This is a genomic window from Alteromonas sp. ABD4_190 (assembly GCF_056160105.1).
On record NZ_JBSWWN010000002.1, the window covers coordinates 173015 to 288357 of the forward strand.

The following is a 115343-nucleotide window of genomic DNA, read 5'->3' on the forward strand; positions in this document are numbered from 1 at the left end:
GCTGTCGCATAACCATACTCAAATGCCATAACTGCTTCTTCCGAAAGCACAGAGTCATAAATTTCAATTTCACCCTGACCTTCGCGAATATGCTGTAGTGGCATATACGTCGATGCGTCTTTTTGATTGTGCAATACCGCGTGACGGTGGAAGAAAGTACCACGGCCAGAGTCTTGACCTGTAATACGAATATCTTCGCCGGCATCTACGATAGTGGCATAAGCTAAGTTCTCTGCCATACCCCAATCAAGTAGCTTTTCACCCGCGACCATCGCTTTGCGGTCTTGGTAAAGCTTGTTTACGCGAGACTGAAGCTTGTGCTCTTCAGGAATAGTAGTGATTGACTCACCCAGCTCTTTAAGCTTCTCAACTGAAAGCGAACCATCGTAAGGCGTATCCCAGTCGTGACCAAGATATGGAGACCAGTCAACGCTGTGCTCTGTCATTGGACGCCACTCTTCAACAACGCACGCGCCGTGGTCGAGTGCTTCACGGTATTCTTCAAGATAGCGATCTGCGTCTCGTTGCTCAATTACACCTTCAGCTATTAACTGGTCAGCATAAAGAACACGTGGAACCGGGTGCTTCTTAATTTTTTGGTACATCAACGGCTGCGTAGCGTTTGGCTCATCCGCTTCGTTGTGACCATGACGACGGTAACAAACTAGGTCAATTACAACGTCTTTCTTAAACTTATTACGGTATTCAAGCGCAAGCTGTGTAACAAAGGCAACCGCTTCTGGATCGTCTGAGTTCACGTGGAAAATTGGCGCCTGTACCATTTTGGCAATGTCTGTACAGTATTGTGTAGAACGCGTATCTTCAGTTTTCGACGTAGTGAAACCCACTTGGTTGTTTACCACGATTCGAACTGTACCACCCACAGCAAAACCACGAGTCTGCGACATGTTGAAGGTTTCTTGAACTACACCCTGACCAGCAATTGCCGAGTCACCGTGAATAGTAATTGGAAGTACTGTATTGGTGTCGTTGTTGCGGCGAGCAAGACGTGCACGTACAGAACCCATTACTACTGGGTTAACAATTTCAAGGTGAGACGGGTTAAATGCTAGTGCCAAGTGAACATTGCCACCAGGCGTTGCAAAATCAGAAGAGAAACCTGCGTGATATTTAACGTCACCTGCACCGAGTGAGTCGTCGTGCTTACCTGAAAATTCATCAAATAGAACAGAAGGGTTTTTACCCAACACGTTAACTAGTACATTCAGACGGCCACGGTGAGCCATGCCGATAACCACTTCTTTGGTACCCGCAGTGCCCGCTTTGGTAATTAACCCTTTAAGCATTGGAATAAGTGCGTCGCCACCTTCTAGAGAGAAACGCTTTGCACCTGGGAATTTAGAACCCAAATACTTTTCCATGCCATCAGCAGCAGTCAAACCTTTTAAAATGCTTAGCTTCTCATCACGAGAGATTTCAGGTTTAGCCTGTACAGACTCAATCTTTTGTTGTAACCAACGCTTTTGGTCGGTATCGGTGATATGCATATACTCAGCACCGATTGAACCGCAATACGTTCGGTTAAGCGACTTGAACAACTCACCTAAAGACATAGCGTCTTTGCCGATGGCGTAGGAGCCAACGTTGAACACTGAATCAAAATCTTGCTCAGAAAGGCTGTGGTGAGAAAGCTCTATATCGCGAACGCGTTCTTGTTTCCATAGACCTAGCGGATCTAGATTCGCATTCTGATGACCACGGAAGCGGAAAGCATTAATTAATTGGAGAACTTTAACTTGCCTATCATCAGAAACATTTGCTGAAGGCACTGATGGACTAGACATACGGGCCGTCGGCCCTAACGCAGCAAGTTGCCTAAACTGATTTTTAATTGCTGTATGATTAGTTTCTAACTCTACGCCATCGACTTTAGGAAGGTTATCGAAGATTTGCCGCCAAGTTTCAGAGACACTTTGAGGGTCTTCTAAATAGGCTTCATACAACTCTTCAACATAGGCAGCGTTGGCACCTGCCATGTGCGAGGAATCCCACCACGCTTTCATCACGCTTTCTTGCATTTAATTTGCCTTGCTACGTTTTATAAAATCTAGTTAACAATCAAGATGTATTATAAGGTTATTCTCAGCATAACCAAGTGTTATAACAGCGAATATATAAAAAAATAGCCATCCTTTTGGGATGGCTATTTAGAGCATCACTTTCTGTAACTAAAAGTAGTTATCAGAATATAGTACTAAACAGCCCGTTGTAAAAGCATAGACTTGATTTGGCCTATCGCTTTTGTTGGGTTTAAGCCTTTAGGACATACACTCACACAGTTCATGATACCGTGACAGCGGAATACGCTGAATGCATCATCAAGGTCGTTAAGACGTTCTTCAGTTGCAGTATCGCGACTATCAATAAGGAAGCGATATGCGTGAAGTAGACCCGCAGGACCAATAAACTTGTCTGGGTTCCACCAAAACGATGGGCATGACGTTGAACAGCATGCACAAAGAATACACTCGTATAGACCATCAAGCTTCGCACGTTCTTCAGGCGACTGTAAGTGTTCGCGCGCTGGCGGTTGCTTGCTATCGTTGATTAAGAACGGCTTAATCTTTTCGTACTGCGTATAGAACTGTGTCATATCAACAACTAGGTCACGTACAACCGGTAGACCTGGAAGTGGACGAACTACTATTTTACCTTTGCCCAGTGCAGATAGAGGAGTAATACATGCTAGGCCATTTTTGCCGTTCATGTTTACACCGTCTGAACCACATACACCTTCACGGCACGAACGACGGAAAGAAAGCGTCGGATCCTGCTCTTTTAGTGCAAGTAGCGCGTCTAGCACCATCATGTCTTGACCTTCCTCTACTTCTAGAGTGTAGTCTTGCATGCGAGGCTTCGCATCTACTTCAGGGTTGTAACGATAAATCGAAAAAGTTAATTGCATGATCGTTGCCTCTCTTAATATGAACGCACTTTAGGCGGGAATGCTTCCCTAAGCTTAGGCGCCATATTCACTTCACGTTTAAGCATTTTATCAGTGTTCGGATCGTAGATGCTGTGGCATAACCAGTTGTCATCATCACGTTCCGGGAAGTCGAAGCGGCTGTGAGCACCACGGCTTTCCGTTCTGAAGTTCGCTGCTACTGCTGTGCTGTACGCAGTTTCCATTAGGTTATCAAGCTCTAAACATTCAATACGTTGAGTGTTGAAGTCTGAACTCTTATCGTCAAGGCGTGCATGCTTAAGACGCTCGCGAATTTCGCTAAGTTCCTTAAGACCTTCCGCCATGGCTTCACCTTCACGGAATACTGAGAAGTTAAGCTGCATGCATTCTTGCAAGTCTTTCTTAATTTGAACAGGGTCTTCGCCCTTTCCTTTCTCTGAATTTTCCCAACGGTTGAAACGTGTCATAGAGGCTTCAAGATCAGACTCAGACGCGTCTCGTGATGGTGCCATTTCGGATAATGTCTTACCAAGGTGTAAACCAGTCGCACGACCGAATACAACAAGGTCAAGTAGTGAGTTACCGCCAAGACGGTTTGCACCGTGTACAGATACACAAGCAATCTCACCACATGCAAATAGACCGTTAACTACCTTATCATTACCGTTTTCATCAACGGTTAGACATTGGCCATCAACGTTTGTTGGAATACCACCCATCATATAGTGGCAAGTAGGAATTACTGGAATCGGCTCTTTTACAGGGTCAACGTGTGCGAATGTACGCGATAGCTCAAGAATACCAGGTAGACGTGACTCAAGTACATCTTTACCAAGGTGGTCAAGCTTAAGCTTAATGTGAGTACCCCACGGGCCTTCACAACCACGACCTTCGCGAATTTCAGTCATCATTGAACGCGCAACAACGTCACGACCTGCTAGGTCTTTCGCGTTAGGTGCATAACGTTCCATGAAGCGTTCGCCGTCTTTATTGAGAAGGTAACCACCTTCACCACGACAGCCTTCAGTAACCAAAGTACCCGCGCCAGCTATACCGGTTGGGTGGAACTGCCACATTTCCATATCCTGAACCGCAACACCAGCACGCAGTGCCATACCAACACCGTCACCGGTATTGATGTGCGCGTTAGTTGTTGATGCGTAGATACGACCCGCACCACCAGTTGCCAGAACAACTGCGCGCGATTTAAAGTAAACTACTTCGCCAGTTTCGATGTCGATTGCTGTACAACCTACAACGTCGCCGTCTTGGTTCTTAACTAGATCAAGTGCATACCACTCAGAAAATACTTTGGTTTTGTTCTTTACGTTTTGCTGGTAAAGAAGGTGTAGAAGCGCGTGACCAGTACGGTCCGCTGCAGCTGCCGTACGAGCGCCCTGCTCGCCACCAAAGTTTCTTGACTGACCGCCGAAAGGACGCTGATAGATTTTACCATTTTCGAAACGCGAGAAAGGTAAGCCCATGTTCTCCATTTCGATAATAGCTTCTGGACCAGTTTTACACATGTACTCGATAGCGTCTTGGTCACCGATATAATCTGACCCCTTTACAGTGTCATACATGTGCCATTCCCAGTTGTCTTCGTGTGAATTACCTAGTGCTACGGTAATACCACCCTGTGCAGACACAGTATGAGAACGGGTTGGAAATACTTTAGACAACAGTGCGCATGATTTACCAGATTCTGAAATCTGTAGTGCTGCGCGCATACCTGCACCACCTGCACCAATTACAACTGCATCAAACTCGTGAACGGGTAAACTCATTTTACACTCCCCACAGTACGAATAGGCCAACAGCTACATAGCCGAACGCGATGATATTTAGAATATATTGTAGTCCTGCGCGCAGACCTGTTGCTTTAACATAGTCTGTTAGCACCTGCCATAGGCCGATGCGCACGTGGATCATCACTGCTACTAGTGCTGCCAATGTGAAAACTTTCATAGCTAGGCCAGAGAACAACCCTCGCCATTCGATAAACGTTAGGTTATCTGTGGTGATAAAGAACCACGCCATGAAAACCGAGTACGCGAAAATAATTGCTGCTGTAGCGCGAAGTGATACGTAATCTTGTACGCCGTCACGCTTAATGCTTGCTTGGTTGGTTACCATAATGCAACTCCCAATACTACGGTCAGTACAACCCAAAGTGCGATTACTGCTTTTGCACTTGTGTTACCCGACTCTAATTCTTCCCAGTGACCTAAATCCATAACAACGTGTCTTAGGCCGCCTAGAATGTGATACGTCAGCGCTGAAGCTGTGCCAATTGCGACAAATTTTCCAAGGAAACCGTCCATGATTGCTTGAACGTCCGCGAAACCTTCCGGCGAGTGAACAGAAACTGCCCATGCCCAAATAACAAAAAGTAGCGCGAAGAACATTGCAACACCGGTTACGCGGTGGAGAATTGACGAAATAGCAGAGGGCGGAAATTTAATAGTATTGAGTTCTAAATTTACTGGTCTTTGCTTTTTCACAATGTATGCCTGTTTAATCCGTAGGGGATAATGAATTTCTTACCTTTATTATGTCCTGGGTAAGTGAATTCGATTTTTAACCTGTTAATTGCCTCGTCCAATGAGTTGTTAACAATTTGTGAATTATTCTTTAATGCTTGTAACAGAATAAATATTCCGTTTTCCAAGCACCGCTGAGTATATCCAGCGTAGTATATAATTACAATTTTTTGTGCCGTAGTAAGACTTTAGTCGCTATATACACTTTAGTGATAATTATTTTGCTCAAAAAGAGTTCAAAATTGTCTACAACACGTTATAACAAGCGCAATAACAGTGTTTCGATTTTATCAGCAGCGAAATGGAATAACTATGCATATCAATAAGAAATTAAGCACTTTTAATCTGTATGCGTAATTATTCCCCATGAAAAGGTTACTTTTTAACCTGACCTGTTAATATATTTATTAATCGGTGGTTTACCTTTTTTGAAAAGCCATTGATAATTGCGCTGTATCGGGCAAAGTGATTTCCCAGCGAGTTAATTGAACGTTACTGTATTGCTAGTATTTTTTTAAGCAATTCAGAATATTTATTGTTCAAATATGCAATTAAATTGACTTGTTGGTGCATAATAAAGTACAAATACGCCCACTTTTCCCAACGAAGCGGACATTTTCGTCCGTTTTCGCTGCAAACAGAACCATTCTGAGGAGAGCATTTTATGGCAGATCAGAAAGCCATTCTTAAAGCCGGCGGTAAGGAAATCGAGCTTCCTATCTTGTCTGGCACCGAAGGACAAGATGTAATCGATGTCCGTACGTTAGGCCAACACGGTTATTTCACGTACGACCCAGGTTTTATGGCGACAGGATCTTGCGAGTCTTCAATTACTTACATTGACGGCGCTCAAGGTGTGTTATTACACCGCGGTTTCCCTATTGAAGAACTAGCGCGTGACGCAGACTACTTAGAAGTATGTCACATGCTTCTTCACGGTGATGCACCAACAAAAGAACAATACGAAGAGTTTAAAGAGACGATTACTCGTCACACCATGGTACATGAACAAATCAACATGTTCTTCCACGGTTTCCGCAACGACGCCCACCCTATGGCAATGCTATGTGGTACCGTTGGCGCGATGTCTTCGTTCTATCATAGCGATTTAGACGTTTCTAATGAAGAACAGCGCATCCGCAGCGCGCATCGTCTAATTGCAAAGATGCCAACGCTTGTTGCTATGTGTTACAAGTACAATATTGGCCAGCCATTCGTTTACCCACGTAACGACTTAAGCTACGCAGCAAACTTCCTGAACATGATGTTCTCTGTTCCTGCAGAAGAATATCAAATCAGCCCAGCTGTTGAGCGCGCGATGGACCGTATCTTTACGCTACACGCAGACCATGAACAGAATGCGTCAACGTCTACCGTTCGCCTTGCTGGTTCTTCTGGCGCGAACCCATATGCTTGTATTTCTGCTGGTGTTGCTTCACTTTGGGGCCCTGCTCACGGTGGTGCGAACGAAGCATGTCTAAACATGCTAGAAGAAATCGGTACTGTAGACCGCATTCCTGAGTTTATTGCACGTGCCAAAGACAAGAACGATCCGTTCCGTCTAATGGGCTTTGGTCACCGCGTTTATAAGAATCACGACCCTCGTGCAACGGTAATGCGTGAAAGCTGTCACGAAGTACTAAGCGAACTTAACGTTAAAGATCCACTACTAGAAGTAGCAATGGAACTTGAAAAGATTGCGTTAAGCGACCCTTACTTCGCAGAGAAGAAACTGTTCCCGAATGTAGATTTCTACTCAGGTATCGTTCTTAAGGCAATTGGTATTCCTACCAACATGTTTACGTGTATCTTCGCTCTGTCTCGTACAGTAGGCTGGATTTCACACTGGCATGAAATGATGAGCGACCCTAAACAGAAGATCGGTCGTCCTCGTCAGCTTTACACTGGTCACAACCAGCGTAAATACACGCCAATTAAGTAAAAATTTAGGTTTTACTGAACTAAGTATTACGCTTAATAGTAAAAATAGCGCCTTTAAGGCGCTATTTTTGTTTATACAAGTTTACTTCAAGGAACAACAATGCCCTATTCAGCAGTTTTTCTAGGTATTGCCGGTCTTATTCCTTTTGTGGCAATGCCACTGGCTTATCAGCTTAACCTATTACCACTAACACAAAGCGCCGTTTACTTTGTCCAATACTCTGCTGTGCTGTTATCTTTCTTTGGCGGTATTCATTGGTGGGACTCTGTAAGTAACCAGCGATATGACAAGCAAATGCTAATAGCAATGTTGCCCACTATTATTGGGTGGTTGTGTTTGGTGTTCTCTCACGACGTGAGAGTGTTTGGCGTTTTATCGCTAAGCTACGTCGCCGTGCTTATTTACGACAAGTTTATCCTTAGCCTTCCTAAAGAGCAGATTGTAAGTTACATAAGCCTGCGAATGGGACTAACAAGTGTTGTCGTTATCTGTCACGCTTGGATGATTTACTTGCTTGTCTAGCGTTACTACTAAAATCTTAGCGTTAAAGGCATGACATTAGTTAATTGCAAAAAAAGTAATAGAGGCAAAAGCCTGCGGCGCTTAAGCGAGTGTCTAACTCAATCAAACCGGTTACGCATAACCTTCATAAGTAATTGATAAACAGAGATTTAACAGGTATAAATCTCGAAAACAAAAAAGGCGATAATATCGCTATATTATCGCCTTCGTTTTTTACTTATCTGAAAAGTACCGTGGTTATTCAGCGCGAATAAGCGAAAGTAGCTCTTCGGTTTTCTGCTCCATCAGAGCAATGTCGCCTTTACTCTCAACGTTCAGACGAATAACTGGCTCAGTATTCGATTTACGCAAGTTAAAGCGCCAAGTGTCGAACTCTAATCCTAACCCGTCAGTTGTGTCGATAACGCTAGCGAGAGGTTTATACTTACTTGTTACACGTTCAAGTGCAGCATCAGCATCTTTTAGTTTACTGTTAATTTCACCAGAAGATGGAAACGCTTCAATTCGCGCTTTTACCATACTCGCTAATGTTTTCTTTTTCACACACACCAATTCGGCAATTAACAACCAAGGGATCATGCCTGAATCACAGTAGGCAAAATCTCTAAAGTAATGATGCGCACTCATTTCACCGCCATATACTGCGTCTTCTTTGCGCATACGCTCCTTAATAAACGCATGGCCGGTTTTCGACTTAATAGGTGTACCACCTGCATTCGCTACGATATCTTCTGTGTTCCAGTACACACGTGGGTCATAAATGATTTTGCTGTCGGTGTTTTTGTCAATGAATGCTTCGGCAAGCAAGCCAACAATGTAATATCCTTCAATAAATTCACCATCAGCGTCAAACAAGAAGCAACGGTCGAAATCACCATCCCATGCAATGCCAAAATCAGCTCCCGACGCTCTAACAGCGTCAGCGGTGTCAGCACGGTTTTCAGGTAACAATGGATTGGGGATGCCGTTTGGAAATGTACCATCAGCATTGTGATGTACTTTAACAAACTCTATCGGAACACCCTGCACTTTCATTTCTTTTTCAATAGCGTCTAGCGCGGGGCCTGCGGCACCATTACCTGCATTAACCACCACTTTTAACGGCGTAAAATTGCTCAAATTAACGTAAGAAAGCATGTGAGACACATAGTCAGACATACATGACTTAACCGCATATTTATCGGTTTCAGAAAGCTTGTTTTCTTTTACATGAGCCGTACCATTAAAAAACGCATCGGCATCAATTGATGTAGCCTCAGTGTAGTGTGCTAATCGCTCTGACACGAAGCTATCTTCTAGTGCTTCCGCTTTCTCTTTTATCGCGTTTAGGCCTGTGTCGCCACTAATTGGAACAGAGCCTGACTTCACCAGTTTCATACCGTTGTAATTAATGGGGTTATGACTTGCCGTTACTTCAATACCACCATCAACGCCAAGGTGTTTGGTAGCGAAGTAAATTTCTTCTGTTCCTGCCATGCCAATATCGGTCACTGTTGCACCAGCATCGATTAGGCCCGCACTTAACGCTAATTTTAATGGTATTGACGTAAGACGCACATCACTACCAACAACAACAGTTTTCGCATTTAATTCTTGCGCAAACGCATAGCCAATTCGATACGCTACATCTTCAGTCAGTTGTGAGTTCAATTCGCCACGAATATCGTACGCTTTAAAGCAGGTAATTGGGGTTGCCATTTAGATCGAAATTCCCTGTGTTTTAACTATTTATTATTACATAATCGCCTTTTACAACAAAAAAGCGCAGACGCCCCTTTGTAATCGTCGTAAAAGAAATTAGACATACTGATATTAAATCATTAGAGGAAGTGAATTACTATTTCAATTTAAATAACACAGCGTTTCGCTATCTCCGTTATCTATCACTGAGTTTAAAGTGCGAGTTCGAAGTAGATACTGTTATGAAGGGCGCCTTTATGTTGATACTTTCGGCGAAAACACTGCTTAGGACTAAAACCATTCTTGATAAGGACTTTTTCAGAAGCGGCATTGTTATCCATGACTTCAGCAGTAAGCCATTTTAAGCCCTTGCTTTTAGCCTCATCAATTAAAAATGAAACACAGCGAGAAGCAATGCCTTTCCCACATTCCTTCTCCGCAACTCGATAGCCAATTTCCGCCTTGTCGCCTGCTCTGTTTCTGATATTAGCACGCGCTAAAATCTGCTTGTTTCGTTGATCATCAACGAGTACATAACCCCAAGCTCTTTTCTGCTGTTGTAAGTAAAGCAATTCGCTAATGTGGTAGCCAACGACATCCAATGAATAAAACGCTGCCTCTCTTGGTGCTATAGACAATTCGAAATAGGCTTTGTTACTTCGCTCAAATTCTAAAAGTGATAGCACGTGTTTTTCGGCGACGCTTTCAAAATGCATTGGCAGTGCTACTCCTTGCTGAACCTAATGAAGAGGTATTGATTAAAAGCCCAGCCTAATACCAGTCCGCATAGATAATTACCCATAGCCGAATCAAAACAGGCAAACCTTGTATCTACTTCGCTAATGAACCGCTTTGGTAATCGTTAAATGCCTGAACAATTTCCTGCTGAGTGTTCATTACAAAAGGCCCATATTGGACCACAGGCTCTTCAATAGGTTTACCTGAGACCACTATAAACTTACAACCTGTATCAGCGGATACAGATAGCTGCTTGCCACTTTGTGACAAAACACCCAGCTCTCCCTGCGACACAATTGTTTCTTTAGTAAGTTCGCCGCTATTAATGACCACGCTTCCCTCGTACACATAAATAAAGGCAGCTTCATCCGAACCCAGTGCAATTTCCGAACTCCCGCTTCGTAGTACAATGTCTAAAAAAGTAGGAGCAACCGCCGTTGTCTTCACAGGCCCTTTCACACCTTCAATTTCACCTGCTAACACTTTGATTACTGCATCTTGAATGTGTACTGTAGGCACACTATCTGGCTGTATGTCTTGATAGTTCGGCGCTGACATTTTCTCTGCGGCCGGAAGATTCACCCACAGCTGAAAGCCTTGTAACAAGCCCTCCTCCTGCTCTGGCATTTCTTCATGTATTATGCCTCGACCTGCATTCATCCATTGAATGCCACCAGCATCAATAACACCCTCATTGCCTACAGAGTCTTTATGGCGCATTTTTCCTGCAAGCATATAAGTAACTGTCTGAAAACCACGGTGAGGATGTGGTGGAAAACCAGCAATGTATTCACCTGGATTATCTGAACCAAAAAAATCCAACATTAAAAAGGGATCGAGGCGAGGTAGATCAGGCTGTCCGATAATACGAGTAAGCGACACGCCCGCGCCATCACTTGTTGGCATACCTGTAACCACTTTCTCTATCGATTTTTGTTCACTCACTTCCACTGACATAATGTGTATCTACCTTAAATCTTAACCTTCACTATCTTTTACGAGCTTCACGTTTAGCTTTGTGTATTACTGACCTTTTGGGTGCTTCAACGTCCCATTTTATCGCGACCGTGAGGCGACATAAGATCTTGCTCTGGCCCGACGGGGATTACCTGCGTTGGATTTATCATAGTGTGGCTGTAGTAATAGTGCCTTTTGATATGGTCGAAGTTTACCGTTTCAGCAACGCCCGGAACTTGATAAAGTTCTTTCATATAGCCGTAGATGTTTAGATAGTCTGCGATTTGCTTTTTATTGCATTTAAAATGCCCGTGATACACCGCGTCGAAGCGTATCAGCGTAGTAAATAAGCGCCAGTCTGCTTCTGTTATTTTGCTGCCAACCAAATAACGTTGTTTACTCAACCTTTCTTCAACCCTATCTAGCGCGCAGAACAATGCAGTTACTGCCTCTTCATAGGCCTCTTGCGTTGTAGCAAATCCAGCTTTGTACACGCCATTATTTATGTCGTGGTACACCATATTGTTGATGGCATCAATTTCTTCACGTTGGGCGTTAGGATAATAATCGTCTTCATTATTAGTCAGTGCATTAAACCCACTGTTAAAAATACGAATAATTTCAGCTGATTCATTATTAACGATAGCTTCTGTTCGTTTATCCCAAAGGATTGGAACAGTGACACGGGTGGTTATCTCAGGTTCTGCCTTAGTATAAATTTGATGCGCATAGTCAAAGTTATAAAGCTTATCCCCCGTTGATCCTGGGAAATCTTTAAACTCCCAGCCTTGATCAAGCATCTCAGGGTGTACCACCGAAACATCAATATGCGCCTCCAATCCCTTTAACTTTCTAAATATGAGCGCTCTGTGCGCCCAAGGACAAGCTAACGAGACATAAAGATGATAGCGACCAGATTCAGCGGGAAACGTGGAACCATCTTCATTACTAACTTTGTCACGAAATTTAGATGCTTGGCGCTCAAATTTCCCACCGTTTTTGCTGGTGTCGTACCACTTGTCTTGCCATTTTCCATCAACGAGTAAGCCCATATGCCTGCCCCTTTTTATTACTTCACTAAACAATAAACTCATTTAAACATGTATTGGGTAGAACGTATGTCGCTTAAAATCGGATTTATTATTCGAAAAAACTGGAGTGTATTGATCTTTAGTGTTCACTTTTGAGATGATGCGCGCCCTGCTAGCGTGTTTGCATGTTTTTGTGTAAACACACGCCCTTGAGTTAGTTTATTTTTAAGTGAAGTGAAACATGTCTGATGATCCACGTTTAGGCGGTATTGTGCGTTTATATGGCGCACAGCAAACTAATAATTTAGCCAACAGTCATGTGGCTGTAGTCGGCATTGGCGGTGTAGGAAGTTGGACTGCAGAAGCACTAGCTCGTTCGGGCATTGGTACTATAACCCTTATTGATTTAGACGATGTTTGCGTAACTAATACAAATCGCCAAATTCACGCGCTTTCCAATACCGTAGGAGAAGCAAAGGTCGACGCCATTGCATCGAGAATTCACTTGATAAATCCTGCTTGCAAAGTGAACTGTATTGAGGATTTTGTCACCCCAGACAATACGGCCACACTTTTAACCAAAGAAATGCACGCTGTGGTCGATGCCACTGACAGTATTCGCGCTAAAGCGGCGATGATTGCTCACTGTAAACGCAACAAAATTCCCATTGTTACGGTTGGCGGTGCGGGCGGTCAAATAGACCCAACTCAAGTCACTAAAGGCGATTTAGCTAAAACAACACAAGACCCCCTAGCAGCTAAGCTACGCAGTGAGCTTAGGCGTAACTATAACTTCAGTAAAAACCCAAAACGTCGCTTTGGCGTTGAGTGTATCTATTCAACAGAGCAATTGCGCTACCCACAACCAGACGGCTCGGTTTGTTACAACAAATCTGCAATGGAAGGTGGTACTAGGCTAGACTGTGCAGGCGGCTTTGGTGCTGTGGTCACGGTAACCGCCACCTTTGGTATGTTTGCCGCTGCAAGTGTAATAAATAGATTAACTGGACAAAAATAGACTTTGGCCGATAACTTGCGCACAATAGTCAAAAACTTATAACACCTTGTCTTAACGGCTTTTTAAGCGTTAAATTGTTATATCAAAGGTATCGGTGAGAAGGAGAACAATATGTCACCTGATGAACTCAAAAAATTAATGGCAGATTGTGCGAATGACGCTGTGGCAACAGCAGCTGATGAGTTCGAAATTGTACTCGACTACTCACCTGCTAGCGTAGCACTGGTGGACGACATTCTACTTAGTTTTGTAGATAAATATCACGATTTAGCGTTAGAAGATGAGGCAGTGTTCACCATTTGTAATATCTTTGGCGCTTACATTGGAGAAATTTTAAAAGCGCAGCTAGATGGCGAATGGATTTACGATCAGTCAAATCCCAAAGCACCTGCTGTTTTTCTTCAGGTTGGTGAAAATACCTATGCCTTAGCGGGTATCTGCTATGAGCGCCTCGTCAACGATAGCCAGATAAGCGTAAAAGCCTATTATGAACAAGCGCTGGGCAACCACTTAGGTAGCCACTAACCTTCTCACAGTTTTTGCACTCAATTTAACGTATGTTCAGTTGAGTGCATTGAACACATTTCCAATAAAAATGTTTTTGAAGAATGAGGTTTAGGGATTAGGTGTTTCCCAATCCTCTATCATCCACTTTAAATGACGACTTTTTGAAATTGCGTATAAGGCTATACTGTAAAAAACGATCTTTACACCCGTAATAGTTTCAAAACCCCAGTGATGATGCATAGCGTAGTATAGCTGCACGCTCAATAGCGCCAACACACCGAATTGAGCCAGTGGTATAACCCACTTACGCCATACAAGGTACCCTTTTTTCCACAAGCGATCTCGTTGACTTACCAAAGATAACGCAAGTAACACGGGTAAACTGGCTGTTAGCCCTAATCCCAAGCTTTCTTTCTGCGGGTAGAAAAATGCGAGTAACTCACTAGTTTGGGTACGAGAAGCTAGCGAAAATATAAACGCTAACCAATCGATGCAAAGAAGAATAAGCACGCTATATAGCCAACGGGGCGGCAGAATTCTTCCTGACTCATCATAAAAAGCTAGCGGTAATTTGAGCATGTTTTCACTTCTACGTTTTCAACTTTGAATCTTCAGAACACCATAAGTTCTAATGATATTTATCTCTAAGAAGTGACTAAAGTGGGGGTAGACAACGCTTTTTTAAACCTTCTTGGTGTTGCTTTAACCATATAATCTGTCACTTTTAATTTTCATGCTTACGAAAAACGTTTACCTGCGCGCTATTTCAAATATGCGCTAACAACTTATATCGTCAACGCTAAACATATATACTGCGTCTACGCGGGTTTTCCTGTATAATCCGCGGCCATTTTAAGCTCAGTCATTTTCCAGGTGATATTTTAGATGACAGTAGAAACGTTTAATCCAAACAAAGTAGTAAATAAAACCACCACGCTAGAAACGCCAGTGAAGGTATTAAGTGACAACAAACCTTCGCAACAAAGCAATGGCAGCAGAATTGGTTTTGTTAGCTTAGGTTGCCCTAAGAACTTAGTTGATTCTGAGCGTATTCTTACTCAACTTCGCACCGAGGGTTATGACGTCGTCCCTACCTATAACGATGCTGATCTTGTTATCGTTAACACATGTGGCTTCATTGACGCAGCGGTTGAAGAGTCACTAGATACCATTGGTGAAGCGCTTAAAGAAAACGGTAAAGTTATCGTTACCGGTTGTTTAGGTGTTAAAGAGGACGAAATAAGAGAGCTTCACCCGAACGTGTTAGCGATTACTGGCCCTCACGCCTACGAAACGGTAGTTGAACAAGTACACGATCATCTTCCAAAACCCCAGCACAATCCGTTTGAAGACCTCATTCCTGACCATGGTGTAAAATTAACACCTCGTCACTATGCTTATTTAAAGATTTCAGAAGGATGTAACCACCGTTGCACGTTCTGCATTATCCCTTCTATGCGTGGCGACTTAGTCAGCCGCCCAGTAGGTAACGTGCTTGATGAAGCTAAGCGTTTGAAAGACGCTGGTGTTAAAGAGCTACTGGTTATTTCACAAGACACTAGCGCTTATGGTGTTGATGTTAAGCACAGAACGGGGTTCTGGAACGGCATGCCGGTTAAAGCACACATGCAGCAGCTGTGTGAAAAGCTGGGCGAAATGGGTATTTGGGTCCGTTTACATTATGTATACCCCTATCCGCACGTCGATGACCTAATACCGCTAATGAACGAAGGTAAGATCCTTCCTTACTTGGATATTCCCTTCCAGCACGCCAATAAACGCATTCTTAAATTAATGAAGCGCCCAGGCAGTGCCGAGCGCGTTCTTGAACGCGTTAAGAAATGGCGCGAGCAATGCCCGTCGCTTGTCATTCGTTCCACATTTATTGTTGGCTTTCCGGGTGAAACAGAAGAAGAGTTCGAAGAACTATTGGATTTCCTTCGTGAGGCCCAGCTTGATCGGGTTGGCGCATTTGCCTATTCACCAGTTGAAGGGGCAAGAGCAAACGACCTACCCGACCCAGTACCAGAAGATATAAAACAAGCACGCCTTGCGCGCTTTATGGAAGTACAGGGTGAGATAAGCCAGGCTCGTCTACAAGCTAGAATCGGTAACGAATATCAAGTTGTTATCGACAGCGTTGATGCGGAAGGTGCAGTAGGACGTACTTATGCAGACGCACCGGAAGTTGATGGTCTGGTTCATTTAAACGGCGTTTATGACGTAAAACCAGGCGATCGTGTATGGGCTGAAGTTATTCATGCTAATGAACACGACGTATGGGCCGTACTGTCTGAAGACCAAGACGAAGAAGACGAAGGCGCTGATACCGCGCTGTAACTTGCGATTAAAAAGCGTTCTAAACTCGCAACTCATCTATTCGTTATTTTTGTAATCCTATCGGCTAATTGCCAGTCGATAGGGTTTTATGTATAACGGACTCTATGCACAATTAAACAACTAATACTATCAACGCCACCTTCTGTGGTGCGTGAATAAAATATGGCAATGTTACCCTACTCCAATCCGAAACATTCTTCCCTCAACATCTTATCGTTTGGCATATTACTCATTTTGACTTTGTTGTTTAGCCCGCGTGCACTAGCCACCACAGAGTGTAAGACTTTACACACCGCGGGAGCACAACAGTGGTTTCCCTACGCATTTAACGAGTTTGAAGGAAGGCTAAAAGCTACGGGGATAGCATTTGACGTTCTAACCCTGCTAGCACGGGATTTAGGTGTCACACTAAAGGTAGAAACCGGGCTACCTTGGAAACGAATAGAATCCAAACTCGACGCGGGCGAGCTTGATATTTTGGCGGGAAACTATTGGAACGAAGCTCGTAGTCGAAAATGGCTTATCACTGCACCGTTTGCGGCAGAAGAGGTTTATGCTGTGCTTTCCCCTACACTTTCTCAAACGCGAGGTACCGATCTTTCGCTTAACGCACTCGCGCAATATATAGGTGTGATGCCTCGAGGAATAAGCTTAGGTGAAAAATTCGATAGCATTAAGTCAAACTTGAATATCATCGAAGTTAAAGACCACGACAAAATGTATGAAATGATGCGTCGACATCGCGCTGACTACGCAGTTTCCCCACAAAGCGCTGCACTAAGCCACTTGAACGCCTCAGAAAATGACGGCATGCAAATAAGCCAGTCACCTATATCATCAAACAATGTACATTTTGCTATCTCCGCCAAATCAAAGTGCGCATCACTATTTCCAGAGTTTAACCAAGCTCTTAGCGCTCGTTTAAAAGACGGGTCTGTTAAGCAAATAATTGATACGTATGATTTAACGCGCTAAAGCTAGGGCGCATTGGAATCATGTAGTTAAGAACAGGTGTAGTTTAAAAGTAAAAGAGCGCTTTGTTGTAAGCGCTCTGTTAGTGTGATGCATTATTAACGGAATTGTGGCAAGCCAACATTAAACCTACCAAGGCAACTCGTCACCATTTGAATGGATGAAGCGACCTGCGTTAGACACATTTAGCTCATCAATGCGTTGTGACAAACGCTCAGCACAGGTATCAGCATCAATATCTCCCGCTCCATTTACCATTTCTGTTTGAACGAATCCAGGGTGGAAAATACCTACTGCAATTCCCTTTGGCTTCAGATCATTCGCCATGGAAACTCCCGCCGCGTTTAGTGCGGCTTTGGACATTCGATAGCCATAATAGCCGCCTGAACCATTGTCTGCCATTGATCCCATACGGCTGGTAATCATGGCAATCTTACCGTCTTTTGCCATTGCGGGTAACAGTGTTTGAGTAACTAACAAAGGACCTAATGCATTAACTCTAAATTGATAATCAATGGTATTTGGATCCCAATCGTCGATACTCTCGCGTCCGAGCACTCCGGCATTATTAATGAGCAAATCGATGTTAACGTCCATTAAAGGTACAAGCTTTTCAGCCAGCGTCTCAGGTTGAGATACATCCACACCTTTGATGATTGTCACACCTGCACTGTTTAGCTCGTCGCAACTGTTTCGACAGGTAGCATAAACTTTCGCACCACGTGCTTTATATTGCTTGGTGAGCGCAAGGCCTATGCCTCTGTTGCCACCGGTAATAACTACGTTCATAACGGTTCCCTTGTTACAATGTGTATGCTCTAAAAAGGTTTCACTAACCTTTTACAAGAAGTGGCTGATTCATTAGGACCTATCGCTTAGTAAAGATAAGCACCAAGCCCTATTTCAGCACTCATTTCTTATTATTTTATAGTCTTCAAAAGGCGTTCTAGATCTTCTGGAGTATCAATTCCAACGGGAGGCGGCGCTATCGCAACTTCACAGTGAATTTTATCGCCATACCATATAGCACGTAGCTGCTCTAATGACTCAATTTGTTCCAGTGAACTAGGTGCATAAGCCACATATTGCTTAATGTATTGAGCGCGGTAGGCATAAATACCTATGTGACGTTTATAAAGCGACGTGTTTGCAGATTGTGGGTTTGCCATCATGTGATCCCGCTCAAAGGGAATGGGAGAACGAGAGAAGTAAATTGACTCACCCTTTTCATTCACCAATACCTTTACGATATTTGGATTAAATACGTCTTCAACACTTTCGATTGGCGTAGACAGTGTAGCCATTTGACACTGAGGCGCATTAGCAAGGTTGTCGGCAACCTGCCTGATATTTTCTGCAGGTATAAAGGGTTCATCGCCTTGAACATTAACCACAATAGTAGCGCTGTCAATGCCTTCTTTTTCCACTACCTCGGCAATACGCTCAGTTCCTGAATGATGATTAACAGACGTCATACAGACCTTGGCAAAACCGGCCACTACGTTTTGAATACGTTCATCGTCGGTTGCCACTATGATGGTATCGGCGCCAGCTTCCTTAGCACGCTCTACTACATGTTGAATCATTGGCTTTCCGCCAATTAGTGCCAGAGGTTTGCCTGGAAACCGGCTTGAGCCATACCGAGCGGGTATCACAACTGTAAATGACATAACTTTTATTTGCCCCCCTACTTACCACTTAATTAAACGTTTTGTTAGCGTGTTGCGTCTACTTCGTCTAACGACATTGCAGTTGCTTTACTTTCAATAAGTACAGGGATGCTATCTTTAATATCAAAAGCCAACCTGTCGAATCGGCAAATTAACTGGGTGTTGTCTTCACTAAGTACTAATTTTCCCTTACACACTGGGCAAGCCAAAACTTCTAAAAGCTTCTTATCAAAGGCCATTGTTATTATTCCTGTCCGTTTTGGTGAATCTTTAAACCTGCTTTGGCAAGTTTAACGTCTACTAAATTAAAAAAATCTGGCGCCAAATGAGCGGTAACGGGTAAAAACCAGCAATCGTCGTGAGCGAAAGGTGCCGCTTTTACCGCATCTTTTTCCGTCATTAACACTCTGCCATTAGGTATATCTGAAAGCGTTATAGCATGATGATCAGCCAAAGGAGTGGCAGAAGAAAGTTGAATACCCATTTCTCTAAGCTGAGAGAAAAAACGTTGTGGAGAACCGATCCCAGCAATTGCGCTGCACGGCACTTTTTTAATCTCTTCAAGCGTTGTGGTTTTCACTCTGTTAGCCACACAGGTAAAATCCCCTGCGACTAACGTCATCAAATATTGAGGCGCTACGGCATTATTGAATGTTGGCATTGAACGACTGTTATGAATTAACGCATCAACAGTATTTAAACGCCATTGTCCTTCACGTAGTGGCCCCATTGGTAACAAAAAACCGCTGCCTACTTTTCTGTCATCCATTACCACAACTTCAACATCTCGATGAAGCGCGTAATGCTGAAGGCCGTCATCACAGATAATTAAATCACACTGCAGCTCGTCACTTAAGTAAGCGGCTCCGCGCGCGCGTACTGGGTCAATAACTACATGACACTGGCTTCTTATAGCTAATAAGCGGGGCTCGTCGCCTACTTTAGAAGCATCGTCTTCGCCGTTAACTAATCGTGGATAAAACGGCGACTTAGCGCCATACCCGCGACTCAAAATACCAACTTTTACACCTTGCTTCTTATAGTAATCGGCTAACGCCAATACAACCGGAGTTTTACCGTTTCCACCTACCGAAATATTGCCAACTACAATGACAGGCGCACTCGCTTTGTAAGTTTTTTTAAGGCCTACTTTAAATAATAAACGTCGAATTGCTGAAACAAAGTAAAACAACAGCGCAAGCGGTGAGAGAAGCCACACCAAAGGATGGCCAAAATACCACTTATCGTGCTTGGTTTTACTTTGCAATTGACTCACTTAGCCTCACCAAATTGCAATGCGTGCAGCTGTGCGTAATGACCGCCTTTTTCAAGCAACTCATTGTGTTTGCCTTTCTCGAGAATGCGGCCTTGCTCAACCACCATAATGCAGTCTGCATTTTCAATGGTAGACAAACGGTGCGCCACTACAATACTGGTACAACGTTTTTGCAGCGTTTCCAGCGCATCTTGAATTAAGCGTTCAGACTCGGTATCTAGGGCAGAAGTCGCTTCGTCCAAAATCAGAATGGGCGCTTCGGCAAGGATTGCCCGAGCAATAGCAATACGCTGTCGCTGACCACCCGAAAGCATTAGTCCATTTTCACCAATAACCGTATCTAAACCATCAGGTAGGTTCGATAAGAACTCTTCAACATGCGCCATCTTAGCTGCACTCTCAATGTCTTTTCGAGATACATTCTCTCGCGCACCATAAGCAATGTTGTTCGCAATAGAATCGTTAAATAGCGTCACATTTTGTGACACGACGGCAAACTGCGCTCGCAGATTTTTTAGGTCAATGTCGTTAAGCGGCTTGTCGTCTAGGCGTATTTCACCTTCTTGCGGTACGTAAAAACGCGTAAGTAACGATGAGATTGTCGATTTACCACTTCCAGAGCGCCCTACTAACGCTATCGATTGGCCGGGGTTAGCAATAAAGCTCACATTAGATAACGCGGGCGTTTGTTTACCCGGATAAGAGAACGTAACGTCGGCAAATTCAATTTTTCCTGTGGCGCGTTCAACCTTTGTTTTACCTTTGTCTTCTTCGTCAGCTTCATCAAGGATCTCAAAGATACTGGCACACGCTGCCATGCCTTTTTGGAATTGGTTGTTAATGGTAGTGAGTTGTTTTAGAGGCTTCAGCAGCATTACCATGCAAAATACGACGTTGATAAATACACCAGCCGTTAGCTTTTCTAGCATGCCCGGCGTACTGGCTATAAACAGAACAACAGCAAGCGCTATTGATGCAATAACCTGAATTGAAGATACGCTTAATATAGAGGTCACATGAAGCTTCATTGACTGCTGGCGATTGTGATTATTTTTCTGTTTAAAGCGTTTTTGTTCTATTTCTTGGCCGCCAAACATGATCACAACTTTGTGACCTTTTACCGCCTGCTCTACTGACGACGTAAGGTTACCCATTGATTTTTGGATGCTTTTGCTAACGAGCCGAAAACGTTTACTGACAATAGATACAATCACCGCCACGATAGGGCCAATCAAAAGAAAAATAAGTGAAAGCTGCCATGAGTAATAGAACATGACACATAGCAAACCAATAACCAGCGCGCCTTCTCTCACCAATGTAAGCAGCGCCTTACCAGAGGCGTTAGCCACTTGTTCGGTGTCGTAAGTGACCTTACTTATAAGCCCGCCAACTGCATGATTATCGTGAAATGACACGGGTAAATGGATGTATTTATCGAACAGCTGTTGGCGCATGCGCATAACAACTTGGGCACCAATCCAGTTTAATGTATAGCTGCCTAAGAAATTAAACACGCCGCGCAATAGAAACAAAGGAACGATGGCGTACGCAGCCATCCGAAGATAATCTTTATCGTTATTACCTAGCGATTCATCAATCATTGGCTGTAGCTGTGAAAATACAAAAGTATCTACCGCGGAATAACCAATCATACCGATAATGGCAAACACAAAAGGCACTTTATACGCTTTCAGATACTGTAAAAAGCGCTTAATCTGATAATCCGAGTTGTCGGCTTGTTGCATGTAGTTTTTTTAACCTGTTTAAAACGTTAACGAAAACGCGTTAAGAGTATTGTACTCGTTCTCACTCTAATTCACTAATATAGAGGCAAAATTGGTTAGTCTGCCAACTAACTGAACAATGTGTGGTCACTTCACTATAATACCAACCCTCATAGGTAATTGCCCACTCAGAAGGCGCTGGCAAAGTTTCTAGCAAAGCATAGAAAGGCAGGAATGGCTGAGTGCGTAATGATCTATGTGGGCTGGTATATTCTAAAGGTTTTGCTGAATATTACTGTTCTAGCCAATTAGCCATGTTGCTTAATATTCACGGTGGTTCGGAGCTTGCTGTTAAGGTGCCGGCTTTTGTGTTGCCGGCTATTGAGGTGTTGCATGTCGATGAGCTAGGGTTGCGCTTCAAGATGACGCGGACTGATGCCTCGCAAATACCAGCGTTTATGCAAGGTTTGTCGCTGGGTATCTATACGATAACCGCCATGATTAAATGTTGCCCTGATATAACCGTGATAACTGGTTAAATACTGCTTTACTCCATGATACTTGTATCGTTTAGCCACTTCACTTGCCGGAAACTGCCAGCGGTTCTCGTACCCTTGGGTAAAAATCACAGCTTCAGGTGCAACGTGCTTTATAAAAATATCAGTAGATGAGGTCTTGCTACCGTGATGGGGCGCGATAAGAATATCAGCTCTCAACTTTGAAAAGCTTGGTATTAACGCACTTTCTTTTGCTGAATTATCTTCTATTTCAAGTGTGCCGTTTATTTCTTGTATGCCCTTTATTTCACTTGTACCGATTATTTCTTGTGTAATTAGGGCGTACTCACTCGCCTTTTCAATATCACCGGGTATAAGTACGCTGCCAGACTCACCAGAAACTTTAACCACACAGGACATGGCGTTATTGTCTTGCGTATTACCCACTGGCGGCCATAAAAATTCAATGGTCAAATTTTGCCATTGGATACGCTTGCCTCGTTCGCATCCCGAGGTTGGCGAATAGAAGCTGGCTTGTGCTGCTAATTTATGAAGCTCGACTGCAGACAAACCTCCCGCATGGTCGTTATCACTATGTGTATGAATAACAACATCGATGCTTGAAACATGTGTACTTTCCAGAAAAGGCAGTAGGTGTGCGGTCGCTGTGTGAGCAATACCGTTAAACTGAGCACCGGAATCAATAATGATTGCTCTGCTCCCTTTCGTAATAGCGATCGCGCTAGCTTGGCCTGCATCAAAAACGTGAAGCGCCCAAGGCTCCTCATTAACGGATAGCCATTTTTGAATGGAACTAAAAAAAGGAATAGACAAAATTAAGATACATACTTTTTTGTAGCGCCACCTGGGCAACAGAAAAATAACAAAAGCAGCAAGCAAACAGAGCGTAGCGCCATTACCCTGGTGAACATTGACTGCACTTAATGAAAAGCCACTAAGCAGGTTTAGGAATGACAATAAATACCCCAAACAGGTATCACTTGTTTGAAATAGTGCGCTTGCCAATTCTTGGACTGGGCCGAAATGAATAAAATGAAGCAGCAATAGAGAGAGTAAACAAATAGGCAGCAACAAAGTTATAACGGGTAAGGCAATCAAGTTTGCTATTAGCGCAATAATACTTGCACTATCAAACCATATGAGTGTTAGCGGCATCATTATCAGCGTTAGCGCTATTTGTAACTTTATTAGTGACACATACCAAGGTGCTCGTTGTAGCCCCCATGTGGTCACTAAAAACCAAATACACACCACCGCACCTACGCTTAAGTAAAAGCTTGCACTTAACATAGAAAGCGGGAAAAGTAGCAAACTTAACGCCAGCATAGCTAACGCAATATTTATTGGCCTCCATGCATTACGTGAAAGCGACAATACGCAGCCAATAGCTATAAGAAACCAAGCTCGCACAACGGGCAAGGCACTTCCGCTTAACAGCGCGTAAAAAAAACAAATAACCACAAGCAAGCAGAGCACTATGGTTCTAATCGGCGCTTTAATAGTTAATAACTTTGAACGTCGATTAGTTTTTCCCTCTCCATCACCTGCCTTTAATCTTAGGCTTGTTACGCTGGCTAAGAAGTACTGCACACTGCCGAATATATCGAAAACGTGTCTGAGTATGAAAACTATCGGGTTAAAAGCTAGTAAGCATACCCCGGCAATAAGTGATAAGTGCATACCGGATATACTAAATATGTGCCCGGTACCTGTGCGTTGTAACAGCACCCAGTTGTCTTTCGTAAACCCAGCCTTATCGCCAAGCAGTAGCGCACGCCACCAGTTGAGGTTATTGAGATTCAGCGCTTCTAGCGTTGTCGCAAGGTCATAGCGCAATGAATGATTATGCTTGGTTTTATCGTGCTCTATAGATTTAATGTATCCAGTGACATGAATAAACTGACTGACCAACTGCTGCTGGCGGCTTGCGCCAACGGGATTGGCCGTACCGTATGCAGGTTTAAGTTTAACAACCGCTGTAAACATGTCGCCATTGTGCAAACATTTAAGTCCAACAGACTTTTCTGACGCTTGCGGTCTCGCGCGATGCTTTACATCGTCTAAACCACGTTGTGAAACTTGCCCTCGCTCAGCTCTGTCACTTACAAACTTGTATTGGTTGTGAGCAAGGCGAGCTCTAAAGTTAAAAGCGTTAGACAAAATGGCATTCAATGGTGTTGGTACTGCGCCTTCATCTAAAAATGTTGCGACGCTCTCACCATTTACCGACGCGATGCTTACCACATAATGAAAAGCAGCCTCTGGGTTGTTACTTTTATTAGAAACGCATCCCTGCGATAAAACTCGCCCCGATATTGTGACATCTTGTTGAATTTTACCCTTGGGCAGTTGCCAAGCGTAGTAAAAATGCCCTACACTCGCCACCCACAGTACGCCGAGTATTAAGCCGCTCACTGCACAACATAGCTGCACATCAAAAATGGTCTTATTGGACCTAGGTTTTTCTAAATAAAACAGTAAGATGACAGCAATAGCTATCACCAATATGGCAATCATCAACGCCATAGTGTGGGTACTTGGAAGTTTTTGCCATAAAACTGCACTTATTGCGCCAACGCAAAAACAGCTTAGGCAAATTGTGATACGATTGACCATGTTTTCACGTAGCAATTGACAGTAAGTGAACGTTGCTAGTGCAAAACCGTGCTGCGCGATCCCGTTTGCTGTTATTTTTTCTGTGTTTTTTGTTTTTATTTTCGAGATGCATTGATATTTATGCCTAAGAAATTTATTCGACGTTTTTTGCCAGATCACCAAAGCATTAAGCAAAACAAAGCGTTAAAAATATTTGGTAGCGTATTGCACGAACCTAATTTATGGCACCTGAACCGTCGCTCTGCATCTGGCGCGTTTGGCATAGGTTTGTTCTTTGCGTTTTGGCCTGTGCCCTTTCAAATGTGGCTTTCTGCAGGTTTAGCTATCCCTTTTCGAGCGAACCTTCCCTTGTCTGTCGCAACAGTCTGGGTGACAAATCCATTTACCATTCCCCCCATATTTTATGGTGCTTACAAAGTGGGTACTACTGTACTTGGGACCAAACCTGAGCATTTTGAATTCCAGTTTAGCTGGCAGTGGGTGGTAGAAAGCATTAACACCATTGGCCCCGCCTTTTTAGTTGGTTGTGGTATTTGCTCTGTGGTTTTCGGATTGGCGGGTTACTTTTCGTTAAACTGGGTGTGGCGTTTTCAAGTGAAAAAAGCGTGGGAAAGACGCAGACAAACGCGTAATCAGACGGCTCAATAACAAAGCCCCATAGACCAAAAAGCAGCAAGAGAAAATAGCAGCATTTGCTTTCGATAAGCATTAAAAAAACGCCACATTTCAATGTGGCGTTTTTTTTTTCTTATCAGAAGTGAGGCTTGAGAATACCTGTGTTCTGCAACTGAACTGCGTTAGGTCGAAGAACACTGACGAAAAGCACTATCGAAGAGACTTAGGCCTGAATAGCATTCCTAGCGTTTATTTCACAGGTCTATTTTTCATGCTCGGCAAGAAAGGCAACCAGTGCAGCTTCATCCCACACGTCTACATCAAGCTCTTGTGCCTTGGTTAACTTAGAACCTGCCTTCTCACCTGCAACAAGGAAGTCAGTGTTCTTACTCACAGATCCCGCCACCTTAGCACCAAGTAACTGTAGCCGCGCTTTAGCATCTGAACGCCCCATTTCACTTAGCGTACCGGTTATCACGCAGGTTTTACCTTCGAGAGGCAAGTTACCCGAATCAGGCTTTTCAATGGCGGGCCAATTTATTCCTTCATTTAGAAGTGCGTCAATCACATCGGTGTTATGCGATTCGTTAAAGAAGTTGAATATATGGGTAGCTACCACCTCACCCACATCTTGCACTTCAACTAACGCTTCTAAAGATGCTTCACGAATGGCTTCCAAGGTTTCAAAATGCGCAGCTAAGTTTGCCGCTGTCGCTTCACCTACTTCACGGATCCCCAATGCGTATAGGAATTTGGCTAAGGTAGTTTGCTTTGATGCTTCAAGGGATGCCAAAAGCTTGCTTGCCGACTTCTCAGCCATACGCTCTAAACCAACAACGTCACCTAAAGACAGGGTAAAGAAGTCTGCGGGGCTGTGCACGAGATCAGCATCTACTAATTGGTCAACGAGCTTATCGCCCAGGCCATCTATATCAAACGCTTTACGCGAGGCAAAATGTTTGAGCGCCTGTTTGCGTTGCGCTGCACAGATTAACCCTCCGGTACAGCGAGCGACTGCTTCATCTTCAAGCTTTTCAACCTGCGAATCACACACTGGGCACTGACTTGGGAAACTAATGTCAGTTTCACTACCCGTGCGATTTGCTTCAACCACAGAAACTACCTGAGGAATAACATCACCGGCACGACGAATAACAACAGTGTCGCCAACTTTAACGCCCAATCTAGAAATTTCATCCTGATTATGTAGTGTGGCATTAGACACGGTAACGCCACCTACAAAAACAGGCTCTAAGCGCGCTACCGGTGTGATTGCCCCAGTCCTGCCCACTTGAAACTCAACGTCCACCAGTTTAGTTACTTCCTCTTGCGCAGGAAACTTCTGCGCAATCGCCCAACGCGGTGCGCGGGCTACAAACCCAAGGGTATTTTGCAATTCAATACGGTCTACTTTAAACACGACGCCATCAATGTCATAAGGCAAGTTATCGCGCTTTTCCAGGATATGGTTGTAATAATTTAAACAGCCCTTACCGCCTTCAGCAGTGTCAATGTCTGGGCACAATGGCAGCCCCCATTTACCTAATTGTGCAAGGCGCGCGCTGTGGGTTGTAGGTAGTTCAAAGCTTTCTGGTTGTACTACGCCTAGTGAGTACGCATAAAACATCAGCGGGCGTTTAGCGGTGATTTTCGAGTCTAACTGACGCAAACTTCCGGCTGCGGCATTGCGCGGATTGGCAAAGACCTTACCGCCCGTTTCTTTTTGATGTTCGTTTAATTTTGCAAAGCCATCTCGCGGCATAAACACTTCACCACGCACCTCGACGCGATCTGGATAGTGGTCGCCACGAAGGGTTAAAGGTACATTTGAAATAGTACGCACGTTAGCAGTAATGTTTTCGCCTACCTGTCCATCGCCCCGCGTTGCAGCGCGAACTAATTCACCGTTTTCGTACAAAATACTCACGGCTAAGCCATCTAACTTAGGCTCACAGCTAAAATCCAAAGTAGCAGTATCTTTAAGCCTGTCTTTTAAGCGCTTCTCAAATGCCAATAGAGACTCTTCATCAAAGGCGTTATCTAGCGACAGCATAGGCACATCGTGAGTCACTTGCTCAAATGCAGACAGCGCAGCGCCTCCCACCTTTTGGCTTGGAGAATTTGGGCTATGCAACTCAGGAAATTGTTTTTCAAGCGCTATTAGCGCCTGCATATCTCTATCATAAACCGCATCGGGAACCGAAGGATCGTCTAGTACATAGTACTGGTAATTGTATTCATTTAACGTGTTGCGAAGTTGAGCAACTTGTTGCTTTGCTTGTTCTAAAGAGTCTGACATGGAGATGTTTTCACGCCGTATAAATAATTAAAAGTTTTACAATTTGTAGCTTAGGTGACTTAACCTAAACGACCTTTTGCTTCAAATGAGGCATTGAACCGCCGTCTTTTTAGTCGGCTAGTATAATTTGTATCCTCGCTGTAGCGCTATTTAATAGAAAAGGACCTGGGTATGAGCCAAGTCCTTTTTATTACGCTAACACGCAAGCACGTACAAAGCGTGCGATATAGACAGTTGAATAGCTTACGTTAGCCGCGAGCAATCATACGCTTGCGTTCAAATTCACGAATTTTTTCAACGTATTGCTGTAGGCCTTGTTTAGTTAACACGCTTCGACGCCCGTCTAGTACCTGAGCACCAAACTCGTCTGCCAACTTACGAGCCGCGTTGTGCATCATATTGAATACTTGATGAGGGTCGCCTTCAATGGGCAATATCATAAACAAAGATACACCTTGGGTCTCAAAATTTTCCAGGTTATCAATATCAAAAACACCAGGCTTAAACATATTAGCAAGGCTAAATAATACTGGCCCCTTGCCGTTGGAGTTTACATGACGGTGGAAGATATCTTGGTCGCCAAACTTAAACCCTAGTGTAAGCAGCATAGGTAAAAGCGCAGCACCAGAAATTGGCTCACCTTCTGGCGTTCTAACGTTCAACACCAATACTTCAGGTTCAACATTAGATGATTTCACCGGCTCAGAAGTGCTGCTCGCACCGTCGCTGTGTGTATCATTTGCACTAAAGCTCTCTTCACCAAAATCAGTGTTACCTTGCTCACTGGTGTCGAAGTCTATACGCATTTGGTCATCACCAAAATTAGGCTCTTCACGCTTTTTAACCGGTGCTTTGTTTCGCTTACTACGTGCAAAACGTCGCGGCTGTTCATTTTCTTCCTGGGTACCCCGTGAAGAAGATACCTCCCCTTGCGCGTCTAAACTAAAGTCAGCCACTTCTCGCTCGTTTTTAGTTGGCGCTTGAACTGTTGCTGGTTCTTCTTCAAGCGTAGGGTCCACATAAAACTTTTGCGCAGGACGAATGGGTGCTGCAGGAGCCTGTTCAGGTTGTGCCTTAGTTTGATTGTCAGAGTACCCGTTATTTGCGCTATTCGCGTTATTTGCGTTATTTGCGTTTGATGACGCTGTATAAGACGCGTTTTGCGCACTGTCTTCTCGTTGAGCTTGTGACTCTGAGTGAGCTTCATCGTCACCCTCTCGAAGCAAGAAACCTGGAGGCTCAGGGAAAGCTGCAACCTTGTCATCGCTTTTATTTGTTGCAGTATCAATCGAGCGAGCCTGCCCTTTCATGTGAGGCTTGGGATTTGTTACCACTGAACCATACAGCTTGGGCGCTTCTTGAGCGTCTTCTTTATCGCTCCTTTTTTCGCCTTCTGTTCCACCCACTTTTACGGCTGGCGATATCGACGAATTATCTTTACTGCTGGCGTCATTGTGCTCTTCGCCAGCGGCATCCTTGTTGCTATGAACATCACTGGATGGAGTAGATTGAAAAGAGCGATTGCTTTCATCATCATCGAACTTTGGAGGCTCGCTGTCGTCACCTGGGTTATTCAAGGTGTCATCAAACGATGGGCTCGAAGCTGCGCTGTTCTCATCTGCTCTATTATGCGAGCTTTGCGAATTGCTAACCACTCGAACCGCACCAATGCCGAGTTCATCAAAGCTTTCCTGTGCTCCAGCTTCTATTTCGCTATCGTCGTCTTGCCACTGTCGGGGCTCTAAGCGCTCTTTTTCCGAAGGCTTTCCGTTTTTACGAATTTTCCAAATACCGTGGGCAAGCACTGCAAGAATAAAAACCGTGCCTCCAAGGAGTAAAAATAGACGTAATTGATCTTCCATTTAATTTCTTTCGCCCTTTGTTATGCTTCTGCGAAGGCTACGGCTTCATCAACATCAACAGCTACCATACGTGAAACTCCAGGTTCCGCCATAGTAACACCAGTTAAGTGACTAGCCATTTCCATCGCTATTTTATTGTGGGTGATATAAATAAACTGCACTGTTTGTGACATTTCTGACACTAAGTTACAAAAGCGCCCTACATTTGCATCATCCAATGGTGCATCTACTTCATCCAGCAAACAAAATGGTGCTGGATTTAATCTAAAAATAGCAAACACCAATGATAAAGCGGTTAATGCTTTTTCTCCACCGCTTAAGAGGTGAATCGTACTATTTTTCTTACCAGGGGGGCGAGCCATTATCGTCACCCCAGTCTCCAATAAGTCATCATCGGTAAGTGCAAGGTATGCTGACCCACCGCCGAAGACTTTAGGAAATAACATTTTAAGGTCTTCGTTAACCTGCTCAAAAGTATTTGAAAAACGCGTGCGGGTTTCTTTATCAATTTTCCGAATGGCTGATTGTAGCGTTTCCAAGGCTTCAGTAAGGTCGTTGTGCTGTGTATCTAAATGAGATTTTCTTTCTGACTGGGTTTCAAATTCTTCAACCGCAGCTAAGTTCACTGCCCCTAAACGCTGCAAATTAGCCTGCGTTTTTTCAAGGTCATCTTGCCAGCGTTTCTCTTCGGCGTCTTCGGGTAAGGTTTCTAGAATGTTTTTCAGTGACTGCTGTGTTTCGTCAAGCTGCTCTAGGATCGTGTTTGCGCGTACACGATACCCTTCAATATCAATGTTTAGTTTATCAATGTTTGTCTGTCGGGTTTGAATGTCTTTACCTAGAGCCTGATGCCCTTTTTCAGCTTCTCGCAACCATTGCTCAATATCTTCAAGGCTGCGCTGCTTAGCGCTTTTCAGCTGTTCTAATTCCGCTTTGTTTTCTAACAGCGACTGAAGTTCTGCTTCCTGAATTTCTTCAGGAGACGTCAGGTGCGCTAGTTCTTTTTGCAACCTTTCTTTGTTTTTTATGTATTCTTCACGCTGCTTGAGGTTACGCGTAACCTGTTCACTGTATAAGTTTTGATGATTTTCAAGCTGCTGCTTTTTTAACGCAAGCTCATGATTTTGCGACGTTAATGAATCGACTGAGGCCCGTAATTCTGACGTAGTTCGCTCATTTTCTTCACGCTTGGTGTTAACTTCATCAATGTGCACTTCATATTCAAGAATCTGCGCTTCTTGAAGTTCTAGTTTTTCAGAAAGTTGCGCTAACTGCTCTTCTTCTTTAACAAGCATTAACTCTTGTTTTGCTAATTCATCACTAAGTTTAGCACTGCGACTAGACTGCTGCTCTTGCTGCATTTCAAGAAAAGAAAGCTTGTTTTTGATTTGAGCTCGTTGGTTTTCTTTTTCAGCTAAGGCGTTTTGAGCCGTATGCTTTTGAGCTTCGCTTGTTTTAAGAGCCTGCTTCGCTTCCTCAATGGAATGCTCAATTTCTTCAATGAGACTTTCAGCGGCCTCAATTTCATCGGTAAGTGCTTTAATCTTGTTAGCACGCTGCAAAGCACCGTCGTTCACCTCACCTGGTTTAACAACCCAATGGGAACTTGCCCATAAACCTGAAGGTGAAATTGCGCTAGAAAAGCCATTACCATCGCTTTTCATCTCGTCACCAGATAAGTGTTCCACCTTACTTGTCAGGTCTTTATCGTCTTCACACAGGTAGATATCATCAAAAAATGCGGGAACCCGTGCCGGTGAAGTGTGACTACCGCTAAGCTCAGTTAATAAAGCATGAGCTAAAGATTCAGATTTTGCAGAAGTTACAAACACGTTTTCGGTGTAGACCTTTATGCCGGTGGGCAGATGCTCTTTGTTTTTAAGAAGCTCTTTTAAGGGGTAGCTTTTTGCGACAACAGGATCTTTTGCGTGCTGTAATATAGCCTCTATACAGGGTGCAAGCTTTTGACTTGAGCTAAATTGTTGCCAAAGCTTTTCTATTCCGTCTAATAGCATATCTTCGAAGCTAGAGGCGTCTTGCTGAAGTGCTTCTAATGCAGATTTGGTTGACTGGGCGGTTTGCAGCTGACCCAGCGCATCCCGTCGTTTTGCTTCAATGGTTTGCACTTCAACATGTTGTTTTTGCGCATTCTCGCTAGCTGCTTGAACCGCCTGTTTACCTTCATCAATATCAAAATCTAGCTCGTTTGCTTGCTCATCTAGCAATGCAATTTGCTCTGAGTAATCTTCGTCACCGAGTTGTTTTAGCTCGTCTTGCAGTTCGCTAATACGCTGAGATGTACGAAGCTGCATACTCATTGTGGACTGAATTTGGCTATGACACTGTTGCACGTCTTGTCGAAGCTGGTTGTACGTTTGCTCTTGCTCACGTGCTTTTGCGTTAAATTCTCTTAGCGCCTGCTCAACGTCTTCAAAACGCGCTTTTGCGTGTTCCAACTCGGCTTCTTTCAGTACAAGCTCTGGTTCAATGTTTTCAAGCGCCTCGTTTGATACGGCAAGTGCTTCCTGTGCCTCATCAATAGAGTGGTTTAGCAACTCATGCTGTTCGTTGATTCGCGCTAACTCTTGCTCTATTTGCCCTTTTCGCTGTTTCGCATGCAGAGCGTTTTGCTCTAATCGCGTAATTGCATTGCTTGTGGTGAATAACTGCTGCTGCAGATCATCGATGACTTGCTTGGTTTCAACCTGCTTAGTTTTATACGACTCAAGCCCGGCTTCATCACCTTGTAACCTAGCAGTCAAATCGTCGACTTCTATTTGCAGTGTTTGCTGCTGTTTTTGTAACGCTTCAATATGTTCGCTATTTTTAAGAAATCTAATTGCCGCAAGCTGGCCTTTTAACTCTCGAGCCTGAGCGCGCAACGTTTTATAGCGGGTTGCTGCGGCAGCTTGTCGCTGTAATTTTTCTAACTGCTTGCCAAGTTCATCGCGCACATCGTTTAAGCGTTCAAGGTTGTCCTGCGTGTGTCTTATGCGATTTTCTGTTTCTCTGCGACGCTCTTTGTACTTTGATATACCCGCAGCTTCTTCAATAAACACACGCAGTTCTTGTGGCTTAGATTCGATAAGCCGTGAGATCATACCTTGCTCGATAATGGCGTAAGAACGTGGGCCTAACCCCGTTCCTAAAAATAGATCGGTAACGTCTCGCCTGCGACATTTGGTACCGTTGAGAAAATAAGTCGATGTAGCATCTCGGGTAACTAATCGTTTAACAGACAGCTCGTTGTAGTTTGCAAACTCGCCCGCGATCCGCCCTGCACTATTATCGAAAACAAGTTCAACGCTACACTGCCCAACAGGTTTTCGTGAAGATGAACCATTGAAGATCACGTCTGTCATCGCATCGCCGCGTAAGTTCTTCGCTGAGCTTTCACCTAATACCCAGCGAACAGCATCAATAACATTGGATTTACCACAGCCGTTCGGGCCAACAATGGCAGTCATTTCCCCAGGAAATGGAATAGTAGTAGGCTCAACAAAGGACTTGAAGCCCGCTAGCTTTATCTTCTTAAGCCTCACGTATCATCCCTCTGATGTGCAGAGTTGATTGACGAAATTGTCATAGCTTCAGCCCAATATCCCTTGGCAGGATGCTGAATTAGCGGATGATATGGAAATGATGTAATCACACAGAAGGTTCTTTTGTTATTATGTTTCGACTCTACCAAAACTAACAGCTTGTAACAATTACCATTTCAGTGAGTTAGGCACAGAATGCGCCAAGGGCGTAGGATAGAGTAAATAGTTAATAAACAAAGCGTTTAAAATAACGCGAAGGAGTATGAATGAGTTCAGGTGGTGTGCATTATTTCTTTGAAGGCTTTTCGCTTATCAAAACGAAAGGGCTAAAGCGTTTCGTGTTTGTGCCCCTGACTATAAACCTTGTTCTGTTTTCCGTTGCTTTTTATTTCTTATTCGGCCAAATAGAAATGGGCATAGCCTATGTTATCGACCTTGTACCAGAATGGTTAGGCTGGATAAAAACGGCTATCAGTTTCTTCTTATGGCCTTTAGCAGTTATAAGCGTATTGCTTATTTTCGCACTTATTTTTGGCACCCTAGCCAACTGGATTGCCGCGCCTTTCAACGGCGTGTTATCAGAAAAGGTTGAGCGTCATTTAACGGGCCAAGACCTGGGTGATGAAGGCGTTATGTCGTTGGTAAAAGACATTCCTAGAACTGTAGGTCGCGAACTGACTAAGCTCATTTGGTATTTACCTCGCGCCATCGGATTTTTATTGCTGTTCTTTTTTCTACCTATTATCGGGCAAGTGCTTTGGTTCTTATTTAACGCCTGGATGATGGCGATACAGTATTGCGACTATCCTTATGATAACCACAAGGTAGATTTCACTCGAATGCGCTTGCACCTGGGCGAACACAAAGGAAAAGCAATGACCTTTGGCATGATGGTAAACGTGTTCTCGCTCATTCCAGTGGTGAACTTCATTGTTATGCCGGTAGCAATTTGTGGTGCCACATCTATGTGGGTAAGAGAGCTGAAGCCTACGCTTCGTGGGTAGCGAGAAATAACCCGCTTTTGCTAAGCAGCAACGGGGTTATATGGTCTATATGGGTTAAATTGATTGAGGCCGTTTTTCAAAGGTAAGATTGCGGCCTCTTTTTATAGTCACCTTTTTCATTTCTTACGGTGGTGGTAGAAAGAAACTAAGGCGCTAGTACCAGCGAGTCTGCGGTTTTAGTTGCCGGTAAAAGTTTCGTATTCAGCTAGCCAGTGGGCCGCCTCTTTTTGATTTCCGCTATTGTGAAAAGCTTGGAAAAAATTCATTGAGATGGGACGCTGCGCATTTTGCCTTTCAAGCTGTTGCTGCCAAAGTACCAGATATAAAGGCGGGATCACGCCGCTATCGTGGTGCTCCATAAATGTAATTCTTCGGCTAGGTTTGTAGCTATTAAGCCCCAACACTGCACAGGTTTTAGCACGAGCAATAATCGTAGCAGGGTCTATCGCCAGCCAATTTTCTACCGTTTTATGCGGTGCATACCAGTGATCAGTATCTACAATGACGTTAGGCGGAAGGAAATCTTCGATGCCATCTTGATCACAAAGTTTATTTGCCATGCCCTTGCCGATAGGGTATTCGTCTGCGAAGCCAGCAAAGTGGGCCAATTCATGTACGAATACCGAATAAGCATCGCTGATATCTAGATACATTACACCATTTTGAACATTCGCTTTACCCTGCTCGGCCACCACAACTGCATGACTAAACTTACGTTTTTTGGCGACATTCGCTAATGGGGAAATATTACACCCCAAGATGCCAGCCCTTCTATAGTTGGCATTGCACTCCAACACATCAGATTTAAGCCAAATAGGTGGAGCTAAACAGATAGAAAGGTCTTCAAGGCGCGCATCATCGTTAAATGACTGATAAAGTTCGTGCGCTCGTATGATGGTCGCCAAGCTTGTTGCGAAAGGTTGAACACGCTGCAGGCAATTTGCTTTATCCCCCCAACTGAAAGTGCCAGATTGCTTTATTGCTTGCGCCACTGAGTGCGGAGAATAAAGCTTAATTACATTTAGGGCTTTTTCCGCTTGTTGATGCCCTTTTTGCGCCGCAAATTTAAAATGCGGCTTAGCTTGCGAAAACTTGCCCTCGCCCCACAAAAGCATTGCGTACTTAAAAGCACTTTGCATATCAAGTGTTGCTGTTGCTGCCAGCAGTGGTTTAGCTAACTGCTGTTGTCCCTGAAGTAAGTACCAATCTGCCAATGCGGCCTGTGCAGGCAAATATTCTTGTAATGCAGCGCGTACCAGCCACTTTTCCCGCTTTTCTGGCGAATCGGTAGACATCGCGAAGGCTAACTGCGCTTCAGCTACATCGCCCAGTGCCGCTAAACGCATAAAACGCTCTGAAGCTCCCTCTTCGCCTAAAATTTGGTACAACAGCCACGCAGCGTCGGCATTTTCTAGATTAACAAGCTTCTCCAAAAAATAGGTCGCCGTATCTTCGTCAGTAATAGCAGTAGAGGCGAAGCCGTTGTTGTATGCGCTTTCAAATATCTCAAGCATATAGGCTTGGGCAGTGTCACTACCTTGCTTTGCAGCGAGCCAAAGCAGCGCTAGCGCGTTATTTTGTGTATTATTTTCAAGGGTAGTATCAGTGTTATTTGAAGCGATATTATCAGACTGATCACTATCAGACGTTCGTGTTTCCTCAACTTCTAATAAGACAACATCTTTATTGTGATGTGATGGTAATAACACGCTGATTGCGTTAGAGATAAGTTGAGGGGCATAGCGCCCGCTATCGCCCGCAACGATAAGCAGTGCGAAGACTGCTAAAAATAAGCCTCGCATAATGGTTTGCGCTTACTCTTCGCTAGCTACAACGTTGCTAGCTTTATCACGCAAACGATTAAGTTCCATTCTCGCGTAACGATGTTCTACGTAATCGAACACGTTTGTGCTAAGTGCAAGCTTGAAGTAATTCGATGCAATGCCGCTATTTCCCTGTAGAGAATGAAACTTACCTAAGTAAAAATACGCTTCACATAGTCGATCGGTTAACGCTTTTTGGCTTTTAACACCATCTAGCAATGAGTTAAGCACATCGTTTTCACCGACAGTACCTAGGAATAAATCCACAAGCGTAGTTGCCCAATGGGCATTGTCGAGCGTAGGTCGGATAGACGCTAAGTAAGTTTGCCCTTCAAGTTCTGATACATCGTGATGTGCAAAGTAAGCCCACAGCGCGCGAAACGGATCGCTGTCGTCTTTCTTAAAAAAGCGATTTAAATCATCAGTGGCAAGCTCTGCTCTGCCGCCATAATAAAGCGCAATACCGCGGTTTAAGAACGCGAAATCATACTCCGGATTAATTTCCAATGTAGAGTCAAAAGCGTCGTAAGCCTGAATAAAGTCACTCTGCTGGATATAGTGAATGCCCATAGAGTTATAGGCCTCTGCCAGATCTGGCTTTAAGTTAATAGCTTGTGTGTAATCAAATTGAGCTAGGCCTGCAAGACCTACACTGTCGTAAAGCATGCCTCGTTGAAAATGCAGTTCGGCTTTGTCTTCATCTGAAAGCGCCGGGCTAGTTAGTACCTGATTATAGCGTGCAATTGCCATCTCAGACCGAGGATTGACAGGAGCAGGCTCAGCTAAAAGTAGATTCCCCATCTGTGGTCTTTCCGAAACAGACGGTGTTTGCGCACAACCGGTTAAAATAGCAGCGAATAGAGAAAAAAAGATGAGACTAACGTTTCTGCACATGGTAAAAAAGCATTCTATAAAAAAAGAAAAAACCGCCTGAGTATTAATTATACGCTTGTTGCGGCGCTAATGCCGCCAACCTTCTCGCATTTGATGATAAAAGTAAAGTGTATTGGGTGGTTAACACAGGTAGCTATGAAGAAAAATAATTTAGAACAACTATCACAACTTGCTTTTAACGCACAGAAAAATTCTCATTCACCCTATTCCAATTTTAAAGTTGGTGCTGCAGTGCTTACACCAAGTGGCGAAACCTTCTCCGGTTGTAACGTAGAAAGTGCTGCTTTTCCATTAGGCCAATGTGCCGAGGCCACGGCCATTGGAAATATGGTTACAAATGGGCAAAACCGCATTTCACATATTGTAATTGCAAGCCCGAATGATGAGTTTTGCTTTCCATGCGGCGGATGTAGACAAAAAATTGCTGAATTTGCCCCAGATGAAACCCCTGTCACTATGATAAGTCAAAGTGGCGAGACATTCGAGACTACTATTGGTGATTTACTCCCCAATGCCTTTAGGGCGCACGATTTAGACAAGTAAGTTTAACAACCATACCTTGTAACAAACGAGGCTTAGGCAATGTTCACATCTACCAGCCTCGTTTTTGCGTTTCTATTAGCCAATAGCACGATTTATATATCAGCACATCAACGGCTTAGTAGGCTGTTTGATAGACAGTATCCTTCCTTGACTATCGAATGCTAGCGCAACTTGGGTACCCACGTTAATATCCCCTTCTATACGGCCATTAATATCTAACGATGCAATAAGGCTCTCAGAAACAATAACTCGCTGATTCTCACAATTTACTAATAGCCAATACCCATTTTGTGATTTCAAGGTGGCAGGCTGCTGGGTTACTGCTTTTGCTACTAAACTACGCTCAACATATTGCTGAGTGTAAGCATTGAAACGCGCTTGATAGTCTTCATTACTGCTATTAACCAGCAATTTATCTTCACCTTCAAAACCGTGATAATGAACAATGTCTACACTGTGTGCAGCGGTTTGCATACCTTGCGAGTGACGACTTTGAAATGTTCCGATGTTGTACACACCGAGCATGGCGACAATAGCAAAAGCCACGGCAGTAAATCGAAGGGTTGATGACGCGAAATAGGCGCGAAGGTGCGAAGCCAATGCAGAGAACATACGCTCTGTGTCACTTCCGTTTGAATTAACCTTGTTGTGCGCAAGCACGTTGGCGCGTACCCGGGCATTTGCTTCTTGAGCTGTTGAATCATTTTGCTTTTGGACCAGCTGGCTGCGTCTGAAGGCTTCTTGTAGCTCTTTATCTGAGATAGACATGATTACAATTTCTCCAGCATAATTTTAAGACTGTCTTTTGCATATCGAATTCGTGTTTTCACCGTTTCTTTTTCAGCGCCGCACGTATCAGCTATTTGCGATAAACTGAAACCCTCTAACTGCAGTGAGAGCGCCTCTTTCTGTTTGTATGGCAGTTGCGCTAAACAAGCTTTAAACACGTCTTTTTCTAACCCTTTAGCCACATCTTCTTCTACCGAAGAGTGCGCGTGCTTAACTAGCTCAGAAACAGTAAATTCCTCTACAGCTTCGTTACTATATTCAAGCTTGGCGTTTTTACGAAACTCATCAATAAGTGCTCGCCTGCCAATGGTAAACAGCCAAGCTTGGAAATTGTCGCCACTTTTAAATAAATGGCGGTGCTCAATAACTTTAATCCATGTACGCTGGCTTATATCTTCAGCTATGGTGCTATCGCTTAATACCTTAAGGAAATAAAATAGCTTAGTGCTGTGTAAATCAAAAAGTGCGGCTAACGATGCTTCATCACCTTTTGCGCTGTATTGCAGCATTAGCCTTTCACTCATTCCCAGCGATTTTTCACGCTTACCTTGAAACAGGCTTTGCAAGCTTGCGCCTATACTCATAGGCTGTCCTTATTGTTCTAGTTTGAAATCTAATACTACAACCATACCTGGTTGACTAACAGGTTTACCGCCGTCCAGCTTTGGCTTGTACTTCCATTTTTTAAGCGCGCGGCGTGCTGCTCTATCAAACACACGCTTGGGCTCAGAATCTAATATTTTTATATCAGATACAGCGCCGCTAGCACTTACCGTAAACCCGAGCTTTACCCAACCTTCAATACCGTCACGACTCGCTTCTGGCGGATAAGTAGGATCGACCCTAAATTGAGGCGTAGCCTGCATATCACCTTGAGCACTATTTAAATTTATCGATAAATTCAATGCAGTATTAGGAACCTGAGTGTTTATTTCGAAATTACCCGGGCCGTCATTTGGCTCGGGGTCAATCTCGACGACTTTTTGCGGCGGCGTTTTAATTACCTGCTCAATTGGCGCAATAGGCTTTTTAGTAATAGTCCGTTCATCTTCAGGCTGGTAGATGATAGGTTCAAAAAACACAGTCGGTGTCTCGCTTATGTTTACCTTATCTTGCTTAATAAGCTCTGCCATTAAGACGAAAAGCCCAGCCGTTACTACTCCACCAGCAAGAGTAATAGTGGCTACGTTAGTTGCGCGTTTGTGGAAAGGCGCTTTAGCGAATGGAAATATTGTCTTTTGTACTAAACGCTGAGATTTAGCGTTTGGTAGAATTGTTGTTTGCATAATGTTCCCCCTTTTATCACTAAACGGGGGAACTTAAGAAAAAGGGTGAAAATATTAAACGTTTTTATTCACCCTAAAGCTTGGAAAGTTGAGCTTTTATCTTTTTTTACGCTTATCTTTTTTCGCAATAACCCCAATACTTACCACTGACTCTCCTGCTCTCACCGGTGGCGTTTTATTTACTATCATTATGCGCCCAGATACCGCTGCGAATACTTCTTCGATTACATTGCCGAAATAATCGGTAACAGTACCTACCTTTTGACCTTCAGCAATAAAATTACCCACCTTTACGCTTGCAATAAAGAAACCGTCCTTAGTCACAGGAGTTGGTGTTACTGATTCATAAACACTTGGCTTTTTATTTTCTTTTGGCGTTCCACGCAGCATTTCTAAAAATCGCATAGAATTCTTAGCAACGTCGATTGCCTCTAAAACAAACTCTTCGTTTGATAAACCTCGATGACCAATTTCAGTGGTTAAGCCAGGCTTACCTCGCGTCATTGCTGCATTAGGATAAGAAATAGCATTTTCTGGATCGCGCGGACGATCTCCATAGAGAACAACATGGCGCATGCCTGTTGCTTTGGCGAGCGCTAAAGTGCGTGAATCAAGTTCTTCGTCGCCAACGAATGGGGCATACACATGATTAAGAAGAGTTTCGTTATTACTACCCGAGTGCATATCAATCAGGTAGTCGGCTTTACCTATGAATTCATTTGTAAGAATGTTTGCTATTTGTTCAGTGTGCGTACCGTTTTCGCTTCCAGGGAACACACGATTAAGGTTTTTATAATCCTTAGGATTTAGTGCGATGAGACGAGCATGAAATCCTTCTACGTTCGCCAAGTGTACTAGTACCAACACACCGCTTAGCTCATTCGGTTTTATCAATTTCTTCAGTTGCTGCAAAGCGAACATTGACGGATACTCGTCGCCGTGAACTCCAGCGGTAAGTAATAAAACGGGCCCCTCTTTCGTTCCGTTAATAACGGTTACAGGCAAGGTAACATCGTTTTTCACTGCTACATAAGACTGCTTTTCTCCAGTTTCAGTAGTCACTCCCATTAACTCATATGGCGCGTTTGCGAAAGTTTGAAAGCTTGTAAAACTGATAATTAAAGAACATAAAGCGCTGACCGCTTTCTTTTTGAATAACATAATTAATACCGTAGATAAAAATGGCGATAGTTAGCCAGAAACAAACGAGTGATGCAATGATATGATGACAATAGCCATCATTTTTTTGACATATTAACAAATTTAGCGACGTATCGTTGATTTTTTAACGAAGTTTCTGAGCATTAATATCCCCTCTATGGGTGGGTGCACAAAAAACATGGTTAGCGTATGTAATTGAGCTATCGTTACATGTAAAGCTTCTCTGCATGACGCATCATAGATAACAAATGTAGAGTTTTAGAAGTAATCAGCAGCACGAATGATGCAAGGAAACCTAAATAGTTTACAAGAAGTGTAGTTTTTTGATGACTTAGCCTACCTTCATAAAAAGCAACTTTGTGGTAGTCTACTTCTTATTACCATCTTGGCTTTTGTTTAACTTAGCTGCTGCCATAAAGCCGATAATAAAAATGGCAAAAATAACCACGCCGACCCAAATCAGTACATTAAAAAGAAAGTCCATGTCATTCCCTAATCGTTATTTTGTTGGCTAATTTTAACATTTATTTGTGAAATCTGATTAAATAGATCACAGAGTTTGTACGATAAATTTTAATACGTACATCTTAAATTTGTACTTTTTGAAACCATATGGAGCTTAATCATCAGACAGTCTTTATTTAAAGCTTACTATCTAAAAGTGCCTGAAGCGGCTTTGGCAAAGCATTACGGGCTTTGCGCGTAATCTTAACTTCATGTTTTTGCCACAATATTCCTACATACACCACGCCTAAACCAATAGCCGTTAAAGCAACAGGAAAAAGCCAACTGTCTCTAAACACATTCGAGGCCAAGTGCCCTAAATAGAAACAGCTACCTAACGCACCAAATATCACAAATACTTTTCGAACCAATAATGCGCCTAGCCCTACCATGACTAGGTTTATACAAAAATAGAAAAACTTTGAAAGTTCGCTGTCTGAGTTTTGGCTAGTAAGCCCGCCCCAAAACGCAATAATACCGAATAAATATAACCAAAATGCGTAGTCGGCAGAGTGCCTTGACCGTAAGTCAACCCAAAAAGCCAATAGGGTCATAAGTATGCCGAAGTACATGGATACTTGTGCGCGAAATTCCCACGTATGAGAGTTCCATATATCGCCTTGGTCGATGAAAAGCATGACAGCATCCATACTGGTGTACCACAGTGTTACTGCAATAGGCATTATCAAAAACGGATACTTGTACCGCCAAGCTATGATTAAGCCAGTCACTAAAGTGCCTAGTTCCATGTATAACCACAGCCATTTAACGCGTGTATGAAACTGACGATAGACTGCATCGTTCTCGGGCCAAAGGCCAAGCCACTGTTGAAAACCGTAGATAGCAAGCGGTGTTAAACACACTACAAAGGTTGCGCAAATACCGGCAGGAATAATAAGGTTTTTATTTGCTAAAGAGTTAGTAAGCTTTATCCCTACACCAGCGTAGAGCAATGATATGAAGATTATCCCCAGGCCCCCAAACTGTTCCCACCCTAAATTCATAAACAAAGTCATGGCGCCAATAGCGATAAGGCCGCCCAGGTAATAGAGAATATGGGTAAAAGTGAAAGCAGGAGTATGCTGGCTTTCTGCCTGAAAAAAGCTGTAGAGCTCAACGCCCTGCTGTTCAGAGATAATATTTTTCGCTACTGCTTTTTGAATACTTGCTTTCGATACTTCCATGTACTTCTCTGATTTAGCTTGTAGAAATTAGAACTTTTACTTTACTGGGTTACAGGTAAAAAACCAGCCTGGAGAAATTACAGAGTATTAGTTGCGTGTTTTTCGTAAGTTTTCTCAGACTTGTTCCACGTTAAGTGGCCAAAAGCGATACCTGCAATGGGAAAAATGATCAAAGCGATGATTGGGCGCACCCAAACATTTTCTAATGGGTCAAGAAATTCCATTAGTAAGGCCCAGAGGATGGCAGTAGGTACGCCCCACCCTAAAACACCGTTTACTAAAACAAAGCGCTGTTTGCCTTTCTCTCGCGTTTTTGCCCACTTTTCCATGTTCATTGTTATACCCTTTTGTAAAATTAAGCAATCAGCGCAAGGCAGACCAAACCAACGGCTAAGCTAACAAAACCAACAGCGAAAGTTCTTCCTTCGTCTCTACCCGCTCGCGGATATTTGCCAAAGGTTAGAAGCTTAAGCACCACATGGCCTGTACCAGTTATCACGAAGTTAATGATAGCGTCTACGACTATCCACTTGAGTATTCGAAGTACAAAGCGGCCCAGCGGTTCTAAAACGTCTTCCATAACATTAATGCTCTTTGTTGGTTTTACTAAATAGTGCTTTTACTAAACGGTGCTTTTATTAAACAGTCGCTGTCTTTTAATTTTGTCGCTAACGACGCCCTTTACTTGGTATTCTGGTTCGTCTAACGGCGAGACTACATGCCAATTTCACCAATAAAAATCAAGGCCCACATAGCCAACACAGCGACAAAATTGATGATAAACACCATACCACGCAATCTAATATTGTCGGTAAATATTTGAACAATGCTGTGCAACACTCTGCCAATTACAAATACCCAAGCCAAGTAGATTTGCACACTGTCTATTGGCTCATCCATTGCGATAAGCAATACACTGGCAATGTAAAAAAATATTGGCCACTCGAATTGATTGCTTAGGTTTGCGCTGATTTTAGGCTGAATAGTGTGAAAAGGGAGTGAGAAGTGTGCTCATAACTGCTACGTGATATAGGTATTATAAACTTCGCCTATAAAGAAACGGCTTTAACTCGGCGTTCGCTGTCTATGTAGAAAAGTGAATACCCCTTTGTTTTGAACTGTTCTCGCAGCGTTAAAAGATGCTCTATATCTTTTTCAATCACTATTAGCTTTTTATGCCCGGTATTATCAAGGGCGGACATCAATGCCGCGCCGTTGTCTTTGTCAATCTGTGTACCAGCAACGATATAGCTGGTATCCGTAGACATAATCAATAAGCCTTTACCAAGATCCGCTGATTTCTTACTTGTAGAAGCACAACCAGCAACTAGAACGCCAATTAAGAGAAGAGAAGTCCAACTTTTCATAGATATCCTTTTAATTTGTGTATCGCTTTTTGTTTGAAAGTACCACGTTTCGTCTTAAACGAAAACTTTCGTCGTCTGTGCTTTTTTGGAGCCTATTTACAGCCGTCTTGAGATGGCAAAGCTAAATTTGCTTTCAAATGGCACTATGAATATATGCTTGCTCGTTAGGATAGTCGACAACAATGCGCAAATACTTCAGTGCAGACCCACCTAGTGCCCCATCAATTCGCCTGTCCATCATAGAAGACATAAATTGATGAAAATTAGGGTCGGGTCTGCGCGTGAACCATACAGGCCCTATCGTCGATTTACCAACGGTTATAGCCGGAACGCGAATCATATCTTGGTTTGAAACTCGGCATCCGTTTTCAATCACTAACCAATCGGAGTGAGCTTTCGTCCATTCATCAAATATAGAAGCAGCTATAAAGGACGTTCCACTTTGTACTTCTGGTAAACCTGCGACAGTTGCTGCTTCACTTGAAGGCCATGCTGACGCACCTGTATCTAGAAGCATGGGAATTAATTTTCCATCCACTGAAATATCAATACTAGCGAATGCTAACGTGTATTGCCCTTCTTCATTTTTCTGAAACCCTAATGGTACGGTTATTAATGTGTCTGATAGAGGTGCTTCATTTAAAACAGATATGCTCTTATTGGGGTAATCGAATTCAATAATCTTTTCAGCATGCCAGCGCCCACCTAAGGTCCCGTCGCTCATTCCATTCCGGCTAATATCCCCTTTTGGCACAACTTGTAACTTGCCTTTCCACCAATTATTAAGACCTGCACCTGGTATAGAAACAGATTTATCAAACTGAGGCATAGAAGTAACCTCGATAGGCCCATCTTCGGCTTCTTTTGTCTGTGTATGCCAATGGTATTTATCACTCAGTTCTTTAGAAATCGCATTCCACCCGCCACCTGTATCCGTAAAAAAAGTAATAGTTGTACCATCAGTAAGCTTTGGTGTTAGGTAGATCAAATCATTTTTAAATTCACTGGGTAACTCATCAGAAAAGCAAAAAGAAGAAGGTAATAAAAATAAAACGAACAAAATAGTTTTCATGCTGGCCTTCCTTTGGCAATGTTTTTTGTGCGAAGAATTGTGGATATTATTAATAAAGAAATTTAAGCAAAAGCTGTACTTGTTCTTAAATGCTAGCTAAACCGAAATACCAGCTTTTTTCATTTTTAGTAACCATTTTTTTATGACCACTATAGTTTTCATAAAACTGCTGGTGTGCAGTATAAGAAAACGTATCGTCTCTTTTTGTATATTGGGCAATCCAGTCTATCAGCATAGGTAAATTATTATCTTGCGCTTGTTTGGTATCGTATTTATGGGGCTCCCAAGGTCGTGCTTTCGCGTTAGCAATACACAACTCAATGGGTAAGTTCATAAATATAATTTCTGAAGACTGCCCCTCTACAAGCTTAAGCAGGTCTGTGTAACACCCTTCAATTACCCAAGTCTCATTAGAAGCGGTAAAAGCCTGTATCTCTTGATCCGACTCTTTAACCGGTTTTCTTTCTGGCGGGCTAGTGGGTTTCCATGCAAGGGTATCGAGATCTAAATGCGCTAAACCTTGAGTTTCACACAAACGGCGCGCTAGCGTAGATTTGCCAGAACCGGAATTTCCAAATATTAAAATTTTAGTCAAATCTTTGTCCCTTCTTAAAGCCCTTTAGCACTTGTTAGAAGTAAGTTAGCAAGTGTTTATTTCCCAAACTTTTCTTTTATTAGCACATCAAAATACTGAGTATCGTTCGGGCTTGCTTGGAAGTTTTTAGCAAAATCGCTGCTACACCCAGGATTACAAAAGCCTACCGTATAGCCACGATATTCGGTTAGCGAATCAGGTTTTACTGGTTTGCCAGATCGAGGGCAGAACTTGTTAATGGGCTCCATTGCTTTTCCTTAAAAGGTACTTACCACATTGCTTTCAAATTCCAAATGAACGATCGCAAGATTCACTACTTACCATGATTAAAATGAAAAAGTTCGCCGATTGCCCATCCAATTGATATAGCGGCTATATAAGCAATTGGGCTGTATAAAATCATAAGGCCAGCACCAATATTCGCGCCACCACCAACAAACACAAAAACCTGCCCGTAACTAGCAGATGTCACTAACAATGCAGCTAAAGTCATAAAGAGAAGGCTTCGCTGGCTCAGTTTATTGTTAAAGGCCCCTAAAACAGCAAGTACTATAAAAGGCAAACCGGGCAATATGCCCCAATATAATAAATTAAGAGATGACGTGGCCCCGCCACCGGCTATGAAAGCAGTTAATGAAAGTATGGCACCACCTAGAGTGTTAAACGCTAACAAAGCGATTCTACTGTTCATATATAAACCTAAATCCTTTTAATCTTGCAGAGTAAAAATTCGACGAAAAGCATGCGCTTTTTTAACGCTTATATCGTGAATCACCCTTTCACAACAAGAAGCTCTTTTTTCGCTGCGCGTCTTTTCCGTTTAAGTCGTTACACAACTGGCAGTCGATGTTCTTTTTAAAATTGTATGCACGACGAGTGGCAAATATGGCTATGGAAATAACGGCCCAGGTTAGTCCAAATGTTACAGAGTAAGAAACTGTTTGACCTTTAATATATTGAACGCTAGAAAACAAAGCAGACAATATGGGAAAAGCAATACTGTACTGAAAAATCCATTTCTTAATTGGCATGTACATTCCTTTTTTCTCATTCAATTTACAAATTAAATGTATTACTTAGAACGCTTAAAGTATACCTGTCAGAAGTACCGTAAGTGTAGGTTTAAACAAATAGCTATAGCAGTACAGGCATTCTTACCGTTCATCCAAAGTACTCGTATCGCCCAAGGATTTCAAGGCAGCATAATGATAGTCAAAATAAAGCTGAATCGGAACTATCCAAATAATTACCCAGGCATTATCGCTAACGGACATGAACACCACTAAAAATACAAAAACACATAAAAGTGACTGTCTTATTTAGTCATCAATATTTTGCTTACAGTCTAATAATTCTTCAATGGTATAACTTGAAAAATTGTGTCTGCTCATGACTTCATCCTTGCTGTTTGTTCTATAATTTATAAGCCAACTGCGAACAGCCAAGAGCTCTAGCGGCCCCACACCAATTTCAAACGGCAGAATTACATTTTTTAGCTACTGCCAACGATTAATTCCCTGCTTTACCCGCTTCAAGTATTGGAAGGCCAGCTTCGGTTGGAATATAGATGCGTTCACCCTTTCCATCTTGAAGCCCCTTAATCCATACGTAACGAAGGTATTCTTCATTTCCCTTAAGAGATTCACCGATGATTCTATTAGCCTCAGCAGCAGCTTTTGCACGCTCGATATCCGCTTGTCCCTCAGCTTTAGCCTGTACAATTTTCGCTTCACCCTCTGCTTGAGCCAATGTTACTCTCGCTTTCGCCTGCATCAGGGCTGCTTGCTCTCTAGCTTTGGCTTCTTCAATCAGTATTTGTTTGCTCCACTCTGCTTCTTTTAGTGCGGCAATACCGTCCATCTCTTTTTTATATACTTTGTATTTTGGCCAACCCCAAAATAATGCAGCAATAATTAATACAACTGATACCACCAAAAATACTAGACTTCCGAAAGCTATAGCATGTCTATTTGGGTGCATGTTCTCTCCTGCTTTTTATTGTTATTTAACGTTTTAACATTAGAGGCGTGATTGCTTACTTTATAAAAATGTAACCCTAATTGCCTATTTAATATTGCATGTTGTGCTAGCAACGCATTGAGAGCTTAAAAGTTAAGTTCTCTTTAACAGCTAGCCACTCTGTATTAATAATTGAAAACACAACCGTATCTCTATAACCACCATTTGGCATTTTTTGATGATTCCTTAGCACACCATCCTGTTTAGCACCTAAACGCGCAATAGCATTACGTGAAACTTGGTTATGCCAGCTTGTTCTGAACTCTACAGCGATTGCTCCGAGACTTTCAAAAGCGTGGGTAAGAAGAAGTAGCTTACATTCGGTATTGCATGATGTTTTCTGATAGCTTTTGCTGTACCAGGTGTAACCAATTTCCACCCTTTGATTTAAAAGGTCAGCATTACAAAAGCGTGTTGAGCCGATAACCTCTTCACTCGCTTTGTCTATAACCACGAACGGTAACGATAGCCCTTTAGCTTTCTGCTCTAATGCTGTCGTAATATAGTCATCTATGATTTCAGCGTTTGGTACAGAGGTGAACCATAGTTTCCACAATTCACCGTCGCTTGCTGCGTTCACTAAAGCGTCTGCATGTTCCATCGTTAACGGAGTGAGCTTTATATTCTCAGACTCTAACTCAATATCTTCAAACCACATTTCACTTTCCATGTATTTCTGACTGTATGTTGCTAAGCATACAATGATTCCAGGAAGTACGTTACACCTAGCGAGACAATAACAAGCGATGCATTAATTAATGCTCTAAAGGGCAAACTAACCCGCCCGTACGTTCCCTCGCAAACATGCCTGTCTATTTTTGCTTACTGATTAATAAGGTCAGCATTACAAAAGCGCGTTGAGCCAATAACCTTCCCACTCGCTTTTTGTATCACGACAAAGGGTAACGATAGCCCTTTGCTTTTCTGCTCTAGTGCTGTCGCAATATAATCACTAATAGTTTCAGCGTTAGGTACTGATGTGAACCATAGCTTCCACAATTCACCGTCCATCGCTGCATTCACTAAAGCGTCAGCATGTGCCATTGTTAAGGGAGTAAGCGTTATATTTTCAGATTCTAATTCTACGTCTTTAAACCACATATCACTTTCCATGTCTGATTAGTTGTATGATGTTAAGCATACAAGGTTTCCAAAAAGTACATCATACCTAGCGAGACTAAAATAAACGATGCATCACTAAGATGCCTGTCTTGTTTAATCGTTTGTTTAATCGATATTGTTGCTTTAATTTAAAATAAGCGTCTTTGAGCACAAGTAGGGTTAAAGGTTGTCGAATAGTTTATTTGGCTTGTTTGTTACTCTAACTTCCGCATTGCCAGCTTCACTATTTTTTAGTTGGCCGAATTTAAAAAGCTCTACATTCATTTTACTTAATGTACTAACAAGCCTAACGAAATCGTTACTATCTCTCTGCGATTCGAAGGCATATTTGATAATGGTTTCCCCTTCGATTTCGGCCACTTCTGTTATAGAAATTGTAGATGCTTTTTGTGCCTTAACATTCTCTATCCAGTTTGTGTTTTTTATTTTTTCGTACAACTTTCTTTGAACCTCCCCATTCTGACAAGGTTTGTCAGAAAAGCTGAGAGCGCCACTCTGTGATTTACATTTGTAAACTTGAGAAAACACAGGGGTAGAAAAAAGAAAGAGTGCAGTAATAACAACGTATTTCATATTAATTGTTTCAATTCCCTCATATCATCTAAGCTTCGTACAACTTAAAAGATTGAAAATAGTCTGAGATGATAACCGGAGAAAGAGGTACCTTTAGCTATTTAAAGATTAAAACCAATTGGCGTGAAAGCATTCTTTTGTCAAGCATTGCTGAGGTGATGAGGATGCCCCTCCCATCATTAACTCAACTTTTCTGGGAGGGGTCTAACGAAATGTTTGAATTTTATTCCGTTTCTGCATCTAGCGCTTTTTGTTTTGGTTTTTTAAAAAAGTAGTAGAGCCCTACAACAAGCATTAGTCCACCAAATATCAATGCACCGGTTTGGCCAGCCTGGTACGCCGAGGCCCCTTGCTGTGGTTGACTTAAAATTCCATTAAAAAAAACAGCACCACCCCATAACGCGCCTATAGCACCAAATATTTTGTTTCGCATAACTTTTCCTTGTAAAACTGTTAGTTTATAGGTCACCCAGATAATAATTTTTTTAGTAATACTGGGGACTTGTTCCTTAATCTCGTAATTACCTTAAACTATTGAAAGCCGTTAAACAACGAAAAACCAGCTTTGAAAAGACATGCTCTTAGCGGTGATAAATATTGCCAAATATTATTTCCATGGCTGTATGGTAACCGCGAGGTGAAAATGCAGACATAAAATGCAGACATGACTGTCTTGTTTGGGGCTAGGCATAACTAGAAAAATCATCTGAGTTGCTATCTAGAAAACTTAACATGACAGGCATAACTAGAAAAATCAAAACTGTCCCCTCGTACACTTTCTTAAATCTAACTCCCCATTCAAACTGCTAAACGAGTTAATCAGAGTAAGACAGTTGCAATACCTAAAGCCCGAAAGTCGCAAATTAGTTTATCGGATACGCCCTATTATCACTGTATTTCCCGCTGTGTACGTCGTGCCTTTTTATGTGGCGAGGAAAACGATAGAAGTTTTGAACATCGTCGCCAATGGGTAGAAGACCGTATTCATGTTCTAAGTGAGGTGTTCGCCATTGATGTATGTGCTTATGCAGTAATGAGTAACCATACGCACTTGGTATTACACGTAAACAAAGAGAAAGCAGACGCACTAAGTACAGAGGACGTGATTCAACGTTGGCACAAACTGTACAAGGGCACATTACTCTCGAAGCGCTACATGTCAGCAGATTCACGTAAAGAATTACATGAAACCCAAATTAAGACGGTGGAGATAACGGCTGAAGTATGGCGTAAAAGGCTATTTGATATCAGCTGGTTTATGCGTGCACTGAATGAATATATTGCTAGGGCCGCAAATAAAGAAGACAACTGCACAGGGCATTTTTGGGAAGGACGGTTTAAATCGCAAGCGCTACTGGATGAGTCAGCCCTTGCCGCCTGTATGGCTTATGTTGATTTAAACCCAGTACGAGCAAAGATGGCCAAAACGCCTGAAATATCGGACCATACCAGCATTCAATACCGTATTAACGCAGCCAAGGTAGGCAAAACACCGAAAAGACTTATGCCTTTTGCAGGCAATCCAAGGCAAGAGATGCCACACGGTTTACCTTTTACTCTTCCAGACTACTTACAGCTTGTAGATATAACCAGCCGATATATTCATCCAAATAAACGCGGCAAGGTTCAGAATAACCTCCCCCCTATTCTAGAGCGTCTCAATATTGAACACGAACATTGGATAACTTTAACCACGCAGTTTGAAACCTGCTTTAAGCACGCCGCCGGCAAGGTGACTCATTTAGAGCAATACGCGCAGAATCAACATCAGCAACGTGTGCAAGGTCGACAAAGTGCAATGCGCTTACTTGGTTAGCTCTACCGGTTAGTAGATAGCAAGACGGACACAAAATGTATATTTCTGCACAAAGATTTCTGCCTCGTTAAGTAGAAGGCATTTTTACAATGCGCATCCGCATGCGTATACTAAATATATAAGACTATTTGGAGTGATAACATGCAAGATTTATATGACGTCCATGCCCCAAAAAAAGCGACTAACTTAAGCTTAAATAGCGACTTATTGCAAAAAGCTCGTGACTTAAAAGTTAACCTATCTGCAACGTTAGAACAGGCACTTAAAGACAAGTTAAAAAGCGTTGAAGAAGAAAGATGGAAAAAAGAAAACAAAGCTGCCATCGCTGCGTACAACGAGTTTATTGCTGAAAACGGCTGTATAGGTGATGAGTACAGGAACTTCTAATGGCACAGTTTGATGTTTACAGAAACCCAAGCTCAAAAACAAATAAAGCTTACCCCTTTCTTGTAGATGTTCAGAACTCTGTAATTGACCAGTTAGCAACAAGGTTAGTTGTACCTCTGATAAAGAATAAGACTAGAAATAGTCTTTATATGAAAAACCTAACACCGGAGATAGAATTCGAAGGCGAGACGTACCTATTCCTGGCTCAACAACTGAGTTCCATACCCGAAGATGTGCTAAAAGACTGCATCGGTTCTTTAGCGCAATCCCGCGAATTGCTAATAGGTGCAATAGACTTTGCTATTACTGGAATATAGCCTTCAATAACAACTCAGATAGGTGGGTATACAGAAACATGCCTGTCTAGAAAAGAAATATGCCTGTCTTGTTTAGTTTGTTTCAAACCTATGAAGCATAAATGAATAGTTCTTTTTTAATGTAATCCGTTTTATCGCGTTGCGAGCTTTAGGCTGATATTCGCGCCAGTCCCAATGATTGTCTATGAGAATAATTTTCGATATGCCAAATCGCTCTAAATCATCTAAGCTGTAATCCCATCCTATTAAATCTTTGCCAAAAAAAGATTTTAATTTATCCCACATGGTCATTTCATTATGTCCGTACACAGTAATAAGATTGTCTACTCCTATTCTATGATAAAAAGCAGCTTCTCTTTTTCTCATTTTGGGTAAATAGCTAGAATAAAATGATTCGTCAGAATCTGTGGTATCCCACTGTTTCTGCCAAGCACTTCCGTGCCACATTAAAATTGTGTCTTTATGCAAGTATTTAATATTACCAGCGGGTAAAACATAGTTTGCACACGAGGATAAACAGAGATTTTTTATTTCGATATTTAGTTTATTGCTGTGTATCCACTCACCGAGATCCATCCCTGCACCAATTTCTCCACCTGAACTTGAAATAATAAGTTTTTTTGGCTTTTCCTTCGACTTTTCAAATGCTTGAAAAATCGTTAGGTTCGAAAACTTAGTTATCGACCCTTCGTATACTAAAACGTCATTTTGGATGCCTACAAAGAAATTGCTTTCTACATCATTTTTTTTAGCGCCCAACGACGTGCAGGCTACACACCCTAAAAGAACAAGAATAAAGAGAAATTTCATCTGACATCCACTTGAAACATAACACCCACATAAGGGGCAGTAACGCGTGGGCTAAAATCCGAGCGAAGCGACAGAGCCCACGTGTTACTGTCCCAGCGAAGCGACTTAATGTGTTTGTTATAATTTTCTATTATAGACTTCCTCTGCGCCCTTTGGAGCGGGCAATAGAAGTTTCCCCTCTCTGATACAGAATGTATTTTGTTGTATATCCAGTGGTATTCTTGTGTCTTCAAATTGAAGGACAAAGCAGCCTTCATCATCCGGTGGAGTTATTAGCGAGAAATGAGTTCTTATGGGGTTTCCTCTACTTGGATAAACAGAATATAGGCCGTCAGATATTACTATTTCCTGACTTTTTAATATCTTTGAGAATTTATGAACTTCTTCTTCATTCATTTCTGAATTTTCAAAGCTTTCAATTGTTTCTGCCTTACTGAAAATCCAGTGTCCAATAAATTCATACTCTGTACTTTTGAGAGTCTTCGCAATCGTATAGTTGCTAGATAAGATTAGGCTAACCGTGATAACTGTAAGAAACGCCCTTTTCATTAAAATTACCCCTAAATTATAACACCCAAATAAGGGGCACAAACATGGCGGCTATAATCGGAACGAAGTGACACAGCCGCCATGTTTGTGTCCCAGCGAGCGAAGCGAGTGACTTAATTTGTTTGTTATACGCTCAAAGCCTTTTGCCAAAAAACCGCACTACCTGCTTTAGGATCTAATTCGTAACCACTGAAACCAAATTTTTCGTACGCCGCTTTAGCAACGTTATTGTTACTCAATACTTCTAATGTGATTTTGCAACAGCCTAAGCTGAGTGCGATAGATTCCACTTTTTCGAGTAACTTTTGACTTAGGCCCATTCCCCTAAAATTTTTGTGAACACATATATCATGGACGTTAACAAGAGGCTTGCAAGAAAAGGTAGAGAATCCCTCAAAGCAATTGGCCAAAGCTGCAGGAGTTTCGTCGACGTATATTAAAACACTAAAAGCTTGAGGGATTTTGGAAAGCTCTAAAGTGAGATTTGCCATTGTATTATCCGAGAGAGGTTTTCCTCCTCCCATCGGGTCGCAAGCGTACTCATTTAATAGAAACGAAATATCTTCAGCGTGCTTTTCGTTTTTGTAATCGGCTTTCACTAATTCTATATTCATAGTGGAAAATTTTCCTTAAGCGTATAACTTCCAAATATGGGGCGCAGACACGTGTGCAATAATGGCGAAGCCGCGCACGTGTTTGCGTCCCAGCGAGCGCCAGCGAGTGCCATAATTTGTTTGTTATGTGCGAAATATAATAAACCTTGAGCCAATTACTAGTACCCGTAACGTTTAGGATTTTTAAAAATTGAAGATACGGTTTCAAGAGCTGACGAATAACTCAATCCACATTGCTCAAGAACTTCGATGGCGGCTTTACAATCTTTTGACTTAATAGCTGCATCAAAGGAATCGATTGCTTTTAAGGCAAATAACCTTTCATTTATTGTCATCCCTTTCAGTTCTTCCATTTTCAATTAACCTACTAGCACATAACTTTTAAATAAGGGGCGCAGGCATGTGGGGCATAATGGCGAAGCCGCCCCGCATGTATGCGTCCCAACGAACGAAGTGAGTGACTTAATTTTTTTGTTATGTGACGGTTTCACTACTGCTTGCTACCCCACCGCCAATTTAATCTTTCACCTTTGATGTAACACACGATTATTAATGCGATCGTATACGCAAATGATAAACCGATAAAAACGCGGGAGTTACTGGTAGGCGAACGCAAGAAAGCAGTGACAATCATTGCGGCAATATAAACTAACAAAATAGCCCAGCCTTGCCACGTCACTGGGAGTCCCCAACCAATTCCGTAAGTCTTAGCTGGGAACCAATAATTCGAATCTTTACTCTTCACTATGGTTCTTCCTTGTAGTCACATAACAATTTACTCGTCCCCAAACCGTCATGCTAATCCACACCATTTTGGGGCACTTCTCCTTTTTTCTTCTTACAACTCTAAACCATAACCAACAGAGAAATAAAGAAAAAACCGTAATGTCGTTTTTCGATCATTTATTAAAAACACCAAATCGACATGCAGATGATTTCGGTGTATTTAACGCTACACAAACATGCCTGTCTTATTTAGTCCTTTAGTTTCGTGGTCCCAGAAATGAACCGCCCCATTTACTTCAATGAAATAGTTTCCTGATTCATCTTCTGCCAATACCTTGCTCTCGGCAAGAGCACTAGGAAATGGCTGAGAAGCCTCACGGATTATTCCGAATGCCACACCTTTTTCACTTATGAATACTTTTGCGAATGTACGATTCAATTCAAAGTACACAAACGTGCCTGTCTTGTTTAGTAGAGTATCTTACCATTTTGCCCCCAAAGGATAAGCTATAGAACTTGAGAACGGTCAGTAGAAAACATCCATAGGTATTGGCTGCTCTTTATTAGAAAAAGTACATAAAAGGAAAAGCAACCAAAATAATAGATAGCATTATATTCCAAAATAACTTTGTGTCTAAATACGACCTAATAGCAATAATGGGCATACATATAAACTTTGGAACGCCTGTTAATGTTGAATAGATAGCGACAGATAATACGACAATATCTAGTAATGACTTGGCTACCTCTATATACCCAAAGTCAAAAATAAGGTCGGTATATAGGCATAAAAGAAGCGCGACTGAAATGAATAAAACTCCTTTATTTACAAAAGCTTCAATTATATCACCAAACCCAGGCTCAACATAACCAAAAGCAAGTCGAACAAACCTACCTGCTTTAGTTGCATTCCATAAGTTTTTTATCATTTTTAACGATTTTTCTTTTTGTCTTTTCATTATTACTCTTAAGATAAACCTTAATTAACTTCTCTGTTTAACATAGGACAGACAACACTGTGTAAAACTGGTCTTACCCACTAAAAGTGGACATAACGCCTTGCTAAGAGGCGAGTAATTGTTGGTTAAAATGTGTAGCGAAGCGGAACCGAGCCTACTGTTACGAATCCTACCTGAACAACTTGTTATAGCTATAAGTCATCGAGTATATCATTCATAAAACCATCAATATCGACATCACGGTATTGAATTGCTTTTAATAAATCCCAAGCATTCGACGTTTGTGGGAAATCAAAGATAGAGTTATCACCATCAATAAAACTGATTACTGTTCTCGCTCGCATATGAAACACATCTTCATCGGTATAGTATTTATACAATTCTTCATACACACGTAAATTCTTGTTTTTATATTTCGTGGTATAAACGTGATTAATCTGGTTACCATTTAGCAATAACGAATTGGGCGCGTCAGATCTCAACCAAGTTATTTTTTTTTCTTGAGTAAACTCAATCAAAGTATCCACAAGCTTTACAAATTCTTTCTGTGTTGCCATATCATTTTCCAGCCATCAATTCTTTTTTTACATTATGTAATTCAGCAATTACAACATTAATTCCTTTGGATACATTTCGAGCGTGTTTAGACTCAGGCTTAAACTTCCATCCAATAAAATTTCTAGTTTTGTATAACCAAACTCTTCTTCGTGCTGATTTGATATCCGATAACAAATCGCCAGATGCTCCTTTTTTAGCGGATCTTAATGTAACGTCTGCTAATGCAATGAGTTCATCTATATCATCTTGATTTTTCTCATAGAAAATTAAGCTAGCAGTTATATCAGAAGATATCTTAGTAAGTGTTTCTGAGTACTCTTCCACTCTTGAGCGAAAAAAAAATTCTTTTTTTATGGTAAAGACCATCAGTAAAGTAAATACTGAAACGGCAATCCCTATTATTGATGCCCAGCTTCCATATTCAGATAAAGACAGGCTTGTTAGTGCATTCAATTTATCCATATTAGTAAATACTATTTTTACCTTTTAATTATGCCGAAAACTATAAATGTTCACCGAAATTAGAAATAGCTATAACTTTTAAATAAGGGGCGCAGGCATGTGGCATAATGGCGGAGCCGACCCGCATTTATGCTTCCCAGTGAGCGCAGTGAGTGACTTAATTTTTTTGTTTGGAGTTCGCTAACTCATTTAGCTTATCTTTAGTATCATCATTGACTGAGCCAAAGAGCTCTTGCTCAATTTCCTCTATTCTTTTCCACAGCTCTAGATCTGTCTCTCTAGCTCCAACATAGAAAGGTTTCAACCACCCTAACGCTCTGAATAAATAAAACAAAAAACCAAGACCACCAATAGAGTTACTTAAAGGGATGAATTCACTCATGATAAAACCAAGGCCAAGAAATACAAAACCTCGAAGTAAGTAGCTTAAAGCTTGATACATGGACATTGAAATTATTTCATGACGCATATCTCCCTTTGTTAGTTTTCTCTGCATATATTCCCTATAAAGGGTTTCTTTTTTATAGGCCGCGTTAACAAAAGTTATTTTTGTTCCGATAAAGCTAAAAAGGTATTGCCCTATAACTAATATCAACCAAAAAAGTGCAGAGCCTAAAGCTCCTTGGATAATCACATGAGAATCAGTAATTAATTTGAAGATTGCATCCATACTTTGAAAAACTCCTAACAGCTTACTCGTCCCTAAACCATCATGCTAATCCGCACAACTTTCGGGAACCTGTCCTTGTATTTAGAACTACAATACCTCACAACCAACAGAAAAATAAAGAAAAACCGTACTGCCTTTTATTAACCTCATTATAAAAACACCAAATCACCGAACACAAACTAACACTGCATTCCTTCACACCCAAAACCAAAAAAGCCAGCATAAGCTGGCTTTCAAAACACAAAAACAAATTTCGTCCTAACTAAAAACTACTTCCCCTGCCTAGCAGCCAGCTTCTCCAACTGCTCATCAGTAGCAGGAAGCTGATGCTTCTCTTTCCACTCTGAATACGGCATTTTATATACCACTTCGCGTGCGGCTTCGTAGTCGATATCAGCGCCCTGCTCGCTTGCAGCGGCTGAATACCATTTTGCCAAGCAATTACGGCAGAAATCCGCCAAAATCATCAGATCGATGTTCTGAACGTCTTTATTTGCGTCTAGGTGTTCTACTAAGCGGCGGAATACCGCTGCTTCAACTTCGGTTTGCGTTTGCTTATCCATTATCTAATACCTCTAAAAAAGCGCTGTTCGTTATGGTTTAAATGTATGGATTAACGGGAATAATCCAACCCGCTACCTCTTTTAAAACCTATAACGAAAAAAGGGAGCCAAGCTCCCTTTTTACTTAAACATAACTAACTAGGTTTAAACCTAATTGATATTACTCTGCGTCGTCAGACTTAGGCGCAGGCTTTTCTAGAAGCTCTTTAATGCTTAAACGTACACGGTTCTGGCGGTCGATTTCCATAACCTTAACGTCAACCATTTCACCTTCTTTAAGGTAGTCAGTAACCTTGTTCACACGCTCGTGAGCGATTTGTGAAATGTGAACAAGACCTTCTTTACCTGGAAGTACTTCTACGAACGCACCGAAGTCTACAATACGTGTAATCTTACCGTTGTAAGTCTTACCAACTTCAATTTCAGCCGTTACTTGCTCAATCTTGCCAATAGCGATGTCTGCTTTCGCACGCTCTGTCGCGAAGATTTTGATAGTACCGTCGTCTTCAATCTCGATGTTAGTGTCAGACTCTTCAGTAATTTGACGGATCATTGCGCCGCCTTTACCGATAACGTCACGAATCTTGTCTTGGTCAATCTTCATTGTGTAAATGCGTGGAGCAAATTCACTTAGCTCTTCACGGTGACCGCCAATTGCTTCGTCCATTACGTTAAGAATGTGCAAACGTGCTTCTTTTGCTTGTTTAAGCGCAATTTGCATGATTTCTTTAGTAATACCTTCAATCTTAATGTCCATTTGAAGTGCAGTAATACCTTCGGTAGTACCCGCTACTTTAAAGTCCATGTCGCCAAGGTGATCTTCGTCACCAAGGATGTCTGAAAGTACAACAAAGTTGTCGTCACTCTTAACTAGGCCCATTGCGATACCCGCAACAGACGCTTTAATTGGAACACCTGCATCCATAAGCGCTAGTGAAGTACCACATACCGACGCCATTGAAGATGAACCGTTTGATTCTGTGATTTCAGAAACCACACGTACTACGTACGGGAATTCTTCTTCACTTGGCATTACTGCTTGAATACCACGCTTCGCTAGACGACCGTGACCAATTTCACGACGCTTAGGCGAACCAATCATACCGGTTTCACCAACACAGTATGGAGGGAAGTTGTAGTGAAGCATGAAACGGCTGTCGCGCTTACCTTGAAGCTCGTCAATCATCTGTGCATCACGCTCTGTACCTAAAGTAGCAGCAACAATTGCCTGCGTTTCACCACGGGTGAATAGTGCAGAACCGTGAGTACGAGGAAGAATGCCTGTTGCTACGTCTAGAGCACGAATCATTGCAGGCTCACGACCGTCGATACGTGGCGCGCCAGAAAGGATGCGTGAACGTACTACGTCAGACTCAAGTTCGTGAAGAAGGTCTAGTACTTCTTTCTTGTCTTGCTCTTCGTCTTCAGCAAGGATAGCTTCTAGTGCTTTATCAGTTGCTGCAGTTACTGCGTCTTTACGCTCTAACTTGTCAGAAATCTGGTAAGCCGCTGTCATTTCAGCTTCAGCTAGTGCTTTAACTTTATCTTTAAGTGCAGTGTTTTCTGCTTCTGGTGCCCAGTCCCACTTCTCAGTGCCAACTTCAGCAGCAAATTCATTAACTGCGTTAACTACAGTTTGAAGTTGCTCGTGACCGAACATTACCGCACCTAGCATAGTATCTTCAGAAAGCACGTCAGCTTCTGATTCAACCATAAGTACTGCACCTTCAGTACCCGCAACAACAAGGTCAAGCTGGCTTTCAGCTTGCTCTTCTGCGCGTGTATTTAGAATGTATTCGCCGTTGCTATAACCAACACGAGCCGCACCGATTGGGCCGTTGAAAGGAATACCTGAGATAGCAAGCGCTGCAGAAGTACCAATCATAGAGATGATGTCGGTAGGGATATCTGGGTTAGCAGACATTACAGTAACAACAACTTGTACTTCGTTCTTGAAGCCTTCTGGGAATAATGGGCGAATTGGGCGGTCGATAAGACGCGCTGTCAATGTTTCGCCTTCAGATGGACGACCTTCACGCTTGAAAAAACCACCTGGGATTTTACCCGCAGCATACGCTTTTTCTTGGTAGTTTACTGTTAGAGGGAAGAAGTCTTGATCTGGCTTGGCTTCTTTTTTACCAACTACTGTTACCAGTACAGACGTGTCGTCCATGCTCGCAAGAACCGCAGCTGTCGCCTGACGAGCAATTACACCCGTCTCTAGAGTTACAGTATGCTGTCCATACTGAAATGATTTAGTAATAGGAGTCACTATTTGTCCTTTAATTTCAATCTTTATTTTATCGCTTTTAAACGCGGCGCATAGTATAGCTTTGAAGTAGCTGTAATGCCATTGCCAAATACAGCCCCGCGTGGAATTTATTTAGTGAATTTGCGAAAAATCGCTATCAACCATAGCACCATGACTATATGAAATATCTGTGAAATTTCAATTATTGACTATATTTTCATCATACTGACACAAAACAGCGTATGCTAGAACAAAAAGCGAACAAAGAAACACCCCGTAACTAATGCTGTGAACCATATACTGGTAATAAAGATGCGGGCAATAAAGATTATTCATAACAAGAACGTCTAATATTAGTGTGCTAAGGAGATAACCATGTTGGTACTTCGACTTAATAAAGCAGGCATGCCACAAGAGTGGATAGATGTTGAACAAGCCGCAAAGCTTTACAGTCAGGACAAGGTGCTATTCGAGCTAGGCAGCGATGCCATAACCCTTAAAGGTGGCTGGAATCACGAAGGGCTGCAAAGCGAACTTACCCTATCAAGTATTATCGCTTGCGACGGCAAGGTAACAGATTTATCTGGCAAAGTTGCCCTTACCAACCGCTATTTGTTTAGACGCGACAGCTATTTGTGCATGTATTGCGGCAATAAGTTTACGCCTAAACAACTTACCCGAGACCATATTATCCCTCGCTCTCGCGGCGGAAAAGATATCTGGACGAACGTAGCCACAGCTTGTCAGCGATGTAATCATGCTAAAGCCGCTAAAACACCTGAAGAAGCGAATATGCCTTTACTCGCTGTGCCGTTTAGACCTAATGTTTACGAGCGTTTTTATTTAATGAACAGACGTATACTGGCAGATCAGATGGCGTTTTTAGAAGGGCATTTTTCCCACCAGCGGGAATGGACATGTAACGAATGAAATGTGGCGGATAAAATACAACGAGTAAATGGCAACAAAAAGCATTGAGCGACCGATAAATTCGAAAACAGGTCGCTCCTTTGTTAAGTATTACAACCCTGTACTCGTTGTCGCTTGCTGTTCTGTAGTAGCTTGCGCTTGAGGATTGCTGTTACCAATCTCGCTTTGCTGTTGCATTAGCATAGTCTGCTCTTCTTTTTGCGCTCTAAACCACAGGCTTAACCAGTCAGAGCACATCTTATGTTCTAGCTCATGAGCTTCCGCTGTTGGGCAGAAAAGACTTACCTTTACCACTACTTTCGCCAGTTCATTAGTTTTGATCTCAACTTCTGGGTCTATACGAATAAATTCTTGTTCTAAATGGCGTTCAATTAAGCCTTTGTAACGCTCAGCTACATCGCGAAAGTATTCACAGTGCGCTTGAGCGCGAGCGTGAAAAGCGGGTAACAAGCTATAGGCATTTACCGTAGGTTCGTTGACAATTTCAAACGAGTGCAAACGATAGCGGCGCATAAAGTTAAGGTTACGCACGGTTTGGGTAACTAGCTGACTGTTAGGTACGTAAACGTGTTTACCCGTGTAGTTGAAGCTTTCCGGGTCAACTTCTAGAAGCGCAGTTTTTGCCCAGTCCATTTCTACTACTTCACCAATGATATTATTCATTTGGATCCAGTCCCCTACCCTGAATGGCCTTGCCCCTAGATAGTAAATGAAGCCCATAAAACATTGAATGAATTCTCTGGTGGCAAGCACTATGGCAACCATAAATGCAGCAATGGATATAGCGAGTGTTTGTATTTCAGAGCTCCACACCATCATCAATACAATGATGATAAAAGCGTTCCCTAACTGCTCTAAAATATTAATCTGGTTTCTTCTATCTTCCCCGCGCTGAGAACTGATGCGTCTTATCAGCAACAACACACCTTTTTTAGAGAAGTGCAATACAATTAAAAGTAGTAGTGATGTCAGCAGTTTATACTCACTGGCAAACGCAATAAGCTGATTCCATAACTGCGTGGGGTCTATCACAATCTCCATGTATGCTCCGTCTGTACTGGCGAGGGTAAATCTTTGAATGAAAATAAAAAAGCGCCGACGAATGTCAGCGCTTTTCATTATGAAGCATGTAAACCTGCGGCACAATGCCGACCAGTTGCAACAAGTATTATTTAGTCGCGAATTTGGCCTTCACCATTCACTAGGTATTTCTCTGAAGTCAACGACTCTAGGCCCATTGGACCGTAAGCATGTAGTTTAGTTGTAGCGATACCAATTTCGGCACCTAAGCCAAGCTGGCTGCCGTCAGAGAAGCGTGAAGACGCGTTAACCATTACCACACTTGCATCTACTGCGCGTTGGAATAGCTTACCTTTCTCAGCATCTTCAGTAACGATAACTTCTGTGTGGTTACTACCGAATTGAGCAATATGATCGACAGCACCCTCGAAGTCATCAACAACGCGAATTGCGATTTCTAAACCAAGGTATTCTTCGCCGTAAGCGTCTTCTGAAATTACGTCAGCGCCGTCGAAATACTGGCTACCTTTTTCGTTTACGTGAACCGTTACGCCTTTCTCTTTAAAAGCATCGGCCACTTTAGGTAAGAAATCGCCCGCAACAGCTTGGTGTACAACCAACCCTTCAAGTGCATTACATACACCAGTACGTTGAGTTTTCCCGTTTAGAAGTATAGCCATAGCTTTTTCTAAATCAGCATCTTTATCTACATAAAGGTGGCATACACCTTTGAAGTGCTGGATAACCGGTACTTTAGCGTTATCGGTTACGTAGTTAATAAGGCCTTCACCACCACGTGGAATAATAACGTCGATGTAGTCGCGTTGTTCCATTAGCTCTTGCATTAATGCGCGGTCTGGGTTCGGTACAACGGTAACTAGCGCCTTAGGCAAGTTATGCTTTTCAAGCACGTCTTGCATAAGTTCAGCAATAGCTAAACTTGTATCAAGGGCTTCTTTACCGCCTCGTAAAATCACAGCGTTGCCTGATTTAAAGCACAATGCGCCAGCGTCAGCGGTAACATTAGGTCGTGCTTCATAAATCATGCACACAACGCCTAGCGGTATACGCATTTTCTTAATTTCAATTCCGTTAGGGCGCGTACCAATAACACGCTCTTTGCCTACCGGATCGTCTAGCTCAACGATAACCTCAATGCCTTCAGCCATTGATTCAATACGCTCATCGTTAAGGATTAGGCGGTCAATCATGGCTGCATCTAAATTATTTTCTTTAGCGCGCGCAACTTCCTTTTCGTTTACTTCAATAATTTTGCTTTTATTTTCACGAATTGCCGCGGCCATATCAGTTAACACCGCGTTTTTCTGGCTCTCACTTAGAATTGCCAGTGTACGTGCAGCTTTTTTCGCCTGTTGTGCTAACTCTGTAATAATACTCATTCTTTCTCCAGATTTGCTATGTGCTGATCAGAAATAATTGGCCCTGTTTTTTCCTCAAACTCGTGGGCAAATTCTTCACTTTCCTGATTCGCAATAAAATTCAATAAACAGCTACTGTAGTTCGACTTGGCTTTCACCAATTTAGTGCCGTCTTCTTTACGTACCAATATGGTGTCGCCTACCGAGAACTCACCTTTCACGTCTATAATTTCGCTACTTGTTAGTTGCTCTGCGTCAGTATGTAAAGAGTCGTCGAAATCGCCTTCTACTATCACCTCACCTTGCGCATTTGACGTATGGCGCATCCAATGCACATTCTCTTGCATTGGCTTGGCGTGAGGTTTGAAATGCGTGCCAGGGTTTTCACCTGCTAGCAGCATATTAAACGACAGTTCAGTAAAGCCGTTAATAATATATGTATCTATACCATGCGAAACAGCTTTCTCGGCCGCTTCAATTTTGGTGCGCATACCACCGGTGCCAACACCGCCTTTAACCGCACCACCAGCCATGTCGTAAACGCTCTGATCGATGGTATCAACCGATTTAAGCAGTTTTGCGTCGTCATGTTCATGTGGGTTCTTGTCGTACAACCCATCAATGTCTGAACAGATGATCAGTGCATCAGCTTCAGCTGCAGACGCTACCATGGCCGATAAATTATCGTTGTCACCAACCTTCAATTTGTCGGTAGTTACAGTGTCGTTTTCGTTCACAATAGGCAGAATGTTGTTGTCTAACAAACTGAATATGGTTTCACGAATACTTACGTAACGCTCTCTGTCTCTTAGGTCAGCATGGGTAAGTAGCATCTGGGCAGACGGAAAATCGAACAGTCTGTCCCACGTGGCAATCATTTCGGTTTGACCCGCCGCTGCCATGGCTTTCTTAACCGCGATATCTGACTTTTCTTGCTCTGGAAACAGGTGCGCACCCGCTGCGACAGAACCGGAAGACACGAGTACAACCTGTGTACCGTTAGCTCTGCATCGCACGATAAATTGCGCAATGCTCAAAAGATAATGACTGCTACAACCTTGCTGGTTGGGCGATATTAGTGCACTACCTACTTTGATGACTACGCGTTTCCAATTAGGATGACTCATAATAAACTTTTTAACCTTAAGATTGTTGATTCGCTAATTCTTCACTGGCTTGCACAAACGTTTCTTGTACGTTCGACGATGGATTTTCGCTAAGGCGACTTACCATGTATAGCGTTAACGTACTTACCGCAAACCCTGGAATAATTTCATAAATAACGCTGCTTAACGTTTTACCGTCAGCTAAAACAGGCGCATATATCCAAAACAGTACGGTCACCGCACCACTAATCATACCCGCCATTGCCGCTTTCGCTGTCAGGTCCTTTTTATACAGACAAAACAGTACTAATGGACCAAATGCGGCGCCAAAACCGGCCCAAGCGTTACTTACTAAAGATAAAATTGTGTTCGACGCATCCATGGCTAACAGCAATGCAACTACAGCCACACCTGCTACACCATATCGCCCTATTGTTACCGTTTGCTTTTCACTTAACGATTTTTCAGGCGACTTTTTACTTACCATTACGCGATAAATGTCTTCTGTTAACGAACTTGCGCTAACTAATAACTGCGACGAAATTGTACTCATGATGGCCGCTAAGATTGCTGCCATTAAAAATCCACTAATTAATGGATGGAAAAGCAACTGCGAGAAAATAATAAATATCGTCTCTGGGTCGTCGACTGCAAGGCCAAACTGGTTAGCATAAGCAATGCCTACAAAGCCTGTAGCTAACGCACCAATAATTGTCACTGTCATCCACGACATGCCAATATTTCGTGCTGTGCCTATAGCTTTAACAGAGCGAATTGCCATAAACCGCACGATAATGTGTGGCTGGCCAAAATAACCTAAGCCCCATCCTAAACTTGAAAGCAAACCGACTATCGTTAGCGTTTCTAACGATTCTGAAAAATTCGGTACAGATTGATAAGCGGCGCTTGTCATTTGCGATACGCTATCAAACTCGGTAAATGCGACAATTGGCACTAAAACCAATGCCACAAACATAATGCACCCTTGCACAAAGTCTGTAAGGCTCACTGCTAAGAACCCACCCAAGAGTGTGTAAGACACCACAACACCTAGAGTGATAAACAAGCCCAGTTGGTAATCGACCGAGAATGCACTTTCAAACAGCTTACCGCCTGCTACTAACCCTGCAGATGTATAAAGTGTAAAGAACAGTACAATGATTACCGCCGAAACGATTCGTAAGCTTGAATTTGGCTTATTGAAGCGCTTGGCAAAGAATTCAGGCACAGTAAGTGAGTCATTAGCCACTTCGGTATAAACGCGAAGTTTAGGCGCTACTAGTAAATAGTTAGCTAAAGCACCAGCAACCAAGCCTATCGCGATATATACCGCGTCAAAACCGGTTAAATACATGGCGCCAGGAAGACCCATTAACATCCAACCTGACATGTCAGATGCACCCGCAGACAGTGCGGTAACTTGAGGGCTTACTTGTCGCCCTCCCAATATATAACCAGAAATATCACTGGTAGATTGTCGGTAAGCAAACAATCCTATCCCCAACATCGCTATAAAATAAACGGCTAGTGACAGGTAACTTTCCATTGGCATAACGTTAGTTATTTCCTCTATTGCTCTTCGAAAACTCGTCAATGATTTACCGTTCTGAACCTTTGCAACAACACATGTCGATGCAAATAATTAAATCGAACAATAATCATTAGAGCTCTAACAATATAAGGATTTGACAAAAAATTTCAAGTTTAATTTTTAAACAACTTAGTTTAAACAGCATTGATGTTTAAATTAACACCAACCATGTTTCACAGTACTTTAATTTAAAGCAAAGATATTTTAATTATATTATTCAGTATATTAGAAAACGTTACTTATTCATGGAACAATTTAACTTAGCGGTTAAAGCATAGAAAAAGCACAAGTTTACTATCAGCTAAAACATTTTCATTAAAAATGCTTTGTTACGCACATTCAGATGAAATAACATCCAAAAGAAGCTTTTCTACAGGCAACAATTGGGTTAGTTGTGTACAATCTTCGTTATTTAGTGAACGCACCTTTTCTATAAGCATCTCACACGCTTTCTTATCGTTTTTAACGGTAAATAGCTTCGGATGAATATAATATTTTCGGCATACTGTGGGCGTATTTCCAAGTTCTGCGGCGACGACCTTGCTTAATGTGCTTTCCCACTTTTTGGTTCTGGAATTACTAACTTGGTCATAGACGTAAGGAAGGTTGGTTAATGCGAAACGACTAGAAGCCCAGGTTCTAAAATCTTTGCAGCTGAACTGCTCGCTTAACTCTTCGTGAATGAACGCATTTACGTCCTCGCTAGTGATATCGTGCCAATGCTTGCTCTTATCTTGATAGCGGAAAAGGCAATAGCCTTGCTGCTGAGCGCAATCGCAAATCAGCGAGGCAAGTTCAGGATCATTAACCTTTAAAGTTCTTGGTTTACCATGCTTTCCTATGTACGCAAGTTCAACACTATCCTCACACTGTAATTGCACGTGTTTACGCCGCAAGGTTGTTAGCCCGTACGTTTCATTTTCTTTGCTATATTGAGCATTGCCTACCCTCGCACCTGTGTAATCAAGCAGAAGGCATACCAGCGCACAGGCGCGTTCTTGTGTCCACGTTGGTTGTGAAATCAAAGAAAGGCAGTGTTCTCGAAATTCAGAAAGAGCGTTGCCGAAAGCAAGCAGTCGCTCGAATTTTACGACTTGCTGTTGTTCGTGCCATTTATCATGGTAAATATACTGTTTGCGCCCTTTCTCATCATAGCCAACGGCTTGAATACTGGCTTTACTATCACGGCTGATAAAAGTGTTTTGCCAATTGGGTGGAATAACAAGCTTTTTAATACGTTTAATCACCCGCTCGCCTGTTACTTTTTTGCCACTGCTATAACGATAGTAAAAACGTTTGTTCCCGCAAGGGATGCGTTTAATTGTCAGGTGGCTATCGTCTGAATACACATTGCAGTAGCCTTTAGTCCTTTCCATTTTTATTTACTCCTTTCGCCTTACTTGGCCCAAACAATAATAATTGAATAGCTATGAGGGCACGCGTTAAGGGCGGCTTTGCTTCAATACTGACATGCCGTTGCGTTTTGGTGGAAAGGTCAGTTTCCCCTCGCACAATAGTGCTTATCTATAAGTAGAATTTACAGCTACAATAAGGTAATTGATCACTCGCCTTAAAACCTTTCGCGAGTTTATTTATCTACCCAGAGCTTTATCTACCCGGAGCTTTTTCTATCAACAATGGCTTTCAACCTACGCTGTAACAATTTTTCACATCCCGTGTAAAATAATCGCAGTATCTCCCCTCATCCTCACCCGTAAAGCTGGTAGAGGCACCGACATCCCTAGTATTTGTGGTCGATAGCCCGCCCTTTTATTAACTAAATCATATGTAATGAACATGTAATATCGTTACTTTTCAGTTAGTTATATAATACCACCTTACAAATTAAACTAAAGTATTAGCGCTACTCGTACTTCAGCGGAATACAAATTGAATAGTTAATTACAAATAGTGAATAGCTGCAGACAGTTGAAAGAGACATCTGCAAATAGTTACTTGCGAGGTTTATGTGAAACAGATTATCGGCAAGTAACCCGTTGAACTAATTAAGTGAATTTAATTAGAGAGTCCAAGAAAGAAGTCAAGGATTTAACCATGAGTATTCAGAATTCGAACAAGCTTGATTCAGAAAGCGCTAAGAGTAGCGAGCATGAGAACTTAAGGGCTAATGTCGTCTCTAACGATGAGCTACAAGTGGCTGCCGTATTTAGTTCAAAAGAGAAAGTGCGAGAAGTACTAGAGATAGTGCAAAACAGAACATCGATTGAACCGTCTCAAATAGAGGTTATAGAGGCCGGCGACCCTAAGTTAAGCGAAAAGCTAGAGCGAAACAGCGAATCAATTGGAAAGAGCATGTGGTCTTCTCACCTTCTTCTTGGTTCGCTTGGTCTTGTAGCAGGTTTAATTGCCGCTTTTCTGCTAACTCAATTTGGGCCAGCGCTTACGCAGCAAAACCCGTTGTTTACCTACATTGCATTAATTAGCCCTGGCCTCTTCATTGGGCTGTTCGTAGCTGGGTTAATCGGCTTGCGTCCGGATAGAAACGAAGTGATACAAACAGTGAGGCATGCAGTTCGCTATGGCAAAGTGGCGTTAGTGATTAATCTTAGAAAGTCTCAATCATCATCAAAGGTGTCGCAAGTATTAAAGCAGCATAGCGATAACGTGGTTGAATCAATTCGGTAGTGAAATTAATTACATGACATGAAAGCGTGCCAAACGGCAGAATGTGTTAGAGTATTTAATTGTTGATTGAGCTTGCGACTTAAAACTCGCTTCTTAAAAGATATTGAAGGGCAATATACCGAATTTCGCGTATATTGCCCTTTAACGTTTGGTTTGTAGCAATTTGAAAGAAAGACTAGGCACCAATTGTATGGATTTGATATTTTTTGATTTAGATGGGACTTTGTTAAATAAGTCTTCAGAAATTTCTTCTTTCACAAGAGAGACCTTGGGCTTATTGAGTAAAAAGGACATTGCCTTTACGGTAGCTACAGGGCGCACAATGCATTCAGCGCAGTTTGTGCTGAAGGATCAGTCTTTTGTTCTGCCTCATATCTATAATAATGGCGTAGCCATATGGGACCCAACCGGTAACGCTTTAACGCTAGAAAACCTGCTCGCCCCAAGTGAAGTTAATCTCATAATTGAGCACGCAGTCAAAAACAATATCACGCCGTTCATCAACACTGTGAATATGGACAGCCCTAACCACGAGCACGTGATCTATCATTCAGCGCCGAAACATCAGGTAGAACTCGATTTAATCGAAAAATACTTTTCGCGAACAAAAGCTCGGCTTGCCCCCATCGAAACCTTACCCGCTGATGCTCACATTACCAATATCAGTATGATTGGTGATGCAGCGCTTGTTTATGACATCTACAAGCAACTAAACATGCATGATGAATTAATAGCCTATTCTGGCCCTGCGATTGAAGGTGATGAGTACCGTTGGATGGATGTGCATCACAACCTTGCTAATAAAGGCAGTGCAGTTGAATCATTACGCAATCAATTAGATGCAAGCAACGTTATTGTTTTTGGAGATAGTGATAACGACTTAAGTATGTTTAAGCTTGCAGATGAAGCTTATGCACCTTCAAACGCAAAACCTTACATCAAAGATGCCGCTACTTCTGTAATAGGGCATCACGATGAAGATGGCATCGCTCGCTTTTTAAGAGAGCGATTCTCACTCTAGGCACTACGGTAAACAAAGCCTAGAGCCTTTTCTAAAGCCTTGAACCGTAGAAAGTCTTTTAGCCCGGAAAAGCCTCTAGCCCAGGGAAACCTAAAAGTAATGGTAGCCGAGAGTCTATACGCATTAGGCTACCATCAAATTACCATTCGATAGGCTTTCTGTCTTTTAAGAACTGTCCGTGAGGGCCGCCTTCTTCCATAGTAGCTAGCCAAATTGCGGTATCCGCACCTTCTTCTGGAGTTTTAGGCGCGTCGCTGCCACCCATTCGAGTATGCACCCAGCCAGGCGTCATGCTGTTTACCGTAACATCAATATTTCTGCCATCTGCAGCTTTATCGACCTCGGCAGCCATCTTCACAGTAAGAGCGTTAATGGCGGCTTTCGTTACTGCATAGCACAAAGGCCCTTTTAAGCCTTCCGCAAAGCTACCGTAACTGGAACTTACGTTAATAATACGGCCATACCCTCGTTCAATCATTTGCGGTAAGGTTTGTTGAATAAGCGTTAGTGGCGCACTCACGTTAACCTGCATAGATTTCGCCAAACTTTCAGAATTTACTTCTTTCCAATCGGTGTCGTCTAATATCCCCGCGTTATTTATCAGAATATCGATAGGGCCATACACGGCTTCAGCACGCACAAACGCGTCTACAATGGCGGTTTCGTTATCAAGAGGCAATTCAATAACATGTAAATCCCCACCTACTATTTCCTTTTTAGCTTCAAGGCCTGACTCTTCATCTCGACACCCCATCAATACTTTGTAACCTTTTGACAGCATCCCTTTCACTATTTCCAGGCCTATACCTCGATTGCCACCAGTTACTAATACGTTTTTCGTCATACCAATACACTCCTTGCATTTACGCTTGGGCTTGTTTTGCCTCAAAACGATTGGATAAATAAAAACACAGCGGGAAAATTACACTCCACACTAAAGCGATGAAAATATAAGAGAGCATGATACTGGCACCTAACTCGACCGCACCGAACTTGGCTCCAGCTATATAGCTAAGAGGCGCAAAGACAGCCCCCGCGATTGCTGCAATACCCATTCGACCGTTGAACGCAGTTAGACTGTGATAAACCGTACCCGCGAACGCGGCCCAGAGAAGGCTAAGCCATATGGGAATTGGCCAAAAGCTCACCAGCACCTCTGTCTGATTGAAAATAAATAGCCCGCTTAAAGTGAGTAAGGCGTCGACCACAGTGCCAAGGAGAAAAACTGCACTCATAAGCTTTAGGTCTTCGACACGTTTTGGGGAGAACACAATCCAAATCAAAAGTAGCCCTAAAACGGGAAGTACAGCGCTGTTTTGAAACAAAATCACTAACCACCATATGGATTGAAACCAGGCGAAATTGACAACTTTGAGTACCACAGTTTTATTCATTACGAACACTCTTACTTTTCATAAAAAAATATACGCTTACCGTCTATTGATAGTTCAAATCTAAGCTATCAAAAGTAAACGAAAACAAACGGGTGTAAGTATGAATGCATAAGCTATTTGCTTTTTCCAATTACAAAGGATGTGTTATTCGTGAAAATGGTTAAGTACTACATACTGGGTGCACTACTAGCGTTGGTGCTAACGCTAACTGTGCCTGTGATATTGTTAAAAATTGCATTTGGATGGACAGCCTTTTCGCTTATAGCGGTAAGCAGTGCCTATTTACTTAATTACCCAAGTTTATTTCGCAAACGCGAAGATGGATCTATTCCCTTCTATATCCGTTGGGTTTTCGTACCCTTCTTACTGGGTTCGTGGCTTTATAACGAGTATGCACGTAGAACCGATAAAGTTCCCCCACTACAAAAAATTGAGCCCAACCTATTTCTTGCGTGCAGAATGTCAAGCAAGCATGTGGGCCTGCTCAACGAAAACGGTATTGAAGCGATCTTAGATGTAACCGCAGAGTTTGACGGCTTAGACTGGACTGCCTATCAGGAAGACTTTCGCTATTTAAACGTACCTGTACTTGACCATACCAGCCCGACACCAGAGCAACTCGTACTCGCAATCAATTGGCTAAATCAGCAGATATCTGAAAGTAAAAATGTAGTAGTACATTGCGCGCTGGGGCGTGGCCGCTCTGTATTAGTCGTTGCCGCTTTTTTATTGGCGAAGAACCCAAAACTGACAGTGGATGAAGCTTTAAGTCAAATTAACAAAATACGCCAAACCGCAAGGCTCAATAAACGTCAGTTAGCATCACTTCAAAAAGTAAGAGATGGCGGCTTGCTGTCACTACAGAAAATGCTAACGCTTATTGTTAATCCCGTAGCGGGCGGTGGTAAGTGGGCTCAGTACCGAGACGAAGTGCTTTCTAGACTTAACGAGAAATTCAAAGTCACTGTTAAGGAAACCACGCCAGATACAGATGGCAAGGCACTCGCTGAACAAGCAAAGCGAGATGGTGCCCATATTGTTGTTGCATGTGGCGGTGACGGTACATTAACGGAGGTAGCATCAGCGTTAGTGAATACCGACGTTACCATGGGAATCATTCCCTTTGGTACCGCTAACGCATTAAGCCAAGTACTTCACGGATACATCAGCAAAGTCACGCCAATAAGTACCGCCTGCGACATCATTATAAAGGGTAACACGCTCTCTATTGATACGGCGCGGTGTAACGACCACGTTATGCTTTTAGTTGCAGCGGTTGGTTTTGAAGAGCAAATGATCTCTGCTGCTGACCGGGAAGAAAAAAACATGGGCGGTCAGTTTGCTTATTTAAAAGGGCTTTGGAATGCCATTTCAAATAACGAAAATATGACTTTTGAGGTAGCAAAAGATGATCTACCTGTTGAAACATTAGAAACGCCGAGTTTTGTGATAGCAAACGCGGCGCCAATGACTACCGCACTTGCACAAGGTGCCGAGCCGCCAGATATAACCGATGGTAAGCTTGATTTAACCTGGCTATTGCCACAGCCAAGTTCTGATAGACAGTTCGCTTCGCTAGCGGAACTTGTGTTAAGCCCGGCAGAAGCCAAAAAGCAATCCGATTCAATACGCCATGAACGCGCAGCACGTATTACATTAACATTCGACAAACCTACCGCATACGCAGTAGACGGTGAAATTTACGAGGGCGATAAACTTGTCATAGAAACATGCCCACGCAGTCTTACCGTACTCACTAATTTTGAAGAAAAGGATTAAATAGTACATGGCTCAAAAAAGTAACTTTGAAGAAATCTATGACTTTTTAAACGATAAGTTTTCTAATGAGACCGAGTATCTACAAGCAGTACATGAAGTACTTGAAGATATTGTTCCTATTTATAACGCGAACGAAGATTACAAGGCATTTGATATTGTAAGGCGCATTTGCATGCCGGAGCGCATTATCTATTTCACAGTCTCTTGGATGAACAGTGAAGGCAATATTGAAGTAAACCAAGGGTGGCGGGTGCAGCATAATTCAGCAATGGGCCCGTACAAAGGTGGGTTGCGCTTTCACCCAACTGTTAATCTATCAGTGCTCAAGTTTCTTGCTTTTGAGCAGTGTTTTAAAAATGCCCTTACTGGTCTGCCCATGGGTGGCGGAAAAGGAGGCTCTGACTTTAACCCCAAAGGCCGGTCAGACAGAGACATTATGTTGTTTTGCCAAGCATTTATGCGTGAATTGCAACGACACATAGGCGCAAACACCGATGTACCTGCTGGTGATATTAACGTAGGCGCGAGAGAAATAGGTTATCTATATGGCGAATATCGAAGGTTAAACAATAGGTTCGAAGGCGTTTTAACCGGTAAAGGTTTAGAGTTTGGTGGAAGCTATGTGCGTACTGAGGCCACAGGTTTTGGCTTAATCTACTTTTTAGAAGCGGTTTGTAAACAGCGAAACTCGTACATTGAAGGCAATACAATTGCAGTATCTGGTGCAGGAAACGTAGCACTGCACGCGGCGCTTAAGGCGGTAGAGAAAGGTGGAAAGGTAATTTCGCTCTCAAACAGCCGGGGGCTTCTACATGTTGAAGAAGGGTTATCGGATACGGCATTAAAATGGGCAATTGATAACCACGCTAACCGAGATAATATCCTTGTAGACATGGCTGATAAAAAAATGGGGAAATGGATAGCCAATAAAAAGCCATGGCATATAAAATGCGATATTGCTTTACCTTGTGCAACGCAAAATGAACTGCTTGAAACGGACGCCAAGGTATTACTAGATAACGGCTGTAAGATGGTTTTAGAAGGTGCGAATATGCCGTGTACAAATGAGGCGCAAACCCTTTTCTTAGATGCCAAAATTGTTTATGTGCCCGGAAAGGCATCTAATGCAGGTGGTGTCGCCTTGTCGGGATTAGAAATGAGCCAAAACGCCGTGTTCAATCAGCGCAATGCGAACGTACTTGATGATCAGTTATACGCTATTATGGAAAGCATTCATCAGCGCTGTGTTACAGAAGGACAAGGTGTAGGTGATGAACACGATTATATCGACTACATGAAAGGCGCTAACATCGCAGCGTTTAGACGTCTTGCAGACGCCATGGTCGCACAAGGCGTGTAGCACGTTTACCACATATTTCATTCGATAAATTCACGACAATACTGCTGTGAATTTATCGGTAAGTAACCTGTAAAATTTGCGTTTTTTCTGTTCTCTTTTACCCACCCCCTGCATCGTTCAATAGATTTTATTATAAAATTCAGGAGCTAACAGACTTTTTATTCATGGAACAATAATAGCATTACCCTTGGTGTGATTAACTTTTTAGGTATTTATAAGGAACCACCTATGAAAATTTTTGAAGCTTTACGCCAAGACCATGAGAAGCAACGTTTATTGTTAAAGATTTTAGCTGAAACAAGTGGCGATACAGCTGCACGCCGTGAATATTACCAAGAGCTCAAAACTCAGCTTGAGAGTCATGCTATTGCTGAGGAGCGCCACTTTTATGCTCATCTTTTAGAAAAAGACGCCACCGTAGATTTGACCCGTCACGGAATTGCAGAGCATCACGAGATTGATGAATTACTAGCTAAGCTTGATGACACCGATATGAGCTCACCTGCATGGTTACGTTATTTGAAGACACTTCAAGAAAAAGTGGAACATCACCTTGCTGACGAAGAACAGGAGTTCTTCCAGGTAGCGGGGAATGTGCTTAACGACCGCCAGAAAACAAAACTTGCTGATGAATATCAAAAAGAGATGAAACAGGAGTTAGACGACGAAAAACTAACGGCGTAACATAGCCTTGGTATCCATGGCGGTAGTATTCAATCCGAAAGGCGTCATAAAGTAAAAAGCCAGCTATTCAAGCTGGCTTTTGCATATTTAGTGTTTGATTGCTCTTTCACCTATAACAGATTACTGAAGCGCTCAAGTGCCTACTTTTTAGCGATGATGTAAACCGCGTGAATTACACCTGGAAAATAGCCAAGAATGGTCAATAAAATATTGATCCAAAAATGCGCGCCGATACCGACCTGTAAAAATACGCCTAGCGGTGGAAGTAAAATTGATAAAAGTATACGAATGATGTCCATAGTAAATTCCTTGTTTTTGAAGTAATTTCACAACTCAGTAGGCAAAAAACTCACACTTTGATGAAAGTGTTCAGCCTGCGGAGCGATTTTCACGCTTCATAATGGTTGTTTGCATTTTAGATGCCATGTCAGCGTTGATAAACGATTGAGCATCCCATTGACTCCAAAAATATAAATTTTTTGTAATAAGAAAGCTATTCACCGAAAGGCGTATTTTGCAGCCAATCTTCTAGGTCTGGACGATTAAGCGGTCGACTGATGAAGTAACCTTGCGCGATATCACATCCCCACTCTTTCAAGATCTCTAGCGACGCAACATCTTCCACACCTTCAGCCACCACTTTCAAATTAAAGGCATTCGCCAAACTAAGCACAGTATGAACAATTTGTTGATCGTTCTCGTCGCTTGCCAGAGTAAGAATAAAGCTCTTGTCTATTTTAATAGTTTTAACAGGTAAGTTCTTTAAATAGGCCAGTGACGAATATCCAGTACCAAAATCATCAATTGCGAAGTGAAATCCTCTGGCGGTTAATTCGTTAAGGTTTTCAATCGCAAGTGCAGCATCAGCAACTAAATCGCTTTCGGTTATTTCAAGCTCTAAAGAATCTGGTGATAGCCCTTCTTTCGTTAACAGGGCTACTAACTTGCTTAGTAACACTTTATTCTGAATGTCTTGTGTCGACAAGTTCATGGCAACAGTAAACCGATAACCTTTCGACCTAAAGTAAGACAAGTCAGTAATGGTTTGTTGCATTACCCACATAGTTACTTTTTCAATCAACCCTGCTTGCTCGGCGATGGTGATAAATTCGTCTGGTGGAACAAAACCAAGAACACTGCTGCTCCAGCGAATTAACGCTTCCATGCTACAAACTTTCATCGTTTGTAGGTCAACCTTAGGCTGGTAGACCATAGACAATTCGTTTTGCTGGCTCGCTAGTACCCGTTTCAACTCTGTTGTAATTGCAAGGCGACGGTTATATTTATCTTCTAAATCAGTTCGATAGCGAACACACCAACTGTCACTATGAATCGCTTCATCGGTAACTATATTCATTTTTCTGAAAAGTTCTTCAGAAGACGTTGCGTCCTGCGGGCATTCGATGATTGCCATAGCAACTTTCACGGGAATAGCGATTAAATTACTCTCAACAGGCTGCTCTAATATGTGCTTAAGCGTTTCTAGCTGATCATCATTAAGAGATTCCTGCGATATATATAAAATCTCACCGCCAGCAAGGCGTGCAGACGTGCCAGGCCAGCGCTGTAAACGCTCAGCTAACGCTTTTAACGTATTGTCGCCATTTGAATAGCCATACAGGTCATTAATAGTTCGAAACCCAATGACGGTAATAGCCACAACTTGAACAGCCCGTCCTTCTTTGAGCTCGGACTCGAAAAAGCCTTCAACATAGTTGCGATTAAAAAGTCCAGTTAACGCATCGTGCTCTGCTTGGTAGCGTATGTGCTTTTCACGACTTTTAATACTTGCTTGCATACTGTCTACCGCATTTGCAAGCTCTGTGATTTCTTTTAGTTTGGCCGGTGCTTCAAGGGTTGCCCCATAGCTCCCCGTAGCCACTTTGTTTACTGCTTTTACCAATTTAGATACAGGCTCACTTACATTTCTTGCTAGTAAAAGAGAAAGACCCATAGCGATAAGAATTGCTAATAAGCAAAAAGCCAATATGGTTAATTGAATACGCGTGAAAGCGTTGAAATAAGAGGTTGTATCTACAGCTAATGTAATGGCAACAGGCAAATTTTGCTCTGAGCCAATACTTACCTGGCGCGCAAAATAAGTTAATTGATTTTTAAAGGTTACGTCTACCCAAGACGGATCTTGTTCAGATGATATTATTCTTTGCGCTTCGGTCCTATCTAATGTTGCCTTTATAACCTCGCCTGTACCTGTCTCAGAAATGATGATTTCTGCATCGACAAGTTGCTTCAACTGTTCAAGTAGCGCAGTGTCAAATTCGACACCAATTAACAGGTAATATCTAAGTGTAGGAATTTCTACACGAATTAGGTTTAGCTGAACTAAATTATTATTTACAACAAAAAGGCCGCTGTCTCGCCCTTGTGCAACGAGCGACAAACTGCTCTCTACATCCTGACCAACTTCGAATAAGTTCGTATGAGTTGCAACCACCTTATGGTCTAAGCTCACTAGCGCGATAATTTGGGTATTAAGGCGATCGGCATAACTCGTAAATGCAGCTTCAATAGAGGGTATATTCTCGGTTCCAACGGCGCGCCGGAAGTCAAAGGAACGAGATAGGACCTTGGAAACACTTTTAATGACGGCTTGCCTGTCGGCAACAACTTTATCAAAAACTTTCTCAGCTAAAAGAATATCGTGATCAATATTTTGGACAACGAGAGTGTTCGCGGAACGCCAGACAGCGCCAATAATCAGAAGTGATGCTATTACAATCCCTATTAACAAGGTTTGGAATAAAGTCTGACTTAGTGTCTTTTGCACTATAGTGCCCCGAAAAAATTGTTGTAACTTTAAAGCTGTCGAAATAGGTATCGAAGTTAAGAATAGCTGATTAACAATAATAGGGACAGGTATAACATGCTGTAAATTTTAGATTTTAACGCTTTGTTACAAATACTGTACCCTCAACATATATTCGCTACACTTTGATTGGCACAATAGGCAGGCTACAAAAAGCAAAAAGCCAGCATGACGCTGGCTTTTATTATTAATTGGTGCGGAAAGCGGGACTTGAACCCGCACGAGCTATGCTCACCACCCCCTCAAGATGGCGTGTCTACCAATTCCACCACTTCCGCGAAACTTTTTATATGCTTAGTTTGAACCTTCAGAGCCATCAGCTACTGGCACATCAGATGCATCAGTTACTGGCACGTCAGAAGCGTCTGCTTCAACCGCTGGTACGTCGCTTTGCGCTGCATCTTCAATAACTGGTACATCCTGGTCAGCCGGAAGCTGAACTGGCTCTTCAACAGCCACTGGAACTTCTAAGTTATTCCACTCATCTTCAGCACTTTCACGATTTGCGGTCAACGCACCTAGTGTAAGGCTTATGAAGAAAAACAAGCCTGCTAAAATACCTGTGGTACGCGTCATAAAGTTACCAGAACCCGATGAACCAAATACAGTGTTTGAGCCACCTGAGCCAAATGAAGCGCCCATATCTGCACCTTTACCTTGTTGAATCAAAACGAATCCAATAAGTAAAAGCGCTACAATTAGGTATGCTACTAATAGCACTTCGTAAATCATAAATACCTCGTCAGTTTGCCGCTTGGCAAATTGAAATAAAATCTTCAGCCTTTAAACTGGCCCCGCCAATCAAACCGCCATCTACGTCTTTTTGCGCAAATAAGGTGTTGGCATTATCTGGCTTAACACTTCCGCCGTATAAAATACGAAGGCCCTGGGCCAGTTCTGTGTCTACTTTACTAAAGTAGCCACGAATAAATTCGTGAACGTCTTGTGCTTGTTCTGGGCTTGCAGTTTTACCTGTACCTATTGCCCAAATTGGCTCGTAAGCTATAACTGTTTTGCTTAGTTCAACCACAGACATTGCATTAACAAGAGCGTCTAGCTGTTCACCGACAAACGACTCTACGTTGTCAGCCTCTCTCACTTCAAGGGGTTCACCCACACAAATGATAGGAACTATGCCAGATGCGACACACTGCTTAGCTTTTAGCGCTACAAGTTCGCTTGACTCACCTTGGTCTTCGCGTCTTTCAGAGTGCCCAACGATTGCGTATTCACAACCTGCTTCTTTAAGCATTTGGACTGATAACTCACCAGTATGTGCGCCATTTTCTAAATGACTTACGTTTTGAGTACCGATAGCAAATGAACGAGTTTCAAATGCGTGTAAAAGTAGAGAAGGAGCACAAATCACGATTTCCGATTCAGCTTTTACATCAGCAAGTTTCTGATTAAATTCAGCAACTAATGCTAAATTTCCATTCATTTTCCAATTGCCAGCCACGAATGGCTTTCTTACATTTTCACTCACAACGCAGACCTTAGCCCTGTCTTTAAAGCGGGCGTGATATTAACTATTTAATTGAAAAGATACAAGCACAAAAAGCAAAATTTCCTGCTACGCCAACTAATTGGCGAGATTACGAACAGTTTCTGCAATATGCTCAGCCCATTTATGAGATTGTGCATCGTCGTTCGACTCTACCATCACTCGAATTAGTGGTTCAGTACCGCTTTTACGCAGTAATACCCTACCCGTCTTACCTAATGCAGATTCCGCTTCTTTCTTTGCGCTTTGTACATCTTGATGTGAAAGATAATCCACTTCTTGGTTTGCGTAACGCACGTTAACCAATGTTTGCGGGTACATGTCAAAACCGCTCGCTAAGTCGTGTAGATCCATATGAGAGCGTAACATAGCAGCAAGTACCTGAAGCCCTGCAACAATACCATCACCAGTCGAGCTCATATTAAGGTTAAGTACATGACCTGAATTTTCACCGCCAATAGCCCAGCCTTTTTGCTGCAGCAATTCCATCACGTATCTGTCGCCTACGTTACTTCTTACAAATGGAACGCCCAGCTTTGAAAGCGCATTTTCAAGACCTAGATTACTCATCAAGGTGCCAACGACGCCACCTTGCATTTTGCCATTTTTAAGTGCGTCACGCGCGATGATGTAAACAATCTGGTCACCGTCTAAAACGTTACCGAGATGATCAACCATCATAATGCGATCGCCATCGCCATCTAGTGCAAAGCCAAGGTCAGCGCCGGTTTCTTTAACCTTTTCTACAATGGCGTTCATAGAAGTTGCGCCAACGCCGTCGTTGATGTTTAGGCCATCAGGCGCTGTTCCCAGCTCAATGACTGTTGCGCCTAATTCGCGAAGCACATTTGGTGCTATGTGATACGTTGCGCCGTGCGCGCAATCTACCACTATTTTTAGACCTGTTAACGATAGCTCAGACGGGAATGTACCCTTACAAAATTCAATGTAACGACCTGCTGCGTCATTAATTCGTGTAGCTTTACCTAACTTGTCAGAAGCTACGCATGTCATTGGGCGCTCTAACATGTCTTCAATAGCTAGCTCGATGTCGTCATCTAGCTTAAAGCCTTGAGCAGAGAAGAATTTGATGCCGTTATCGTAAAAAGGGTTATGGGAGGCACTGATTACGATACCCGCTTCAGAACGGAATGTTTTCGTTAGATACGCAATAGCCGGCGTGGGCATAGGTCCTAGCAAGCCGATATTAATGCCTGCAGCCGATAGACCAGCTTCTAGAGAGGACTCTAGCATGTAGCCAGATATACGTGTGTCTTTACCGATAAGTACTTTATTTGTGCCGCGGCCAGCTAGAACTTTACCTGCGGCCCACCCTAATTTGGTAACAAACTCTGGGTTGATATTGCTCTCACCCACTTTTCCACGTATACCATCGGTGCCGAAATATTTGCGCTGAGTCATTATTATTCCTTATTTAATCGTATTCAGCATTTTCACGATATTGACAGCGTCCGCTGTTTCTTTAACGTCGTGAACGCGAATAATCTGTGCGCCCATTTGGGCGACAATTGTAGCGAGGCTTACGCTTCCAGCCAAGCGCTCATCTACTTTTCTGTTAAGCAAATTGCCTATCATTGATTTGCGTGACATTCCAACTAAGACAGGAAAGCCCAACGACATAATATCAGGCAGATGTTTAACCAGGGCATAGTTATGCTCTAGCGTTTTACCAAATCCGTAGCCTGGGTCGAACATTATCGACGCTTTCGCAATGCCAGCTTGCTCACATACTTTTGCGCGAGATATTAAAAACTGGATTACTTCGTCAATAACATCACTATATTCAGGGTTGTTTTGCATAGTTCGAGGTTGCCCCTTCATATGCATTAAGCACACGGGGACGTTAGCATCAGCTGCGGCTTCCAATGCACCGGGTTCTTGTAAAGCACGTACATCATTAATTAACCCTGCACCCGCGTTGACTGCTTCACGCATTACTTCTGCTTTACTGGTATCAATAGATATCACAACATCGCTATTTTTAGCGACTGCCTCAATAACAGGTATTGTGCGGTCTAGTTCTTCTTGCAAAGATACATCAGGGGCTCCAGGTCGTGTAGATTCTCCACCAATGTCAATAAAGGTCGCGCCATCACCTATCATACGATGCGCATGTTCAACGGCTTGCGTCACATTGGCGTGCTTGCCACCGTCAGAGAAAGAGTCAGGGGTTACATTTAATATGCCCATCACATGAGACTGTGATAGGTCGACGAAGTGCTTTCCAAACTGCATGAATTACTCGCATTATTGTTCTTTAAAGATGAAGCTATAAAGCAAACTGATTTTAACCCACAGAGATAGCGATAAGCATTAGATTAAAATCAAACTGCTCTAACAAAAAACGCCAGCTGAACTGGCGTTTTTTAATTAGTGTAGAGGCTTAGCTTGGAATATCGCCCGGCTTGCCTACAGACGGTTTATCAACACCATCGTTTTTAATTTCACCTTCGCGAACTGGTGCACCACCACTTGGCTTATCGCCACCAGACGGCTTGCTGTCATCCCAGTCTGCAGGAGGACGAACGTCAGTGCGGTTCATCAGATCATCGATTTGCTTAGCATCAATGGTTTCGTACTTCATCAGTGCGTCTTTCATTGAGTGTAAGATATCAATATTGTCTTCAAGGATTTTTTGAGCGCGTTCGTAGTTGCTGTCAATCAATGACTTGATTTCGGCATCAATAGCACGTGCTGTGTCATCAGACATATTCGTTGCCTTAGACATAGACTTACCTAGGAACACTTCACCTTCGTCTTCAGCATAAAGCATTGGACCCATTTTGCTCGACAAGCCCCACTGAGTCACCATCTTACGTGCAATTTCAGTTGCGCGCTCGATGTCGTTAGATGCACCCGTTGTTACTTTGTCGTCGCCGTAAATGATGGCTTCAGCAATACGCCCACCAAACAAGCTAGAAATCATGCTTTCTAAGTGTTGTTTAGAATGACTTACACGGTCTTGTTCAGGCAAGTACATGGTCACACCCAACGCGCGACCGCGTGGAATGATCGATACTTTGTAAACCGGATCGTGCTCTGGCACTAAGCGACCAACAATGGCGTGACCTGCTTCGTGATACGCTGTCATTTCTTTTTCAGGCTCAGACATCACCATAGACTTACGTTCAGAGCCCATCATGATTTTGTCTTTCGCTTTCTCAAACTCTTCCATTGAAACCAGACGTTTGTTACCACGGGCAGCAAACAATGCAGCTTCATTTACTAGGTTCGCCAAATCGGCACCTGAGAAACCTGGTGTACCACGAGCAATAACAGAAGGTTCTACGTTGTCAGCAACAGGTACTTTGCGAATATGAACCTTAAGAATTTGTTCACGACCGCGAATATCTGGCAGACCTACTACAACCTGACGGTCGAAGCGACCAGGGCGAAGTAGCGCAGGGTCAAGAACGTCTGGGCGGTTAGTTGCCGCAATAACGATGATACCTTCGTGGCCTTCAAAGCCGTCCATTTCAACAAGCATTTGGTTAAGCGTTTGTTCACGCTCGTCGTGACCACCACCTAAACCAGCACCACGTTGACGGCCTACCGCGTCAATTTCGTCAATGAAAATAATGCAAGGCGCTGCTTTTTTGGCTTGTTCGAACATATCACGAACACGCGATGCACCAACACCTACGAACATTTCAACGAAATCAGAACCCGAAATAGTAAAGAAAGGTACTTTTGCTTCACCCGCGATAGCTTTCGCAAGCAACGTTTTACCCGTACCAGGAGGACCTACCATTAGCACACCCTTCGGGATCTTACCGCCAAGCTTCTGGAACTTAGACGGGTCGCGAAGGAAGTCGACTAATTCAGAAACGTCTTCCTTAGCTTCATCACAGCCTGCTACGTCAGCAAATGTCGTCTTGATTTGGTCTTCACCAAGTAAGCGAGCTTTGCTCTTTCCGAAAGACATAGCGCCACGGCCGCCGCCACCTTGCATTTGACGCATGAAGAATATCCATACACCAATAAGCAATAGCATGGGGAACCATGAAATGAAAATTGACGTTAGAAGAGACTGCTCTTCCGGTGGTTCACCGTAAACTCTTACGTCGTTTTTAACTAAGTCAGATACTAACTTGTCGTCGAAGTAAGGTACGAATGTTTGGAAAGTTTCGCCTGAACGCTTTGTACCGCGAATTTCGCCACTATTGTTGATGCGAACTTCACGAATATTTCCCTGTTCTGCTTCTCTCAAAAACGTTGTGTAGTCAGTTTGCGAACGAGACGATTCACTCGGTGAAAAGCTCTGAAAAACCGACATTAAAACAACGGCGATGACTAACCATAAGATTAAATTTTTTGCCATATCGCTCAATGCTACTAACCTCTATAAACCCGAATTGCTTGTATATTCAACAAGTTGTTTATTGAATAAACGGCACAACTCGCAACGAAAACCGCTTAACCCAAAGCGTACTACACTTTATACCCACAAGCCACCAAATACACCTCACGAGAACGTGATCTGGACGAGTCAGGCTTACGCGTCTTTATGGTTGTGAAAGATTGTTTAAGTGCGTTCATGAACTCAACAAAACCTTCACCTTGGAACACCTTAATGACAAAAGAACCTCCAGGCTTTAAAACTTGGTGACACATATCTAGCGCTAGTTCGCAAAGGTACATAGAGCGAGATTGGTCAACCGAAGCGTTACCTGCAAGGTTCGGTGCCATATCAGACAACACAATATCTACGGTGTTCCCACCGATTCTGTTCAATAGTGCGTCGAGAACCGCGTCCTCTCGGAAATCACCTTGTAAAAAGTCTACGCCAACTATCGGATCCATGGGCAAAATATCGCACGCGATAACTTGACCATTGTCGCCAACAAGCTGTGCAGCTAGCTGAGACCAGCCCCCTGGTGCAGCACCAAGGTCTACAAGTGTCATTCCTAGCTTTATGAGCTTATCTTTTTTCTGGATTTCTTCCAGTTTATAAATAGCTCGCGAGCGCCAACCTTCCTTATTTGCTTTTTGCACATAATGGTCGTTGACGTGTTCTTGTAACCAGCGTTTACTGCTGGCGGAGTGTTTCTTTTTTGTCATTCCAGTACAATGTCATTAGGATTGTAGAGAAGATGGCGTTAGAATACGTTATTTCAAGCATAAACTAACAGATTAATTGTAAGAAATATTACTAGATGAAACTTTCAAATAAACAGAAACAATTCCTAAAAGGTCTTGCACACCCGTTAAAACCTGTTGTGCAGCTAGGCGGGAACGGCCTGACAGAAGGTGTCGTTGCAGAAATCGACAACGCACTTAGTCACCATGAATTAATTAAAGTTAAGGTACCAACTGATGATCGCGAAGAAAAAGCGCTTATCATGGATGCCATCGTACGTGAAACCAACTCAGTTAAGCTTCAGGTAATTGGTCATACGCTAATTATCTACCGTCAAAGCGAAGACTGTAAAATTCAGTTGCCAAAATAGCGGCAAAATAACTGAATAAAAGGTGCCGTTCCCTTTCGGCACCATAGTTTTTCTTCTTACTTCCCGTTAACATCACGTTAATAATAGTGAACAAATAGGGTTTAAGGGAAAACTATGACGCTAAATAATCTTACCGCCGTTGTCACTGGCGGTTGCTCAGGACTTGGTCACGCCACTGCTATCGCGCTTCGCGATGCGGGTGCCAACGTCAGCCTTTTCGACCTAAACGACGAACTTGGCGCGCAACGTGTTGAAGAATTAGGTAGTGACAATACACATTTCACCAAAACCGATGTTCGTGATGAGGCCTCTGTTCAAGCGGCTATCGATGCTACCACTGACAGGTTTGGTGCTATTTCACTGGTAGTCAACTGCGCTGGTATCGCACCCGCAAAGCGTTTACTCGATAAAGAAGGCAACCCTGCCCCACTCGGCGATTTTCAAAAAACTATCGATATTAACTTGGTCGGCAGCTTTAATGTGTCTCGCTTGGTTGCAGCAGCTATGGCCAAACAGTCGCCTGTTAACGATGAAGGCGAACGCGGCCTTATTATCAATACTGCTTCAGTTGCAGGTTACGAAGGTCAAATAGGTCAAACTGCTTATGCAGCAAGCAAAGGTGGAATTATTGGTCTAACCCTGCCTATGGCTCGCGATTTAGCGCCGCTAGGAATTCGCGTTAACACTATAGCGCCTGGCGTGATGGGCACGCCTATGCTGCTTGCTATGCCTGAAAAGGTGCAAGACGCCCTTTCTGCCAACGTACAGTTTCCTAAGCGTCTAGGGCTGCCCGAGGAATTCGCAAAACTGGTTATCCACATGGCGAACAACAGCTATTTAAATGGTGAGACCATTCGCTTAGACGGCGGCCTTCGCATGCCGCCTAAGTAGTTAAAGAAAGTTAATCAACGAGGCAATCGGTAACGCCTCGTTGAATATTAAACGCTTAGGGTAGTCAATACCTACACCCCCAATAAATACCGAGTTATAATTAGATCTTAACGATACCGCGAACACTATCATAAATTCGAGTATGGGCTCTTTGATTAGCTTTTGCTTCGTAAAGTGCCTTATCAGCTTTTAGCAATTGGTGAGCAATCGGGTTCGTTTGTTCAAGGTCATCTTTTTCTAAGACAGCAGCACCAATACTTGCCGTTAAGGCCTGTCCGCTGGGTAAACTAATTTTGCTTATGCCATTATGCAGCCGTTCGCTAAAAGGTTTTATATCTTTTATATCCGTGTTAAAAAGCACGATTAAAAACTCTTCGCCGCCCCATCTCGCCACAACGTCAGTCTCACGCACATGCGCTTTCAACACGTGAGACAATTTTATTAGTATTCTATCGCCTTCTTCATGGCCAAAGGCGTCGTTAATCTTCTTAAAAAAGTCGATGTCTAAAAGCAGAAAAGATAGAGGGACAAAGGCGCGACGGGATTGAGAGATCATTTTTAACACATCATCATTTGCCGCGCGACGATTAAGTAGTGGAGTCAAAGTATCTCGACGGCTTACGGCCGTAAGCTCTTCGGTCTTCTTTTCAAGCTGGCCTTTTGCTTCTAACAACTCTTGATAAAGCTTATCTCGTTCTTTTGCAACGTATATCGCCCAGTACAATATGTTACCTGTGACTGTGATATTCGCTACAGCGGGCACTCTAGCGCCCGAGCCCGATAGCAAAGTGATTTGAACTTCTAGATATTCACCATTGGCAAGGAGTATTGGTTTTATATAACTTTCATAAAATATCGAACTCGCCTTAGAGACTATATCGATTACTTTCTTCCCAGAAGTCCAATCTAACCCTAGAAACGACTTAGCATGAGGATTAAGCCATTTTATTTCTGTCGTTTCAAAATCCGATTTAAGTAACAAACAGGGAAAGTCTTCCTCTATTGCTTCTTTCAAGCTGCGAACCCCTCAAATAGGGTAAACACAGTAGCCGGATCAGTCATGTGTAAACAATGTCCATAGGCGTCGACGATATGCATTTTAGCGTCCGGAATAGCGTTATACATGTATTCCCCCACGTTTGTTGACGCTAAATTATCGTGCTTGCTTTGTAAAATAAGTGTAGGAAGCTTTAGTTTTGGGAGTTGTGCTCTGTCGTCAGAGAAAAACGTAGTTTTGGCAAACGGCTTGGCATATTTAGGATCCGTAGAGCAGAAGCTTGTTTCAAGTTCTTGAATTAAGTCTGCGTTATTATCTTGCCCCATTACCAAAGGCGCTAAATAATTTGCCCACCCCACATAGTTCTTATCCATAAGGTTTAATAGTTCTTCTAAATCTGCTTTGTCGAAGCCTCCCATGTAGTCAGGGGGGAAATTTAGAAAGCAGGGGGACGGACATACCATGGCAAGCTTAGAAAAAATGTGAGGTGATTGGATAGCCGCGCGCATGCCAACCATACTGCTAACCGAGTGCCCGATGAAGATTACATCCTGGAGGTTTAACGCCTCACATATTTCTATGACATCTTGAGCATATCCATCGAGTGTCGCATAGCGATTAGTATCGTAAGCTGAATAATCAGAAGCACCGCATCCTACATAGTCAAATAGAACTACTCTATACTTTTCTACAAGGAAGGGTAATAGGTGGCGCCACATCTGCTGATCACAGCCAAAACCGTGGGCTAACATTATAACCGTACTTCCTGAACCATGAGTTGTGACGTTATTCCTAGCCACTACGCTGCAACTTGGCTGCATGGTTTACCTTCTTATTTTTTTTAAGGGGCAGCACGATTAGTTCTAACATTGATGCGGGTAATAATGTTATGAGTACCAATGCTGCCTAGCATATGTATTACTACTTATATATTACACCAAGATACCATTACAATTTCAGGAATAAGATTATCTTTTCGTCTATTCCCCATCACCACCATTAACAATAAGCGCGATATTGTATAAACGGTTTACCGCATGGTAGTTAATAGAGTTTTTAGGGTAGCGCCCTTTACTACTAATTTTACCGGCTTCTTGCTCCATCAAAATAGTCAGCGCATCGTCCACGGTTTCAACAGTATAAATGTGAAACAGCCCTTTTTTCACGGCGTCGATAACTGTGGCATCTAACACCAAGTTTATTGCATTCGATTTAGGAATAATCACGCCCTGAGTACCGGTTAGACCACGGTGTTGACATAAGTCAAAAAAGCCTTCTATCTTTTCGTTTACCCCGCCAACGGCTTGCACTTCACCATATTGGTTTATTGAACCTGTAATAGCCAAGGTTTGTAGGCATGGAATTTCAGTCAGCGCAGATATAAGCGCAACCAATTCGCCTAGTGATGCACTGTCACCGTCTATATGACCGTAAGACTGTTCCAGCGCGATGTTTGCAGATAACGTTAACGGGAAATGCTGAGCGTATTTATTACCTAAATAGCCGTTCAGCAACATAACCCCTTTAGAGTGTATGGGCTGTCCAAGCTCTACTTCACGCTCGATATCAACTACGCCACTTGCCCCGGCAAATACAGTAGAGGTAATGCGTGCGGGTGTACCAAATGCGGTGTCACCAATATCCAATACGGTTAATCCGTTTACTTTTCCTACCGCTTTGCCTTCAGTGGCAATGAGCACGTGCCCTTCTTTAATATCATTTAAAAGCGTTTGACTAACGCGGCCCGTGCGTCGTTTTTTGGCACTTAATGCTGTTTTTAAATGATCAAGCTCTAGCGTGTCGGCATTCGACTTCTTACAGAAATAGTAGGCTTCATTGACCAGCTCGATAACTTCAGCAAAATGCGCGGAAAGCTTTTCTTTGTGTTCCGCCATTCTAAGTGAATATTCAACCAGCCTGCACATGGCATTAGCCGTTATACCTTCAAGCCCTAGTGTATTAAGATGCGCGCGCACCTTGCCTACAAAGTCGAAAAGCGCCTGTCTGGTAACGGGAATTTCTAAGTCAAAATCCACTAACACTCTGAATAGCTCGTCAAACTCGTCATCATAATCTTGCAGGGTGTAGTACAAATCGCGGGAGCCTAACAAAACGATTTTCACATTTAAGTCGATAGGCTGAGGGTTTAGCGTGATGTTATTCACCATACCCACGTCTTGCTGCGGTAAGTCCATGCGCAAGCGCTGGGACTTAATGGCAAGTTTCAGGGTATCCCACACAAAGGGCTGCTCTATTAGTTGGTCGACATCCAATAAAAGGTAGCCACCATTTGCCCGGTGCAGCGCACCTGACTGTATCATTCTGTAATTGGTAAATACGCTACCATGAATGTTGGTGTATTCAATTTTACCGAACAGGTTTTGATAGGTAGGGTTCGGCTCGTAAATAACAGGTGCCGCTTCGTCTAATTTATTTGATACCAATACATTAGGAAGAAACTGCTCTTCTAAAAATATCTTCTTATCAAAATCGTCACTCTTTTCCTCTTTTTGCTCTTCATTATGAATAACTAAGATAGCGTTAACCAAAGCGGTTTTAAGCTGTTTTAGATACTTCATAACCCCGAACTCAGAGGCATATTTATGTTCAAACACTTTGATAAGCGGCTTAATCACGTGCTCTGCGGTCTTTTTGTCTAGCTCACGCAGACGCTCTGAGTTTTCCCGTTTCCACGTAGGTAAACTCAACAGACTTTCACTCAGTCTGTTTTCTAAGTCATCAATGAGCGTGTAAAAGCCTTCTCGCTGCTCGTCAGTGAGCGATGCAAAATCAGTATCTCTTATCGGCTTGCCGTTGATGATGGGTGAAAACGTAATTGACCCACCCTCTTCGTAAAGGGCAACGTCGTTAGCTTGTGCGTAACGCTCTACAGCATCTATAGCAGCGTCGTACTTTTGTTCAAACTCTCTGGAGATAGAGGTACGGCGGCGCTGATAACCAGGGTTATCAAATGCAATAGGCAGTGAATCCAACACATCATCAATAAGTGCAGCCATATCTTTTTGAAATGTCTTGCCACCACCTGGCGGAAATTTTAGCGCTACAGGCTGGCGTTCATCATCAAAGTTGTTGATATAACACCAATCATCGGGTGCGCAAAGCTGTGCGACTTGGCGTTCAATGTAGTCTTTTACTAAAGTGAAACGCCCTGTAGCAGGCTCACCCATTACGTAAAGGTTGTAACCTTTGGTGTTAATACCTAATCCGAATGTGAGCGCTTCCCGTGCACGCTCTTGCCCAATAAAAGTCGCGTTGAGCGCTTCATCGTCTTTTAAGGCACTGTTTACCGCTCGGCGATTTATGGTAGGTGATAGCGCGTCTACATTTAACGCATATATATTAGTGTCTACAGACATGCCTGTTCTATTTTTGTTTCTTTACTTAAGTGAAACCCTAATTAACAGCACTGTCAAACGGTTAACTCTAATAAGGCAGCTTTACGTTGTTAATTGCACAACAAACAACCAGCTTGGCATCTTTATGTATTGAATAATGCATAACGAACAGGTACTGAGGTTTCTGTTCATATTGATACATAGAGAAACAAGGTGTAGCTTTTTAACGGCAGTAAGTGCGATACATAGTGAAATTTAGATTAGCAAACAGCTAACACGAATAATAAAAGCCAAAGGTTAGAACAATGACGACAATAACGAAAGCTGGCAAAACCGTGCTCTTTTCGAGTCTACTGGGTGCTATATTTTCTCCATTTTGCCTCGCTAAGGTAAACTATGCGGACAATTCTGGATTTTCTATTACTAACGAAAGTGAAAGTACGGCCCCTATCGAAACAGTGTATTCTCACTTTATTCAACACGTGGATAAATGGTGGCCGAAAGATCACACTTGGTGGAAGGGTACGCTTAGTATTGATGAACAAGCCGGTGGTTGTTTCTGCGAAGTTACACAAACAGCAAGTGCGGCACACATGCAAATAAGCTATGTTGAGCCTAACAAAAAAGTGGTAATGACCGGCGGATTAGGTCCTCTTCAAGAAATGGGCTTATCAGGTGCGCTCACTTGGGAATTCAGCACCGCAGAAGAAAACGCCTCATCGAACGATGATACAAAGCGCGAGCCCTCACCAAAAACAAAAGTTACCCTTACCTACCACGCCTCTGGCAATATTCACTTCAACGGACAACGAGCATCGAACGAGGACGCTGCCAATTTGGTTAAAGTTGTCGATAAAGTGCAGGCGCAGCAGTTAAATGCATTAACCGCCTTTAGCAATAAACAATTTAACGAATCGGATAAAGACAGCGCTAAGCGTTAATAGAAATGACCATAAATAGGTCGCTATGTGAATTTTACGCGAGAGTTTAAGCAAGTCATCTTCGTTAACGCGCTTAAACTGCTGCATTAATGCTCACTTTTCATGCAAGCAGAAATAAATATTGCCTAGTTCAGTGTTAAGCTATTGAGGCATGGCTTAGCGCTGGGTTATTCTATTGGGCTATATGTATGTAAAGTGGGAAAATCCCACGTGCGGTTAAATGGCAAGAATGCAGGAGAGGTTACAAATTCTTTTGCAAATCGTTCGCCTTGTGCCGCCCCATAAACGTTTTAACTTTTTAATGCGGAAGCCTAAGTTTCATGGCCGATAATCAGTACAATCCGAAAGACATTGAACAGCGTGTTCAGCAATACTGGGAAGATAACCAATCTTTTAAAGCAAACGACGATGTAGATAAAGAAAAGTTCTACTGCCTGTCTATGTTCCCATATCCTAGTGGCCGACTTCACATGGGCCACGTGCGCAACTACACCATTGGTGACGTGATCAGCCGTTTCCAGCGCATGCAGGGTAAAAATGTATTGCAGCCTATGGGTTGGGATGCTTTCGGTCTACCGGCAGAAAATGCAGCGATTAACAACAACACTGCACCGGCGAAATGGACATACTCCAACATCGATTACATGAAAAACCAGCTTCGCTCGCTAGGTTTTGGCTACGACTGGGATCGCGAAGTAACCACATGTAAATCAGATTACTACCGCTGGGAACAGTGGTTCTTCACACGTCTTTACGAAAAAGGCCTTGTTTACAAGAAGAACTCTACTGTGAACTGGGACCCTGTAGACCAGACTGTTTTGGCCAACGAGCAGGTAATCGACGGTCGCGGATGGCGCTCTGGTGCGCTGGTTGAGCAAAAAGAGATCCCTCAGTGGTTTATTAAAATTACTGACTACGCGGAAGAGCTTTTACAAGACTTAGAGCAGCTTGAAGAATGGCCAGACCAAGTACGCGCAATGCAGGCAAACTGGATTGGCCGCTCTGAAGGCGTCGAAATTACCTTCGATTTAGCGTCAGCGGTTAACGACATTGCCGATTTAACGGTATATACCACACGTCCGGATACCTTCTACGGCGTAACTTATGTAGCAGTAGCGGCGCAGCACCCATTAGCTGAGTTTGCCGCGCAGTCGAATCCAGACTTAGCGGCCTTTATTGAAGAGTGTAAGAACACCAAAGTTGCAGAAGCTGAATTAGCGACGATGGAGAAAAAAGGCTTTGCTACTGGTTTTGAGGTTATTCACCCACTAACCGGTGAAAAGCTTCCAATTTGGGTCGCTAACTTCGTGTTGATGGACTACGGTTCAGGAGCAGTTATGGCTGTACCAGGTCACGACCAACGCGACTGGGAGTTTGCCACAAAGTACGATTTGCCTATTAAGCAAGTTATCGCACCAAATGCAGATGATGAAGATAAATGCGACCTTTCAGCTTCTGCGTTTACCGAAAAAGGTAGCTTAATTAATTCGGAAAAATTTGACGGGCTTGAGTTCGATGCGGCATTTAACGGTATCGCTGATGAGCTTGAAAACAAAGGCTGTGGTAAGCGCAAAGTAAACTACCGTTTACGTGATTGGGGCGTAAGCCGACAGCGTTACTGGGGCGCACCTATTCCAATGCTTAATTTGGAAAACGGTGAATCGGTTCCGGTTCCTGCTGACCAACTGCCGGTTGTGCTACCAGAAGACGTAGAAATGAATGGCGTAACCTCGCCAATTAAAGCTGACCCTGAGTGGGCCAAGACTACATACAATGGTGAAGCCGCGTTACGTGAAACTGACACCTTTGATACCTTTATGGAGTCATCTTGGTATTACGCACGTTACGCAAGTGCTACCAATAACGATGCCATGCTTGACCCGACTTCAGCCAACTACTGGCTACCGGTAGATCAATATATTGGTGGTATCGAGCACGCCATTTTGCACTTGCTTTATTCGCGCTTCTTCCACAAATTGCTACGCGACGAAGGCTTGGTGAACTCTGACGAGCCATTTAAGCGTTTGCTGTGTCAGGGCATGGTATTAGCCGACTCTTACTACCGTGAAGACGCGTCTGGTAAGAAAACTTGGTTCTCGCCTACTGAAGTAAGCACAGAGAAAGATGACAAAGGCCGCATTGTTAAAGCGTGGCTAACCGATGACGGAGAAGAAGTTATTCACGGCGGCATGACCAAAATGTCTAAGTCGAAGAATAACGGTATCGACCCACAAGAAGTTATCGACCTATACGGTGCCGATACAGTCCGTCTATTCACTATGTTTGCAGCGCCACCAGAGCAAACACTAGAGTGGGTTGATTCTGGCGTTGAAGGTGCAAACCGCTTCCTACGTCGTATTTGGAAGCTTGTTACCGAGCACGTGGAAAAAGGCACGGCAGAAGCTATTGACGTTAAGTCACTGTCGAAAGACCAGCAGGCACTTCGCCGTGAAGTACACAAAACGATTGAGAAAGTGTCTGATGACTTAGGTCGTCGCCAAACTTTCAATACTGCGGTTGCTGCAGTAATGGAGCTACTGAATCATCTTCAAAAAGCGCCACAAGAAAACGCTCAGGACATCGCCATTATGCGCGAAGCTTGTGAGTCAATCTTGTTGCTACTTAACCCTATTACCCCGCACATCGCTCACGAGCTTTGGAAAGTACTAGGTCACAGTGAAGATATCGATTCAGCGCCATGGCCACAGGCAGATAAAGCGGCATTGGTTGAAGACGAGAAACTTATTATTGTTCAGGTTAACGGTAAGGTTCGCGCGAAAATGACCATTGCTGCTGATGCAAGTAAAGAGACAATTGAAGCATCTGCGAAAGAGCAGCCTAACGTTCAGCAATTTATCGAAGGTAAAACCATTCGCAAAGTGATTGTTGTTCCTGGCAAGCTTGTAAACATTGTAGCTAACTAGGTCAGATGGTGATGAAAAAGCACTTACAATTTGCTGTCGCTGTGTTAGCTACCGTTTGGGTTACAGGCTGTGGTTTTCATTTGCGAAGTAGCCCTAGCCTTCCCGACGACATTAACACGGTTGCCATTGAAAGTGCTCGAGCACACGCGCCCCTTGCGCGTGCGCTCGATAAACGCCTTAACGTTTATGGTTTATCTAGTGTTAACGTGGATGAAACAACCCGCTCTAATCAACAGGTAAACATTTACTTGCTACCAGAGAAATTAGAGCGCCAGTTGCTGTCTGTTTATCCGTCAGGGCAAGTTGCCGAGTACGAGCTTATTTACGTGGTTCGTTATCGTGTTCAATTCCCCGGTAAAGAAGCGGTAATGGCCCAATTTGAAGTGGTACGTGACTATCAAGACGACCCAGATCAGGTGTTGGCAAAGTCTCGTGAACTTGAACTAATGTTAAGCGAAATGCGCAACGAGGCGGCAGATATTATGATTAGGCGCCTTTCTAGTCAGGCAGCGGCTGCGCCAAACGTATCGTCACTATAAAACAAATAGACATCAGAATTCTTCATGCAAATTTATCCAAACCAATTTAGCCAAGATATTTCAAAGGCATTACGTCCATGCTATTTGGTATTTGGAGACGAGCCTCAGCAAAAATTTGATGTTATTGAACAAATTCGCACTAAAGCAAAGGCCAATGGTTTTGAAGAACGCACTGTACTTGTTGCTGAAACAGGCTTTAACTGGAACCAGTTAATTGAAGCTACGCAAAGTATGTCGCTTTTTTCTAGCCAGCAGTTTATTGAATTAGAGCTACCCACTGGGAAACCAGGCACTGAAGGCAGCAAAATGCTGCAAGAAGTGGCGGCGTCTTTAAACCCCGATATTCTGTTGCTTGTTCACGGCCCCAAAATAGGCAAAGACGTACAGCGCGGCAAATGGTTTAAGGTTCTCGATGAACTGGGGGTATCGGTACTTTGCTATCCACTGGAAGGCAAGCAGCTAAACGTATGGTTGAATCAACAGCTTAAAGCCCATCAGCTTTCCGTGACCGCGACAGGCGCCAAAATGATTGCCGATTTTTGTGAAGGCAACATGCTGGCCGCCAAGCAAGAGATTGACAAACTCGCTCTGCTCTATCCGCAACAGTCTATCTCAGATGAGCAAATTGAGCAGGCGATGGTGGACCAATCACGTTTTAACGTGTTCCAACTGGTTGACGTAATGCTTAGCGGTGACAGTACTCGCTGTATCAAAATGCTCTATCGATTAGAAAGCGAAGGTCTAGAGCCAAACATTATTATCTGGGCGCTTGTGCGTGAATGGGAGCAGCTATGGAAGCTAAAACTAGCTCAGCAAAGCGGCACGCCTATACAGTGGCAAAAGTTTGGTATATGGCGCAATAGGCAAGGCTTTTATCAAAGTGCATTGAATCGTTTGAGCCTTGCACAGCTTGAAGATATACAAAAAGCACTTACACGAGCTGACCATGCATTTAAACAAAATGTCATTGCCCGGCCCTATGTTGAAATGTGTCACCTTTGCATGATGTTCATGGGCATAGATCTTCGCGAAATCCCGCTGTTACAAGCGTAAAAGCCCTAATAGGTTATGGATAAGGTAAGGACAAGGTAAATAAACAAGTGAGTCAATCACGCTCTTCTCAATCAAACCCGCATGTAAAAGCTATCCTAGGCGGTACTTTTAACCCACCACATAAAGGTCATATTGGTGCTGCACTGAAAGCCGCTGATGAAGTGGGTATTGAACATGTTTATCTAATGCCGTGCAAATTAGCCCCCCATAAGTCGGTAGGCGTTTCAGAAACCCACCGGGTAAGAATGATTGAACTTTGTGCCCAAAACAATGACAGACTTATTCCAGAGTTAATTGAACTGACGCTTCCGTCACCCTCTTATACGGTAAAAACACTGCGAGCGTTGAAAGAAAAAAGCAATGATACAATCTGTTTTTTCATCGGCGCAGATTCACTGTATAATCTGGATAAATGGTACGAGTGGGAAGACCTGCTCGATTACTGTCACTTAGTGGTTATGCGCAGAGACGACGAAGAATTTTCGCCTCCCCCTGCGATACAAGCTTGGTTAGATCGTCATGTGACTAACGATAAAAGTGTTATTCACACGAGGTCTTCAGGCCATGTAGTGTTGACCAACACACCACTGTATAGTGTTTCATCTACTGAAATTCGTGACGTATTAGCAGATGCTGCCACGTCTGACGAAGCGAATGCGCCAAACGCTTTAAAGGCTGCTTCTGCCGAGTCTTGGCTAGAAGAAAGCGTATTAGCCTACATAAACGAACATCAGTTATATAAAAGTTAAGTAAGTGAGGAAAGCTCTTGGAGAGTCAACAGCTCAAACAGTTTGTTAAAGATAAAATTGACGACATGAAAGGCCGTGATGTTATCGAACTAGACGTTCGCGGCAAATCAACAATTACAGATACCATGATCATTTGTTCGGGTAACTCTAAACGCCACGTATCTTCTATTGCTGAAAACGTAATGGTTGAAGCAAAAAATGCCGGCCATGCTCCTGGGAGTGTAGAAGGTAAAGAAACAGGTGAATGGGTTCTTGTGGATTTTGGTGATGTGATTTTGCACGTAATGCAGGATGAAACCCGTGATTTTTATCAGTTAGAAAAACTGTGGGCGCAATAATTTAAACGTCAGCTAAAAATACATAGCTACACGGTCGATAAAGGCCATACCTTTTAAGCGTATGGCCTTTATTGTATAAAAGAAAAACTAATTCCTGCGGTAAGGGTATATTAAGTGCGTATACAAATTGTGGCGGTCGGAACAAAGATGCCAGGCTGGGTTAACACAGGCGTTGAAGAATTTATTCGTCGATTCCCCAGCGATATGCCGGTGTCATTTACTGAAATTCCCGCAGGTAAACGGGGTAAGAACGCCGATATAAAGCGCATTTTAGAGAAAGAAGGCGAGCAAATGCTAGCCGCTATTCCCAAGGGAAACCGCATAGTTACGTTAGAAGTAACGGGTAAGCCTTGGGACACCCCTACACTGGCTAAACAACTCGACAATTGGAAAATGGATGGGCGCGATGTAAGCCTTCTTATCGGCGGGCCTGAAGGATTGGCGCCTGAGTGCATTGCTGCTTCTGAACAAAAGTGGTCCTTATCAGCCCTTACTCTTCCCCATCCTCTTGTTAGGATCATTCTTACAGAAAGCCTATATCGCGCATGGTCGGTGACGCAAAATCATCCATATCACCGTGAGTAATTGGTCGCTTAATTAATGCAAAGGAAGTCAATGCAACGAAAACGTCAAGCAATACGGGACCACTCCGCAGAAGCGAACTTGTTCGCGCGCCGAGCGACCATTGCTTTTATTATTGTTGTGGCCATGTTGGGCATTGTACTTAACAACCTTTATTCTTTGCAGGTTACCCAATTCGAAGCTTACCAAACCCGCTCTAATGGTAATCGAATAAAAGTTTTACCCGTAGCGCCCAACCGTGGACTTATTTACGACCGCAATGGCGTACTTTTAGCTGAAAACCGCCCAGTTTTTAGCCTAGAAGTCATTCCCGAACAGGTCGATGATATTGACCAAACCCTTGCCGATTTAACTGAATTAATGGACATCACAAGTGATGAGTTAGAGCGCTTCCAGTCCACGCTTAAAGGAACGCGAAGATTTAAACCCGTAGCCCTTCGCACACAATTAAGCGAAGAGGAAGTCGCGCTTTTTTCTGCCAGCAAACATAAATTTCCCGGCGTGCAAATTGAAGCCCGTCTAGCTAGACATTATCCGTACAAAGAAACCCTCACTCACGCCCTCGGTTATGTGGCACGTATTAATAAACGCGACTTGCAAAAGCTTGTTGAAGCGGGACAAGAAGATAATTACGCGGCAACTCATGACATTGGCAAATTAGGTATTGAGAAATACCACGAAGAGCTGCTTCATGGAAAAGTGGGTTATCAGCAGGTCGAAGTAAACAACCAAGGCCGAATTATTCGTGTACTCAGTGTTGAGCCACCAACACCGGGCAAAGACATCGTACTTAACCTGGATTTAGAGCTTCAGTTAGAAGCCCAGCGAATAATAGAAGGCATGCGCGGCGCTGTAGTGGTTACCGATGTTAAAACAGGTGGCGTACTGGCACTTTACTCTAACCCTAGTTACGACCCCAATTTATTTGTGCACGGTATCAGCAGTAAAAATTATTCAGCGCTGTTAAATTCAGCCGACAGGCCACTCATTAACCGTGCTACTCAAGGTCAGTATCCCCCTGCCTCTACCGTTAAACCCCATTTAGGTTTGGTTGGTCTTGAAGAAGGCGTTATAACGAAAGACTACACTATAGACGACACAGGGCGCTATAAATTACCAAATGTGTCTCATGTGTGGCGTGATTGGCGTCGATGGGGTCACGGCAAAGTAGATGTATCAAAAGCCATAGAAGTATCTTGTGACACCTACTATTACGAATTGGCTTATAAATTAGGGATCGATAAAATTAGTGAGTCTATGTATGAATTCGGCTTTGGCGATTTTACCGGTATCGATCTTTATGAAGAATCAGACGCGAATATGCCAAGCCGCGGCTGGAAACGCGCTCGGTTTAATCAACCCTGGTACATTGGCGACACTATACCCGTTGGTATAGGCCAAAGTTACTGGACCACCACACCTGTACAGTTGAATACTTCTGTCAACACGCTTATCAACGCTGGGGAACGCTATATTCCTCAAATTATTCGCGGCTATATGAATACCGATAGCACTGTCGACTTGATCCCGCTTAAGTCGCTTCGGCCTATAGAAATTAAAAACCGCGACAATTTGGATGTAGTGTTAAACGCCATGCGTGATGTGGTAAGCGGCGAAGAGGGCGGAGCGCGTCACGCATTTGCCGATACGCCATACGATTCTGCGGGTAAAACAGGAACAGCACAACTATTTACTGTTGGGCAAAGTGAAGAGTACGACGCCAGTAAGATAGATGAGCGTCTTCGCGACAACGCCATGTATGTAGGATTCGCGCCTTTCGACGACCCAGAGATATCGGTTACCGTGGTACTTGAAAACGTAGGTGGTGGTAGTAAGAACGCAGCGCCTGTCGCACGTCAAATCATGGATTTCTATTTCAGAGATCGTGTCTTTGAAACTGTAAAAGCTGACTCGGCAAACAGTGACAAAAAATTAGGGACAAACCAGTGAAACGAACCACCATTAACCCTAATAAAATAAGTTTTCTTCAGCGCATTCATATTGATGGCTGGCTGCTCGTTGGTCTACTAGTGTTAAGCTGCGTTGGATTATTTACACTCTATTCTGCATCTGGACAAGATATGGAGCAAATGGAGCGTCAGTTTATCAGACTGGGTTTTAGTTTTATCGTCATGTTCGGCCTAGCCCAAGCCCCTTTAGGCGTGTTTAGGTTTTTCTCAACCTATGCCTATGCTGCTGGTTTATTAATGCTTATAGCCGTATTGCTGTTTGGCGACATGGGTAAAGGTGCACAGCGCTGGCTCGATTTAGGCTTTATTCGTTTTCAGCCCTCTGAATTAATGAAGCTTGCCGTACCTATGATGGTGGCGTGGTATATTAGTAAATTTACTATGCCGCCTCGCACCACACATATCATTGTTGGTTTTGGCCTAGTGGTTGTGCCCACCATCCTAATTGCTAAGCAACCCGATTTAGGAACTTCACTGCTAATTGCGAGTTCAGGCATCTTTGCCATATTTCTAGCAGGTATGAGTTGGCGTCTTATATCAATAGTCGGCGGGCTTATCGGTGCATTTGCGCCTGTTATGTGGTTTTTCTTAATGAAAGACTATCAAAAGCAACGGGTTCTCACCTTTTTGAACCCAGAAAGCGACCCTCTCGGCTCTGGCTACCACATTATTCAATCTAAAATTGCCATTGGTTCAGGCGGCGTTGATGGAAAAGGCTGGCTGCAGGGCACCCAATCGCAACTAGAGTTTTTGCCAGAACGCCATACCGACTTTATTTTTTCTGTATTTAGCGAAGAATTTGGTCTTACCGGTGTCATGTGCTTAATGGCAATTTACATTTTTATTATTATGCGCGGTCTGATCATCTCCAGTCGCGCTCAAGATGCTTATTCGAAACTACTCGGCGGTAGTATCACCCTTACCTTTTTCGTTTACGTGTTTGTAAACATGGGCATGGTTTCCGGATTACTCCCTGTGGTAGGCGTGCCCCTCCCCTTGGTGAGTTTTGGTGGAACATCTATGGTGACTTTGATGGCAGGTTTTGGCATTCTTATGGCCATTGCTACTCAAAAACGTTTAATGTCTAGATAACTTGTATGTTACAGCGCCTTTTTTCGGTACTTGATTTAGTTAATGTAAGCGCATTTCAAGCAAACTTACGAAACGCAGATTTCGTGCGTCAACACTTTATGCGTTGCGGCGCGGCTGTACTTACCGCCATTGTATTAGTGGGGTGTCAAAGCGCGCCTTCACAATCTAGCCGCTACACTCAAAAGCAAGACTCTGCACCAAAATACGTTGCAAAAAAGCCTGAGACATTAGACGCGGTACCAAAGTACGAAGCCTATCGCATGTTCAATAGCAGGCCCTACAAGGTACTTGGTAAACACTATACGCCAATGAATAATGGTAAAGGCTATGAAGAGGTGGGCTATGCGAGTTGGTACGGTCAAAAGTTTCATGGTCATTTAACCTCAAACGGTGAAACCTATAACATGTTTGCTATGAGCGCAGCTCATAAAACACTGCCGCTTCCCTCTTATGTACGCGTAACTAATTTGGAAAACAACAAGCAAGCCATAGTTCGCGTTAACGACCGCGGTCCGTTTCACGATAACAGGATCATAGACTTATCTTACGCCGCCGCAGTGAAGCTTGGCTATCACAGTAAAGGTACGGCAAAAGTTAAATTGGAAGTTATCCATTTTGATGAACAAAACAATGTCACGGTAGGCAATAACCCAACGGTTACCTACGATGAGTACTTAGGCATAGCTGTAACTCCTCCTTCAGAGGTAGCCAGTACGTTGCCTACACCACCGCTTGCCCCAGCGTCATCTGATAAAAAAGCAAGTATACCAAGCAGCAATACAGTGGCCGAAGCTGTTTACATACAAGTTGCCGCGCTCTCAAATGCTGAAAAGGCAAAATCCATTTCCAACGTACTGTCGGCCTTGTACCAAATCCCTGCTCATTTGCCGGTGGCTGATAACATTTACAAGCTCCAGCTTGGGCCTATTCACGACGAAGCTGTCGTGGCAGAGGTGCTCGAGCAGTTAAAGCAAAACGGTTACCCTAACGCTTACGCAATTACACAAACGCTATAAACTGTAAACGGGTTATCAGTAGCCAGTCTTCTTGTACAGTGTTGTTCATACCCACTAAAGGTTGCCAACACCCAAAAATAAATAAGAACTTGTTATCTCGCCAATGTATGCCCGTTTATAAAATCAACAACAATATGGCAGCTTTGTGTCATTCAACAGGCAATATCACGGTTTCTTCGCCTTATCCCTACTATCACGTAAACTTTTTTGATAAAACCTAGTCTTATAAGCAGCCTTTCGTTAAGATCTCTGTTTGCCCCCACAAATAAGTGGGTGAATAATTAGGGTTCGGTTACGAACTGGATAAAAGCTAAAATTGGGTAGCCCTGTTTTGCGGTCTTCGCTTCGCGGTCATCGCATCAACAAGGTAAGCTTTAACTCACACGGACAAACGGTCAAAGAAATTAGAACCATGCTCAGAATAATTCAACGCGCTAAACCGTCATTACTTTCATTTGCCTTTTTGGTGATGGGGACATTACTGCATACAGCAAACGCAGCAGTAGTCACACCGCCTGCCCCAACTGTAGCTGCAGAAGGTTTTTTACTTACCGACTATGAAACCGGTAATGTTATTGCATCAAAAAACGCAGACATGCAGCTTGCACCAGCAAGTTTAACCAAAATCATGACTATTTATGTTATTGGTAAAGAACTTCAAGCAGGCAACATTAGTCTTGACGATGAAGTCACCATTTCTGAGAATGCATGGGCGAAGAAATTCCCAGATTCTTCAAAAATGTTCATCGAAGTAGGTACACAAGTTTCTGTACGCGACTTGCTGCGCGGTATCGTTGTACAGTCAGGAAACGATGCCTGTGTTGCAATGGCCGAACACGTTGCAGGCTCTGAATCTGCGTTTGCTAGCATGATGAACGCTCACTCAGCATCACTTGGTATGACAAGTTCTCACTGGGTAAACGCACACGGCTTGCACGACCCCGACCACTACACTACACCACGTGACATGGCTGTTTTGTCTCGCGCGCTAATTGCTGAGACACCAGAAATGTACAAAATTTACAGCGAAAAAGAATTTACCTATAACGGTATTAAGCAATACAACCGCAACAGCCTACTGTGGGATAAAAGCTTAAACGTTGACGGTATCAAAACTGGCCACACGTCAGACGCGGGTTACAGCCTAATCACATCGGCGGAACAAGGCGGAATGCGCCTAATCTCAGTAGTTATGGGTACAGACAGCGAACGCGCGCGTAAAGTTGAAAACAAGAAGCTGCTTAAATACGGCTTCCGTTTTTACGAAACACTTACGCCATATGAAGCTGGCCATAGTTTTGTAGCGCATCGTATCTACATGGGTGATAGAGAAACCGTAGACCTTGGAATTAACCAATCTACCCCCATTACTATTCCGCGCGGTCAGGCGGCAAACTTAGAAGCTAACTTTGAGCTTGACGACAAGCTAGAAGCGCCTCTTGCAAAAGGCCAAGTTGTTGGGAAACTTTACCTACAGCTAGATGGTGAAGATGTAGCGAGTTACCCTTTGGTAACACTTCAAGAAGTAAAAGAAGGCAGCTTCTTTAACCGCGCTAAAGACTACATTATGCTTCAGCTAGGTTTTGACGACGAGTAAGTTACTATACTGAAAACGTTAAAAAGCTAGTTGTGAAGCGGCCAGATTTGTTACAATCTGGCCGTTTTTTTATATGATATTTTAAGTACCAAGGATATCGCATGGATACCCGTTTCGACGAACTACTAGATTTTCCAACAAACCAAACCTTTAAAGTAATGGGCGTCGCCCACGAAGACCTACCAGAACAGGTAGTAGGATGTCTTCAACAGCATGCACCTGGCGACTATTCACCTACGGTGAAACCAAGTAGTAAAGGTACTTACCACTCGGTGTCTGTTAGTGTGCGCGTTACCAGTAAAGAGCATATGGAAACCATTTACACTGAATTAGCTAAGCTAGAGCTTGTAAGGGTTGTACTTTAAGTGAATGAGCAGTCGACATCGGCTACCGTAGATGGCGTTATTGTACGTCAACTAGGTCGTCAGCCTTACGCGCCAATCTTTGAAGCGATGAAACGCTTTACCGATGAGCGCGACCAGAATACGCCAGATGAAATATGGCTTGTGGAACACGATGCGGTATTTACTCAAGGGCAAGCGGGTAAAGCCGAACACATACTGATGCCTGGCGATATACCCGTGGTTCAGGTCGACCGTGGCGGTCAAGTTACCTACCATGGCCCAGGCCAGCAAGTCATTTATTTGATGCTTAACATAAAGCGCCGCAAGCTAGGCGTACGTCATTTGGTCACTGCAATGGAAGAAGCAGTGGTCGGACTACTTGCCAAGTATGACGTCAAGGCCTATCCAAAGCCCGACGCGCCTGGGGTATACGTCGACGAGAAGAAAGTCTGTTCGCTAGGTTTAAGAATACGTAATGGCTGCTCGTTTCACGGCTTGGCTTTAAATGTTAATATGGACCTATCACCGTTTCAGCGTATCAACCCATGTGGTTACGCCGGTATGGAAATGATCGATACCGCGCGCCTTAATGGTCCAACGACACTTGAAACCGCTGGTAAGGAATTAACGCACCTGTTGCTAGAAGCGCTTTCCCTTACACAGCCAACATATAAAGAAGGTTTTGATGAGTAACGCACGACCTCAAGCGGGGGTAAAACTTCGCGATGATGAAAAAGTAAAACACATACCCGTCACCATTATTCCTACAGAAAAGGAAGAAATGCTGCGTAAGCCTGAGTGGATCAAAATCAAACTTCCTCGTACTACCGAGAAAATTGACCACATCAAGAAAACGCTGCGCAAAAACAATCTTCACTCTGTGTGTGAAGAAGCAAGCTGCCCTAACCTAGCGGAATGTTTTAATCACGGTACTGCCACCTTTATGATTTTGGGTGACATTTGCACCCGTCGCTGCCCTTTCTGTGATGTAGCTCATGGTAAACCTCTTCCTCCAAGTGCAGAAGAACCTGAAAAGCTAGCTAAAACTATCGCAGAAATGAACCTGCGTTATGTGGTTATTACTTCTGTAGACCGCGATGACCTTCGCGATGGCGGAGCTCAGCACTTCGTAGATTGTATTAACGCCATTCGCGAACACAGTCCAACGACAACAATCGAAGTACTAGTACCCGATTTCCGTGGACGTATGGATCGCGCGCTTGAGATTTTCAAAAATGGCGTACCGGACGTATTCAACCACAACCTTGAAACCATTCCACGCTTGTACCGCGAGTGCCGCCCAGGTGCAAACTATCAGTGGTCGTTAGATTTGCTGAAGAAATTTAAAGCACAACATCCAGACGTTATGACAAAGTCAGGTCTGATGATGGGTATGGGTGAAGAAAACGAAGAGATCCAAGGCGTACTTGACGATTTACGTGCTCACGATGTAGATATGCTTACTTTAGGTCAATACCTTCAGCCAAGCCGTCACCACTACCCGGTTAAACGTTATGTTCACCCGAAAGAGTTCGATGCTTTAGGTGACTATGCTAAAGAGATTGGCTTCACCCACGCAGCATGTGGCCCTATGGTTCGCTCTAGCTACCACGCCGACCAACAAGCAGCGGGCAAAGAAGTTAAGTAAAATTAAGTTAAATAAGACTTAGTTAAACAGTTGTGGCTAATTCATAACTAGCTCATTTACGTTACTTCGTAACGAAAAAAGGCAAACTAAAAAATGCGACATAAAGCGGTGGTCTTCACCGCTTTTTTTATGCCCCTATTTCTGGGTGACAAACCCGTAGGTCTTGTTAGAATGCCCTCAAAATACGCAGTCCCTTTTTTAAGGGCTTTGAAGGGTAAGAGCATTTTCATGCGCAAACATATTTATATCGCCTATACAGGCGGAACAATTGGTATGAAGCCATCTAAACAGGGCTACGTCCCAGCCGCCGGCTTCTTATCGGACACGCTTAAAAATATGCCAGAGTTTCATCGCTCTGAAATGCCCCTTTTTACGCTCCATGAATACGATAACCTTATTGATTCTTCAGATATGGATCCTACGGATTGGCAGCGTATTGCCGATGATATCGCCGATAACTATGACAAGTATGACGGCTTCATTATATTGCATGGCACTGACACAATGGCTTACACCGCCTCAGCGTTAAGTTTCATGCTAGAGGACTTGTCTAAGCCAGTAATAGTAACTGGGTCACAAATCCCTTTAGCTGAACTTCGTTCAGACGGCCAAGTTAACCTACTCAATGCGTTATTTGTAGCCGCGAATTTTCCTATCGCTGAGGTCGGGCTTTTCTTTAATAACCGACTTTTACGTGGTAACCGAAGCCGTAAAGTGGATGCAGACGGATTTAGCGCATTCGACTCGCCTAACTTCCCTCCTCTATTAGAGGCTGGCATTAATATTCGCGTTAAAGCAGGAGAACTCGCAAAAGCGCCCACAAACAACTTAACCGTATCTAATGTGTCGGCACAGCCTATCGGCATGGTGAGTTTATACCCGGGCATTGCACCAGAGGTAATTAAAAACACCCTGCAACAGCCTGTAAATGCGCTAATCTTACTTAGCTATGGCGTAGGGAATGCCCCCCAGAACCCAGAGCTTATTGCGCAGCTAAAATACGCTAAATCCCGTGAGATACCTGTTTTAAATTGCACCCAATGTATGCGTGGTCGCGTGAATATGGGGGGTTATGCTACAGGACACGGTTTGCAGGAAGTGGGCGTCTTGTCAGGTAGCGATATGACCCCTGAAGCCGCTCTTGCCAAACTGCACTATTTATTAAGTAAAGGGCTTCCTTTTGAAGATGTCTGTAAGTTGCTAACGCAAAATCTGCGTGGCGAATTAAGCGACTAAGCTTCCATAAAAGATTAATGCTGAAGGCTTTATTTAAAACGTAGCAATAGTGCCAAGTAAGAAAGATTTCAAAGATTAAAGGTTTAAAAAGTGACAACAAACTATTCAGGTATGCTGAAAAAGATGCGTACCTCTGCTGACGAAAATAACAAAGTTAACTATACACTGCCCATTGGCGATGCATTACTGGATATCAACGAACTTATCGGTAAAGAGGTGTCCGTTACTTTTTCGGGTGAGATTAATTGTGTTCATTGTAATCGTAAAACTAAGAAGAGTTTTAACCAGGGGTATTGCTACCCCTGCCTAATTTCACTTGCTCAATGCGACAGTTGTATTATTAAACCAGAAAAGTGCCACTACCACGAAGGTACGTGTAGAGAGCCTCAATGGGGCGAAGAACATTGCTTTAGTGAACACTTTGTTTATTTAGCAAATACGGGCACCGTAAAAGTAGGTATTACCCGTCAAGTCACAGACGGCGTATCTACACGCTGGATGGACCAAGGTGCAACCCAGGCTACTGTTATGTTGCGCGTGCCTGACAGGCTTACCAGCGGTTTAGTTGAAACCTTATGCAAAGACCATATTGCCGACAAAACCAATTGGCGCACTATGCTTAAAGGAAAGCCCGATGAGGTCGACTTAGAGCAGGTTAAATCAGAACTGATGAGCAAAATTGAAAATGATTTAGAGGCGCTAAAACAAGAGAAAGGGCTTCAAGCCGTTTCAGAAGTGTCTACGCCGATACACGATATTCACTATCCTGTTGAAGAATACCCAATAAAGATAAAATCTTTGAATCTTGATAAAGACCCGTCGTTTAGCGGCGTGTTGCAGGGGGTTAAAGGTCAGTATTGGATGCTAGACGGTGACCGCGTTATCAATATAAGAAAGTTCGCGGGCTACAAGGTAGATCTATCGTTTTAAAACGTCTGCCAGGTCTGTTGTTTGGGATTAGCAACAACAGACCTGTATTGAAAACAGTTCGCTATGAATGTCGTTTATTGTGATGACTTAACGAGAAAACTAACACTTACTGCCAATATTCAAAGTAGTCTTCACTATTTCTTTGCGGCTTAGGTGCGGGTTCAAACGCCGGCGTTCCGAGATATAAGAACCCCACTAGTTCATCGTCTTCGCTCAAACCCAGCCCGTTTCTCACTGTTTCACAGTGCGCATAGCCACCAGTACGCCACATTCCATTAAACCCTTGTGCAACTGCAGCCATTTGCATGGCCATAACACCACAGCTAGCAGAGGCAATTTGTTCAACGCGGGGGACTTTTTCGTGTTCTTTGTGTTTGGCAATAGCAACAATTATCATAGGCGCGCGTTTAGGGAGTTGAACTGCACGCTCAATTTCCTTCTGCGACTTCTCGTTTTCTATTGCAGACTGTTCGTAAAGTGCACCCAGCTTATCGAGCCCTTTCCCGGTACATACAATAAAACGCCACGGTGTAAGGCAAGCGTGATCTGGCGCTCGAAGGGCTGCTTGCATGATGTTTTCCAAGGCATCACCACTTGGCGCCGGTGCTTCTAATCGAGGCTGAGAACTTCTATTGAGTAATAATGTTAATGCGTCCATTTACGTCCCTACTTTTCACTCATATGGTTGTTGGCTCATATGGTTGTTGGCCCATATGCTAGCGCGTATTTAAAATGGTATGGCTGGGTTAAAAAGCACACCTGTAGTATGTGGTAGATCCTACGGCTGATAAACAAAAAAGACCAGAAAATTCCGGCCTTTTAATGTGAATGTCTTGAGGGTAAATAGCCGTTAAGCTAATCCATTTTGCGACTAAATATTGTTCCTAAATAGTAATCCACACTCAAAAAACGACCGCCTCCATAAATGAACAAGACTAACAACATAACAAAATAGGTCGCCGCGAACTCGATACCGTTATTAAGTACAACAAAGTTGCCGCTTGAGGTTAGCCAGTCATAGTGACCGTGCTCTTGTAGCAACGACTTAGCGGCCGAGAGCTTTTCCGGTGCAGCCATAATGCTCTCATTTAATAAAATAGTACCGTCTGCTAACCACGAAGATGCATCAGCTATGGCTAACCAGCCGTTTTCAGCATGTACACTTACCATGGCGACGACCATTGTTATCATAAGGGGTATACTGACCAACCTTGTTAACGCGCCAAACAACAACAAAATGCCACCTACTAGCTCAGCGGCTGTAGCCAGAAATGCCATGACCAGCGGCATGGGTAATCCAAGGCCGTAATCGTCGTTTCCGAACCAATCGACTATACTGTCGAAACTGGATGCTTTGTTCCATCCTGCCTGTATCATCACAGGGGCTAAGTATAGACGCAATAAAAGTAATGGGATGCCGTCGGCTAATTGAAGCCGTGTAACAAATTGTCGATAGAGGTGTATCATTGTTTTACCTATCCGGTGTGCTTAGAAAATAAGAACGGCGCTTTATGAAAAAAATTTCACCTCACAAGAATAAGGCATCCCCCTTCTCTCGAATAATGCGAAAAGGCCAAGAAAAAACAAACTACAAAGCGCGAAACGGAAAGCTTCTTATGATAATGAGCGGAGAGGATCACAAGCGCATAGCTAAGTTAATTAGCAAGTGGCTAGACCAAGATGCAACACATCGATAAACACTAGCTGATGGCATGCAGCTTTTAAAGTGAGTTTCTACCTAGATATACTCAAGCCAAAACGTACTTACAAAAAATTACAATTAAGTTCGCGATCTTACTCGATTTAGGTAACATAATAGGATGCAGTACATTGGGCTTGATACACCTGCTTCATCTTGCTCTGATTAGTTAATTCAAAAAAGGTAGTGATAAAAATGGCAGCCAAAGGAAATTGGACTAAATCCTTGTTTATTGGCTTGTGGACGGTGCTTAACTTCACCCGCAAACTTTTCTTTAATGTGATATTCATTGTTATTTTTGTTGGATTGATTATCGCCATTGCCGGTCAGGGCGATGAGCCGTTATCAGTAAATAAAGATAGCGCGTTGTTTCTTACCTTGAACGGTAAACTCGTTATTGAAAAGGAAAGTATCGACCCATTTGAACAGTTTTTGCAGGAATCCCTTGGTAGCGAGCCCGAAAACCCTGAAGTACTCGTTCGCGATGTTATGAAGGTTTTAGAGAATGCCAAGAAAGACCGACGCATAAAAGCCCTAGTGCTTGACCTTCATGGGTTAACCGGAGGCGGTTTAGATAAACTGCGCACTGTCGCAAACGCTATCGATGCATTTAAAGAATCAGGAAAACCTGTTTACGCCATTGGCGATTACTTCTCGCAAGATCAATATTACTTAGCAGCTCACGCAGACAACATCTACCTAAACCCAATGGGCGGATTAATGTTTGAGGGTTACGGGCGTTACGGCATGTACTTTAAAGACATGCTTGAGAAGCTAAAAGTAACTACCCATATCTTCCGTGTAGGAACGTATAAATCTGCCGTCGAACCTATCATGCGAAATGATATGTCTGAGGAAGCTAAAGAAGCAGAGAAGCAATGGTTAGACGGCTATTGGGCACAATATAAAGCTGACGTTGCGGCTGCTCGCGGTATTGATGAAGCAAATTTCGATGAAACACTTCAAGGCCTATTAGCAAAATTTGAAGCGGCCGGTGGTGACTTCGCCCAGTACGCGCTTGAAAACGACTGGGTTGATGGGTTGAAAACTCGCGAAGAAGTGAGAGTAGAGTTAACCGAATTAGTGGGTGAAGGTGATAACAAACACGGTGTAAACCTCACTACATTTAACTCTTACCTCAAAGTCGTTAACCCACCTATGCCTGTCATTGAGTCAGACATGGATAAAGTGGCTATCGTCGTTGCTAAAGGCACTATTTTAGATGGTGATCAAAAAGCTGGCACTATAGGCGGAGACAGTACTGCTCGTTTATTGAGAAAAGCGCGTTTGGATGACAACGTTAAAGCCGTTGTCCTTCAAATAGACTCACCCGGTGGCAGTGCGTTTGCCTCTGAAATCATTCGCCAGGAAGTTCTACAGCTTCAACAAGCAGGTAAGCCTGTTATTGCGTCTATGAGCACTTACGCAGCATCTGGTGGTTATTGGATAGCAGCAAGCACCGACAAGATTATTGCAAGCCCAAGCACTATTACAGGCTCTATTGGCGTGTTCGGTATGTTTATGACATACGAAAACTCACTTGATTATTTGGGTATTCACAGTGACGGTGTAGGCTCAACAGAACTTGCTGGTTTTTCTACTGTGCGCCCTCTCGCACCAGAGTTTGGTCAAATTCTTCAGCGTAACGTTGAAAATACATACGGTAACTTCTTATCGCTAGTGTCTAACGCTCGTGGTATGTCAGTAGAGGAAGTGGATAGCGTTGCACAAGGTCGCGTTTGGATTGGTGAAGATGCAATTGAGCTAGGCTTAGTTGACCAGTTAGGAACACTTGATGACGCTGTCGCAGCCGCCGCAGAGATTGCAGAACTTGAAAACTATGACACCTTCTATGTACAGCGCACGTTAACCGCACAGGAAATTTTTTGGAAAGAATTTTTCGGTCAAGCCATGACGTTCGTAGGAAAGTGGCAGTTTGCTCACGCCGACTCATCATTAGTTAACGAGTTTAAGCGCGTACTTAAAGAGTTTAGTTTAGTTAATAAGCTAAACGACCCTAAAGGAACCTACGTGCTTTGTTTACCTTGTGATGTCGAGTAGTTAACGTTAAATACAGTTAAATACGAAAAGATATAAAGTGAGGCAGAAACATCGCTTCAAATGATCTAAACCACGAACAGCGTCGCGTAATTACCGACGCTGTTTTTTATTGTTTTGAGCAAGCAGAGCGTTACTTTAACCGAAAGTTTGAACGCCCTACGGTTACCTTTAGACGTTCAGGTAGGAATGCGGGAACGGCGTTTTTACAGCAAAACCGTCTGAACTTTCACCCTATTCTCTTCAAAGAAAATGTCGACGCCTTTATAAATGACGTGATACCTCATGAAGTTAGTCATTTACTGGTATGGACGTTGTTTGGAAAGGTTCAGCCCCACGGCAGAGAATGGCAATCGGTTATGCATGGTGTTTTTAACCGTACACCTGCAGCCACCCATCAGTTCGATGTAAAAAGGGTGACAAAAACCTTCCAATACGTTTGTGACTGCGACACCTATGCACTATCAACACGCAGACACAATAGTATTTTGAAAGGCGGACAGTACAAATGTCGGAAATGTCAGGCTTTGCTGCGAGCCGTATAAAAAGCTACGAGCCGTGTAAAGAGCTACGAGCCGCCTAAACACTTCATTTCTCGGGCGAGAGTTTGCCTAGTAGCTAGACTACTATTAGTAGGCTACGAGAGTTTGGAGGCAACAGATGGCTTTTAATTAAACCAGTGTTTGGTAAATGCGTTATCAAGATCGTTAAAGGCCGTTTTAAGTAGCTGAGCCAGCTCCTTATATTTAGGCTTAGACTTAGCATTACTGATATTCACTCCCTGCGTGCGCATTTTAGAATGAATTTCCTGATACCAGCTTTTTAGCTGTGGTGGAAGATACTGGTCTGAGCGATGCCCCAACCATAGTAAGCCCTGCATAGGTAAGCTTAGAAAAAAAGCGCCTATTGTAATAGTTTGAGGAAGATAGTCTGTGCCTAAGTTCTGGTACAAAAGCGCACACGACACCATAGCAACCGGCGGCATAGTTTTAATAGCAAACTTGGTGGCTGCTACTACTCTGCATTCTGGGAAAAAAGCATAAAGCTCTTTTCTCACAGGCCATGTCTTCATGTACTGCTGACCGTTTTTCAACATTGTCATTACTGATTGAGACATGGTTCACCTCTTCGTTCTCAGATAGGTATAGTTAAATTGTAAACTGCTTTTTATCTATTACAATTTAGTTGCGTGATTTTCACTCGTTATTTTTGCGCTAAACGCAGCACCTTCTACAAGGTATCTACGACACAAAACATTTTATCAAATAAGATAACGATTTGGGTAATTAAGTTTTGTCTAAGGCGCTGTAAAGCGCTTCAGCGAACCCACTGTGACTATTTACGCTCTGGCTTACTTTTTAGATGCGTTCGGCACATTGATTTCAGTGGTTATGCTTTAAAGGTACTACAAAGTTAAAAGCATCGTAATAATTAAAAGGTATAAATTGAACTTATCTTTAAGTGACATTTTTAGCACTTGAAGGCATCATATAGCGCTTTAGCCTGAACATAGTCTTGTATGGCTTAGTTGTTACTTTTGTTGACACAACTAACTCACGACCTGCAGATAATGCGCTGGCAGATTACTATAATAAAAGTAACTGGGTATTGAGCTTGATTTACGAATTTTCGCCCCTACCTAGCTTTCTAAGAGAATTTTATAAGTAACCCATAACGGGTGAATTATTTGGAGAGGAAAATGGCAGAAAGCAGACACGTCCGTCTACTTATCTTAGGTTCAGGCCCTGCGGGTTATTCAGCGGCGGTTTACGCTGCACGTGCAAACCTTGAACCTGTATTGTTAACTGGTATTCAACAAGGCGGACAGCTTACTACCACCACTGAAGTTGAAAACTGGCCGGGCGATCCAGAAGGACTTACAGGTCCTGACCTAATGGTTCGTATGCAAAAGCATGCAGAAAAGTTTGATACCGAAATTATTTTCGACCATATCAACAAAACTGACTTTTCAAAGCGCCCTTTCACTCTTTACGGTGACAGCGGTACGTATACCTGTGACGCATTAATTATTGCAACAGGTGCCTCTGCTAAATACTTAGGCCTAGAGTCAGAACAAGCCTTTATGGGTAAAGGTGTATCTGCCTGTGCAACCTGTGACGGTTTCTTCTACCGCAACCAAAAAGTAGCGGTTATCGGTGGTGGTAACACGGCTGTTGAAGAAGCACTATACCTTTCGAACATTGCTTCAGAAGTACACGTTATTCATAGAAGAGACAGCTTTAGAAGCGAAAAAATTCTAGAGAAGCGTCTTCGCGAAAAAGCTGAGAATGGCAACGTGGTCCTTCACCTAAATCGTACCCTTGATGAAGTGCTTGGTGATGAGATGGGCGTAACCAAAGTTCGTATCAAAGATACCAACAGTGAGGCAACAGAAGAGATTGATGTTATGGGTCTTTTCGTGGCTATCGGCCACAAGCCAAACACTGATATCTTTGATGGCCAACTAGAAATGAAAGATGGCTATATCGTAGTGAATAGTGGAACTAACGGAAACGCAACTCAAACTAGCGTTGAAGGTGTATTTGCCGCGGGTGACGTGAGCGACCACATTTATCGTCAAGCTATTACATCAGCCGGAACAGGCTGTATGGCTGCGTTAGACGCCGAAAAGTACCTAGACGGTACCATGCCTGAGCAAGGTTAATACTCTATACCCAAGCCCTACATTCCTGTGGGGCTTTTTTCTGGCTGAATTATGATAGCGTTACACTATATAGAAGAAGGCGCTCCCTTCCCTTCTGTTGATACCGCATTGCAAGATCCTAACGGCCTGTTAGCGTTTGGTGGTGATCTCAGCCCAGCCCGTTTATTTTCAGCGTATTCGCAAGGAATATTTCCTTGGTTTAGCGACGACGAACCTTTGTTATGGTGGTCACCTGACCCAAGAGCCATTATCGAACTCGACAATTTTGTTGCATCGAAAAGCCTTCAGAAACTCGCTCGTAAGAGGAAGTATCAAGTTACCCTGAATCATGCGTTCGACCGTGTGATAGAAGCGTGTTCATCAACACCTCGTAAGAACCCTAATACGGGTGAATTGAACAGCGAAACCTGGATTACCGACGACATGATTGGCGCCTATCGGCAGCTTAATGGTTTGGGTTTAGCCCACTCGGTAGAAGTATGGAATGGAGATTCGCTAGTTGGCGGGCTGTATGGCGTGGGAATTGGGAAAGTATATTGCGGCGAGTCTATGTTCCATATTGAAAGCAATACATCTAAGCTTGCCATGTTGGCGTTGGTCGAACATATGAAATCGCAAAACATGGCGTTTATCGATTGCCAGCTTCCTACTGATCACTTGTCATCACTGGGCGCTACCGTGTTGCCTCGCGAAAATTTCATTGAAAAACTGGAAAATAGCAACCACACTTTAACTGAAGACGGTAGGCTGTCTGAAGACTATCTTAATCGTTGGAAGCCAAGAGTGATTACTCCGTGAAGTTTGGTATAACACAATCATTTTCATGTAGCTATTTGCCTGATGAGCAAGAGCAGTTGTTAGTGTACGCCGAAAATAACGATTTTCAGGCGTGGCGATATTCACAACTGATACAAGCGGGCTTTCGTCGAAGTGGCGAGCAAATTTATCGCCCCCACTGCCCTGCCTGCCAAGCGTGTAAATCAGTGCGAATACCTGTTCATGATTTCGCGCCTTCTCGCAGCCAGAAGCGGCTTCTTAAAAATAATAACGGGTTTAGTGTAAAACTCGTTGATAAAACCAAATCAACTTACTACCCCCTATATGAACGCTATATTACAGAGCGCCATGCAGACGGCAGTATGTATCCGCCATCTAAAACACAGTTTGATAATTTCGTTTTGTGTGAGTGGATGACAACACATTATTTAGAGGCCTATGATGGCGACAAGCTTATTGCTGTAGCCGTCACTGATATCGTCGATGCCAACCAACACATGGGGGCGCTGTCTGCGCTTTACACGTTTTTTGACCCCGACTATAGTTCAGCCTCTCTGGGAACCTGGATGATATTGATGCAGATCGAGCAAGCTAAGGTTTTAGGCCATCGATACGTCTATCTGGGGTACTACGTAGATGGCTGTAAAAAAATGTCTTACAAACATAAATTTTTGCCTTTTGAGCAGTTTAGTGACAATGAATGGCATCTATTTAGCAAAAATAGTAAAATAGACACTTAATTGCTTTACACCGAACCCAAGATTGGGTAAGGTCTGCGCGGCAAAAATTTTGAATTACTGAGGTAACTGCTTTACATGGCAAAAGAAGATTGTATTGAAATGGAAGGTACTGTGTTGGACACACTACCTAACACTATGTTCCGCGTTGAACTAGAAAACGGTCACGTTGTGACTGCACACATCTCTGGTAAAATGCGTAAGAACTATATCCGTATTCTTACTGGCGATAAGGTCACTGTTGAGATGACTCCTTATGATTTGACCAAAGGTCGTATCATTTATCGCGCAAGATAATGAGCCATTTAAGCGGTAACGCATAAAAAAAGCCCGATGAATATCGGGCTTTTTCGTATCTAGTGGTTACAGTTTCAAAAAGAAACAGTAGCGCTAAGATAAACAACGTCAGTTGTATTGCCTAACGCTACGTTCGGTCACTGTTCAGTATGAATATGCTGTTCTAGCTTGGTTCTACTTCTTCAGACTTAGCATCAACGCCTGAGTATTCGAAGGTAAGCTTGTCATCAACACAATCTACTTTCACATTTCCGCCTTTAGATAGCTCACCGAACAATA

The 115343-nt window shown here is 43.1% G+C and carries 116 protein-coding genes and 1 tRNA gene (2 of these 117 running past the window's edge); 43 read left to right on the forward strand and 74 right to left on the reverse strand.

Going from position 1 to position 115343, the window contains the following annotated elements:
• From sucA to sdhC, 5 genes are all read right to left on the reverse strand, one after another.
• Nucleotides 1–2039 carry the 5' portion of a 2-oxoglutarate dehydrogenase E1 component gene (gene sucA / locus ACXAFM_RS18285; protein ID WP_474835716.1) on the reverse strand. The gene continues 781 nt to the left of window position 1, outside the view, so 2039 of the gene's 2820 nt are visible here — the first part of the coding sequence; it begins with the start codon at nt 2037–2039; the stop codon falls past the left edge of the window.
• A gap of 176 nt (nt 2040–2215) precedes the next feature.
• A complete protein-coding gene (locus ACXAFM_RS18290; protein ID WP_012518362.1) occupies nt 2216–2926 on the reverse strand; it encodes a succinate dehydrogenase iron-sulfur subunit in 711 nt (236 codons plus the stop codon).
• Nucleotides 2927–2940: 14 nt separating this feature from the next.
• Nucleotides 2941–4713: a succinate dehydrogenase flavoprotein subunit gene (gene sdhA, locus ACXAFM_RS18295; protein ID WP_474835717.1), complete on the reverse strand. Its 1773-nt coding sequence runs from the start codon at nt 4711–4713 to the stop codon at nt 2941–2943.
• A 1-nt stretch (nt 4714) separates the two neighbouring features.
• Nucleotides 4715–5062: a succinate dehydrogenase, hydrophobic membrane anchor protein gene (gene sdhD, locus ACXAFM_RS18300; RefSeq protein WP_159579156.1), complete on the reverse strand. Its 348-nt coding sequence runs from the start codon at nt 5060–5062 to the stop codon at nt 4715–4717.
• Nucleotides 5056–5430, reverse strand: a complete 375-nt coding sequence (gene sdhC / locus ACXAFM_RS18305) for a succinate dehydrogenase, cytochrome b556 subunit (RefSeq protein WP_014998321.1) — start codon at nt 5428–5430, stop codon at nt 5056–5058. The genes sdhD and sdhC overlap by 7 nt, the downstream gene beginning before the upstream one ends.
• A gap of 703 nt (nt 5431–6133) precedes the next feature.
• Between sdhC and ACXAFM_RS18310 the strand changes: the two genes are divergently transcribed.
• Both ACXAFM_RS18310 and ACXAFM_RS18315 read left to right on the forward strand, forming a co-directional pair.
• Nucleotides 6134–7411: a citrate synthase gene (locus ACXAFM_RS18310; protein WP_474825484.1), complete on the forward strand. Its 1278-nt coding sequence runs from the start codon at nt 6134–6136 to the stop codon at nt 7409–7411.
• A 99-nt stretch (nt 7412–7510) separates the two neighbouring features.
• Complete coding sequence (locus ACXAFM_RS18315; RefSeq protein ID WP_474835719.1) at nt 7511–7933, forward strand: DUF3429 domain-containing protein; 423 nt, start codon at nt 7511–7513, stop codon at nt 7931–7933.
• 237 nt (nt 7934–8170) lie between these two features.
• Here the strand turns inward: ACXAFM_RS18315 and ACXAFM_RS18320 are convergent, their stop codons facing one another.
• From ACXAFM_RS18320 to ACXAFM_RS18335, 4 genes are all read right to left on the reverse strand, one after another.
• Nucleotides 8171–9631, reverse strand: coding sequence for a phosphohexomutase domain-containing protein (locus ACXAFM_RS18320; RefSeq protein ID WP_474835721.1), 1461 nt, complete (start codon nt 9629–9631; stop codon nt 8171–8173).
• A gap of 194 nt (nt 9632–9825) precedes the next feature.
• Nucleotides 9826–10329, reverse strand: a complete 504-nt coding sequence (locus ACXAFM_RS18325) for a GNAT family N-acetyltransferase (RefSeq protein ID WP_474835723.1) — start codon at nt 10327–10329, stop codon at nt 9826–9828.
• A gap of 115 nt (nt 10330–10444) precedes the next feature.
• The gene (locus ACXAFM_RS18330; RefSeq protein WP_474835725.1) at nt 10445–11308 is read right to left on the reverse strand and encodes a pirin family protein; all 864 of its coding nucleotides are present in this window, start codon (nt 11306–11308) and stop codon (nt 10445–10447) included.
• Nucleotides 11309–11394: 86 nt separating this feature from the next.
• Entirely contained in the window at nt 11395–12360 is a 966-nt protein-coding gene (locus ACXAFM_RS18335; protein ID WP_474835727.1) for a glutathione S-transferase family protein, read from the reverse strand.
• A 220-nt stretch (nt 12361–12580) separates the two neighbouring features.
• Between ACXAFM_RS18335 and tcdA the strand changes: the two genes are divergently transcribed.
• Both tcdA and ACXAFM_RS18345 read left to right on the forward strand, forming a co-directional pair.
• Nucleotides 12581–13357, forward strand: coding sequence for a tRNA cyclic N6-threonylcarbamoyladenosine(37) synthase TcdA (gene tcdA / locus ACXAFM_RS18340; protein WP_474835729.1), 777 nt, complete (start codon nt 12581–12583; stop codon nt 13355–13357).
• A 111-nt stretch (nt 13358–13468) separates the two neighbouring features.
• Nucleotides 13469–13882 (forward strand): hypothetical protein, encoded by a 414-nt coding sequence (locus ACXAFM_RS18345; RefSeq protein ID WP_474835731.1) that lies wholly within the window; start codon nt 13469–13471, stop codon nt 13880–13882.
• A 90-nt stretch (nt 13883–13972) separates the two neighbouring features.
• Here the strand turns inward: ACXAFM_RS18345 and ACXAFM_RS18350 are convergent, their stop codons facing one another.
• Nucleotides 13973–14443, reverse strand: coding sequence for a DUF2919 family protein (locus ACXAFM_RS18350; RefSeq protein ID WP_474835733.1), 471 nt, complete (start codon nt 14441–14443; stop codon nt 13973–13975).
• A 306-nt stretch (nt 14444–14749) separates the two neighbouring features.
• On the opposite strand from ACXAFM_RS18350, the gene rimO reads away from it, so the two are divergent.
• Nucleotides 14750–16204, forward strand: coding sequence for a 30S ribosomal protein S12 methylthiotransferase RimO (rimO, locus tag ACXAFM_RS18355; RefSeq protein ID WP_474835735.1), 1455 nt, complete (start codon nt 14750–14752; stop codon nt 16202–16204).
• Nucleotides 16205–16366: 162 nt separating this feature from the next.
• Nucleotides 16367–17179 (forward strand): substrate-binding periplasmic protein, encoded by an 813-nt coding sequence (locus ACXAFM_RS18360; RefSeq protein WP_474835737.1) that lies wholly within the window; start codon nt 16367–16369, stop codon nt 17177–17179.
• A 126-nt stretch (nt 17180–17305) separates the two neighbouring features.
• Here the strand turns inward: ACXAFM_RS18360 and ACXAFM_RS18365 are convergent, their stop codons facing one another.
• From ACXAFM_RS18365 to ACXAFM_RS18390, 6 genes are all read right to left on the reverse strand, one after another.
• The gene (locus tag ACXAFM_RS18365; RefSeq protein WP_474835739.1) at nt 17306–17965 is read right to left on the reverse strand and encodes an SDR family oxidoreductase; all 660 of its coding nucleotides are present in this window, start codon (nt 17963–17965) and stop codon (nt 17306–17308) included.
• A 131-nt stretch (nt 17966–18096) separates the two neighbouring features.
• Nucleotides 18097–18846 carry a 3-deoxy-manno-octulosonate cytidylyltransferase gene (kdsB, locus tag ACXAFM_RS18370; protein WP_474835741.1) on the reverse strand — a complete coding sequence of 250 codons (750 nt, stop codon included), beginning with the start codon at nt 18844–18846 and terminating at the stop codon, nt 18097–18099.
• A 44-nt stretch (nt 18847–18890) separates the two neighbouring features.
• Nucleotides 18891–19085: a Trm112 family protein gene (locus ACXAFM_RS18375; RefSeq protein ID WP_474835743.1), complete on the reverse strand. Its 195-nt coding sequence runs from the start codon at nt 19083–19085 to the stop codon at nt 18891–18893.
• Between the two features lie 5 nt (nt 19086–19090).
• On the reverse strand, nt 19091–20122 hold the full coding sequence (lpxK, locus tag ACXAFM_RS18380) for a tetraacyldisaccharide 4'-kinase (RefSeq protein ID WP_474825458.1): 1032 nt from the start codon (nt 20120–20122) through the stop codon (nt 19091–19093).
• Nucleotides 20119–21867 (reverse strand): lipid A export permease/ATP-binding protein MsbA, encoded by a 1749-nt coding sequence (msbA, locus tag ACXAFM_RS18385; RefSeq protein ID WP_474825456.1) that lies wholly within the window; start codon nt 21865–21867, stop codon nt 20119–20121. Before msbA ends, lpxK begins: the two co-directional genes overlap by 4 nt.
• A gap of 383 nt (nt 21868–22250) precedes the next feature.
• Entirely contained in the window at nt 22251–24890 is a 2640-nt protein-coding gene (locus tag ACXAFM_RS18390) for a ComEC/Rec2 family competence protein (RefSeq protein ID WP_474835745.1), read from the reverse strand.
• Between the two features lie 210 nt (nt 24891–25100).
• On the opposite strand from ACXAFM_RS18390, the gene ACXAFM_RS18395 reads away from it, so the two are divergent.
• Nucleotides 25101–25628, forward strand: coding sequence for a DUF2062 domain-containing protein (locus ACXAFM_RS18395; protein ID WP_474835747.1), 528 nt, complete (start codon nt 25101–25103; stop codon nt 25626–25628).
• 229 nt (nt 25629–25857) lie between these two features.
• On the opposite strand, the gene ligA is transcribed toward ACXAFM_RS18395, so the two are convergent.
• From ligA to smc, 3 genes are all read right to left on the reverse strand, one after another.
• Nucleotides 25858–27894 (reverse strand): NAD-dependent DNA ligase LigA, encoded by a 2037-nt coding sequence (gene ligA, locus ACXAFM_RS18400; RefSeq protein ID WP_474835749.1) that lies wholly within the window; start codon nt 27892–27894, stop codon nt 25858–25860.
• Between the two features lie 248 nt (nt 27895–28142).
• Complete coding sequence (gene zipA / locus ACXAFM_RS18405) at nt 28143–29756, reverse strand: cell division protein ZipA (protein ID WP_474835751.1); 1614 nt, start codon at nt 29754–29756, stop codon at nt 28143–28145.
• A gap of 20 nt (nt 29757–29776) precedes the next feature.
• Nucleotides 29777–33298 (reverse strand): chromosome segregation protein SMC, encoded by a 3522-nt coding sequence (smc, locus tag ACXAFM_RS18410; RefSeq protein ID WP_474835753.1) that lies wholly within the window; start codon nt 33296–33298, stop codon nt 29777–29779.
• A 266-nt stretch (nt 33299–33564) separates the two neighbouring features.
• On the opposite strand from smc, the gene cysZ reads away from it, so the two are divergent.
• On the forward strand, nt 33565–34302 hold the full coding sequence (gene cysZ / locus ACXAFM_RS18415) for a sulfate transporter CysZ (RefSeq protein ID WP_334060514.1): 738 nt from the start codon (nt 33565–33567) through the stop codon (nt 34300–34302).
• 176 nt (nt 34303–34478) lie between these two features.
• Here the strand turns inward: cysZ and ACXAFM_RS18420 are convergent, their stop codons facing one another.
• Both ACXAFM_RS18420 and nlpI read right to left on the reverse strand, forming a co-directional pair.
• On the reverse strand, nt 34479–36104 hold the full coding sequence (locus ACXAFM_RS18420; RefSeq protein ID WP_474835756.1) for an SEL1-like repeat protein: 1626 nt from the start codon (nt 36102–36104) through the stop codon (nt 34479–34481).
• A gap of 12 nt (nt 36105–36116) precedes the next feature.
• A complete protein-coding gene (gene nlpI, locus ACXAFM_RS18425; protein ID WP_474835758.1) occupies nt 36117–37019 on the reverse strand; it encodes a lipoprotein NlpI in 903 nt (300 codons plus the stop codon).
• Nucleotides 37020–37154: 135 nt separating this feature from the next.
• Here nlpI and cdd point away from each other — a divergent pair, with 135 nt between their 5' ends.
• Nucleotides 37155–37562 (forward strand): cytidine deaminase, encoded by a 408-nt coding sequence (cdd, locus tag ACXAFM_RS18430; protein WP_474835760.1) that lies wholly within the window; start codon nt 37155–37157, stop codon nt 37560–37562.
• A gap of 99 nt (nt 37563–37661) precedes the next feature.
• Here cdd and ACXAFM_RS18435 read toward each other — a convergent pair whose 3' ends face one another.
• From ACXAFM_RS18435 to ACXAFM_RS18525, 19 genes are all read right to left on the reverse strand, one after another.
• The gene (locus tag ACXAFM_RS18435) at nt 37662–38330 is read right to left on the reverse strand and encodes a hypothetical protein (RefSeq protein ID WP_474835762.1); all 669 of its coding nucleotides are present in this window, start codon (nt 38328–38330) and stop codon (nt 37662–37664) included.
• A gap of 2 nt (nt 38331–38332) precedes the next feature.
• Nucleotides 38333–38935 carry an RNA polymerase sigma factor gene (locus ACXAFM_RS18440; protein WP_474835764.1) on the reverse strand — a complete coding sequence of 201 codons (603 nt, stop codon included), beginning with the start codon at nt 38933–38935 and terminating at the stop codon, nt 38333–38335.
• A 9-nt stretch (nt 38936–38944) separates the two neighbouring features.
• Nucleotides 38945–39637, reverse strand: coding sequence for a TonB family protein (locus ACXAFM_RS18445; RefSeq protein ID WP_474835766.1), 693 nt, complete (start codon nt 39635–39637; stop codon nt 38945–38947).
• A 96-nt stretch (nt 39638–39733) separates the two neighbouring features.
• Complete coding sequence (locus ACXAFM_RS18450; protein ID WP_474830465.1) at nt 39734–40705, reverse strand: succinylglutamate desuccinylase/aspartoacylase family protein; 972 nt, start codon at nt 40703–40705, stop codon at nt 39734–39736.
• A 734-nt stretch (nt 40706–41439) separates the two neighbouring features.
• Nucleotides 41440–42486 carry a DUF2157 domain-containing protein gene (locus tag ACXAFM_RS18455; RefSeq protein ID WP_474835768.1) on the reverse strand — a complete coding sequence of 349 codons (1047 nt, stop codon included), beginning with the start codon at nt 42484–42486 and terminating at the stop codon, nt 41440–41442.
• Between the two features lie 77 nt (nt 42487–42563).
• Nucleotides 42564–42821 carry a type III secretion system chaperone family protein gene (locus ACXAFM_RS18460; RefSeq protein WP_474825431.1) on the reverse strand — a complete coding sequence of 86 codons (258 nt, stop codon included), beginning with the start codon at nt 42819–42821 and terminating at the stop codon, nt 42564–42566.
• A gap of 20 nt (nt 42822–42841) precedes the next feature.
• Nucleotides 42842–43066, reverse strand: coding sequence for a hypothetical protein (locus tag ACXAFM_RS18465; RefSeq protein ID WP_474825429.1), 225 nt, complete (start codon nt 43064–43066; stop codon nt 42842–42844).
• 134 nt (nt 43067–43200) lie between these two features.
• Nucleotides 43201–43470, reverse strand: a complete 270-nt coding sequence (locus ACXAFM_RS18470) for an MAPEG family protein (RefSeq protein WP_474835860.1) — start codon at nt 43468–43470, stop codon at nt 43201–43203.
• Between the two features lie 65 nt (nt 43471–43535).
• The gene (locus ACXAFM_RS18475; RefSeq protein ID WP_474825427.1) at nt 43536–43853 is read right to left on the reverse strand and encodes a hypothetical protein; all 318 of its coding nucleotides are present in this window, start codon (nt 43851–43853) and stop codon (nt 43536–43538) included.
• A gap of 133 nt (nt 43854–43986) precedes the next feature.
• Nucleotides 43987–44925, reverse strand: coding sequence for a hypothetical protein (locus ACXAFM_RS18480; protein ID WP_474825425.1), 939 nt, complete (start codon nt 44923–44925; stop codon nt 43987–43989).
• Nucleotides 44926–45010: 85 nt separating this feature from the next.
• A complete protein-coding gene (locus tag ACXAFM_RS18485) occupies nt 45011–45520 on the reverse strand; it encodes an AAA family ATPase (protein WP_474825423.1) in 510 nt (169 codons plus the stop codon).
• Nucleotides 45521–45576: 56 nt separating this feature from the next.
• Nucleotides 45577–45768 (reverse strand): YHS domain-containing protein, encoded by a 192-nt coding sequence (locus tag ACXAFM_RS18490; protein ID WP_458731851.1) that lies wholly within the window; start codon nt 45766–45768, stop codon nt 45577–45579.
• Between the two features lie 65 nt (nt 45769–45833).
• Complete coding sequence (locus ACXAFM_RS18495; protein ID WP_474825421.1) at nt 45834–46211, reverse strand: hypothetical protein; 378 nt, start codon at nt 46209–46211, stop codon at nt 45834–45836.
• 88 nt (nt 46212–46299) lie between these two features.
• On the reverse strand, nt 46300–46551 hold the full coding sequence (locus ACXAFM_RS18500; protein WP_474825418.1) for a hypothetical protein: 252 nt from the start codon (nt 46549–46551) through the stop codon (nt 46300–46302).
• A 478-nt stretch (nt 46552–47029) separates the two neighbouring features.
• Nucleotides 47030–47500 carry an SPFH domain-containing protein gene (locus ACXAFM_RS18505; protein ID WP_015067176.1) on the reverse strand — a complete coding sequence of 157 codons (471 nt, stop codon included), beginning with the start codon at nt 47498–47500 and terminating at the stop codon, nt 47030–47032.
• Nucleotides 47501–47606: 106 nt separating this feature from the next.
• Nucleotides 47607–48197, reverse strand: a complete 591-nt coding sequence (locus ACXAFM_RS18510; protein WP_474825416.1) for a GNAT family N-acetyltransferase — start codon at nt 48195–48197, stop codon at nt 47607–47609.
• Nucleotides 48198–48361: 164 nt separating this feature from the next.
• A complete protein-coding gene (locus ACXAFM_RS18515) occupies nt 48362–48640 on the reverse strand; it encodes a GNAT family N-acetyltransferase (RefSeq protein ID WP_474825413.1) in 279 nt (92 codons plus the stop codon).
• 180 nt (nt 48641–48820) lie between these two features.
• Nucleotides 48821–49234, reverse strand: coding sequence for a DUF4124 domain-containing protein (locus ACXAFM_RS18520; protein WP_474825412.1), 414 nt, complete (start codon nt 49232–49234; stop codon nt 48821–48823).
• Nucleotides 49235–49457: 223 nt separating this feature from the next.
• Nucleotides 49458–49667, reverse strand: coding sequence for a hypothetical protein (locus ACXAFM_RS18525; RefSeq protein ID WP_474825411.1), 210 nt, complete (start codon nt 49665–49667; stop codon nt 49458–49460).
• 405 nt (nt 49668–50072) lie between these two features.
• On the opposite strand from ACXAFM_RS18525, the gene ACXAFM_RS18530 reads away from it, so the two are divergent.
• The 3 genes from ACXAFM_RS18530 to ACXAFM_RS18540 all read left to right on the forward strand — a co-directional run bounded on the left by ACXAFM_RS18530 (nt 50073) and on the right by ACXAFM_RS18540 (nt 51754).
• Complete coding sequence (locus ACXAFM_RS18530) at nt 50073–51050, forward strand: transposase (RefSeq protein ID WP_474830461.1); 978 nt, start codon at nt 50073–50075, stop codon at nt 51048–51050.
• A 141-nt stretch (nt 51051–51191) separates the two neighbouring features.
• Nucleotides 51192–51437, forward strand: coding sequence for a type II toxin-antitoxin system CcdA family antitoxin (locus tag ACXAFM_RS18535; RefSeq protein ID WP_474825409.1), 246 nt, complete (start codon nt 51192–51194; stop codon nt 51435–51437).
• The gene (locus tag ACXAFM_RS18540) at nt 51437–51754 is read left to right on the forward strand and encodes a CcdB family protein (protein WP_474825407.1); all 318 of its coding nucleotides are present in this window, start codon (nt 51437–51439) and stop codon (nt 51752–51754) included. The genes ACXAFM_RS18535 and ACXAFM_RS18540 overlap by 1 nt, the downstream gene beginning before the upstream one ends.
• A 72-nt stretch (nt 51755–51826) precedes the next feature.
• Here the strand turns inward: ACXAFM_RS18540 and ACXAFM_RS18545 are convergent, their stop codons facing one another.
• From ACXAFM_RS18545 to pnp, 11 genes are all read right to left on the reverse strand, one after another.
• Complete coding sequence (locus ACXAFM_RS18545; RefSeq protein WP_474825405.1) at nt 51827–52564, reverse strand: hypothetical protein; 738 nt, start codon at nt 52562–52564, stop codon at nt 51827–51829.
• Nucleotides 52565–52681: 117 nt separating this feature from the next.
• Entirely contained in the window at nt 52682–53113 is a 432-nt protein-coding gene (locus ACXAFM_RS18550; RefSeq protein WP_474835770.1) for a hypothetical protein, read from the reverse strand.
• 125 nt (nt 53114–53238) lie between these two features.
• The gene (locus tag ACXAFM_RS18555) at nt 53239–53727 is read right to left on the reverse strand and encodes a GNAT family N-acetyltransferase (protein ID WP_474831687.1); all 489 of its coding nucleotides are present in this window, start codon (nt 53725–53727) and stop codon (nt 53239–53241) included.
• Nucleotides 53728–53885: 158 nt separating this feature from the next.
• Nucleotides 53886–54080: a hypothetical protein gene (locus ACXAFM_RS18560; protein WP_198817837.1), complete on the reverse strand. Its 195-nt coding sequence runs from the start codon at nt 54078–54080 to the stop codon at nt 53886–53888.
• A 599-nt stretch (nt 54081–54679) separates the two neighbouring features.
• A complete protein-coding gene (locus ACXAFM_RS18565; RefSeq protein WP_474831690.1) occupies nt 54680–54904 on the reverse strand; it encodes a hypothetical protein in 225 nt (74 codons plus the stop codon).
• A 112-nt stretch (nt 54905–55016) separates the two neighbouring features.
• Nucleotides 55017–55412, reverse strand: coding sequence for a hypothetical protein (locus ACXAFM_RS18570; protein WP_474831693.1), 396 nt, complete (start codon nt 55410–55412; stop codon nt 55017–55019).
• A gap of 191 nt (nt 55413–55603) precedes the next feature.
• A complete protein-coding gene (locus ACXAFM_RS18575) occupies nt 55604–55969 on the reverse strand; it encodes a hypothetical protein (protein ID WP_474831695.1) in 366 nt (121 codons plus the stop codon).
• Between the two features lies 1 nt (nt 55970).
• Nucleotides 55971–56432, reverse strand: a complete 462-nt coding sequence (locus ACXAFM_RS18580) for a hypothetical protein (protein ID WP_474831698.1) — start codon at nt 56430–56432, stop codon at nt 55971–55973.
• Nucleotides 56433–56589: 157 nt separating this feature from the next.
• Nucleotides 56590–57102 (reverse strand): hypothetical protein, encoded by a 513-nt coding sequence (locus tag ACXAFM_RS18585; protein ID WP_474831700.1) that lies wholly within the window; start codon nt 57100–57102, stop codon nt 56590–56592.
• A 269-nt stretch (nt 57103–57371) separates the two neighbouring features.
• Complete coding sequence (locus tag ACXAFM_RS18590; RefSeq protein ID WP_012518312.1) at nt 57372–57665, reverse strand: DUF1244 domain-containing protein; 294 nt, start codon at nt 57663–57665, stop codon at nt 57372–57374.
• 160 nt (nt 57666–57825) lie between these two features.
• Nucleotides 57826–59937: a polyribonucleotide nucleotidyltransferase gene (gene pnp, locus ACXAFM_RS18595; RefSeq protein WP_474831702.1), complete on the reverse strand. Its 2112-nt coding sequence runs from the start codon at nt 59935–59937 to the stop codon at nt 57826–57828.
• Between the two features lie 354 nt (nt 59938–60291).
• Between pnp and ACXAFM_RS18600 the strand changes: the two genes are divergently transcribed.
• Entirely contained in the window at nt 60292–60846 is a 555-nt protein-coding gene (locus ACXAFM_RS18600; RefSeq protein ID WP_269916549.1) for an HNH endonuclease, read from the forward strand.
• 90 nt (nt 60847–60936) lie between these two features.
• Here the strand turns inward: ACXAFM_RS18600 and ACXAFM_RS18605 are convergent, their stop codons facing one another.
• From ACXAFM_RS18605 to ACXAFM_RS18625, 5 genes are all read right to left on the reverse strand, one after another.
• Nucleotides 60937–61887: a mechanosensitive ion channel family protein gene (locus ACXAFM_RS18605; protein ID WP_474835773.1), complete on the reverse strand. Its 951-nt coding sequence runs from the start codon at nt 61885–61887 to the stop codon at nt 60937–60939.
• Between the two features lie 131 nt (nt 61888–62018).
• Nucleotides 62019–63266 carry a glutamate-5-semialdehyde dehydrogenase gene (locus ACXAFM_RS18610; RefSeq protein WP_474835775.1) on the reverse strand — a complete coding sequence of 416 codons (1248 nt, stop codon included), beginning with the start codon at nt 63264–63266 and terminating at the stop codon, nt 62019–62021.
• Nucleotides 63263–64372 (reverse strand): glutamate 5-kinase, encoded by a 1110-nt coding sequence (gene proB / locus ACXAFM_RS18615; RefSeq protein WP_474806981.1) that lies wholly within the window; start codon nt 64370–64372, stop codon nt 63263–63265. The genes ACXAFM_RS18610 and proB overlap by 4 nt, the downstream gene beginning before the upstream one ends.
• A gap of 16 nt (nt 64373–64388) precedes the next feature.
• Nucleotides 64389–65903 (reverse strand): sodium/proline symporter PutP, encoded by a 1515-nt coding sequence (gene putP, locus ACXAFM_RS18620; protein ID WP_474835862.1) that lies wholly within the window; start codon nt 65901–65903, stop codon nt 64389–64391.
• Between the two features lie 368 nt (nt 65904–66271).
• Nucleotides 66272–67318: a DNA topoisomerase IB gene (locus ACXAFM_RS18625; RefSeq protein WP_474831719.1), complete on the reverse strand. Its 1047-nt coding sequence runs from the start codon at nt 67316–67318 to the stop codon at nt 66272–66274.
• A gap of 679 nt (nt 67319–67997) precedes the next feature.
• Between ACXAFM_RS18625 and ACXAFM_RS18630 the strand changes: the two genes are divergently transcribed.
• Together ACXAFM_RS18630 and ACXAFM_RS18635 are read left to right on the forward strand one after the other, a co-directional pair.
• Nucleotides 67998–68588: a hypothetical protein gene (locus tag ACXAFM_RS18630; protein WP_474831721.1), complete on the forward strand. Its 591-nt coding sequence runs from the start codon at nt 67998–68000 to the stop codon at nt 68586–68588.
• A 190-nt stretch (nt 68589–68778) separates the two neighbouring features.
• Nucleotides 68779–69609, forward strand: a complete 831-nt coding sequence (locus ACXAFM_RS18635; RefSeq protein WP_474831724.1) for an HAD family hydrolase — start codon at nt 68779–68781, stop codon at nt 69607–69609.
• 139 nt (nt 69610–69748) lie between these two features.
• Here the strand turns inward: ACXAFM_RS18635 and ACXAFM_RS18640 are convergent, their stop codons facing one another.
• Entirely contained in the window at nt 69749–70453 is a 705-nt protein-coding gene (locus ACXAFM_RS18640) for an SDR family NAD(P)-dependent oxidoreductase (RefSeq protein ID WP_474831727.1), read from the reverse strand.
• Between the two features lie 19 nt (nt 70454–70472).
• On the reverse strand, nt 70473–71003 hold the full coding sequence (locus ACXAFM_RS18645; protein ID WP_474831729.1) for a DUF2878 domain-containing protein: 531 nt from the start codon (nt 71001–71003) through the stop codon (nt 70473–70475).
• Between the two features lie 150 nt (nt 71004–71153).
• Here ACXAFM_RS18645 and ACXAFM_RS18650 point away from each other — a divergent pair, with 150 nt between their 5' ends.
• From ACXAFM_RS18650 to ACXAFM_RS18660, 3 genes are all read left to right on the forward strand, one after another.
• Complete coding sequence (locus tag ACXAFM_RS18650) at nt 71154–72782, forward strand: diacylglycerol kinase family protein (RefSeq protein WP_474831732.1); 1629 nt, start codon at nt 71154–71156, stop codon at nt 72780–72782.
• Between the two features lie 7 nt (nt 72783–72789).
• Entirely contained in the window at nt 72790–74142 is a 1353-nt protein-coding gene (gdhA, locus tag ACXAFM_RS18655) for an NADP-specific glutamate dehydrogenase (RefSeq protein ID WP_474831734.1), read from the forward strand.
• A 228-nt stretch (nt 74143–74370) separates the two neighbouring features.
• A complete protein-coding gene (locus ACXAFM_RS18660) occupies nt 74371–74826 on the forward strand; it encodes a hemerythrin domain-containing protein (protein ID WP_474831736.1) in 456 nt (151 codons plus the stop codon).
• A 140-nt stretch (nt 74827–74966) separates the two neighbouring features.
• On the opposite strand, the gene ACXAFM_RS18665 is transcribed toward ACXAFM_RS18660, so the two are convergent.
• The 9 genes from ACXAFM_RS18665 to rlmE form a co-directional block, all read right to left on the reverse strand.
• Nucleotides 74967–75125 carry a YqaE/Pmp3 family membrane protein gene (locus ACXAFM_RS18665; RefSeq protein WP_014949371.1) on the reverse strand — a complete coding sequence of 53 codons (159 nt, stop codon included), beginning with the start codon at nt 75123–75125 and terminating at the stop codon, nt 74967–74969.
• 194 nt (nt 75126–75319) lie between these two features.
• Nucleotides 75320–77614: a putative bifunctional diguanylate cyclase/phosphodiesterase gene (locus ACXAFM_RS18670; protein ID WP_474831739.1), complete on the reverse strand. Its 2295-nt coding sequence runs from the start codon at nt 77612–77614 to the stop codon at nt 75320–75322.
• 231 nt (nt 77615–77845) lie between these two features.
• Nucleotides 77846–77931 (reverse strand) — tRNA-Leu (locus tag ACXAFM_RS18675).
• A gap of 16 nt (nt 77932–77947) precedes the next feature.
• The gene (gene secG, locus ACXAFM_RS18680) at nt 77948–78385 is read right to left on the reverse strand and encodes a preprotein translocase subunit SecG (protein ID WP_474831741.1); all 438 of its coding nucleotides are present in this window, start codon (nt 78383–78385) and stop codon (nt 77948–77950) included.
• A 10-nt stretch (nt 78386–78395) separates the two neighbouring features.
• Nucleotides 78396–79139 carry a triose-phosphate isomerase gene (gene tpiA, locus ACXAFM_RS18685; protein WP_474831744.1) on the reverse strand — a complete coding sequence of 248 codons (744 nt, stop codon included), beginning with the start codon at nt 79137–79139 and terminating at the stop codon, nt 78396–78398.
• Nucleotides 79140–79235: 96 nt separating this feature from the next.
• Nucleotides 79236–80579, reverse strand: a complete 1344-nt coding sequence (gene glmM, locus ACXAFM_RS18690; protein ID WP_474831747.1) for a phosphoglucosamine mutase — start codon at nt 80577–80579, stop codon at nt 79236–79238.
• A gap of 9 nt (nt 80580–80588) precedes the next feature.
• Nucleotides 80589–81413, reverse strand: a complete 825-nt coding sequence (gene folP, locus ACXAFM_RS18695; RefSeq protein WP_474831750.1) for a dihydropteroate synthase — start codon at nt 81411–81413, stop codon at nt 80589–80591.
• A 148-nt stretch (nt 81414–81561) separates the two neighbouring features.
• Entirely contained in the window at nt 81562–83508 is a 1947-nt protein-coding gene (gene ftsH, locus ACXAFM_RS18700) for an ATP-dependent zinc metalloprotease FtsH (protein ID WP_179983328.1), read from the reverse strand.
• Nucleotides 83509–83609: 101 nt separating this feature from the next.
• Nucleotides 83610–84239 carry a 23S rRNA (uridine(2552)-2'-O)-methyltransferase RlmE gene (gene rlmE / locus ACXAFM_RS18705; protein ID WP_338853590.1) on the reverse strand — a complete coding sequence of 210 codons (630 nt, stop codon included), beginning with the start codon at nt 84237–84239 and terminating at the stop codon, nt 83610–83612.
• A gap of 95 nt (nt 84240–84334) precedes the next feature.
• Here rlmE and yhbY point away from each other — a divergent pair, with 95 nt between their 5' ends.
• Together yhbY and ACXAFM_RS18715 are read left to right on the forward strand one after the other, a co-directional pair.
• The gene (gene yhbY / locus ACXAFM_RS18710; RefSeq protein ID WP_014949363.1) at nt 84335–84628 is read left to right on the forward strand and encodes a ribosome assembly RNA-binding protein YhbY; all 294 of its coding nucleotides are present in this window, start codon (nt 84335–84337) and stop codon (nt 84626–84628) included.
• Nucleotides 84629–84742: 114 nt separating this feature from the next.
• Nucleotides 84743–85519: a 3-hydroxyacyl-CoA dehydrogenase gene (locus ACXAFM_RS18715; protein ID WP_474831755.1), complete on the forward strand. Its 777-nt coding sequence runs from the start codon at nt 84743–84745 to the stop codon at nt 85517–85519.
• A 100-nt stretch (nt 85520–85619) separates the two neighbouring features.
• On the opposite strand, the gene ACXAFM_RS18720 is transcribed toward ACXAFM_RS18715, so the two are convergent.
• The 3 genes from ACXAFM_RS18720 to ACXAFM_RS18730 all read right to left on the reverse strand — a co-directional run bounded on the left by ACXAFM_RS18720 (nt 85620) and on the right by ACXAFM_RS18730 (nt 89893).
• A complete protein-coding gene (locus ACXAFM_RS18720; RefSeq protein ID WP_474807012.1) occupies nt 85620–86534 on the reverse strand; it encodes a GGDEF domain-containing protein in 915 nt (304 codons plus the stop codon).
• Nucleotides 86531–87337: an alpha/beta fold hydrolase gene (locus tag ACXAFM_RS18725; RefSeq protein ID WP_474831758.1), complete on the reverse strand. Its 807-nt coding sequence runs from the start codon at nt 87335–87337 to the stop codon at nt 86531–86533. The genes ACXAFM_RS18720 and ACXAFM_RS18725 overlap by 4 nt, the downstream gene beginning before the upstream one ends.
• A 159-nt stretch (nt 87338–87496) precedes the next feature.
• Entirely contained in the window at nt 87497–89893 is a 2397-nt protein-coding gene (locus ACXAFM_RS18730; RefSeq protein ID WP_474831761.1) for a Lon protease family protein, read from the reverse strand.
• 284 nt (nt 89894–90177) lie between these two features.
• Here ACXAFM_RS18730 and ACXAFM_RS18735 point away from each other — a divergent pair, with 284 nt between their 5' ends.
• From ACXAFM_RS18735 to ACXAFM_RS18810, 16 genes are all read left to right on the forward strand, one after another.
• A complete protein-coding gene (locus ACXAFM_RS18735) occupies nt 90178–90813 on the forward strand; it encodes a hypothetical protein (RefSeq protein WP_474831764.1) in 636 nt (211 codons plus the stop codon).
• A 320-nt stretch (nt 90814–91133) separates the two neighbouring features.
• Nucleotides 91134–93737 carry a leucine--tRNA ligase gene (gene leuS / locus ACXAFM_RS18740; RefSeq protein ID WP_474831766.1) on the forward strand — a complete coding sequence of 868 codons (2604 nt, stop codon included), beginning with the start codon at nt 91134–91136 and terminating at the stop codon, nt 93735–93737.
• An 11-nt stretch (nt 93738–93748) separates the two neighbouring features.
• Complete coding sequence (locus tag ACXAFM_RS18745) at nt 93749–94276, forward strand: LPS-assembly lipoprotein LptE (RefSeq protein WP_474831769.1); 528 nt, start codon at nt 93749–93751, stop codon at nt 94274–94276.
• Between the two features lie 24 nt (nt 94277–94300).
• Nucleotides 94301–95329, forward strand: coding sequence for a DNA polymerase III subunit delta (holA, locus tag ACXAFM_RS18750; protein WP_474831772.1), 1029 nt, complete (start codon nt 94301–94303; stop codon nt 95327–95329).
• Nucleotides 95330–95376: 47 nt separating this feature from the next.
• A complete protein-coding gene (gene nadD, locus ACXAFM_RS18755; protein WP_474831775.1) occupies nt 95377–96078 on the forward strand; it encodes a nicotinate (nicotinamide) nucleotide adenylyltransferase in 702 nt (233 codons plus the stop codon).
• 17 nt (nt 96079–96095) lie between these two features.
• Nucleotides 96096–96416, forward strand: a complete 321-nt coding sequence (rsfS, locus tag ACXAFM_RS18760) for a ribosome silencing factor (RefSeq protein WP_118495087.1) — start codon at nt 96096–96098, stop codon at nt 96414–96416.
• Between the two features lie 114 nt (nt 96417–96530).
• The gene (gene rlmH / locus ACXAFM_RS18765) at nt 96531–97001 is read left to right on the forward strand and encodes a 23S rRNA (pseudouridine(1915)-N(3))-methyltransferase RlmH (protein ID WP_474831778.1); all 471 of its coding nucleotides are present in this window, start codon (nt 96531–96533) and stop codon (nt 96999–97001) included.
• Between the two features lie 30 nt (nt 97002–97031).
• Entirely contained in the window at nt 97032–98948 is a 1917-nt protein-coding gene (gene mrdA / locus ACXAFM_RS18770; RefSeq protein ID WP_474831781.1) for a penicillin-binding protein 2, read from the forward strand.
• Nucleotides 98945–100060: a rod shape-determining protein RodA gene (gene rodA, locus ACXAFM_RS18775; protein WP_474831783.1), complete on the forward strand. Its 1116-nt coding sequence runs from the start codon at nt 98945–98947 to the stop codon at nt 100058–100060. The genes mrdA and rodA overlap by 4 nt, the downstream gene beginning before the upstream one ends.
• A 5-nt stretch (nt 100061–100065) precedes the next feature.
• Nucleotides 100066–101076: a septal ring lytic transglycosylase RlpA family protein gene (locus ACXAFM_RS18780; RefSeq protein WP_474831787.1), complete on the forward strand. Its 1011-nt coding sequence runs from the start codon at nt 100066–100068 to the stop codon at nt 101074–101076.
• Nucleotides 101077–101488: 412 nt separating this feature from the next.
• On the forward strand, nt 101489–102673 hold the full coding sequence (locus tag ACXAFM_RS18785) for a serine hydrolase (RefSeq protein WP_474831789.1): 1185 nt from the start codon (nt 101489–101491) through the stop codon (nt 102671–102673).
• A gap of 101 nt (nt 102674–102774) precedes the next feature.
• Nucleotides 102775–103038 carry a DUF493 family protein YbeD gene (gene ybeD, locus ACXAFM_RS18790; RefSeq protein WP_269916520.1) on the forward strand — a complete coding sequence of 88 codons (264 nt, stop codon included), beginning with the start codon at nt 102775–102777 and terminating at the stop codon, nt 103036–103038.
• Nucleotides 103039–103710 (forward strand): lipoyl(octanoyl) transferase LipB, encoded by a 672-nt coding sequence (gene lipB, locus ACXAFM_RS18795; protein ID WP_474831793.1) that lies wholly within the window; start codon nt 103039–103041, stop codon nt 103708–103710.
• Complete coding sequence (gene lipA, locus ACXAFM_RS18800; RefSeq protein ID WP_015067114.1) at nt 103703–104665, forward strand: lipoyl synthase; 963 nt, start codon at nt 103703–103705, stop codon at nt 104663–104665. The genes lipB and lipA overlap by 8 nt, the downstream gene beginning before the upstream one ends.
• A gap of 228 nt (nt 104666–104893) precedes the next feature.
• The gene (gene ansA, locus ACXAFM_RS18805) at nt 104894–105901 is read left to right on the forward strand and encodes an asparaginase (protein ID WP_474835778.1); all 1008 of its coding nucleotides are present in this window, start codon (nt 104894–104896) and stop codon (nt 105899–105901) included.
• A 90-nt stretch (nt 105902–105991) separates the two neighbouring features.
• On the forward strand, nt 105992–106831 hold the full coding sequence (locus tag ACXAFM_RS18810; protein ID WP_474835780.1) for a DUF2797 domain-containing protein: 840 nt from the start codon (nt 105992–105994) through the stop codon (nt 106829–106831).
• A 106-nt stretch (nt 106832–106937) separates the two neighbouring features.
• Here the strand turns inward: ACXAFM_RS18810 and ACXAFM_RS18815 are convergent, their stop codons facing one another.
• Together ACXAFM_RS18815 and ACXAFM_RS18820 are read right to left on the reverse strand one after the other, a co-directional pair.
• A complete protein-coding gene (locus ACXAFM_RS18815) occupies nt 106938–107489 on the reverse strand; it encodes an NAD(P)H nitroreductase (RefSeq protein ID WP_474831800.1) in 552 nt (183 codons plus the stop codon).
• 197 nt (nt 107490–107686) lie between these two features.
• Nucleotides 107687–108298, reverse strand: coding sequence for an HvfX family Cu-binding RiPP maturation protein (locus tag ACXAFM_RS18820; RefSeq protein ID WP_474831803.1), 612 nt, complete (start codon nt 108296–108298; stop codon nt 107687–107689).
• A 44-nt stretch (nt 108299–108342) separates the two neighbouring features.
• On the opposite strand from ACXAFM_RS18820, the gene ACXAFM_RS18825 reads away from it, so the two are divergent.
• From ACXAFM_RS18825 to ACXAFM_RS18835, 3 genes are all read left to right on the forward strand, one after another.
• Nucleotides 108343–108528, forward strand: coding sequence for a hypothetical protein (locus tag ACXAFM_RS18825; protein WP_474835782.1), 186 nt, complete (start codon nt 108343–108345; stop codon nt 108526–108528).
• Nucleotides 108529–108725: 197 nt separating this feature from the next.
• On the forward strand, nt 108726–110591 hold the full coding sequence (gene sppA, locus ACXAFM_RS18830) for a signal peptide peptidase SppA (protein ID WP_474831808.1): 1866 nt from the start codon (nt 108726–108728) through the stop codon (nt 110589–110591).
• Nucleotides 110592–110680: 89 nt separating this feature from the next.
• Nucleotides 110681–111133, forward strand: a complete 453-nt coding sequence (locus tag ACXAFM_RS18835) for a SprT family zinc-dependent metalloprotease (protein WP_474835863.1) — start codon at nt 110681–110683, stop codon at nt 111131–111133.
• A gap of 122 nt (nt 111134–111255) precedes the next feature.
• Here the strand turns inward: ACXAFM_RS18835 and yfbV are convergent, their stop codons facing one another.
• A complete protein-coding gene (gene yfbV / locus ACXAFM_RS18840; protein ID WP_269916513.1) occupies nt 111256–111705 on the reverse strand; it encodes a terminus macrodomain insulation protein YfbV in 450 nt (149 codons plus the stop codon).
• A 582-nt stretch (nt 111706–112287) separates the two neighbouring features.
• Here yfbV and trxB point away from each other — a divergent pair.
• From trxB to infA, 4 genes are all read left to right on the forward strand, one after another.
• Nucleotides 112288–113253 (forward strand): thioredoxin-disulfide reductase, encoded by a 966-nt coding sequence (gene trxB, locus ACXAFM_RS18845; protein WP_118495102.1) that lies wholly within the window; start codon nt 112288–112290, stop codon nt 113251–113253.
• A 51-nt stretch (nt 113254–113304) separates the two neighbouring features.
• Nucleotides 113305–114051: a leucyl/phenylalanyl-tRNA--protein transferase gene (gene aat, locus ACXAFM_RS18850; RefSeq protein WP_474831813.1), complete on the forward strand. Its 747-nt coding sequence runs from the start codon at nt 113305–113307 to the stop codon at nt 114049–114051.
• Entirely contained in the window at nt 114048–114770 is a 723-nt protein-coding gene (locus tag ACXAFM_RS18855; protein WP_474831815.1) for an arginyltransferase, read from the forward strand. The genes aat and ACXAFM_RS18855 overlap by 4 nt, the downstream gene beginning before the upstream one ends.
• Before the next feature lie 75 nt (nt 114771–114845).
• Nucleotides 114846–115064, forward strand: a complete 219-nt coding sequence (gene infA, locus ACXAFM_RS18860) for a translation initiation factor IF-1 (protein ID WP_008844395.1) — start codon at nt 114846–114848, stop codon at nt 115062–115064.
• Nucleotides 115065–115227: 163 nt separating this feature from the next.
• Here infA and clpA read toward each other — a convergent pair whose 3' ends face one another.
• A protein-coding gene (clpA, locus tag ACXAFM_RS18865) for an ATP-dependent Clp protease ATP-binding subunit ClpA (protein ID WP_474831818.1) crosses the window boundary here: on the reverse strand, nt 115228–115343 show its end. Its footprint extends 2161 nt past the window's final position; the window shows 116 of its 2277 coding nt (coding positions 2162–2277); its start codon lies beyond the right edge, outside the window; the stop codon is at nt 115228–115230.

What these genes read in the sequence shown, in the direction of transcription:
- ACXAFM_RS18625 (WP_474831719.1), bottom strand. Translation starts at nt 67,318, where the DNA reads ATGGAAAGGACTAAAGGCTACTGCAATGTGTATTCAGACGATAGCCAC.
- cysZ (WP_334060514.1), top strand. Translation starts at nt 33,565, where the DNA reads ATGAGTTCAGGTGGTGTGCATTATTTCTTTGAAGGCTTTTCGCTTATC.
- ACXAFM_RS18495 (WP_474825421.1), bottom strand. Translation starts at nt 46,211, where the DNA reads ATGAACAGTAGAATCGCTTTGTTAGCGTTTAACACTCTAGGTGGTGCC.
- ACXAFM_RS18825 (WP_474835782.1), top strand. Translation starts at nt 108,343, where the DNA reads ATGAAAAAAATTTCACCTCACAAGAATAAGGCATCCCCCTTCTCTCGA.
- ACXAFM_RS18580 (WP_474831698.1), bottom strand. Translation starts at nt 56,432, where the DNA reads ATGGATAAATTGAATGCACTAACAAGCCTGTCTTTATCTGAATATGGA.
- ACXAFM_RS18460 (WP_474825431.1), bottom strand. Translation starts at nt 42,821, where the DNA reads ATGAACATGGAAAAGTGGGCAAAAACGCGAGAGAAAGGCAAACAGCGC.
- ACXAFM_RS18345 (WP_474835731.1), top strand. Translation starts at nt 13,469, where the DNA reads ATGTCACCTGATGAACTCAAAAAATTAATGGCAGATTGTGCGAATGAC.
- ACXAFM_RS18360 (WP_474835737.1), top strand. Translation starts at nt 16,367, where the DNA reads ATGGCAATGTTACCCTACTCCAATCCGAAACATTCTTCCCTCAACATC.
- ACXAFM_RS18725 (WP_474831758.1), bottom strand. Translation starts at nt 87,337, where the DNA reads ATGCAGCCAAGTTGCAGCGTAGTGGCTAGGAATAACGTCACAACTCAT.
- ACXAFM_RS18630 (WP_474831721.1), top strand. Translation starts at nt 67,998, where the DNA reads ATGAGTATTCAGAATTCGAACAAGCTTGATTCAGAAAGCGCTAAGAGT.
- ACXAFM_RS18290 (WP_012518362.1), bottom strand. Translation starts at nt 2,926, where the DNA reads ATGCAATTAACTTTTTCGATTTATCGTTACAACCCTGAAGTAGATGCG.
- aat (WP_474831813.1), top strand. Translation starts at nt 113,305, where the DNA reads ATGATAGCGTTACACTATATAGAAGAAGGCGCTCCCTTCCCTTCTGTT.
- ACXAFM_RS18535 (WP_474825409.1), top strand. Translation starts at nt 51,192, where the DNA reads ATGCAAGATTTATATGACGTCCATGCCCCAAAAAAAGCGACTAACTTA.
- ACXAFM_RS18665 (WP_014949371.1), bottom strand. Translation starts at nt 75,125, where the DNA reads ATGGACATCATTCGTATACTTTTATCAATTTTACTTCCACCGCTAGGC.
- ACXAFM_RS18560 (WP_198817837.1), bottom strand. Translation starts at nt 54,080, where the DNA reads ATGGAAGAACTGAAAGGGATGACAATAAATGAAAGGTTATTTGCCTTA.
- ACXAFM_RS18660 (WP_474831736.1), top strand. Translation starts at nt 74,371, where the DNA reads ATGAAAATTTTTGAAGCTTTACGCCAAGACCATGAGAAGCAACGTTTA.
- ACXAFM_RS18465 (WP_474825429.1), bottom strand. Translation starts at nt 43,066, where the DNA reads ATGGAAGACGTTTTAGAACCGCTGGGCCGCTTTGTACTTCGAATACTC.
- ACXAFM_RS18645 (WP_474831729.1), bottom strand. Translation starts at nt 71,003, where the DNA reads ATGAATAAAACTGTGGTACTCAAAGTTGTCAATTTCGCCTGGTTTCAA.
- ansA (WP_474835778.1), top strand. Translation starts at nt 104,894, where the DNA reads ATGCGCAAACATATTTATATCGCCTATACAGGCGGAACAATTGGTATG.
- ACXAFM_RS18330 (WP_474835725.1), bottom strand. Translation starts at nt 11,308, where the DNA reads ATGTCAGTGGAAGTGAGTGAACAAAAATCGATAGAGAAAGTGGTTACA.
- ACXAFM_RS18335 (WP_474835727.1), bottom strand. Translation starts at nt 12,360, where the DNA reads ATGGGCTTACTCGTTGATGGAAAATGGCAAGACAAGTGGTACGACACC.
- holA (WP_474831772.1), top strand. Translation starts at nt 94,301, where the DNA reads ATGCAAATTTATCCAAACCAATTTAGCCAAGATATTTCAAAGGCATTA.
- sppA (WP_474831808.1), top strand. Translation starts at nt 108,726, where the DNA reads ATGGCAGCCAAAGGAAATTGGACTAAATCCTTGTTTATTGGCTTGTGG.
- putP (WP_474835862.1), bottom strand. Translation starts at nt 65,903, where the DNA reads ATGCCAATGGAAAGTTACCTGTCACTAGCCGTTTATTTTATAGCGATG.
- ACXAFM_RS18455 (WP_474835768.1), bottom strand. Translation starts at nt 42,486, where the DNA reads ATGGAAGTATCGAAAGCAAGTATTCAAAAAGCAGTAGCGAAAAATATT.
- ACXAFM_RS18585 (WP_474831700.1), bottom strand. Translation starts at nt 57,102, where the DNA reads ATGGATGCAATCTTCAAATTAATTACTGATTCTCATGTGATTATCCAA.
- ACXAFM_RS18780 (WP_474831787.1), top strand. Translation starts at nt 100,066, where the DNA reads ATGTTACAGCGCCTTTTTTCGGTACTTGATTTAGTTAATGTAAGCGCA.
- mrdA (WP_474831781.1), top strand. Translation starts at nt 97,032, where the DNA reads ATGCAACGAAAACGTCAAGCAATACGGGACCACTCCGCAGAAGCGAAC.
- ACXAFM_RS18480 (WP_474825425.1), bottom strand. Translation starts at nt 44,925, where the DNA reads ATGAAAACTATTTTGTTCGTTTTATTTTTATTACCTTCTTCTTTTTGC.
- ACXAFM_RS18435 (WP_474835762.1), bottom strand. Translation starts at nt 38,330, where the DNA reads ATGTCTATCTCAGATAAAGAGCTACAAGAAGCCTTCAGACGCAGCCAG.
- proB (WP_474806981.1), bottom strand. Translation starts at nt 64,372, where the DNA reads ATGAGTCATCCTAATTGGAAACGCGTAGTCATCAAAGTAGGTAGTGCA.
- ACXAFM_RS18315 (WP_474835719.1), top strand. Translation starts at nt 7,511, where the DNA reads ATGCCCTATTCAGCAGTTTTTCTAGGTATTGCCGGTCTTATTCCTTTT.
- cdd (WP_474835760.1), top strand. Translation starts at nt 37,155, where the DNA reads ATGAAGAAAAATAATTTAGAACAACTATCACAACTTGCTTTTAACGCA.
- kdsB (WP_474835741.1), bottom strand. Translation starts at nt 18,846, where the DNA reads ATGTCATTTACAGTTGTGATACCCGCTCGGTATGGCTCAAGCCGGTTT.
- sdhD (WP_159579156.1), bottom strand. Translation starts at nt 5,062, where the DNA reads ATGGTAACCAACCAAGCAAGCATTAAGCGTGACGGCGTACAAGATTAC.
- ACXAFM_RS18540 (WP_474825407.1), top strand. Translation starts at nt 51,437, where the DNA reads ATGGCACAGTTTGATGTTTACAGAAACCCAAGCTCAAAAACAAATAAA.
- ACXAFM_RS18395 (WP_474835747.1), top strand. Translation starts at nt 25,101, where the DNA reads ATGCCTAAGAAATTTATTCGACGTTTTTTGCCAGATCACCAAAGCATT.
- ACXAFM_RS18635 (WP_474831724.1), top strand. Translation starts at nt 68,779, where the DNA reads ATGGATTTGATATTTTTTGATTTAGATGGGACTTTGTTAAATAAGTCT.
- ACXAFM_RS18475 (WP_474825427.1), bottom strand. Translation starts at nt 43,853, where the DNA reads ATGAAAAGTTGGACTTCTCTTCTCTTAATTGGCGTTCTAGTTGCTGGT.
- ACXAFM_RS18505 (WP_015067176.1), bottom strand. Translation starts at nt 47,500, where the DNA reads ATGCACCCAAATAGACATGCTATAGCTTTCGGAAGTCTAGTATTTTTG.
- zipA (WP_474835751.1), bottom strand. Translation starts at nt 29,756, where the DNA reads ATGGAAGATCAATTACGTCTATTTTTACTCCTTGGAGGCACGGTTTTT.
- ACXAFM_RS18730 (WP_474831761.1), bottom strand. Translation starts at nt 89,893, where the DNA reads ATGTCTGTAGACACTAATATATATGCGTTAAATGTAGACGCGCTATCA.
- ybeD (WP_269916520.1), top strand. Translation starts at nt 102,775, where the DNA reads ATGGATACCCGTTTCGACGAACTACTAGATTTTCCAACAAACCAAACC.
- lipA (WP_015067114.1), top strand. Translation starts at nt 103,703, where the DNA reads ATGAGTAACGCACGACCTCAAGCGGGGGTAAAACTTCGCGATGATGAA.
- ACXAFM_RS18510 (WP_474825416.1), bottom strand. Translation starts at nt 48,197, where the DNA reads ATGTGGTTTGAAGATATTGAGTTAGAGTCTGAGAATATAAAGCTCACT.
- msbA (WP_474825456.1), bottom strand. Translation starts at nt 21,867, where the DNA reads ATGCAACAAGCCGACAACTCGGATTATCAGATTAAGCGCTTTTTACAG.
- ACXAFM_RS18500 (WP_474825418.1), bottom strand. Translation starts at nt 46,551, where the DNA reads ATGCCAATTAAGAAATGGATTTTTCAGTACAGTATTGCTTTTCCCATA.
- ACXAFM_RS18440 (WP_474835764.1), bottom strand. Translation starts at nt 38,935, where the DNA reads ATGAGTATAGGCGCAAGCTTGCAAAGCCTGTTTCAAGGTAAGCGTGAA.
- ligA (WP_474835749.1), bottom strand. Translation starts at nt 27,894, where the DNA reads ATGTCAGACTCTTTAGAACAAGCAAAGCAACAAGTTGCTCAACTTCGC.
- secG (WP_474831741.1), bottom strand. Translation starts at nt 78,385, where the DNA reads ATGATTTACGAAGTGCTATTAGTAGCATACCTAATTGTAGCGCTTTTA.
- yhbY (WP_014949363.1), top strand. Translation starts at nt 84,335, where the DNA reads ATGAAACTTTCAAATAAACAGAAACAATTCCTAAAAGGTCTTGCACAC.
- glmM (WP_474831747.1), bottom strand. Translation starts at nt 80,579, where the DNA reads ATGACTCAGCGCAAATATTTCGGCACCGATGGTATACGTGGAAAAGTG.
- ACXAFM_RS18365 (WP_474835739.1), bottom strand. Translation starts at nt 17,965, where the DNA reads ATGAACGTAGTTATTACCGGTGGCAACAGAGGCATAGGCCTTGCGCTC.
- ACXAFM_RS18815 (WP_474831800.1), bottom strand. Translation starts at nt 107,489, where the DNA reads ATGGACGCATTAACATTATTACTCAATAGAAGTTCTCAGCCTCGATTA.
- ACXAFM_RS18590 (WP_012518312.1), bottom strand. Translation starts at nt 57,665, where the DNA reads ATGGATAAGCAAACGCAAACCGAAGTTGAAGCAGCGGTATTCCGCCGC.
- nlpI (WP_474835758.1), bottom strand. Translation starts at nt 37,019, where the DNA reads ATGTGCAGAAACGTTAGTCTCATCTTTTTTTCTCTATTCGCTGCTATT.
- tcdA (WP_474835729.1), top strand. Translation starts at nt 12,581, where the DNA reads ATGTCTGATGATCCACGTTTAGGCGGTATTGTGCGTTTATATGGCGCA.
- ACXAFM_RS18785 (WP_474831789.1), top strand. Translation starts at nt 101,489, where the DNA reads ATGCTCAGAATAATTCAACGCGCTAAACCGTCATTACTTTCATTTGCC.
- rlmE (WP_338853590.1), bottom strand. Translation starts at nt 84,239, where the DNA reads ATGACAAAAAAGAAACACTCCGCCAGCAGTAAACGCTGGTTACAAGAA.
- ACXAFM_RS18745 (WP_474831769.1), top strand. Translation starts at nt 93,749, where the DNA reads ATGAAAAAGCACTTACAATTTGCTGTCGCTGTGTTAGCTACCGTTTGG.
- ACXAFM_RS18515 (WP_474825413.1), bottom strand. Translation starts at nt 48,640, where the DNA reads ATGTGGTTTAAAGACGTAGAATTAGAATCTGAAAATATAACGCTTACT.
- ACXAFM_RS18525 (WP_474825411.1), bottom strand. Translation starts at nt 49,667, where the DNA reads ATGCGAAACAAAATATTTGGTGCTATAGGCGCGTTATGGGGTGGTGCT.
- ACXAFM_RS18555 (WP_474831687.1), bottom strand. Translation starts at nt 53,727, where the DNA reads ATGAATATAGAATTAGTGAAAGCCGATTACAAAAACGAAAAGCACGCT.
- sdhA (WP_474835717.1), bottom strand. Translation starts at nt 4,713, where the DNA reads ATGAGTTTACCCGTTCACGAGTTTGATGCAGTTGTAATTGGTGCAGGT.
- ACXAFM_RS18320 (WP_474835721.1), bottom strand. Translation starts at nt 9,631, where the DNA reads ATGGCAACCCCAATTACCTGCTTTAAAGCGTACGATATTCGTGGCGAA.
- ACXAFM_RS18600 (WP_269916549.1), top strand. Translation starts at nt 60,292, where the DNA reads ATGTTGGTACTTCGACTTAATAAAGCAGGCATGCCACAAGAGTGGATA.
- ACXAFM_RS18420 (WP_474835756.1), bottom strand. Translation starts at nt 36,104, where the DNA reads ATGCGAGGCTTATTTTTAGCAGTCTTCGCACTGCTTATCGTTGCGGGC.
- ACXAFM_RS18520 (WP_474825412.1), bottom strand. Translation starts at nt 49,234, where the DNA reads ATGAAATACGTTGTTATTACTGCACTCTTTCTTTTTTCTACCCCTGTG.
- ACXAFM_RS18390 (WP_474835745.1), bottom strand. Translation starts at nt 24,890, where the DNA reads ATGGCGTTGATGATTGCCATATTGGTGATAGCTATTGCTGTCATCTTA.
- gdhA (WP_474831734.1), top strand. Translation starts at nt 72,790, where the DNA reads ATGGCTCAAAAAAGTAACTTTGAAGAAATCTATGACTTTTTAAACGAT.
- ACXAFM_RS18450 (WP_474830465.1), bottom strand. Translation starts at nt 40,705, where the DNA reads ATGGGAGTGACTACTGAAACTGGAGAAAAGCAGTCTTATGTAGCAGTG.
- ACXAFM_RS18375 (WP_474835743.1), bottom strand. Translation starts at nt 19,085, where the DNA reads ATGGCCTTTGATAAGAAGCTTTTAGAAGTTTTGGCTTGCCCAGTGTGT.
- ACXAFM_RS18735 (WP_474831764.1), top strand. Translation starts at nt 90,178, where the DNA reads ATGACGACAATAACGAAAGCTGGCAAAACCGTGCTCTTTTCGAGTCTA.
- leuS (WP_474831766.1), top strand. Translation starts at nt 91,134, where the DNA reads ATGGCCGATAATCAGTACAATCCGAAAGACATTGAACAGCGTGTTCAG.
- ACXAFM_RS18445 (WP_474835766.1), bottom strand. Translation starts at nt 39,637, where the DNA reads ATGCAAACAACAATTCTACCAAACGCTAAATCTCAGCGTTTAGTACAA.
- ACXAFM_RS18570 (WP_474831693.1), bottom strand. Translation starts at nt 55,412, where the DNA reads ATGAAAAGACAAAAAGAAAAATCGTTAAAAATGATAAAAAACTTATGG.
- ACXAFM_RS18715 (WP_474831755.1), top strand. Translation starts at nt 84,743, where the DNA reads ATGACGCTAAATAATCTTACCGCCGTTGTCACTGGCGGTTGCTCAGGA.
- ACXAFM_RS18350 (WP_474835733.1), bottom strand. Translation starts at nt 14,443, where the DNA reads ATGCTCAAATTACCGCTAGCTTTTTATGATGAGTCAGGAAGAATTCTG.
- ACXAFM_RS18325 (WP_474835723.1), bottom strand. Translation starts at nt 10,329, where the DNA reads ATGCATTTTGAAAGCGTCGCCGAAAAACACGTGCTATCACTTTTAGAA.
- yfbV (WP_269916513.1), bottom strand. Translation starts at nt 111,705, where the DNA reads ATGTCTCAATCAGTAATGACAATGTTGAAAAACGGTCAGCAGTACATG.
- ACXAFM_RS18605 (WP_474835773.1), bottom strand. Translation starts at nt 61,887, where the DNA reads ATGGAGATTGTGATAGACCCCACGCAGTTATGGAATCAGCTTATTGCG.
- ACXAFM_RS18575 (WP_474831695.1), bottom strand. Translation starts at nt 55,969, where the DNA reads ATGGCAACACAGAAAGAATTTGTAAAGCTTGTGGATACTTTGATTGAG.
- infA (WP_008844395.1), top strand. Translation starts at nt 114,846, where the DNA reads ATGGCAAAAGAAGATTGTATTGAAATGGAAGGTACTGTGTTGGACACA.
- ACXAFM_RS18310 (WP_474825484.1), top strand. Translation starts at nt 6,134, where the DNA reads ATGGCAGATCAGAAAGCCATTCTTAAAGCCGGCGGTAAGGAAATCGAG.
- ACXAFM_RS18640 (WP_474831727.1), bottom strand. Translation starts at nt 70,453, where the DNA reads ATGACGAAAAACGTATTAGTAACTGGTGGCAATCGAGGTATAGGCCTG.
- ACXAFM_RS18610 (WP_474835775.1), bottom strand. Translation starts at nt 63,266, where the DNA reads ATGAGTATTATTACAGAGTTAGCACAACAGGCGAAAAAAGCTGCACGT.
- ACXAFM_RS18550 (WP_474835770.1), bottom strand. Translation starts at nt 53,113, where the DNA reads ATGAAAAGGGCGTTTCTTACAGTTATCACGGTTAGCCTAATCTTATCT.
- folP (WP_474831750.1), bottom strand. Translation starts at nt 81,413, where the DNA reads ATGCAGTTTGGAAAGCACTTCGTCGACCTATCACAGTCTCATGTGATG.
- ACXAFM_RS18490 (WP_458731851.1), bottom strand. Translation starts at nt 45,768, where the DNA reads ATGGAGCCCATTAACAAGTTCTGCCCTCGATCTGGCAAACCAGTAAAA.
- rimO (WP_474835735.1), top strand. Translation starts at nt 14,750, where the DNA reads ATGACAGTAGAAACGTTTAATCCAAACAAAGTAGTAAATAAAACCACC.
- trxB (WP_118495102.1), top strand. Translation starts at nt 112,288, where the DNA reads ATGGCAGAAAGCAGACACGTCCGTCTACTTATCTTAGGTTCAGGCCCT.
- ACXAFM_RS18545 (WP_474825405.1), bottom strand. Translation starts at nt 52,564, where the DNA reads ATGAAATTTCTCTTTATTCTTGTTCTTTTAGGGTGTGTAGCCTGCACG.
- ACXAFM_RS18820 (WP_474831803.1), bottom strand. Translation starts at nt 108,298, where the DNA reads ATGATACACCTCTATCGACAATTTGTTACACGGCTTCAATTAGCCGAC.